Below are 99,769 nucleotides of genomic sequence, written 5' to 3'. Positions count from 1 at the left end.
CTAGGGGTTTATGTTTTAGGTTTGGTTGTTGTGATTCATGGCTTCAGTAAAAAGCAACTGCCTTAGTGCGCATTATGTATATTATGTTAAATCACATATAGCCGTACGCTAAATGTTGTCTGAGTATGCTCCTATTCCCCTGCAGATTTTAAATTTAAGGGCCTTACGGTGAGCATTAAACATAATGGTTATTTACCATAAAATAGCTAATATCGATCTATCAATCTACGATTGCTTGCTCTTCAATTAGCAACTTATAAAAAATGGCGTCTATTTCTTTAGACGCCATTTTTGTTTACTGGAAATATTAAATTAGCCACCGGCTAATTTGACTGTCATGCCTTTCTTTTCAAGATGTGCCTTGATCTTGTCTCTAGCATCACCTTGAATCTCGATATTGCCATCTTTTACAGAGCCACCACAGCCACAGACTTTTTTGAGTTCTGCCGCTAATAACTTTAAAGGTGCATCATCCAAGTCTAAACCTGTAACAATGCATACGCCTTTACCTTTACGGCCTTTCGTTTGGCGCTGAATCCGAACAACACCATCGCCTTTAGGGCGAGATACTTTTTCTTCTTCCGGTTTAATTCGACCGGTTTCTGTTGAATATACCAGAGTCATTCTATTGTTTCTTTTGTTGTTGAGCTTGCATCGCTTTTTGCTTTGCAACCAAATAAGCTTCGATATGGCGTTGAATAGCGGCTTTACTGCCCTTAATCAGTTTACCATTAAACATACAGTACCAAGAGTTAGGTTGGCCTGTATCATTTTGAATAGTATAGCCGTTAAAGACCTCTGATTTTGCAACACCTGTTTGCTGCACTCTCTGTCCGAGTGAAGCAAACTCTTTGGGATCAATAATCGATGCGGTGTCACACCACCAATCAATGCTTTTCTTTACCGCCGTCAAACTTCCCTGTAAGACGTGGTTCTTGATTTTAACCTTCCAAACACTGCCATCTGATCCGACTGACTGCAGGTTAAAACCTCTATAATTTGAAATCGCCATACCACTGAGTCATCTGTTTAATGCGTTGATATAATCATAATTGCTACTGAGCAATATTCAAATACGGCTTGAATAAACCTTGCTCTAGAAAACAACTTGTATCATAAAACGCGTCTCGATAACGTTAATCACTTTGCACTGTTTATACAATCTTCCAAGAACTCATGAAATTTGTGCCCGTTGTTTTGAAGCATTTTAGGGAACATTGAGATCGGAGTCATTCCTGGAAATGTGTTTACTTCGTTTAAGTAAATCTCATCATCTTCCGTTAGGAAAAAGTCGATACGAGATAAATGACGAAGATTCATTTGTTTAAATACCGCCTCAGACGCGTGTTGGATGGAATCTAATTGTATTTGAGTTAGATTCTTCGCCTCAACTTCTGTGAGCGAGTGACTTGAACTGCTGTACTTTTCATCGTACGAGTAAAAAGCACCATCAGGCGCGATGACCTCGCCTGGCTTAGTGATATGTAGTTGGCCATTCATCTCATATGCAGCAACTTCAAGTTCTCGAGGTTTTACTGCTTTCTCAACCAACACTTGGTCAGAAAACCCAAAAGCATCATTTACTGCATTAGAAAGCTTGTCTTTTTTTGTGACACTGTAACAGCCAACGGAAGAGCCTTGGCGAGCGGCTTTAACAAAAACTTTTCCCCACTTTTCAAAGGCTTTATGAGCTTGAACGTGAGCTTCTTCATCGTTTCGCGTTAAGAATAAGTATGGCGTATTGGGTATGCCGATAGCGTCGTACCAAAGCTTAGATGTGATTTTATTGAAACTATTGCTACTCGCTTCTGGCCCGCAGCCAAGATAAGGAATACCTGCGATTTCAAACAGAGATTGAATGTCGCCTGTTTCGCCAGGAAAACCATGTATACAAGGCACGATGAAATCAATGGTTTGATTAGATTCACTTGAGCACAACTGCTTGGTATTGAGATCCAAGTAAACCAACTCACCTTGGTTGGTCATCCAACCTTCGTTTTTTATTTCTACGCGTGTAACGTGAACGTCTTCAATAAGGTTTAGTTGTTGTTCGACAAAATTTGCAGACAATAATGAAATCTCGTGCTCAGAAGAGCCACCGCCGCATAGTAAAAGAATATTTTTAATCATGAATCCATCTTTCCGTGACCTACAAAAGATACTATTTATTATGATAAACCTTTGAAGTGTGACGTACAGTAATTTTAATGTGAGGAATGTTGTTCGAATAGGATTTGAGCAAATAAATAAGGGAGCTATTCGCTCCCTTATTTGATGTGTTAATTTAATTTGTTAAGCGTTGGGTAAGCTGAGTTTTTGATTGCATCAATGCTTTTAACAAATGGCCTTAACTGCTGAAATTGAGCTGGCAAAGTCGAAATCGCTTGCTTGGCTTCTGCGCTTGTTGCGTAGTCTCCGTACAAAACTGAGAACCACTTAGTACCGTTTACAACTTTGTAGTTTTCCCAAATTGGCTGACCGTTCTGTGGCAGCTTATTTGCAAACTGATCGACTTTCGCTTGGCTACCCACAGCTGCGACTTGAATGGTATAGCCGAATCGTTGAATGCCAGCTTGCTTTTTACTTGGTGGTACGATCTTAACTGGCTTCGCCTGCTCTTTTGGCGTTAGCTTGACTACTTTCTTCTCTTCAGGCTTTGCCGTCATTTTCACAACAGTTGGTTGTACGTCTTTTTCTACTACAGCGTTTTCAGACGCCATAATTGGTTTAGAGATACGATCTGATTTGTAGTCCTCTCGGTAACTTTCTGAGGTCACATCCGTGATGTAAGTTTCAGATGCACAAGCAGAAAGCAGAACTGACAAGCCGATGATTGCGATTTTTTTCATGAAGTAACAAATGCTCTGGATAAATATTACGATAAATCATGCCGATAGCAGGGCCGTTTATCAAGCATCAAATACAATAATCTGTGATTTTGATGTGATGAATAACACAAACTCCATAAGCATCGTACACATTTTCTGCAATGTCTGGTCTGAAGATGTTTTATCAGTAAATTATTCGTTTATGATTGATATGAAACCGAGAAGCCAACGTGACTTACAAACGGCCAGGAGTCAGCATGAATAAATTACATAAACTCTTTAAACCCAACTCTGTGGCCGTTATTGGGGCATCTCAAAAAGCATTGCGAGCAGGACATGTTGTGATACGCAACCTTCTACAAAGTGGATTTGGTGGCGCGATTATGCCAGTAACGCCGCGATATAAAGCCGTATCTGGCGTGATCGCTTACCCTGATGTAGCTTCCCTGCCCTATACGCCAGATATTGCAATTTTGTGTACGAACGTTTCACGTAACGAGCAATTGCTTAAAGATCTAGATGAGAGAGGCACACCGTTTGCGATTGTTATCTCTGATGACCCTAATCCTTTAGATATCTCATCATTGAACATTCGAGTCTTAGGCCCAAACAGCTTAGGTATCATCCTTCCTTGGCACAATTTTAACTGCACGTTTTCCCCTGTTGCAGCTAAACCCGGAAAAATTGCTTTCATCTCACAATCCGCGGCGGTTTGTACCACGGTTTTAGACTGGGCAAATGATAAGAACATTGGTTTTTCTTCGTTCATTTCGATTGGGCGCGGACAAGATATCGATTTTGCAGATTTGCTCGACTATTTGAGTATGGATGGAAACACTGAAGCTATTCTGCTTTATGTTGATAATATCCAAGACGCTCGCCGATTTATGTCTGCTGCGCGCGCCGCTTCACGTAACCGACGTATATTGGTGCTAAAAGCGGGCCGCTCTAAAGAGATGAATACTTTTGAGCAGCAAGACGGAGATACACTTGACGTAATTTACGATTCTGCTATTCGCAGAACTGGTATGTTACGAGTCAGCAATACGCATGAGCTTTTTGCCGCGGTAGAAACACTCACGCATTCTGTGCCACTTCGTGGAGAGCGTTTAGCGATCATCACCAATGGCGGCGGCCCTGCTGTTATGTCCGTTGATACTTTGATTGAACGTGGTGGCCAACTCGCAACGCTTGATGACGCTTCCATTGAGCAATTACAAGCAGTACTTCCATCCAACTGGCGTGCTCGAAATCCAATTGATCTGTCTGGTGACGCAACCCAAAAACGCTATATTGATACCATTAACGCGCTGATGAATAACGACTGTGCAGATGCGATATTGATTATGCATAGTCCTTCTGCTGTTTCTGATCCTCTTGAAACTGCTCAAGTCGTTATTAATGCCATCAAATCTCACCCTCGGCATAAGCATTTTAATATCTTGACCAACTGGTCAGGAGAACAAACGTCGAGAGAAGCGCGACTGGCCTTTACTCAAGCAGGCATTCCAACCTATAGAACACCTGAAAGTTCGGTTGTAGCATACATGCACTTGGTCGAATACAGACGAAACCAGAAACAACTAATGGAAACGCCAACGACGGCAGAGCCATTACATTCTGGAAGTGTGAGTTCAGCAAAAGAATGGGTAAACGAACGACTACTGGATAAAAACACAGTCACCTTGGATACGCATCAAACCAGCCCATTATTTAAGCTGTTCGGGTTTAACGTTTTGCCTACGTGGATTGCATCTGACGACATTGAAGCTGTTCATATGGCAGAAAATATTGGATACCCTGTTGCGGTTAAATTACGTTCTCCAGACATTCCTCATAAATCGGATGTTCACGGTGTCGCTCTAAATTTAAGAAACAGTCGAGAAGTTTCCAACGCAGCGCTATCCATTTTAGATACCGTAAAGCTCAGTTACCCTTCCGCCAATGTACATGGGCTGTTGGTACAAGGGATGGCAAAGCTCGGCAGCGCTGAAGAGCTACGGGTTAGTATTGCAGTAGATAAAGTCTTTGGACCAGTGATCTTGCTTGGTCAAGGCGGCTCTGAGTGGAATATCGCCCAAGATGCCGTCGCTGCACTTCCTCCTTTGAACATGACGCTTGCGCGCTACCTTGTCGTTGTTGCCCTAAAGTCTGGAAAGATTCGCCTGCAGAAACACAAAGATGCGCTCGATATTACTGAGTTGTCGAAGTTCTTGGTTCGTATCTCCCAAATGGCAGTTGAGTTACCAGAAATACAAAAACTGGATATCCATCCAGTGCTAGTGTCCGGAAGCGATTTAACTATCCTTGATGCAGATGTCACACTGTGTAAGTACGAAGGAGACGCCCAAAAACGGCTAGCGATTCGCCCTTTCCCGGCAGAGTTTGTCGAAACGGTGACGCTTCGAGATGGCCAACCTATCCTGCTTCGCCCTATCTTGCCTGAGGATGAGCCGCTGCATGCTCAATTCATTAATAGCGTATCGAAAGAAGATCTCTATAAGCGATTCTTTTCTGAAGTTGGAGAGTTCAACCATGAGGCTTTGGCAAACTTTACTCAAATAGACTACGACCGCGAAATGGCGTTTGTTGCGGTAGCGTTTAATACTGACGGACCGTCTATCATAGGGGTAGCCCGCGCATTGATTACACCAGACAATAGTGACGCTGAGTTTGCTATTTTGGTTCGTTCAGATTTGAAAGGAAAAGGTTTAGGCAAAGTGCTGATGCAGAAAATAATCAGCTATTGCAAAATTAAAGGCACAAAGCAAATGTCTGGAATGACCATGCCAACAAACAGAGGAATGTTGATGTTGGCTCAGAACTTGGGGTTTGAGATCGATGTCCAGTTTGCAGACGGTACGGCAGATATGGTGCTCCCTTTAAATTGAAAAGCGCAGCATTAGCGATGACTTTTACTTCTTACATTCGATAATCAATGGGAATCTAAGAAGTAAAAGTTACGTTGTTACTTTAGTTTCCAATTCTTTTTTAAGTACTGAATACACCAGGATTTTGCCTCACCCATAGTGTTCCGGCGCCATGCCAAAATAATATCCATCGGCTGTTCTTCAGTGCCTTCGATTCGTTTCAATACACCACTATCAATAAGAGGTTGTGCAATTTGGCTTGGTAATGTACCAATGCCTAAACCTGCAGTTAGCGCTTCTACTTTTGCCGTAAAGTTGGTGACGGTCAAGCGAGGCTGTTTTTGAATGATATTAATTGAGAGCGCTGGTTGCTCACGTGCGGTATCTGCAATAGCAATAATCCGATACTTTTCTCGCGCTGCTTCATCAAACTTACCACTACGCTTGTGAACATAGTGATCAGCGGAAGCTACCCAATACATACTCATTTTACCAATTTTTTCTGACTTAACTTCTTGAGGAAGCGTATCCAGTGATGGGCAAATCAGTAAATCAGCTCTCCCCGTATTCAACGACTCCCAGCTACCAGCCAGAATCTCCTCTTGCAGCCTGACTCGAGTTGAGCTGACCTCGGCCAGCGCATCAACCATCGGGAAAAAGTTGGATATAGGAATAATGCCATCGAAGGCAATGGTAATATCCAGTTCCCAGCCATTCGCCAATAACGTTGCATCGTTCACTAACTTTTCACTGGCTTGTAAAATGGCTCTTCCTCTTTCAAGAATAAGCTTACCTGCTTCAGTAAAATGGGCTTTGTGACCAGAGCGATCGAAGATAATAATGTCTAAGTCTTGCTCGAGTTTCTGGATTTGATAGCTCAGCGATGACGGGGCTCTGTCTAACTCATTCGCAGCAGCAGCAAAACTCCCTCTTCGATCAATAGCATCTAGAATATGGAGTGCTTCTAACGTAATTGGACTCTGCACATGGCCTCTCTTAATGTGATATTCATCACATTCGTTGTATTTGGATGAACTTATCAAGAACTAACGACAAATAATATAACATATTGATAACTAAAGACTAGGAATGCTCATAGCCTAAGAAGAAGATTCAATACAAATCAATAAATGACAATGGTAATGATAGTAATTACCATTTAGATCCATTAATATCCGCGTGTTGTTACCTATTATGGATCTAAGGTATTGAAGCCAATGTATAAAAAATCAATTTTGTCAGCCTCCATTTTAGTTGCCCTTTCCCATACTGCTTATGCGGAAGAAGCTTCTAAGTTTGAAGAAGTCGTTGTGTCGGCCACCCGTACCAACCAAACCATAAACACTGTTGCTGCTTCTGTTGCTGTTGTATCAGAGAAAGACATCGAAGAAAACATGGTAAAGGACTTGAATGATCTATTCGAGTATACGCCAGGTGTTACTGTTAATGGCACTCAACGCCAAGGCGTCCAAAGTATTAACATTCGCGGGATGGAAGGTAAACGAGTTAAAATCTTAGTAGACGGTGCATCTCAACCAGGTGTATTCAGCGGTGGACCATATTCGTTTATCAATTCTAGTGCCGTTACTGTCGACCCCGATATGCTAAAGAGTGTCGAAATTGTTAAAGGAGCAGCTTCTAGCCTACATGGTAGTGATGCAATTGGCGGTGTTGTCGCATTCGAAACAAAAGATCCGAAGGATTTCCTCAAAGATGGTAAAGACTTTGGTGGTCAAGCTAAACTCTCTTATTCATCGGAAGATAACTCTTTTAGTGAGCATGTAGCTTTAGCAAAGCGTTTCGGTAATACAGAAGCACTTATAGCCTTTACACGCCGTGATGGTGCAGAGCTACAAAATTTCTCTAAGGCGCCTTACGATAACTATTCTGTGGACAACCAAGATTATTACAAAAACGATCTATTGGTAAAACTTCAATCTCAATTGAATGACGCTCATCGCTTGGAGTTCTTGGGAGAAGTTATTTACAACGAGACTGACTCAGAGATCGCACATAAAAGTTACAAAAACTTCAACGCTGAAGACACAACCAAGCAAAATCGCATTGGGCTCAAGCACATTTGGTTTGCAGATGCAGCTATCTCGGATACGATCACGTCCAAGCTTACATGGATTGGTAAAGAAGAAAACGGCGTGTCTAATCGCTTTATCGAAGCCAGCCCAGGTTACCCACCTTACGTACCGCCTAGTGGTGACAACCAACAGAAAAAAGATTACGAATATACTGAAGACAAATTTGAATTCGAAACTCAGTTAGATAAAGAGATTCAAAATCACTATATTGTTTACGGAATATCGTACAAACATAGTGACATCAGTAATACCAATCGCGAGTTTAATTCCGATCCTGGCACGCCAGATACTGTTTACGTTTACACACCGGATGCAAAAGAAGAAAGCTTTGGTTTATTCTTGCAAGATGAAATTTCGCTTCTTAATGACAAGCTAATTCTGACTCCAGGTGTGCGTTACGATTACTTCTCTACTAATCCTTCAAATACTTCTGAAGAGTCATTCGAGAAGTTTAGCGACTCTGCATTAACTGGTCGTTTAGGAGCAACTTACTCTGTATCGCAACCTGGCACGATCTTCGCGCAAGTGAGCCAAGGGTTCCGAGCGCCATCGTTCGACGAGCTTTACTACACCTACGATAATCCGGCTCATGGCTATACCAACCGCCCTAACCCAAATTTGGGATCTGAAAAGAGTTTGTCTTATGAACTTGGTTACCGTCATAACACTGCAGCGTCTGCAACTGAAGTAGCGTTCTACTACAGTGATTACAGTGACTTTATTGAGCAAACGTCATCAAACAATGGTGGTTTAACTGAATTCACAAATATCAATATTAGTGAAGCAAACATTAAAGGGGTTGAGCTCTCTAACCGTCTTGATTGGCATGCCATTGCTGGTCTTCCATCAGGCGTGACAACTCGCTTTGTTGCAGCATACACAGAAGGTGAAGATGGTGATGGTAATCCTTTGAACAGTGTAAACCCATGGAATGCCGTAGCTGCTGTAAATTACGATTCACCAAATGCACTTTGGGGGACAAGCCTAAAAGTAAACTACACGGCTAAGAAATCGAACAGTGATATCAACTCTGATGGTGATAAAGGCGGAATCAAAGACCAAGTTGCTTTGCCGTCTGCGACAGTCGTTGACTTAACGGCGTACTACAAACCAATGAAAGATATAACCATTCGTGCTGGTGTTATGAATCTAACGAATGAAGAATACCATCTTTGGAACGATGTTCGTGGTAAGACTGAGTTAAGTCGAGACAAAACGCAAGCTGAGCGTAATTACAACATTAGTGTTAAATACGAGTTCTAAACCTTAAAAACACAAAAGCCAGCGTAATGCTGGCTTTTTTATGGCTTTCATTTCAAAAATGTAAAGAAAAGTATGAAAAATGAAAGTTTACTGTTTTGCCATCTCTTTTTTCACCATTACTGCTGCTGCAATGATGAAAGTGATGATCAGACCGAGTTCCATGAACTACCCCAATAGCTACGAGAAAATTTATAACCCAAATTAAGAGTCGGGCATAGTTTAACAGCTCTATATATACTTGCTACCTTTTAACCAGTAATTTACGATTTTTTCCGATTTGGATCAAAAAAGACGCAATTATGCGCCTTTTTGTTACTATTATGTAAATTAAAGATTAGGCATCTGGATAACCTTGAGGGTTAGTAGACTGCCAGCGCCATGTATCGCCAGTCATTTCTTCTAGAGTACGAGTTGCTTTCCAACCTAACTCATTCATCGCTTTTGATGGATCCGCCCAACACTCTGCAATATCACCTGGACGACGCTCAACAAGTTGGTATGGGACATCTTTACCACTTGCGGCTTCAAATGCTTTCACCATGTCCAGTACACTGTAGCCGTTACCAGTACCGAGGTTATAGATATGAAGGCCAGCTTTGCTACCTACTTTTTCTAATGCAGCAACGTGACCATCGGATAAGTCCATTACATGAATATAATCACGTACGCCTGTGCCATCTTTGGTCGGATAATCACTACCAAACACAGAAAGGAACTCTCTGCGCCCTACCGCAACTTGAGAAACAAACGGCATTAAGTTGTTGGGAATACCTTGAGGATCTTCACCTAGCTCGCCTGTTGGATGTGAACCTACCGGGTTAAAGTAACGAAGAAGTGTAATGCTCCAGTCAGGGTTCGCATTTTGGAAGTCGGTTAAACACTCTTCTACCATTAATTTGCTGCGCCCATATGGGTTAGTTGCGCTAGTTGGAAAGTCCTCAGTGATGGGTACAGATGCAGGATCACCGTATACAGTCGCTGATGAACTAAATACCAACGATTTAACTCCGGCTTCACGCATTGCATCAACCAATACTAACGTGCCATTAACGTTGTTGTCGTAATACTCTAGAGGTTTTGCTACAGACTCACCGACGGCCTTTAAACCTGCAAAATGGATAACAGCTTCAATATTGTGCGACTTTAGTGCTTCTACCATCGCTAATTTGTCTCTGATATCGGCTTGAATGAAGGTTGGCTTTACACCACATACCTTTTCAATTCGATCTAATACCGTAGATTTACTGTTGTACAGGTTGTCTAGAATTACTGGCGTCATGCCAGCTTCGATCATTTGAATACACGTATGACTACCGATATAACCCATACCACCCGTAACGAGTACTTTCATTTTATTATTCCTTCTGACGCGAATCGGGTTAGTTTAAAGCTTTGACGTTACGATTTAAACTGTCTCTTGTAATTCGCATCCCATTAATATTGCTTGGCCTTTCCCGGCTTTCTTTGCTTGATACATTGCCGTATCCGCACTTTTTAAAACTCGAGTAGCATCGCGCTCATTTACGCCGACTAATTTTACGCCGATACTAACGCCAACTTTGAGTAAGTGACCTTTGTACTCAATTGGAGCACATATGCTCTCGAGCAACTGTTCTGCTATTCGGGTGACCACTTTTTGATTGGCGGGATTAACCAACATGACAAATTCATCACCAGAAAGTCTTGCGATTAAATCACTATGTCTCGTCGCAGATGTTAGACGCTCGGAAACTTTTTTCAAAACTTCATCACCTGCATCATGACCGTAGGTATCGTTAACTTCTTTAAATCCATCCAGATCGAGGTACAAAACTGCAAATTCGTCACGCAAGTATCCAGAGCGTTGTACTAGTTGTTCCAACTCTAAATGGAACTTAGATCGATTTGCTAACCCCGTTAAAGCATCGTGATGAGCTAAATGCTCCAATCGTTCCATCTCTTTTGCGCCGGAAAGGTCGGTAAGAACAATAACCAGATCATAGAAACCATAGTCTTCACACTTAACGATACGATTGACTCGAGCAAACATCGGTACAAACTGACCAATATGGTTCTTCTCGATAACTTCACCTTGCCAAACGCCATAATTTTCTATCGACTCGATGATACTAGGCATCATTTCCTGTAACTTGCGCCACTTTAGCGTTTGGATGAATGACTTCCCAATAAGCTGATCCACCTCTAAGCCGACTAACTTAGTGACGGCAGGGTTTGCCATCGTAATGACACCGCGATGATTAAGAACAATGAGACCATCTTGGCTGCTTTCAAAAACGCGTCCCGCAACACGTTGCCGGTTTATGGCTTCTTCAATTTCGGTGATATCTTGAATCGAAAACAGTAAGTATTCATGTGTCGAGAGGCGACGACTGGTTAGGCTCAACTGCTGTTCGTTATCTGCATTTTTGAGGTGAATATCATCGCACTCTAGGCCTCGACTCAGGATCTGACTCAGCTCATTCGGTGTTTTGGTTTTAATTAGATCACGAATATTGGCGTATTTAAGCTCATCTAATTTTTTTTGAAATATTTGCTGGGTCGCCGTATTACAATGAATAACACGTCCGGAATTGTCGGTAATAACTAATGCATGCTGAACAGATTCGATAACCTCTTCTGAAAATGCGCGCTTTTGTTCTAGTGTGTCTAGTGAATGTTGCCGCTGCTTCTCACGTACTGTTAACCTGTTCATCATTTGATTGAAAGATCTCGCGAGCTCTCCAATTTCATCGTTGGCGTAATAGCGTGCTTGATTTTCCGTGCTTCGTCCGTGTGTCACATTCTCTATTACGCGGCTAAGCTCCATAACGGGCTTGAGAACAAGCCTCTCGATACTTATGTAAAAAACAGTGCCACCAGCGATCAGAAACAGAAGAAGTAAAGCGCCATCTTGAAGTAAAGATTGTATGGCTTCTACAATTGGGCGATGAGAAAGCGTAACTCTCATGCTACCAATGACATAGCCATCATGGATAATCGGCTCCAGAACATAAAGAAATTTGGTTGATAAGGCATAGCCTAGAGCGTGCAACCTACTTCTTTCGGTTTGACTTGGAACGGGTGCTAGTGCCCCACTTATCTCCATAACAGCGAATGGTTGGTCATCTTGGTCATAAAGTTTGACCCGCGTTACATTTGGCTGGTTTAAAAAGTTGGCGAGAATAGTTTGAGCTTTTTGCTTGTCCTTTGTTGTCAGCGCATCTTTAATTGAGAAAGAAACATTGTTAATCAGCTTTCTTGTCTGCTCGACCAGTTCATGCTTAGACGATTGGTATACAGTATACGAGGTGTAACCTTTTGAGATAACAAAGATAGCCGTTAAAAAGACCAGAAGAGGCCAAATAAGCTTCGCTCGTAATGACATATATATTCCTGTCGCAGACAACCACAAAAATGACAGAAGAACCATTATGCAATCTATCACCCATGAAGGGCGACAAGATTAACACGATGCTAATGCAAAATAACCTTAAATTCTCAAAAATTGGATGGAAAAGAAACGAAATACCTTAAAATTCGGATCAACTCAAATAACGGCAACATCTTTATGGACTAACGTGATCTTTTTCGTCAGCTATCTGCTCAAAAAGCTTCGTTTTCATGATAGAAGAATGAAGTGAGTCACTGAACCTAGATGCATTTTCCTCCATCGTAAACCCCTTGCTTGTGTAGAAATAAAACGTATGACATTGAATAAACAGCAACTTACATTGAACTGTGATATGGGCGAGAGCTTTGGCTCTTGGAGTATGGGCGCAGATGAAGACGTGATGCCCCATGTTGATATGGCGAACATCGCGTGTGGTTTTCATGCCTCCGACCCTAATGTCATGCACGACACTATCACCCTAGCGAATGACAACGATGTTGATATTGGCGCACATCCAGGTTACGCCGACCTACAAGGCTTTGGCAGACGAAGCATAAGCATGACGGGTGATGAAATTACGAACATGGTTATATATCAGGTTGGTGCTTTACAAGCATTATGCCGGGCGCAATACACAAACATCAGTTACATAAAACCTCATGGCGCTCTATACAACGACATGATGAAAAGTGATGCGATATTTAGAGCGGTAGTAAAGGCGGCAGCACTGTTCAAAGTACCGTTAATGATCCTAGCTTCACAGGAAAACGAAAAATACTTAGAAATCGCAGACGATTATGATGTTCCCTTGCTATTTGAAGCATTTGCAGATCGTTTATACCAAGATGACGGCTTACTGACTCCTAGAACACAGCACAATGCCGTGTTAAAAAGCGAGCACGCGATACTTGAGCAAGTCCGGACCTTAGCTGACTCTGGGCGTGTCAAAACCGCTTCAGGCGGTTACATATTATTGGAAGCCGACACAATTTGTGTTCATGGTGACAATGAAGAGTCGATCGCGCTGATCCAAAAGATCCGCCAAAGCCTATACGCTGGAGGAAATTAATGCATAAAGAGAAATTTAATATCTCTTTGATCTCCGAGTGCAGTATTTTCATTAAGTTTGATGAGAGTATTTCTGAAAATGCAGTCGGAGAGCTTGCTCGCAGCATAAGAGAAACTTTCGCTTCAATTGTTATGAACGTTGTCCCCTCCTATCAAACTATTCTCATTGATTACTTACCTTTTCGAATCAACGAAAAGAACTTAGTCAATGAGCTGCAACAAATCGTGAGCCAGTTTGATACTCAATCACTTAAGCTTTCCCAGCCGAATCACATTACTATCCCTGTATATTACTCTGAAGAAACCGCGTTAGATCTATCTCGTTTTCAAAAGCGAGGTCTGTCATTAGACGATCTTATTACCCTGCATACGAAAACCGAGTACGCGGTTTCTGCAATTGGCTTTGCTCCAGGCTTTGCATTTCTCTCTGACGTTGATACTCAATTGCACATGGCAAGGCTTGCCACACCAAGAACTCAAGTGCCGGCCGGAAGTGTAGGAATCGCAGACTCTAAAACGGCCGTCTATCCATCAGATAGTCCTGGCGGATGGAACATTATTGGTAAAAGCCCGCTTGCGCTCTTCTCCGACTCTCCTCCTTTTATACCGTTTGAAGTGGGTGACAAGGTCACCTTTAATGCTATTTCAAAACAAGAGTTTATCGATTTAGGAGGCGTACTATGAGTTACGGTGGATTACTGGTGGAAAAGCCAGGACCGCTCTCTTTAGTTCAAGACTTTGGTCGTTTTGGCTTAGCGCATGTCGGTGTGACTCAAGGTGGCCCGGTCGACGACTATGCTTACAGTTGGGCCAACCATTTGCTTGGTAACGTAGTCAATTGCGTTGCAATTGAAATTACTCTGGGTAACGCTTGTTTTATTGCATTGCATAACTGCCACCTTGCTATATGTGGCGGTGATTTAAATGCAAAAATAGATGGTGAACCTATTTCAAATTGGTCTGACTTTACGTTGAAAAAAGGACAGAAGCTTCAGTTCGGAGTCGCAAGGAATGGACTTCGCTCCTACCTAGCGGTTAAAGGTGGGTTCAATGTTGCTCAGCACTTAGGAAGCGCATCGACCGTCTTGCGAGAATCTCTAGGTGGTTATGATTCAAATGGTGGCGCTTTGAAAGCTGGCGATATTCTTCCCTTTGTCCCTCATAACTTACCGAAACGTAAACCAAGGCAAATGACGTTTCGCTTTAAGCCAGATTACAACTTACCCATTAAGTTGAGAGTGATTGAAGGCTATCAGAACGAGGACTTTGATGAAGACACTCGCCAAGCATTTTACAACAAAGCATTCATCATCTCCCCCAATTCGAATCGCATGGGCTACCGTCTTGAGGGCAATAACATTCATCCACCTTACGAAGGCGTCCTATCAGAGGGAATTGCATTAGGTTCAATTCAAGTACCTAGCGATGGTAACCCTATTGTGCTGCTCAACGATCACCAGACTATTGGCGGGTATCCTAAATTTGGCTGCGTAGCTCGTATTGACTTACCTAGACTGGCACAGGCGAAACCCGGACAAAAAGTCAATTTTGTGAAAGGAGATAGACTAGGCTTGCAAGAAGTATGGTGCCAATGGGCTCAGTTTTTTGGGTATTAATACAACCACTGAGCCCAAACACAGCCGATTATGCAGGCATACCATAACGCACTGCTAAAGCTTGTGGATAGCCTCGCTCTTGAGTGAGTTTAATCGCGTACTGCTCGACCTCTTGTTCAGACCACTTTACAGCGACCGGATGCTGTGTTTCCACATTTTGGTTAGGATCGATGTCAAACCAGAATTGAAGCATTTTTTGCGCTGCGAGTAGTGTCGATGACGCTTTTACCACCTCTATTCTCGCGTAGTGGTTATCTTCAAAAGTCACATCTGCCGCTCTGAGTACTGGATCTGTGCCGGGAATTTGCTGAGCGCCAAATAATGCTTTTCCTCCTTTTACAGCAGAGTGATAGTCGGGAATGAACTGTGCCATGTGTTTGATGGCGTTGTTCGTTCGCTCTTCTAACACTTCTTCCCTCCAGCCGTTACGGATCTTCGAGAGTAAAGGCATAGGCAGTTCAGGTTGAGCAGATGAGTTCGTGCTCTCCACTAAACCATCTTCAAACAGCGTGATTCCTTTTGTCATACCATGAAGTTGAAAGTAACCATCGCCATAAGGCGTCAATTGAGCCATTCCTTTATCGGTTCCACGCGGGCCATGAAAAATAACTTCTGGCCATTGTTGTTGACAGTCTGCCCACCTCGTAACGTAAGCGGCTTTAAACTCCACCAACCTGTCTCGCTTGGCACCAACTGTGTTGTCAATTGAGCCTGTTTCAAAGCCACACGCGTTAACCAAGTAGTCGCATGTCATAAGGTAATCGATACCTTCACGTTCATAGCCAAGTTGCCAGTGTTCCCCCATCCAATCGGCTTGCTTAAACGTTGCTTGTGTGAAGACCGAAGCATTAGGAAGCGTATCTAGTGTTAAGTTGGCAATTGCAGCGAGGCGAAAAACACTCCAACCATATTCTTGAACTGCGACAACAGGATACTTTAGCGCTTCAAGATCAGCATGTTGAGCAAAAGGAATACACCACTCATCGAAGTTTGTAGGATGACTTGGTTGAGTACGTTGCGCGAGAGCTTCTAGCTCCGCTTTTGAATACAGTTTGTAGTATTCGCTTGGTTCGCCGAGCACTTTATTACTCTCATCTTTATCAACGAGCGTTTGATAAGCACTTTTCACAACCTCTAATCGCGGAATTAGTGTGGATGGGTCTCCACCATCGGAATGAGGAACCGCGATGATTGTCGGACGAATATTCAGTGAAAGCGGATACAGGCGAACAGTATCAATAGATTGTGCTAACAAGTCTAAGCATTGTCGCTCGGAAATCTCTCGATATAAATTACCACCAGCATGCAAATGACAAATGGGTGGACCATTTACTAGTGATACGCCCTTCTCTATTACGGAAACTTTAAAACCCAGCTCCGCAAAATGAATTGCTGCTGTTGCACCTGCTACACCGCCACCAACAACAGCGATATGCTTATCTTTATAACTTGGAAACTCAGACTTCATTGCTTCACTAAAAATTTTATAAGGAAAATTCTTTACTAACGGTGAATTCTACTCGTGTTTGGACTTGATTAAAATCACAAAAAGTTCATGGGTTTGCGAAATATCCAACAGCGCCTGTAAAGTGCATTAAAGTAGAAAAAATTTGCGAAAAAGTACTTGACGACATGGTTAAGAAGACACTTTTTTGTGTCTATGTGAATAAGAATTTCACTGTAAGACCCATGGCGCAAAGCCTGCAGAAACACCCCACTTTTTACCCCATTTAGTTATCCCAAAAGTTATCCACTGTTTTTGTGGATAACTAAAATAAAAGTGTCATGGAGTGTTCCAAACTTGATAACACTCGCTGCGATTAAGTGTTTACTGGCGTTAACAATCTTTTCAACAAACTCATCACTACAAGTGCCAACGTAACAAATGTTGCAAGCGGTAAAGCTATCCACAATTCGGGGTGAATTTGTGCATTGAGATCGAATCCATATGTCATGACTGCGGCCACACAAACTTCCGCAGCGAATACCGCAACACCACTAGCAATCAACGCCATAATTCCGTACTCGGCCCACAGGGTTGTGTTGATCCGTTTCTTACTTGAACCTAATGTGCGATACAAACGAATCTCTTGTTGGCGTTGGGACAAGCTTAACCTCAGTAGCGTAAAGATGAGCAGCAGACCAGCAACAACGCCTAAAAGAGCAAGGATGGTGATTGCTGATACGATTTGCTGAATCAAAGCCTGAATTTTCTCGCCCATAGTTCGGATATCTAAAACAGAGACCGTTGGGTGAGCACGTGACATTGACGTCAACAACGCTTCATTTCCTTCTTCAATCCTATAACTGATGAGGTAAGAACCAGGTAAATTAGCCATCACGTCAGATGAGAAAATAAAATAAAAGTTAGGCTTCATGTCACGCCATTCGACATAACGGATGGTATCTACTACTGTATCGTAATTCTGGCTGTTTATTACAAAGCGCAGCGTATCACCGAGTTTTATGCCTAAGTCATTTGCTACATCCGCTTCTACAGATACACTCCCTTTGTTTGTCCATTCACCCGAAAGCACATCATTATATTCTGGTAGGGTATCTCCCCATGTCAGGTTTAGCTCTCGACGTATCGCGTCAGAACCTTCTCCTTCGTAATCAATCTCTTTGACGTTTTGACCGTTAATCTCTGTTAGTCGTCCACGAATTATTGGATAAGCTTGTGACCGCGTAACTCCATTTTTATCTAGGGTTTCTAGGTAGTTATCGAGCTCATAATCACCAATGTTCAAAGCGAACACATTTGGCGCGTCTGCAGGTAAGGTTCTCTCCCAATCCGCGAGAATATCGCTGCGCACAAGCCAAATGATAGACAGCAACATCAAAGATAATGCCAAAGCACCAAACTGTAGGCCGCTGGTTACTGGCGTCCGGTTGATACGACTCAACGCAAGCTTCATTGCAGGATGGGTTGACACACGTGCAAACAGCTTTGTGAGTGTGACGCTAACTGCTGCGAGTACCACAAACAGTACCGCTATACCAGTGAGCACGATCCAAACTAAGGTGTTATCTGCATACAGTAAAAGCAGTGGAACAACGGGAACTAGAACAAGTAAACTTCGCTTCCAAGAACGTTGCGCTTTACCCTGCTGTAGCACTTCTAACGCGGGAGTTTTAATCAAGCCTAACAATGGTATACCGAGAGCAGGCACCGTAATCAAGACTGCTGAGATAAATGCCACCAACAATGGTGTGACGCCGTAACTAGGGAGTGGCTCGGGTAATAAGTCTTTGAGTGGAATGCGTAATAAATATTCCAGCCCGCTCCCTAACAATAGACCGACGACACTGGCACTAATGAGAAGGATTGTGACTTGAATAAATAACCACTTTTCAATCCATCGGCGGCTCGCACCAAGACTTTTCAACATCGCGATAGTTTGTGTCCGGCTGTTCACGTAATTTTGACAAGTAAGAACCAAGGTTGTCGCCGCCATAATGATGACAATTGCTACTGTCAACGACAGATACTGCGTCGTGCGTTCAAAAACCTCATTACTACGACTGGCAGTATCTTGCGTGCGCCAGCGATCGCTCGGAGAAAGCTGCGTATCATCTTGTAAGCTCTTTAGTGTTTTATCATCGGCTTGTAAAAATAGACGGTATTGAACTCGACTCCCAACTTGAATTGCTCCTGTTTTATCTACGTCACTTTGATGAATGTATGCAGAAGGCATTTGCTGAAATGGATTAAAGCTCAAGCCTGGTTCCATCAATACTGCGCCTGATACAGTAAACTCGGCATCGCCTATCGTGACACTGTCACCTGACTTTACGCTTAGTTGAGTCATAATCCGCTCATCAAGCCAGAGTTGGTTCTCTTTAACGCGACCGGCTGGATTATTTTCAAGAACGAGCTCTCCCATTAAAGGGTAATTATCATCCACCGCCCTTACAGAAATAAGCTGCATACCATTATCGCTAAATGCCATAGTGGCAAAGCGTGTCATCGTCGAACGTTCAAGGCTTTCAGTCGAGGCTAACAACGTGTCCGGAATGGGATTAGCAGACACAAACACCGCATCTGCCGTTAATGCATCCTTCCCTTGCTTGACGATCACCTGCTCCATTCGTTCTGCTAATGCAGAAAGCGCAAAGATACTCGCAATCACGAGAATAAGAGCAACGCTAATAGGCCAAAGGTTCCCCTGCCTTATTTCGCCGAAACTCCAACGTATCAAACTTTTATTCGGCGAGTGCTGTGTTGTACTGTTTTGCTCTGTGGATGTTGCTTCACTTGATGATACTGCAGACATTACATCTCCTCCTTAAGCTCACCCGCCTCCATACGATAAATACGGTCACATCGGCTTGCTAGATGACCATCGTGTGTTACTAAAATCAGAGTTGTCCCGTGCTGTTCATTAAGATCGAATAGCAGCTCAATCACTTTGTCTGCGGTTTGATGGTCAAGATTGCCGGTAGGCTCGTCTGCGAACAACAGCTCAGGCTGTGTCATAAATGCACGCGCTAGCGCAACTCGCTGTTGTTCACCACCAGATAACTGGCTTGGTAGATGATCGACACGTTTTTCCAATCCAACAGCAGCTAACAATTCCGCTGCTCTTGCTTCATCTTCGGCTTCACCACGTAAAAGACAAGGAAGCGTGACATTACGTAATGCACTCAAACTCGGGATTAACAGGAAACTTTGGAAAACGAAACCTAAAGAGTCAGCCCGAATTTTCGCACGTGCTTCATCGTCCAGTTTTGATAATTCATGACCTAATAAAGTAATTTCGCCTGATGTCGGCGTATCAAGACCAGCTAGCAACGTCATCAATGTTGACTTACCTGCACCGGAAGTTCCGACGATGGCGATTTTTTCTCCTTTTCGGATGTCAACATTTACGTCTTTGAGGATTGTTAATTGTTCTTGATTAGTAGAGACTTGTTTAGAAACCAAATTGGCTTGAACAATAGGTGCATTAAGTACAGGTGTTTGCATGATTCGTATACTTTCCTTAGTTCTATTTTTTTGTTTTTCCGCTACTGCACATGCGAGCGAAAAGCTACTTGTCTTGGGTGATAGCTTGAGTGCAGGCTATCAGATGCCGATCGAAGAGAGTTGGCCTAGCTTACTCCCTGATGCGTTGTCAGAACATGGTCAAGATGTAACAGTTATTAATGCCAGCATTTCTGGCGATACCACTGGCAATGGCTTAGCACGGTTACCTCAGTTGCTAACTCAGCATAGCCCTGACATGGTACTTATTGAGTTAGGTGCCAACGATGGCCTAAGAGGTTTCCCTCCTAAACTTATTACGTCGAATCTTTCAAAAATGATTACCATGATAAAAGATTCTGGTGCGGACGTTGTCATGATGCAAATTCGGGTTCCGCCTAATTATGGTAAGCGCTATAGCGATATGTTTTACGATATCTACCCTAAGCTTGCACAGCATCAACAAGTTGCCTTGATGCCATTCTTCTTAGAGCATGTTGTCACCAAACCAGAATGGATGATGGATGATGGCCTTCACCCAAAACCAGATGCACAACCTTGGATCGCTGATTTCGTTGCTCAAGAATTAATTAAACATCTCTAATTTTAATGGTCTAGCTCAATAAGTTTTACGTAACTTTACGTTAATCTATTTTCAATTCCACTCATCGAGGATAGATAACAACATGCGAATAGAACCGTTAATTCAAGGTGTTGTTGCTCGCTCTGCGCACCCCAAAGGGTGTCATGCATCTATTAAAGAGCAAATTGAATACGTAAAGCACGCCCCACAGATCAAAAAAGGCCCAAAACGGGTTTTGATTATTGGTGCCTCCTCTGGTTTCGGCCTAGCGGCACGAATAGCCCTAACGTTCGGTGGCGCTAACGCCGATACCATTGGCGTCTCATTTGAGCGTGGCCCTTCAGAGAAAGGGGTTGGGAGTGCGGGTTGGTATAACAACGTCTTTTTTAAGCAAGAAGCAAATCAAGCCGGGCGTACCGCAATAAATATTGTTGGCGATGCATTCTCTGGTTCGGTGCGCAATCAAGTGATTGAAGCCATTGAAACGTACTTTGAGGGTGAAGTTGACTTAGTCATCTATAGCTTGGCAACCGGTGTTCGACCTAAACCTGAATCTGATGAGTTTTGGCGCAGTGTCATTAAACCTATTGGTGAACCTGTCACTGGCGCTTCTATCATGCTGGAGAACGATAAGTGGATAGAAACCACCTTAACGCCTGCAACAGAAGAGGAAGCCAATGCCACCATTAAAGTAATGGGCGGCGAAGACTGGGAAAGCTGGATTGACACACTCATCAATAACGACTCTATCGCAAACGGCTGCAAAACCATCGCCTTTTCTTACATGGGCCCTGACATTACGCACCCAATTTATCTCGATGGTACGTTAGGTCGAGCGAAAATCGATTTACACCAAACCAGTCATTCATTAAACCTCAAACTCGCCAACTTTGACGGCGGTGCTTACGCAACCGTGTGTAAGGCGTTGGTGACGAAAGCCAGTGTATTCATCCCTGCTCTAAGCCCTTACCTGTTAGCGCTTTATCGAGTGATGAAGGAAAAAGGTACTCACGAACGCTGTATTGAACAAATGCAGCGGCTGTTTACTACGAAGTTATACGATCAAGAGAAAGTGCCAGTTGATGGCGAACGCTTGATTCGAATAGATGACTTGGAACTTGAACCGCAAGTTCAACAAGAAGTCCACGCTCTTTTAGAACAAATGAATGCTGATAACTTTAAAGAGATTGGTGATTACCAAGGTTTCAAAGATGAATTTATGAAGCTCAATGGCTTTAACTTTAAAGATGTCGACTATTCGCAAGATATTTCTATTGAATCGTTAATGTCGCTTAAGCCTTGATGCTTGTTATCTGTTTCAAGGATGAGATATGTGACAACTATTCCTAGTCCTGAACACTTTTCAGGACTTTTTTTTGTTTCGAGCCCTAGCCACCCTATACTTAATTAAAAAGCGAGAACAAAATAGAGCAGTCTGCATTTTTAAATTCACAGGAAGTGAAACCACGTAAAGGATGACCTATATGGGGAGATTGCAAACATTAGACTACGAAATCCCTGAGTCTATGCGAAGAAGTTGGCAAGAAATCGTCAACTTACTGGCTCAAATAACACACGTACCCACCACATTAATTATGCGTATCCATCCGGATCGCATAGAAGTAAATACATCTAGCGAAACTCTAGGTAATCCTTATCGTACTGGCGATGCAGAGCAGCTTGGTAACGGTTTGTATTGCGAGCAAGTTATAGAACAGAAAGGCGAGCTTGTAATCCCCAATGCGCTTGAAGATGAAGAATGGCAAAATAACCCAGACATCAAACTAGGCATGATTTCTTATTGCGGCTTACCGCTATTCTGGCCAAATGGGGAGTCATTTGGAACAATCTGTATGCTTGACTCTGAGAGAAACGAGTACAACGATAGTTACCGTCAGTTGCTTGAAACTTTCAAAGATTCAATCGAAGCACAGCTTTCAGTTGTGTACCAACAACATAAACTTCAGCGACTTAACACCGAGCTAAAGAGTCGAATTGAAAATCGTACCACGGATTTAGCCCAGTTAAGTTACTCCTTAACACAAGAAATTGATCGCCGTAAAGCCGCGGAAAAACAAGTGAGCTACCAAAAAACACATGATCAGGGAACTGGATTTCTAAATCGTTCTGCACTTGAGAACATTGTCCAATACACCTTACAGTCCCTTGATAGTGATCAGCAATCGCTTGTGGTCATCAACATTGGTTTTAGTAACGCTCGCAGTATTCAGACCAGGCACGGGTTCGAGGTCTTTGACAACATTTTAAAAGAATTTCACTCCAGATTAACCAGACACGGTGCTAGCGGATTTATCACTGGTAGACCAAGTTCGAATGACATGGTTTTATTGATTTGGGGAGAGGATATTGAAGCTCGGTTAAATCAACTATTAGATGATATCACTAAAATTAGCGTAGATGGATTTGTCTTCAACAAAACAGAAATACATTTGCACACGTATATCGGTATAGTTCAAGCTTACAAAGATTGCAGCAATGCTAAGCGTATCCTTCAACATGCATGTTACGCGATGCTTCTATGTAAAGAATCCGGCGAACCTTTTAGTTATTTTAGAGAAAATCATTCGGCGGATCTCAATAGTCACAATGAACTGGAAAGTTACCTTTTACAAGCAGTGCGTAACGACGATTTAGTGTTGTACTTTCAACCTCAAGTAGACTCCAAAACACGTAAATGGATTGGCGCAGAAGCCTTGCTTCGTTGGAGACATCCAATACTTGGCGACGTTTCCAACGAAGCATTGATACATATGGCCGAACAAAACGGGCTTATCTTTGAAGTTGGCTCTTTTGTTCTGCGTACCGCGATAGACAAAGCGAAACAATGGTCTGAGTTAATCGATAACTTCAAAATTGCCGTCAACGTTTCTCCCATTCAATTACAAAACGTAAATTTTGCAGAACAAGTGCAACACCTACTCGACACTTTCCATTTGCCAGCACACTTTCTCGAACTCGAAGTAACCGAGAGCGCTCTAATTGCTGATGAAATAGTAGCACGCACAACGTTAAATAAGTTGCATAAACTAGGTGTGACATTGTCACTTGATGATTTTGGTACAGGATATGCTTCGTTCAGCTATTTAAAGAAATATCCGTTTGATGCCATCAAAATTGATAAAAGCTTCGTCCAGCAAATGGAAAAGTCAGATGATGATCGCGAGATCATTTGTTCAATCATACACATTGCAAAAAAACTGGAACTCCAAGTAGTGATCGAGGGCATTGAATCCCACCAACAAGAGCAGTTTCTTATTGGTGAGGGTTGTGATATCGGACAAGGTTTTCTTTATGGTAAACCTATGCCTTGTAATGAATTTGAGCAAAGTTTGTTTAATCAGCGCCTTTCTGGCGGGCAATACGCCTACTCTTCCTAAGCATTCTCTTTACTATGAGGGCGGTGGTTTCTATAATCGCCGCCCGCTTCTATTAAAAGGCCAATATCTTCATGGATCAGTTGACTGCCACGCTTAAGAAAATTGAAAAGCAGAACTACCGAGCTTATCAGCAAATCAAAGGTCAATACGACTTCACTGATTTCACTTTGTTTATCGATCATGTACAGGGTGACCCTTATGCATCGGCGTCACGTTTTCGTGCGACTCGCGCATGGTCTTTGACTGGTCTTGAGTGGCTAAGAGACGAGTCTCCTGCATTTCAAAGAGCGGCACGTGATTTTATTGCGCGTAGTTTTGAACAGTTTGCTAAACAAGAAAACTCAGTATCAATTTCACTGACAGGCCAAACTGTACTGGATAGCACCGCGGTGTTGTTTACTGAAGAAGGTATTGAACTGCGTTTTCGAGTTAACTTACCAGCCGAAGGTCGTTCAGTATTGGGGAAAAAAGCCAACAACATACTGACTTTCCACCTGCCTAAGTTTATCCGTCGAGCAACTTTAGAGCGTGAACTCGACAAAGCCGCTTTAATTAAGCACTGCCAAGTTGTTGAAGACCAAGATGCCCTACGAGAACAGTTAGAGGCCAATAACTTAGTCGCGTTTATCGCAAACGGCAGTATTCTTCCTCGAATTGCAGGTAATTGCGACCTTCCAATGAAAGAAGCCGTTGAGTTTAAAGCCCCTGAATCTCTACAAGTCACTTTACATGCGCCAAACAAGGGCCATGTCACAGGATTAGGAATTCCAAAAGGTATCACACTGATTGTAGGTGGTGGCTTCCACGGTAAATCTACCTTATTAAATGCAATAGAGCGTTCAATTTACGATCATATTCCAGGAGATGGTCGCGAATACATTGTTGCCGATAACAAGGCTATGAAGATTCGTGCCGAAGATGGCCGATGCGTACACCACTTGAACCTATCAAACTACATCAACCATTTACCGATGGGTAAAGATACGGCGGACTTTTCTACTCAAGACGCATCAGGCTCAACGTCGCAAGCCGCTTGGCTTCAAGAGTCTATTGAAGCGGGTGCAAGCACATTATTGATTGATGAAGATACTTCTGCTACCAACTTCATGATTAGAGATGAGCGTATGCAGGCATTGGTGGCAAAAGGTGATGAGCCAATTACTCCTCTCGTCGACCGCATTGGTCAATTACGAGATGATCTTGATATCTCTACCATTATCGTTATGGGTGGGTCGGGCGACTACTTAGACGTTGCCGATACCGTCATTCAAATGCACGACTACCAAGCCGTTGATGTGACTGAAAAAGCGAAAGAAGTTATCGCTCAGCACCCTACTCAACGCCATAACGAGTCAGAAGAACGTTTACAGACCTTCCCACCTCGAGCACTGAACCGCGTTGCGTTGATGAATATTCTGACTGACGGCAAGTTCCGTGTGAATGCGAAAGGCAAAGAGTCACTTCGATTTGGTAAAGAGTTTACTGATCTTAGCGCTTTGGAACAGATAGAGTCAGCCGATGAAGTCAACACAATTGGCTGGTTATGGTTCCAAATTGCTCAACTTCCAGGTTGGTGTAATCATCCGGCGAAGGAGATTGAAGAAATGCTGTCTGGTGAGTGGCATGCCGCTCTTCCTAAGCAAGGCGACTTAGCCAAACCACGCACACTAGACGTTATGGCTGCCCTCAACCGCATGCGAAAATCTCAGTTTAAGTCATCATGCTAGTTTTGATACGCTGACAGAGACAGTTCAATCAAAAGGCAGCTATAGTTAGCTGCCTTCCTTTATCTTTATTCTTAGCGAATCATTCGTTTCTCAGTACATTCCACGCTTCACAAAGAACTCTAAATCTTTCTGCATCGCCATTTTCTCGATCAGGATGCCAACGAAGCGCGAGTTTTCGCCATTGTTTTCTAATTTCCGCAGGCGTAGCGTCAGTGTTAAGTTCAAATAGTGACAGTGCCTTTGTCTTATCTACGCTGGCTACTGACGAACCACCGATGAACTTTTGATAAGTTGTCCAAAATTCATTCAACAGTCGACGCACTTCATCTTCGTCCGCTTCGTAATTGCGCCAATCTAAGTAATACTCACGCAAAGGATCATGAATATCGATCTTATGCCTCAAAGCTTCCATCGAAGACATGAGCTGAATATCCATGGCTTCGACTTGAAGCCAGCTATCCGGATACAGAGTGTCTTGCAGTTGATATAATGCATTCATGATCAGGAAATTTCTTTTGAATAAATCCTTATCGGGAGAGTCGTCCAGCTTTGAAATATAACCTTGTTCACCCAACGAGCTTGCCAAGGTGTGCACTTTCCAATTAGAGGGCTGTTTTCTCAGAATTTCTAACATTGGCCAAAGCAGCGGATTTTCTATTGCATGAGGCTCAATACTATTGACAGTACGTTGTCCTTCCATTCATCCTCTCTGACACGAGTTTAGGGCCCCATTCACGGCACAAAAAACATAGTTTCCACTTTGTAGCATAAATGCAAAAAGGCCGATAGTCATTCACCATCGGCCTTTGTAAGGAGATCACGTAAAGGTTAAATAACCCCTAGCTCACGTAAACGTTCCATAAGGTAGCTATGTGCAGTGTAGCGCTCAGATAACACCACTTCCGGCTTTGGATGCAGGAACAACGGTAATGAGATACGTGACTTTTCTTGACGGCCACCCGTAGGGTTGATTACACGGTGAGTCGTTGAAGGGAAATAACCACCTGACGCTTCTTGAAGCATATCACCAATGTTGATGATTAAGTTCCCGAAGTCACATGGTACATCGATCCAATCACCCTCTTTACTCTTTACTTGCAGTCCAGGTTCATTAGCAGCAGGCAAAACCGTTAACAGGTTAATGTCTTCATGCGCAGCAGCACGAATAGCGCCTGGCTCTTCTTCGCCTGTCATCGGTGGGTAGTGAAGCACGCGTAGTAATGTTTTGTCACTGTTATTGATCATTTCTGACAACGCGATAGAGAACTTCTCTTGAACGTCCTTAGGTGCGTACGCTTCAACCCAGCCTAATAGCTCTTGAGCAAATGCATTGGCACGCTCGTAGTACTCTAAGATTTCAGCTTTAAGCTGCTCTGGGATCTGACCCCAAGGGTAAACATGAAAGTACTCTTTGATGTCTTTCACTTTGTGCCCTTTCGCCACTTCAGACACAGAAGGTGGGAAGTAGCCATCTTGGGTGTCTACGTTAAAGTGAAAATCATTCTTTTGTTCTGAACAGAAAAACTCATGCCAGTTTTTGTAAATTGACTCTACAAGCTCTTGTGGAATCGGGTGGTTTTTCAACACACCGAACCCCGTTTCGCGTAGAGAGGTAACGAACTGTTGAGCAGCATCGTCAGCAAGATAATCGACAGTTTCCAGTTTCATGGCTTTACTTCTTTTTTATTAGACTGAATCATGGATTCTATGGATGGGCATGTTGTAAATCAAACTTTAATGAAAAGTGCACGCGCAAACGTTTTAATGTTGAGCAGTTTGCCAATAAATCAACATTTTCAGTGATCAAAAAAACTATTAAAATACCAATTGCACACCGTTCAATTAAGTGCAATCATTAACACAATCTATGGAGTCCCATTGTAAGATAAATTGAAGGATCAAGTAACTCTATGAAAAGCACCTCAACACTCTTAGGATTAACGATTTTTTATGCCATCGTGTTTTTATTTTCTGCGTTGGAACCTAACTCACGTGCAGTTTGGTTTGCGGAGATTATCCCGGCGATTGGTATTCTTGTTGCTATTTGGGCGATTTCGATTCGCTATCAGTTCAGTAATACGGCTTACTTTTTAATGTTCATCTGGCTCTGTTTGCACACTATCGGTGCGAAATATACGTTCTCCGAAGTGCCGTTTGACTGGTTTAACGACATGATTGGTTCAGAGCGAAATAATTTTGATCGCGTTGCGCACTTTTCAATTGGCCTTTACGCATATCCGATCGCTGAATACTTGATAAACAAAAAACGGTTCAACAAAGCGTTCTCTTGCTGGTTTGCTTTGTTTGCTATCATGTCACTTGCTGCTGGCTATGAGATTATCGAATGGTGGTATGCGGAGTTGGCTGGTGGCGATGAGGGAATTGCCTTTCTGGGCTCGCAAGGTGACATATGGGACGCCCAGAAAGATATGTTGTGCGATACCGTTGGTGCAGTGTTGTCTTTATTCTTAATGTCGGCTCAACGTCGATTCTCTCAACCATTCTAAATAAGGGTTAAACCCATCAACAAGTGGAACCTGTACGATTTGAGCGACCTCGTATTCGTGCAGGTTTTCTATTTTCTCTTCCACCAATTCATAGAGCTCTCGACGAGTTTTGATCACCAGCAACCATTCGTTGTCAGTACAAATCTCCCCTTTCCACACATAGTGACTTTCAATAGGCATTGTTTGAATACACGCGGCTAATTGTGCATCTAGCAAACCTTTAATGATCTGATCTCGATTTTTTTCGTTGCTGGTTGTGCTTAACACCATGCAGTAGTCATGTTTTATACTCATTTTCTAGCCCTTCATTATTTCATTGTCACTTTGCTGCCAATCATTTTGTAAGCAGGCGTTCCTCTCACTAGGGTATCTCTTGCAAATTCTTGCCCGCAACTGGGACAGATGCATGGGGTTTGTGTGAAATCGTCAACAATGCGTTCTTTGAAGCACTTGACCAGTGCGCCTTTTCCGCCTTTACGGTACTTGAATAGTTGAGTTTTACACTTTGAGCAATAGATATCGACGGTTTTCGTCGGCTGCTTCTTATTCGGTTTCGCCATGGTTACTTTCTATATCCGGTTTGACCCATACATTATTAAAATCAAACCAACCTAAGGCATTACACTTTGCATTTTGTAACGCACCGCTGTGGTCTTTATTCACGCCTAGCCAACAGTGAAACATAGGAATCACCTGACAGCTTTTTACTAACTGTCGTCCTAGCTCACGCGCAGGAAAGTCTGTGTGCATCCCAGCACGCCATTGATCGACAAGTTTAGCCCATTCACTAAAATCGTAACCTGAACTGAACTTCTCAATATCACTGTAATCCAGGAGCCAGCCCGCCAACGCGTCATTTCGGTTCGTTGCAATGCCCATAGCTTTCACCCAGATATCCACTTCCTCCGGTGCGGGCGGTTGAGAATCATAACGAATAAACTCAACCTCTATACCGTGCGGTTTTAAGAGTGTCTTGATGGCCTTGGCAACTACTGGAAACATCGGATGCTTTTTCTGATACGCTACGGAAATTACCTTATTAGCCTGTGGTACGCTGCCCGCTTCTGCTGGCCTAAGATCAATCCAACCGGGCTTAAGGCCAAAGGCTTGCAATACTCCCAGTTCCATCACTTTATCTTGTGGGACATGCGCGTAAATCTGGTGACTGTTGAGGGTTTGCGAGAGGAACTCTGCCCAACGTGGATCTTTTGCAATCCCAGTGTTTTTGTTTAGTAATAGGAATGTACAGCCAGGGTCCAGCTCGACTTCATCGGATGAACCTTGTTTATCCATCTTCGGCTTTGACAGGCTTGGATAAACCATTGAAGAATAGGCTTCATCGATTACCCACACCTCCACTTGGTCAAGTAAAGGGCGAAAACCAAAGTAGCCATCAAAAGCAGTCAAAATAAGACGCTTATCATCATTCATTTTAACTTGGAACGGCCCTGTCCCTATCGGTTGTCTATCAAAGCTTTCAGAACGCAAAGCACTCGGTAGCAAAATTTTTGCTTGCGACTCACTCAGAGCCAGAGGCAGGTAGCGATCAGGACGGACGAGCTCAATATCAACGGTCCACTCTTGTGGTGAAGACACCCGCTTTATGTGAGAAAACAAGTTCAAGCCATTTAACGCAAGCACACTTTCAAGAACACAACTGGTTGTTAACGGTTCACCATTATGAAAGCGTACTCCACGACGAAGATAAAAACGCCAATGAGTATCAGAAATTGCTTCCCACGTGTGGGCTAAATCTGGTTGAAGTTGTTCATTTTCATCAAGGCGAGTGAGTCCGCTAAAAATTTGTCTGGCGATGTGCTGTTCAGAACGCCGCATCGGTTTCTGCGGGTTTAACATCGACAATGGTCGATAATAAGGCAAACGCACGACCTGCTCGCCCTGTCGATGCTGAAGCCCTAAATAACCTTGGATAACCTGCGTCAATCGTGCCGCATCGTTATCAAGCGCATCTAGAGCCTGACCGATTTTCCCTTCATCGAGATAACGCCTGGCGAGGTTTTCGCTGACATCGCTTCGATTACGTTTAAAAACGAGTTTCGAAAGTTTTCCTCGACCCGCTGCCGGATGCCACTCAATCCAGCCCTCTTCTTCAAGTTTATTTAGAACAATACGAGCATTACGACGTGTACAAAACAACGCTTCGGTGATGTCTTCGAGCTGAACGTCCGTATCGTGACCGGAAAATTTTTCAAACAGTGTTTCGAACTGAACACGTAAACGAGGGCTACTCATAAAGAGGAAATTCTTATCTTGTTGTCGATAAGCTAAGTTTCCTCATTTTTACCAAAAAGTGCAAACATCACACTATAAATTATTGAATATCGATACCAATTTCTCGCGAAAGTTCAGCCAGTTGTTCCTCGTTGTCCAGCTTGATAGACCATTTGCACTCTGCTCCATGAGATAAAACAACGTTCGCTCCTCTACCCAGCAACTGAATTGCATCGGTTTGCGCTTGCAAGGTTACCATTGCACTACCGGAGAGCTTAATCACTATTTCACGCTGGGTTGCAATGATTTTTCCTAATGAAAACTCAATCACCATCTTAGTTTATACCGACTTTGTTTTGTGTTGTTTCACAGCGATGGTCAAGCGACTGGTACACACTAAACGGCCTCGCTCATCAGTGATATCGATTTGCCACACTTGCGTTGAAATACCCAGATGAAGCGGTTTTGCCGTACCAATCACATGACCACTTCGCATGGCTCGCACATGGTTCGCGTTAATATCTAAACCGACGCAGTAGCTGCCCTCATCGACAGAGAAGTTTGCAGCCAATGAGCCTAATGTTTCTGCGAGCACGACTGATGCACCACCGTGAAGCATTCCTAAAGGTTGATGAGTAAAGCTGCATACGGGCATGGTTGCTGTAAGGGAGTCGTCAGTGAAATCTGTATATTTAATTTGTAGGTGCTCGATCAGGGTATTTTTTGACGTGGCATTCAGAATCTCTATGCTTACGGGCTTTTTCCATATACTCATTGTTTTACTCTTAGTTTCACAAACTGGTTTGTTAGGTTGTAACGACGTGCTAGGAAGCTAGCATAGACGCTACTTGGGCATAACTTCAAGACGTAACATCTCACCCTCTTTATTAATCAGATGAATAACTTGATCCATGCATCATGTTACTATTTGGGTATATACTATTGCTTCAAAACAAAAAATTAAATGGAGCCTGTTATGAAGGTATGGATGAAAGCCTCTGCTCTTTTAACTATCGCGGGTTTAACAGCGTGTAGCGCATCACCGACGGGTCGCAACCAGATCCTGATGTTTTCAGATCAGGAAATGTCATCGCTTGGCGCTAAATCTTTCGAACAAATGAAGAAAGATATCCCAATCAGCAAAGATCGCAAAACGAATGCCTACGTTCAATGCGTTGCCAAACACATCACTGACACCATTCCCGCTCAATCTGGATTTAAAGACTGGGAAGTCGTTGTTTTTGATAGTGAACAAGTCAATGCGTTTGCTCTACCAGGTAGGAAGATCGGCGTGTATACCGGGCTTTTAGATGTCGCGAAAAACCAAGATCAGTTGGCAACAGTTATTGGTCACGAAGTCGCTCACGTCCTCGCTGACCACAGTAATGAACGTCTTTCACAAAGTCAGTTAGCAAATGCCGGGTTGTCTCTAGCAAACGTTGCCATTGGAGCTTCCGAGTACAAACAGTATCAACAAATGACGATGGCGGCACTTGGTGTCGGTGTCCAATACGGTGTTATTTTGCCATACGGTCGTACTCAGGAATCTGAGGCTGATATTGTCGGGCTGGAATTCATGGCAAAAGCAGGTTTCGACCCACGTCAAAGTGTCGATTTATGGAAAAATATGAGTGCTGCATCAGGTGGTTCTCAACCACCTGAATTCTTCTCAACCCACCCATCGCACAGTACGCGCATTAAAGATTTACAAGCAACCATAAATAAGCTGCCTGCGTATAACGCGAAAGCACCAAGATGTGGCTAATTCATTGCTACTATCGTCTACTACTTAAGCTTGCCAAATAAAAAAGCTCCCTAGGGAGCTTTTAATGATTCTAATCAAGTGCCCAATATCTGTAGCGGCAAACTTAACAAACTATCTCCGAGAGTGGCAAAATACCAGATGATAGAAACAAAACCTCCGACAGAGACCAAGTACCAAGCCAGTGAGAATAGCTGCCCATAACGGGTTAATGGCAATAAATGGCTTTGATGTCGAGCTCTCCATTCCATCACCACTTCCAACATTCCCATTAACAATAAAAACCCTAGCAACGTCAGACCGAAATAGTAACTGATAAAAATGCCTAATAAAGCGGTCGCAATACTGCCAACTAACCCGACCCAAGTATTCATTGAAAAGGTAATACTTTTGAGCACATGGCCACCATCTAATGGTAAAATAGGCAGCAGATTAAATAGGTTTAGCAAGGCGTTAAACACAGCAAGCCCAGCGAAGATCACCTCACCAGTCATCCAATAAAGCAAAGTAAAAACAATACTAAGTACTAAACCGAAAAATGGTCCCATGATTGAGATAACCACATCCTGCCAGCGCGTGTTTATCTTTTCGTCACTTAGCGCCAAACCACCTAGGAATGGAATCAAATAGATTCCTTTGGTCTTCATTCCAAAATACTTCATCGCTCTAATGTGACCATATTCATGAAAAACCAAACAAGCGATCAACGCTAGCGCGAACTCGATGGAAAATAGCCAAGAATATGCAGCGAGACTTGCAGACGCTAACGCCACTTTAATAACTTTCGCACTTTTAAGTGCTTTCACCCCAAGAGATACGAGGCCTATTACACTTAAACGCTTTTCGGATGGTGGCGTAACTTCTGGCACTTGGCGCTCGATGTCTTTTTCATTTCGACAACCTTCATTGACGAGCTCACCGTTAATTGTGACCTTGTAACTCATTTCAAACGGTTGCCATGTTAAAGAACACTCTAAATGACAGTTCAGGATTTCCTCACCCGCAGAGAGCCTAAACTGGTGTAGACAAGTCTCTGCGGTATTGTCACTGGCATCGATTTGAGACACCAACGTATTATCCCAATATAACTGCTGCCACCCAGCCATCGATCCTTCGAGCCTTAGCGAACGACCTAAAAATTCAACATTCAGTAATTCCAATGCGGTTCCTATTGCGTCTATTGAATAACTACATAGCGAGCGCGAATTATGCCTGTGAAGTGAAGAAACAGCAAAGCGAGCTATCTCTTGATTTGATCGTTATTTAACTATAAAGCTCGCAAAACAATTCTGGTCGTACCATTCTCTTCAAAAATATAAAGATAATACATGCCCTTACAAGCCATCGTTTGACCTATGCATCATATTTAAAACGCAAAATACGCTCAAACTTTGACAAGTTATTAAACATACAATTAACATTACATTTACATCATCGTTGTATTTCGCGTATTAACAATTGGTGTAAGTACCACACAACAATTACAAGGACTTCGGTCCAGCATTATGACACCCTAGGAGGGTCAAGGATGAACAAGAAGCACTGCTCTCTGCTTACAATTTCAATATTGTTTGCGTGTAATGCCCACTCAGCGGGCTTCCAGGTAGCTGAACATTCGGCATCTGGTCTTGGTCGAGCATTTTCAGGTGAAGGGGCTGTCGCAGATAATGCCAGCGTCCTTGCTCGTAACCCTGCAGCAATGACACTTTTCAAAGAAGCTCAATTTTCGGGCGCGTTATCTATCATCGACCCTGAAGTCGATGTGTACGACACTGTAAACAATGAACACGCGAAAGATGTCGCTCCTTTACAGATCGTGCCAGCAGGTTATTACATCAGCCCTATCAATGATAACTGGGCTTGGGGTATCGGTATGTTCACAACATACGGTGTTGCTACCGACTATCCAAATGATATTTCCGCAGGTGATATGGCGGGTGACACTTCCCTACTTTCAGTAAACATCAACCCTAATGTCGCTTACCGTATCAACGAGTCTTTCAGTGTCGGTGGTGGTATCAACCTCGTATACGCTGAAGCAGAGCTGACTCGTCACAAAGGCGCACTCGCCGGTATTTTAGGTGGTAATAAGTCCGATAACCTTGTCGGCATGGAAGGCGAAACTTTCGCTTGGGGTTGGAATGTCGGCGCTTTATTTGAGCTAAATGAAAACAACCGTTTTGGCTTTGGCTACCGCTCTAAGGTTGATCTAGATTTTGATGACGGTGAGTTTAGTAGTTACGACTCTGGTCGAGCTTCATCACCAAAAGTGGATGGCCGTTTAAAAATCTCTCTTCCTTCAATTATCGAATTATCGGCTTTCCATCAATTGAATGAACAATGGGCTGTACATTACGGCTGGCAACAAACCGACTGGAGCACATTTAAAGAACTAAAAGCGACCAGTAACGAATGTAATGACGGAGTATGTTTCTTTAAACCTGAGAAATATGAAGACAACAATCGCTACTCCATTGGTGCAACTTACATACTTAATACAGACTGGACATTCCGTGCAGGCTTTGCGTACGACGAACAAGCAGGTGAAGCGACATTGAGTATCCCTGACAGTGACCGTTTTTGGTACAGCGCGGGCCTAACTTACGCAATGAGTGAGAATTTAACTTTCGATGCAGGCTTTGCACTTGTTAAGAGTAAATCAGGCTCTTTCACTGAGACAAATGCTCTGGGTGAAGAGATTAAGTTTGACTCAGAAGGTACTGCTTACATCAGCGCGGTACAGATGAACTACACCTTCAAATAATGGGATTACGGAGTAAACCAATGAAACACACGTTTAAATTATCAATGCTTTGTTCTGCAATCCTTCTTGCTGGTTGTGGTGATGATACCTCCAGCTCTGGTACTTCCGACAAAGTTCAATTTGAAGATGAAGTCCAAGCATTGCTTGATCGCGAAACATCCATCAGTTTTACGCTTCAAGGAGCGAACGCAGATGTACCGGCACCGTCTTACTTATTAATGGACACAAGCGATGGTACGCTTGGTCTGCCAACTGATGGCGATGATGCTTTAACCAACCCTAGAGCCTCGATGAATACGATGGATGGATGGTCAACGTCTATGCCAATCGTTCTGAACTTTAAAGGCGATGGTTTTGCAACGGGCATGTTGCCGTCTGGTGTTAAAGTCATCAAGATTAACCAACGCTTAACCGAGTGGGACGGTAAATCTAACCCAATCGAAGAGGTACTCGTTCAGAATCAGGACTACGTAGTTCAAGCAAAAGGTAACTCTCTATACGTCCAGTTCTTGGCTGCACTTGATGAGTCAAGCGAGTACATTTTTGCGGTTACACAAGATGTTACTGACGTGAATGGTGAGCCAATTGGTACATCAGCAAGTTATGCGACTGGTAAATCGAAAGAAATCGTTTATGAAACTGGCGACCTTGCTTCTGTTCAAGCAGTCACTCAGGCGGTTGAAGGCATTTTTGGTATCGCCAAAGTAAACCCTAACGACATCGTTTACTCCTCATGGTTCAGTACCCAGTCTGTAGGTGATACGTTAGCGGCAGTCAAAGGAGTAACCGCTACTGGTTTTTCTACCGGCGCAAACACACTAAATACCGTTTACAAAAATGACTCAAACGAAGGTTCAGTTGACTTATCAACGGCCTACACAATAACGCTCGGTGAAACCCAAGACTTTAGCACTGCGCTAGACTCTGACGATGACTTTAGTAAATACATTAGCGATCAAGACGCAGCTAAAACGGCAATTAAAGGCCTTTACATGCAATCAGGTGCCGATGTAAGCGTGACACAAGGTGTGGTAAGACTGCCTCATTACCTGGAAAAAGGCGCAAGCTGGAACATGCAACCAATGGTATCTGCGATGCCAAGCCTAGCGAAGCTAAGCGCAGCATTAGCGGATCCGAACGAGCAAGCAAACATGGTTCAGCAGCTATCAACAGGCGTTTTTGCAAATGATCCTGTTGATGTGACAAAGCTTGCTACAGATCCTACAGAGCAGCTAAAACTTGTTGGAGCTAAGCTTACTCTTATCGATGGTACCCAGCTTGATAGTGAGCGTATCATAACTCGCTACTCGCCTGTTCCCGTAGTGAAATCGGTTGAAGATGTCGAAGTACTGGTCTTCACACCTAAATCTGGCGTCGCGACAGACGTTGTGATTTATCAACACGGCATCACCTCAGCGAAAGAGAATGCGTACGCGTTCGCGTTCAATATGGTAAAAGCAGGTGTGGCAGTTATCGCTATTGACTTACCTATTCATGGTACGCGCAGCTTAGATGAACAACGTTCCGCAAATGCGAATGTACTGGCTTATCTAAATCTTTCCAACTTAGCCGTTGCGCGTGACAACCTACGTCAAAGTGTTCTGGATGTGTTAGGTTTGCGCGCTAGCTTGGTAGTATCTGCTCAAGGCGGTCTTTTAGCTGGAGGTCCTCTGCAAGGCTTCAACCCAATGACGGGTTCAAAGGTCAAAATGCTAGGTCATTCACTTGGCGGTATTGTAGCTACATCTGCCGTCGCAGCAGCAAACAATACATTGGGCAGCCCTACTGCCGATGCGCTGTACACCTTTAGTTCTGCATCAGTACAGAACTCTGGTGGACAAATTGGTAATTTGTTACTGGGTTCAGACAATTACGGCCCTCAGATCAAACATAACCTCGCTTATGCAGCATCAAAAGACTATGCGACTTACGCTGATGCATCATGTGCGGATCTAGAAGATAAAACATGTTACGAAGCATTTGAGGCTGCGGCAACGGAAGCTCAAGTAGCAGCGCTAGAAGCAGGTTTCTCACAATTTATCTATGCAGCACAGACTACACTAGACACTGTCGATCCGTTCACAAACGCTTCAGATTTAGTGGCATCTGGTTCGCTAACGACACCATTCTTTATGACAGAAGTGGATGGCGATAGCACAGTACCAAACAGCGTTCCAAATGCACCATTCGCGGGTACTGAACCGCTTGCTAATAAGCTAGGGTTGAAGACTGTGAACAGTACGGACACTGATGTGAATGCAACTGCGAGCTTTGTACAGTTTAATGCTACTGCATCGCACAGTACTTTTGCTTCGCCAAATGGCACTCTGTCTGATATTGATCATCATGTAGAGATGCAGATGGAAAACACTGACTTCTTAATGGATGACACACTAACAGGTGTCACTAACACTTCTGTTTTGAAGTAATCGCAACACCCTTCCTACCAAAGCCCAGTTTCTACTGGGCTTTTTCATTTCAATTCTATTCAAACCCACTCATATTTCCTCTGCTATAGTTAAATCGATGTCTTTGCCTAACTCACTTGTTTAAAAGGAAAACTCTATGCGCGTATTGACTGTTATTGCCACTGTATTACTTCTTTCTGCATGCGGAAGTAGCCAATATCTGATGTCGACAAATGAAGGGAAAATTATTACCTCTTACGGTAAACCAGACCTGAACGAGGAAACGGGTATGTACGAGTATGAAGACATGGATGGTAAAGAAATGAGTATTTCAAAAGAGCAAATTGTCCAGATTGTCGAACGTTAACGACAGGCCCTCTGTAAATTAGAGGGCTATGTTCTAGCCACCCTCTCTCTACATTTACCTCTTTTAGGCTTGTAATCGTTGTAGAAATTGACACAACTAATTCATAAGCCAAAACAATTAATAGTGTCTTTTATACTTCCGTATTATTTATTTAGCGAATATTTTACATCTTCACCTTAATCAGGTTGGAGTATTGTAAAATCTAGTCTTTAATTCGCTAACACCCTTTTATTTCTCAGGATAAAGTGGATAATACCGCCACAAAATAACATTACTAAGGTGAGTCCTTATGTCTATTGAAGCTACTCTGCTTGCGCGCTGCGAGTCAAAATGTGAACTGTGTTCTTCTGAATCTCAACTAACTGCATACGCTGTCCCACCTCACGGTAATGTGACGGTTGATACTGCCATCATGGTTTGTGATAAGTGTCTGGGTGAGATCGATGAGCCAAAAGACATTAACCACTGGCGTTGTCTAAACGAAAGCATGTGGAGCCAGGTTCCTGCTGTACAAGTGACTGCATGGCGCCAACTCACTCGCCTAAACACAGAAAGCTGGGCTCAAGATGCTCTTGACATGATGTACATGGAAGAAGAGCAAATGAACTGGGCAATGAAAGGGATGTCTGCTGACGATAAAACGGTTGACTGTAACGGCACTGAACTTAAGAAAGGTGACGATGTAACAGTAATTAAAGACCTACCAGTAAAAGGCACTAACCAAGTAATCAAACAAGGTACAGTGATTCGTGGTATTAGCCTTGGCGATGATCCAAAGCTAGTTTCGGGTAAGGCAAATGGTGGTCAGTCGATGTACGTGATCGCAGAATACTGCCGCAAGAAGTAATATCGCACTTCAGTCATGTCAAAACGGGGCACCAATGGTGCCCCGTTTTTCTATACAACACTTAATCTACTCTCATGTCTACCTCCTCTAGAGTGTTTCTTTTCTAGGGCGTAGGTTGAGTAGGCATGTTTTACAAATAAAAAAATACCGGCTCATAGGCCGGTATTTCTTACACTATTTCAATATTAACGGTACATACCGATGTCTTTTTGAATATGTGCTGACAAGTCTTCTGCGTAGTAACTGCGTGGCGCAGTGTTATCTACAAATAGAATGTCCAGTAAGTGAGCAATCAGTCCTTTGAAGTTAACCGCGTAGGTTTTCTTATCCATAGAGGTTGGTAAAGCTACATTTGTCATTTGCATTGCTTGTGCCATGATTGCCTCTCTTTAAAAGCAGTAGTCTGTTTAGTTGGTTGTATATTAGTCAGTTTCTTATTGTTTAAGAAATGACAAATTTTACCCATTCAAATTAGAATTTCTAATAAAACAAACTCATTACAAAACTCAAAAATACAAATGAATAATAACGGCATAAATAATCACAATTGCTGTAATTACATTGAATAACTGAACATTACCTGCATAATCGCCCCTTGAGCAACAACATATATTTAACAATATTTTTCGTTATTTCTTTTGATTTTAGTGCTTACTTTATATTTTTTGATTAGTAATATTAACGCTAGTTTGACGCTTCGCTTTATTTTTTAGGAGTGATGCCACCACTGCCGATGTCATCACAACAACTAAAAATGTGAGAGACCATGCTGTCGGAATCTCATATTCTGTTCCAACCAATAGCATTTTCACCCCGATAAACATCATGATTACTGATAATGCTGGTTTTAAGTACACAAACTTATCTAACATTGCTTGAAGAACAAAGTACAGCGATCGCAAACCCAATAATGCAAATACGTTCGCGGCTAAGACTAAAAATGGCTCTCGCGTTACCGCGAATATAGCTGGTATAGAATCCAACGCAAACATAACGTCCATTACTGCAATGACACCAACAACGATCAGCATCGGTGTTGCCACCCACTTACCAGCTTGCTTTAAGATTAAGTGATTTCCTTGGTAGTCATCTGTAACTGGCAATACCTTTCGAATCAACTGCTCCGGATATGGATTAACCTCTTCTGCTTCGCCTTTGTCGCGAGCTAGCTTAACACCCGTCCAAATAAGGAAAGCAGCAAATAAGTACAATACCCAGTGATACTGTGAAAGTAACTGAGCACCAACCGCAATCATGACAGCGCGTAAAACTAGCGCACCTATCACCCCCCAAAGCAATGCTCTCGGACGCAAATGCTCCGGCACACTGTATTGTGCAAAGATGATGGCAAACACAAACAAGTTATCCACGCTTAGCGACTTCTCTAGTAAGTAACCAGTTAAGAATGAAATCGTTGCTTTGTCGTTCGTATAAGCGCTATGTGGCGCGTAAAAGTCCCAGAATAAATAAATAGAACCTGCAAAAACAAAGGCAAGCAAGAACCAAAAAACACTCCAAACGATGGCTTTTTTCATCGTGATAGCGCCACCACGTGTTTGATAGATATCAAGCGTAACAAGAACAAGGGTAAATAAACCAAAAGCACCATACATCGCTAATGATTCTTGAAGAGGCACCGATTGGCTCAATTGGGTGGTATTTTCGATAAGAGACATATTTCCTCCCATGGCGGAAGGACTTCGTTTGGTGACCTTCCGCAGACAATAACAACCAACAGCCACATAACGATTATGTGCTGCTAGTCAATGAATGCGTTGGTCTCGTTGAAGTGTTGACGTGAATGAACCACGTAACACCTTTACTTACCGGATAAGCTGATGCTTAACGAGATGACGATAAGTAAACTTGCGCTAACTACTCCCCAAACGCCGACATAATAACGCCGAGCGTCAGGCTTTCCAACAAAAAAACCTTGTCTTATCGAAATAAAATTCTTATCAAAAATCAGGAAGCACTATAAAAAGAAAGAAATGGATTCAACCACCTGAACTATAGTAAACAGACAAAAAGCAGCAAATGGCTCAAGACAAACTCTTCATTAGTTAGGGCCCTAACGGGGAAGATAGATACAAAAAAGGAGCATTACTGCTCCCTTTTGTAACATCCACATTCTTAGCAATTCAAAAGCCGCTTAGAGGCACAAAGTAGACCAGTGTCGACCAAATTGCGATCCAAGCAACTACGACTGCCGTATCTGCCCAATCTTTATTCCACATACTGCCATCCTCATCAACGCATGTAGTAAGTGGAGAGCAGCAAAATCAATACCAGTATCTATTATCGACGTCGCTTTGTGTAAAGTTTGTGACTTTGATTCAAACAGTTTGGCTCATCGGTCAGGAGTTCAATAAAACAATCAGCCATGGACAAACTGGTCACACGCCCTTCTCCTTTCATCTCCTGCAATGCGTCGTACCCCTCTTTCCCTTTCATCGTATAGGCAGAAGAAGTCCCTCGATACCAAACATCATCTTGAACACCAACCCATTGTTTGCCATCAAAAATCACTAATGATTGAACTCTTTCACCTTTTGGGGCATCTGCGTGATACTCGAAGTTTAAATTGTAAGTGTACGGATAACTGCCAGATCCAGTGCCTTCTACGCCATTGTTGAGTGCATTATTTATCGCGCCTTCAAGTGCACGGCGAATAGCGCTGCCTTTTACATCGTAAAAGCCGATAGGAACGGCAAAAGGCAACAGCCGTCCGGCAATGTCTGCCACTGTAATGTTGCCAGGGTTCAAAGAGATTCGCACGCCACCCGCATTATGAATTGCAAATTGAACGTCATATCCACGTTTGTTTAAACAGTGCAGAAATGATCGGGCAACGGAGGAAGCCAACTCACTCTCACCAAATTCATCGGGAATTCTCACATGACGCTTTTTGGTGTCAACACTAGCAATGACTTGTGACTGTAACTGCCTGACCTGAGGAATATATTTATCGCTCAGGATCGCTTGAGTTTCCGGGTGTTTCTTACAAACCACGACATTCGGTTGACCATGGATGAAGTCGCACGCGGTTTCGAATACACCTTGGTCGAGCTGTTGGTTTAGCGTCGAGTCCCAAAAAATACGTCGACCAAGCAACAGTTCATTTTGTCCACTCAACATCGTTGCTTTACCGTGTTCATCAAACTCAATGACGCAGTGCCCCATTGTCAAAGCATGGAAACCCGCTTGCACCACATAGGTATCATTAATTTTGATACCGTAGGGATCGTCTTGTCCTAACCCTATTGATGAAAAATCACCTTGCAACCGGTGGCTGTGTCCACCAACAATTATACCAATACCTGCGACTTGCTCAGCTAACTCTAAATCACCTTCATAACCTAAGTGGCTCAGAAGAATAATATTTTTTATACCTGATGAATGGATTTGTTTTACGGTCGCCTTGGCGGTTTCAATTGCTGAGTGAAAAGGCGTGTCTGCATCAGGGTTTGCGATGTCGCTCATTTTATCTATGGATAATCCGAAAATCGCGACCCGCTCACCATGGAATTCTTTAACAATGTATTGAGCGCTCTGTGTATCCGGTTGGTAACTATATACATCCTTGCAATCACTGATACGGTGAGGTTTTTTAAGTGATTCATTGGATAAATCCCAGTTGCCAGCAAGCAATGGGAACTGAGTACGTTGGCAAAACAATGCAACTGGCTCATTCCCCATATCTAATTCATGGTTACCTAACGCCATTGCATCAATCTTTAATGCGTTCAATAAGTCGGCATTGGCTTTGCCTTTAAATAGTGAGAAATACAGCGTGCCTTGGAAGCAATCTCCGGCATGGAGGAACAACATCCCATGACCTTGGCGCTGAGCATCATCTCTTAACTGCTCGACTCTGGTTGCGATACGAGAAAAGCCGCCAGCACTGACATAGGGTTCTAGCGTGAGTTCATTGTTTATCTTAAGCTTTAACTGTAATGACGTTGGTTCAAAGTAGGAATGTGTGTCATTGATGTGTGCCAGTTTGATTCTCACTGGCTTATGATTGTTATTCATCTTCATCTTCTCTTTTTTCATTCCTTATAATAATAAGAAGTGAATCATGACAGAATCATGAATTTTATGAAACTGCGATTTAGGATTTCATGTTTAAGTGATCACGATGCTGTCCCCCAGCTTTGAAAGCAAGCCTCGCTTGTAACGGTCTCTATTCAGTAAGAGGCTCTCGTAATTTTGTGAACTGAGCTTAACTCAAAAATTCCGAATTCATATATGCTTAGGAGTAGCAAAATAACTCTCGATAATTCAAATAATTGCAAGGAGGATTGAGATGAGACTAGAACGCATCGAAATCTCCGGGTTTAGAGGCATCAAACGCCTTTCACTCTCTTTTGACGAACTCACCACGCTTATCGGTGAAAACACGTGGGGCAAATCATCATTGCTCGATGCCCTTTCCATCGCACTACCTGCCAATGGCTCATTGTATCAATTCAAACTGAAAGATTTTCACGTTGACTACTCAATTTCTCATCCACAAACACAACACTTACAGATCATTGTTTGTTTTAAAGCACAGGATAAAAACGAAGTAAAAGCGGGACGCTACAGACGCATAAAGCCTACATGGTGCACCAACGAAGATGGTGAGCAAGTCATTTACTATCGTATTAGTGCGTCTCGCGATGAGCACGGCATTAATACAAAGTACGCGTTTTTGGATCATAACGGCAAACCCAAAAAACTTCACCACTCAGAGAAACTCGCTATTGAGTTAATGACACTTCATCCTGTAATCCGACTACGTGACTCCCGACGCTTCCCTGATTTAAACCATGTCAACGGCGATGGTAAAAATGCTCGGATTGAAAAACGAATCAACAACACCTGTCGACGCTTATTGGCTATGCCTGGCCATGTGAATAAAGGTGAGATTCGTAGTAGCCTCGACTCAATGCAAACGCTTGTTGAACACTATTTCGCGTTCAGAAGTGTCAGTAAAGGCAACCCACGCAAACCTCGTGATGGTCTTTTCTATACAAGCCCTTCCTCTGATAAAGGCTTGAGTCAGTTCTTGAAAGAAACCAATGACAAACAAAGCCGCTTGCTTTTAATGGGGTTACTCAATGCCTATCTTCAAGCTAAGGGTCCCACCGATTTAAGGCGCTGTGCGAGACCAATACTGATCATTGAAGATCCAGAAGGTCGACTGCATCCAACTCATCTAGCGAGAGCGTGGTCCTTATTGCAATTGTTGCCAATGCAAAAGATATTAACCACCAACAGTGGCACGTTACTCGGTTCTGTTCCACTGTATTCAATTCGACGTTTAATTCGGCTATCAGACAGAACCATCGCTAAGAGTTTAAACTCAACAAAGTTTGGTCGAGATGAGTTGCGCCGAATTGGTTTCCATATTCGTTTTCATCGTTCAGGAGCATTATTTGCGCGGTGCTGGTTACTTGTTGAGGGCGAAACCGAAGTTTGGCTTTTTCATGAACTGGCTCGTCAATGCGGGTATGACTTGGCTGCCGAAGGGGTTCAAATCGTTGAGTTTGCTCAATCAGGTCTAAAATCACTCATCAAAGTAGCAAAAGAGTTTGGTATTGATTGGCATGTCGTTACCGATGGCGACCCAGCAGGGAAAAAGTACGCTCATGCAGTGCGAGCACAGCTCGACCATGATCAGGAAAGGCATCGACTTACGGAGTTACCCGACCGAGACATCGAGCACTTTCTGTACAACAATGGTTTTGAACTTTTCTTTAAGGACATCATCAAAGTTCCTCATGACCACCCTATCCCTGCTAAAAAAGTCGTAAATCGTGTTTTGAAAAAACATGCAAAACCGGACTTAGCTTTGGCTATTGTTTCTCATTGTGAAGAGAAAGGCATGGAGTGTATTCCTGTACTTCTGCGCTGGACACTTAAACGCGTTGTTACCATGGCCAACGGCAATACATGAGTTAGGCGTATTTCACACTCAGCGTATTGTCTTGTAATACAAAAAAAGCACACCAATTTGGTGTGCTTGTATCAAACATCATTAATTTTGATTAAGGGTATTGAGAGGGATAAAACTCAATACACAGTGGATACCAACAAGATCGGGGGTTCACTACTGTGCTTGCTCAGCAAGCGAAGAAGAAGTAGCGGTTGATTTCGTATGCAACCATAGCCCTGTCGCTTTCATTAGATAGCCAAACACACCACCTAGCAACAACGATGGAATGACTAGTTGCCAGTTTCCGTCAGCCGCAAATGTTGCGCATGAACCAATAAAAGTACCAGGGATGTACGCGAGCCAAGCCTGTTTAGCTTGAATACACATAAAGAATGCCACAATAGCGGTAATCACATAGCCAATAATTTCCAACCCCACGTAAGTGGAACCGTGAATAATTACCATTGCCCAGAATACGCCTGTCATATTGGTGATTAAGCTGATGCCTAGTCCTTTCAATCCGCTCGTTGGCGCTGCAAAGTAGCTCGTGCAACCTAAAAAACCAGCCCAAGAAAGCAAACCTAAAGAGATGGCGATCCAACCCCATACGCCAGATAAAATTCCAGTAGTGATAGAAATAGCTAAAAGTGTCGTCATGGTAGTCATACCTACTCGGCTATTATCGTACCTATATGGTTCAATAACTGCCTTCATACATTGAAATCAAGGACACATGTTAGATACATCAGCTCAGCTTATCGGTGATATTGATCACAATAAGATATTATTGTTTTCACAATTTACATTAAAAGTTTGACGCAACCGATAAATCAACAGATTTAGGGAATAAACCCAACTCATCTCGTAGGCATGTTTAATCAACCTTTAAAGAACTGAAGGCTTCCCTTTCATCATTCGCAGCCCCTCTCTTTTAATGCAGTCGACTAATGGGTTTTCTGCCATATCTGAGCGCCATATAAATGAAAGCGTCCTTTCCATTTTTAACTCAGGTACATTTAATGCCACAAGATGACCTGCTTCTATATATCGCTCTACATCTAAATACGGTAAGCAAGTAAGGTACTGACCATTAGCAACTAAACTACGTAACACCGGAACGTGTTCGTACTCGCGCCACACATCCAAATCTTCAATAAGGTGGTGAATAGAACTATCAAATGTTTTTCGTGTGCCTGAGCCATGCTCTCTTAGTACCCACTTCGCTTGCTCTAACTGCGCAAGGCTAACAGACTGATTACGCGCAAAAGGATGATGAGAAGCTGCGACAACAGTAAGATGATCACGACACCATACTTCTTGGTGTAAACGGTTATCATCACAGCGCCCTTCAATAATCCCTAAGTCATACTTGTAATCTAATACCCCATCAATCACCCCTTTTGTACTTTGTACACCGAGGGAAATACGCATTTCTGGAAAGTCATTATCAATGATACTGATAAGGTCGGGAACTAAGTGCTCTGCTGGGGTTTGACTCGCTCCCATACGAATCTCACCACTCAATAAATGTTGCTCATAGAAGCCCATTTCAATCTGCAATGCATCTTGTAGCAAGCGTTTTGCTTTTGGTCGTAACCACATCCCCCAATGGGTTAACGCCATTTGCTTGCCTTGCCTCTCAAACAACGGCCTGCCAAGCATCTTCTCTAATTGCGCAAGCGACATGCTCGTCGCTGATTGTGTCAAAGCCAATTTTTCTGCGGCTTGGCTTACACTGCCGGTATCTGCAACTGCGTCGAAAACCGCTAATTGCTTAAGTGAGTAGCGCAAAGTGTCCTCCATTATTAGTGGGTATTTCCCAATTCCCACAATTGTTAAAGCATGCCCCAATAAGCAATAGAGTTCATTTTACCTAGCCCCGTAAAGTTATCAATTAATTTGATGAGGTTTCTAAATATTATCAATTTTACCTTACTAACCGTTCTCCCTATTCTGAGTACGCGGTTCGGGAACACCGCAAGCCTCAATGGTTTTGAAACCGAAGTCATTGAGGCTCTTAATAAAAACAACAATTTCATTTTTGAGTTAATAACCAAGGATTTTTTATGCGATTACAAATTAAGGAGTCAATATGGCGGTGACCAGTTCTCAAAATCACCAGTATTTTTCTCCAAAAGAGATGATGGTTGAAGCGGAAAAATTTGCGTTAAGTAAGGCAAACAAAACCAGCAGTATGACATTAAGCCTCGCGATTATGGCCGGCGCGTTCATCGGGTTAGCATTCTTGTTTTACATCACGGTGACCACCGGCAGTACGGGCGCTGGTTGGGGCTTGAGCCGCCTAGCTGGTGGACTCGCATTTAGCATGGGATTGATCCTCATAGTGATCTGCGGTGGTGAATTATTTACCAGCTCCGTCCTATCCAGTATTTCTTGGGCCAATAAGCAAATCTCGTTCGGTAAGATGCTTTCGATCTGGGGCAAAGTTTACGTTGGTAACTTTATTGGTGCGATGTTCCTACTTGCGCTGGTTACTGCTGCTGGTCTTTATCAGATGGATGGCGGTCAATGGGGATTAAATGCGCTTAACATCGCACAACACAAACTTCACCACACTCTCATTCAAGCGTTTGCACTCGGCATTCTCTGTAACCTATTGGTTTGCCTAGCGATTTGGCTAACATTTAGTTCTGCAAATGCAATGACAAAAGCAGCAATGACAATTTTGCCTGTGGCAATGTTTGTCAGCAGCGGTTTTGAGCACTGTGTTGCGAACATGTTTATGGTTCCACTTGGTATTGTTATCGCGAATTTTGCACCTGAATCTTTTTGGGCATCTGTCGGTATGCCTGCGTCACAATACGCAGACCTAAACATTAGCCACTTTATTACCGCTAACTTAATTCCTGTCACGCTTGGCAACATCGTCGGCGGAGCGGTATTAGTTGGCCTTTCAAACTGGTGTATTTTTCGCCGACCAGAACTAAAAGCAGCGAATATTTCTTCTATCACTACAACTACAACACTGTCGTCAGTTAAGGATTTCACCATGAAAAATGCCTCTTTTGTTAAAGACATTATGAACCCAAAACCAGTCACCATTCGTGCAGAAACGCCAATTGCAGCCGCGCTGGATGTGTTACTTGATAATCACGTAACGAGCGCACCTGTTGTAGACGTACAAAATCGATTAGTTGGCTTCTTCTCTGCTCACGATGTGATGGTAGAACTATGGTGTGAGGACTACATTCCGGTGAAAGACCAAAAAGTCGTCGACATCATGAGCCGAGATGTGGTCGCAATTGACGCTGGTGATCGCCTCGTTGATGTTGTGGAATTCCTATGTATCGATAAAGAGCAGTTGTACCCAGCGAGCAGTATGGGTATTGCCACTCGCTTGACGTCTTTGTCTCTCGAAGAACGCGCTAAAAGTATCAAAGTAAGTAAGCCACAAGTGCTTCCTGTGCTTGAAAATGGGCAGATGGTCGGGGTGGTTACTCGTACTGAAGTATTAAAAGCACTACGCCCGATTTTTGGTGAGCGTTTAAACCTAGTGGAAAAAAGCGAGTTAGAAACAGCGTAATTCGCTAAACATTTACAACGTCTATTGGCTTTCAATCGCTATCACTGACTGGTTTATCGATGTTAGTGATGTGATTAAGATAATAAAAAAGCGCTCTTCAAGTGAAGAGCGCTTTTAGTGTATCTAAAAGGAACTAATTACTTCTTAATACCTTCGATATGAAGTTCCATATCGACGTAGCTTGAAGCACCCATTACTGGGATGTCAAAGTCAGCAAGCTCTAGGCGAGTGTTGCCAACAAAGCCAGCGCGCTCGCCGCCCCATGGGTCACTGCCAGCACCAACGAATTCAGCCTCAATAGTAATAGGCTTAGTAACACCGTGTAGCGTTAAATCACCAGTTACATCTAGTTTGCCATTGCCTTTATCAACCACTTTTGTGCTCGTAAAGGTTGCTTCACTGTATTTACCAGCATCGATGAAGTCACCACTACGAATGTGTTTGTCACGTTCAGCATGGTTTGAATCTAGGCTGGTTGTATCAACAACAACATTTACTTTTGAGTCAGCAATGTTGTTTTCATCAAAAGAAAAGTCACCAGAAAATGTATTGAAACGACCTTTGATGAAACTGTAACCCAAGTGGCTAACTTTAAAGTTGATTGAAGCGTGAGCACCTTTGGTATCGATGACATAATCTGCAGCTTGCGCACCAAATGGCAGTGCCATAGCGATAGCTAATCCTGTAGCGAAAAGTGACTTTTTCATTTTGAAGCTCCTAACATTTTTCTTAATGTGTTGTCTTTATCGATAAAGTGGTGTTTTAGTGCAGCAATAGCATGTAAGCCTGCAATCAGGATGACTGCCCAAGCTGCATAGAAGTGAATCTCACCTGCAATATCTGATTGGCCTGGGAATAACTCTCCCGCTCCTAGCACGGTGAACCAATTAAACACTTCGATGCCGCGTCCATCAGACGTTGAAATGAGGTAACCTGAAACAAAGATGGTGACCAATAGTAGGTACATGACACCATGCGCCGCTTTAGCAGCAAGCACTTCGTAACGTTTGCCTTCTACCTTTGGTGACGCCGTCACATGTTTCCATACGATGCGTGCTAAAGTTAAAATAGCGAGTAAAATACCGACAGAGCGATGGTAATGCGGCGCAGTTCGATACCATTCGCTGTAATAGCTAAGGTCGACCATCCACAAACCCACTGCAAATAGACCAATAATGCACAGCGCTGATAACCAATGCATCACGCGTGCAGTAAGGTTGTAATTCTTTACCAGTGTATCCATCTCAAGTTCCTAGATATATTCCTAAGTTAATGCTGAGCAAGAAACACTACATTAACCTATTTACGTCATATGAAACAGATTATTTACCATCATTTACATCCAGCCAATGGTACCGTATCTATCAAGTTGTTCGAAATTTTTGAAGGAACTTTAAATCGTTTGTAAAACTGAAACTTACAGCTTAATTTCTTGTTCTATCTCATACAGCTCTTCGGAAACTTCTAACATTCTGCGTTCAACCAGTAACTTAGCATCTTCAACACCCTTGTTATAATAAATTGGCCCTAGTTTTTCTGTAATAAAATCAATTAGAAACTCACTATCGAACTGGCCAATTTCAACATCTAGCTCGTCTTGCATGTAATCTTGAATGGCGGTGGCCAACGCCTCTTTTTGTGCGCGTTCTAGCTTTATCATTTTTTCCCTTTCAAATTTTTGTTCAACTTCTGCTTCTTTCGTGTTGCTCTATTAAAGATTAGACACGGTCATTTGTGAGAAATTTGGTGTTTAGATCAAGAAGTTGCCGAAGTAAATTAGTCTATTCTCAAAAGACTATGCTAACCTTTTGCAGTTCGTTTTGTAATTATTAAGGGATATTCTTTGCTACTCGACCTAGTTATTCAAAGTGTTAATGATTTTCAAGACGACTGTCTTAAGCTGTGTGAAAAGCATTACCCTGCGGTGCATAACCAAGGCATGAGTGAGCATCATCTTGGTCTCGCGTTTTCAAGAAGGATGGAACATACTTTTCGTCACTTTGGATACAACTGCGTGATAAAGCCAATCGAAGTGTTGGATTCTCCAGACCTTCCCCATCACTATCGAATTTCATCCGACATTGGCACTGTCTGGGTTCTGAGTCACCATATGGTCAGTGCCGGAAAATCTTGCCGGGAAAACTTACTCTCATCAATTACGGAATGGCAGAGTGAATATGGCTATGCCTTACAGCCTAATGACCTACTCTTTTTGGTTTGCGATCATTGGATAAGTCGCAGCAAAACGAGCCGAGAATTGCTTCATTGGTGGATGGGTGAACTACCCGATCAGATCAACGAATACACAGAACAAGGAATCACACTGTACACCAGCGAGTCGCAACTCACGCAATCGTTGGACACTCGATTCGGTATTAGCCCTTGTTACATTAAGTTTGGGCATCCTTTACGGCGTTCGAACAAACAGCAGTTAGTCAGAAAATATTTGCAGTTGTATGCCGTACTGCAATGGTAGCATCAAATTGAAGTGCTGAGATTATCAATTATTTCATCAATTTGTTTGATATCACTCGACAAAACTACCCATCCATTACCATCGTTCTTGCTTGAGTTAATGAGCACACTTAGATTCATTGCCAATGAAATAGAAAAATTAGCGCGATAACGCTGATGTTGAGACATTGATTTAGGTTGTGGTAACAATGATGAGCATCTCGCAACTACTTAGTTGCATCCGGAAAGAAGCCGACGGGCAGTATATTGCGAAATACGCGAACTTCACTCTCCGCAGTGTCTTTCAACCCATATATAAGAACGATATTTCCATCGTTGGCCTTGAAGCACTGGTAAGAATTAGCAATGCCAATGGCACCATGGTTAGGCCAGATCAGTTTTTCCAATCCAAAGCGACTCCCACTCAAGATTTGCTCAATGTTGAACGCTTAAGTCGCCTAATCCATATCAAAAATTTCTCTCAGTCTCGCTTTCACACAAAACAATTGTTTCTCAATGTATTACCGGTAGCGGCAGAGATACTAGTCAAAGACGTCACTTATAACCGACTGCTAAAACAAACCATTTATGAATCGCATTTGATGAATGAACAAATCGTCATGGAGTTACTTGAATTGAAGGTGGAGGATGAAGTCTCTTTGTCTCAAGCTGCTCGGGAGTTAAGTCTTGAAGGATTTAAATTAGCGATTGACGATTATGGCGTCAATGCATCGACAACTGAGCGAGTGAGAAGCGTTTGCCCAGATATAATCAAGATGGATCGCTCTTTATTGCTAAGGTATGAAAACGGTGATTTTAAAGCGCTTAACGATGCATTATCACTCGCAAAAGCGTTATGCTCTAAAACCGTTATCGAAGGAATTGAAACCGAGCATCAACTTCGCTTAATGAAAAAGCTCGGTTTCGATATGTACCAAGGGTACCTACTTGCTATCCCCCAAACGTTAGACGTCTATGAAGAGGCAAAAACAGCCTGACTATGTAAGAACAAAAGTTTGCGCGGTTTAGCGAGAGCTAAGTGATTTACCACGATTCTTATGAATCGCCAATTTTGCTTTTAGCTTACGCTTCTCAGATGAACGACTACGACGACGCCCATTTTGTTCAGGCTCAACTTCTTCTACAAGACTTGGTTCGAAACCTGCCAGCCATTCTTGGGGTAAGCGTTGATCAAGCAGATTCTCGATAGCTTGCAACAAGTACTCCTCATCTCTACTCATCAGAGAAACCGCCAAACCTGACTTTCCAGCTCTTCCAGTGCGGCCAATTCGATGGACGTAATCTTCTGCTTTGAATGGCATATCAAAGTTCACGACTTGTTCTAGCTCTTGAATATCTAACCCTCGTGCTGCCACATCGGTTGCAATCAAAGCACGCATCTTACCTTGTTTAAATTCATCCAAAGCTCTTTGGCGGGCGCCTTGTGATTTATCGCCGTTGATAGAAACCGCTTTGATGCCATCTAACTTGAGCTCTTTCGCTAACTCATCACTGCCTTGCTTCGTTTTTGTAAATACAAGCACTTGCTGCCAATTCCGCGAGCCAATTAAGTACGCTAGCAATTCACGTTTCCGTTTTTTATCCACTGGATAAACCATTTGTGTTACCGTTTCAGCAGTCGTATTTGCTGGTGAAACTTCGACTTCAACTGGCGATTCCATGAGTTTATACGCAATAGTTTTGATTCGCTTCTCAAATGTCGCAGAGAACAATAGGATCTGTTTCTCTGCAGGTAAACGTCGGAAGATGCGCTGCAAGTCAGGCCAAAATCCCATATCTAACATACGGTCGGCTTCGTCTAACACGAGCATACCGGTTTTAGAGATGTTTACGTTACCATTAAACAGGTGATCCAAAAGGCGGCCTGGCGTGGCAATCAAAATATCAGCGCCCTCTTCTAACTTTCTCTTTTGTACGCCAATGCTTGTACCACCATAAACACACACAATGCGAAGTTCTGTTTCTGCCGAGTACTGATTCAAATTATCAAATACCTGCTGTGCAAGCTCGCGTGTTGGAACCAAAATCAATGCTTGAGGTGTGCCATTAAGTTTCTTTTGCTGAACGGTTTGTATGATAGGTAAACCAAACGCAGCCGTTTTTCCCGTACCAGTTTGTGCAGCAGCAAGTAAGTTTTTTCCTGCAAGGACGTGTGGAATTGACTTTTCTTGCACTGGTGTTGGCGTCACGATATTTAGATTGCCTAGCGTCTCGATTAGCTTTTGTTCGATGCCTAAATCAGCAAAATTAACAGACATGTGTAACCTCATTATTTTTGGAGCGCAGAGTTTACCAGAGCCCCTAAAGCCATACTACTTTTCTATCTCATTGAGTTGAGTCATTAAGCTGTTGCTGAAAATCATACGACTGACGCAAAACATCTCGATAAAGTGACGAGAACTTCTCTTCTAATTCGATGTAATCACTTTCAATCACTTTAAATGTTGTGGTTAAGTCTGCCATTCTAGGACTTCTTTGCGACATCCGATGTAGTGCAAATTCTATATTGTCTAGATCTTGATAGGATTGAAGCCATCGGCCATGCCACATTCTGCTGTGGAGCACCAAAAAACGTGGCGGCAAATGTTCATGAACCTCTCGGTTTACTCTCTCGTATGCCGTTTTTACAAAGTGTTCGAGAGGCACGGAATGAAAGTCGTTCCAGTGTTTTGCGAGGCAATGATCCCAAAACATATCCAAAGCGATAGGTGCAAAACGTCGCGCAACACCAGTGAAATGAGGCTTACATTCGTTGACGATTGGATGATGGTCGGTAATACGGTCAACAAATCTATGTAATCTGATGCCATTTGAGATATCGCGATCATACAGCTTGCTTGGATCTCCTTTTACGAAGTCTCCAAGCAAGTTTCCCAACAAATGGCTGTTACTGTGATCTGCGATATGCAGGTGGGCTAGAAAGTTCATTCGACGCCAGTTTTGGCCTCTAGGGCTTGGTGTGACATGAACCTAGTATAACGTCAATTACGACGAGATGAGAGTGTTCCGCTATTCGGCTTCGTTGTCTGAGCCAACGTATTCCGACAAGATAATGCCAATTTCAAGCGCATCTAGCAGCTCTAGGCTCTCATCGTTTTGGTATTGGTCGCTCATTGTGACCTCCTTTATTTTAAGCTCTCTTGCTTTTACTTGCTGACGGCCTGGCTCTTGCCATATCCACATCAGCAACTCCTTTTTATAGTCTTTATATGACACATTCATGACAGCGAGAAGTAAAGATTTAAAAACCTATGAGCATAATCAAAAGTAAACGATTGCAATTAGGTTTCATATCCACTTAACACTTTAGAGAAATGACTCTTTTATCAACATTCATGTCAATTTAAAGATATAACATACTGTTATAGGCGTCCTTAGATCTCATTTCTTAAACTAAATTTAGTATTCGTTACATATTTTGCTGATTAACTTCGCATATTTTGTTTCGATATAGCAATAGATTTGGTCAATATCTTTTATCTCTAATGGAGCTTTAAATGAGAGAAGTTGAGTTTAGAACGATAGACAGGCTGTTTATCAAGATGTCTATCAACGACAAAATGTGGGTTATATTCCTACTATTTTTAGTAGCCCTCACTTCAGTGGCTGGAAGCCGCTACTTCAATGAAATACAACAATTTGAGCAGCAAGCCATCTCGGCGAGCGAAGCGAAGCTTTCTGGTATCGTTGATGCTCAATCAAACCGCGCTACAGAAATTGACGGCGTATCGAAATCGAACCGCGTAAGCGAGAGTTCTTTTGTCGATGGGTCTGTCACCGCTTATGCCAAGTTGCATTCTGGAGAAGTGATTAAGCTGACTCAAAATATGTCCACACAATACGAATCGGTAAAATCATCAGCTCTATCGTCACTATTACTCAGCTTCTTATGGGTTATTCCTTTTGCCCTATTCTCTTACTGGGTGGCAACGTTTATCGGAGGAGCTCTGTGGGTTTTATATACAACAACCGAAAAAATTGGTGACGGTGACTTAACCTCTCGTCTTGGTTTTCACCCTGGTCGAGATGAATTCGGTACCATCGGCTGTGCGCTAGACAAGTCTATGGATACCTTAAGTGAACTGGTTAATAGTGTTAAAAATAATGCAACGATGTTGAGCGAGACATCTTCTGCATTCGAAAAAGATATGCAGTTGAGTGAAACCCAGATATCTCATCAATATCAAACGCTTGATTCAGTCGCGACGGCAATGGAAGAAATGACAGCCTCTGCAAAGGAGGTATCAAGTATTTCTCAACAAGCAACGGCGCAGTCAGACCAAGATGCCCAGAAGATCGAACTAAGCAGAAGCCGTGTACAAAACGTGATTGGCGAGATAGAGACGTTATCTAGCTATATTGAACAAGCCTCTACGTCAGTAACCAATTTAAACGAGAATACGACGCAGATTAATGACGTGATCACAACGATTAACGCCATTTCAGAACAAACTAATCTGTTGGCACTAAACGCAGCAATCGAAGCAGCCCGTGCTGGTGAACAAGGTCGTGGATTTGCAGTGGTTGCCGATGAAGTACGTACATTAGCAAGCAGAACTCAACAGGCAACAGTAGAGATCCAAGCCATGATTGAGAAGCTTCAAATAGAGAGTCAGAACATTGCTTCAATCACCAACCGAACCGTTCAGCAAGCTCAAACCAGCAGCCAGCTTATTGATGAAATCGGCCATGATGTTACCTCTATTGCCGAGTCAGCACGCTCATTAATGGACATGAGCATTCAGATTTCCACATCTGCTGAAGAACAAAGCGCAGTGGCTAACGATATTGCATCGGAACTTTCAGAAATTCGTAGTCAATCAAGCACAATCAGAGAAGTGGCGGAGCAATCTACCGCTGGCGTCGCTAATCTCACGCAAGCCTCCGTTTCTCTTGGTGAGATATTACAACGCTACCGCACCGCATAACATTGTGGAACTTATGATCAACAAGGGCTCCTTAAGGAGCCCTTTTCTTTAAACCGTGTTCAACTATTACCTTCGATATTTTCTACGACATCCAAGTGGATATTTGAAGTGAATCTCAAGTTCTCGCTGTACCGGATGAAATAATGTTCTTAAACAAAGCGTTCCGCTATGCTTGATCTTGCCAATTCCAATTTGCTGCTGGAAAACAATATGAATAATTACAAAGACACAAAAGACATAGAGAACCTGAATTGCCCACTCTGCCAAGGAGATGAATATCTCATTTCATCGGATGGCGAGAAATTCACATGCGCTGCTTGCGGATTTCATACAAAAAACTTCTCATCTATCCAATGTCTACATCAAACGCCTTACCTACAGTCTAAACTTAAGCACATCCACAGCTTGAGTCCGGTTTGCCATTAGTAGGTCAAACAGAGCAGCCACACAGCTGCTCTTTTAATTCATCTAAATGATGGATGCGAATTACACGCTCGTCATCAACACGATTGATAGCTTCACCATTAAATAACTGTATCGTTTTTATACCGGCGTTTAGTCCCGCCTCAACTCCTTTAGGCGTGTCATCAATATAAAGACAGTCACTTGGTAAAAAGCCCATGCTCATAGCACTGTACATGATTAAATCGGGTTCAGGCTTCCAACTATTCGCATCGAATGCCGAGAACACTTTCCCTCGGAAAGCATCGAGTAAACCGGTTAACTCCAAAGCGTATTCAATTTTATCTTTAGGTCCATTAGACGCCACACAATATTCGATATTATGCGAATCCAAAAACTGAATTAATCGTTTTGCGCCATCCATCGGCTGTAAGTGACGCACAAAAAGAGACTGGACTTCTTCTCGGTATTGCGGCTCTAAAACATCAATTGGGACTTTGATATCTTTCAATTCTTTAGTATCTAAAAGGATGTCAGCGAGCTTTCCTCCTTTAAAGTGAGAAACGCACTCTTCCATCGTTAACTCAGCCCCATGCTGGTTAAATACATTGACGAGCGCTTGGCAACACAGTCCTTCGCTGTCGACCAACGTACCATCACAGTCAAATATCACGCACTTAATATTGGTAATTGCCATAGCCATCTCCAGACGTCTTAAAGGCTCAAGCCCAAGCTGATTTTAAGAATGTTTGGATTAATCTTATTTGAGTTTGGGATTGTTGAAACGACGAGCTTGGCATTTCATGGAAATAGAAGGGAGCAATTACAGTTTTTCTAAGCAAGATCACCCAACGTCATCTTGCTTTACTTTTTATGCACATTGATGTGTAAGTTAGTTTTCGATAACCACTGAGTCTAACAGCTTTTGCTCGGTGCTTAGTCTTTTAGCCAGATCAGCCACAAACGAGCTTTTGTATTTTGATTCAGAAACAGCAACATCAGAGATGAGTGTATTTCCTTCGAGATGGCTAACAATAGCAGCACCAATTGGGACTCCAGATTTAAAACCAACATATAATTCAAAATCTGGCGTGAGGATAATCTGTGTCAGATATTCAATGATCATATCTTTATCATACTGCTGTTCCCAGCGCTGAGATTGCAAGATAGAGAACATAATGGTCAGTCGATGAAAATCGACCAGAAAAATATCGTCGGGGTTAAATTCAGAGTCACTTTCCAGTAGTGTGTCTTTGTCGACTACTTGATACGTTGCTTTTTCTAGCGTTTTGAAATAGACATCGCGCCCTTTCAAACTCTCTGGTGTCGGAAATTCAACTTCGACCAGATCATACAGCCATGTATTTTTACGCTCGATACTGGCTAACTGTTGTTCATTCATCTTGATACCTTCGTTTAGAGCAGTACATTAGCATGAAGCCCGCAACAAACCTAGCGCACATAGACCTTTCCGTGGCTAAATTTTGTTTTAGGTGCAAACCTCTGATAGATTTCATCAATATCTTTCCTAGTTAAGGACAAAAATAATGAAAAAGATGCTGTTAAGTGCATTGCTTGCTACTACTCTAGTTGGTTGTTCAGATAACGATGTTGCTGACGTGGGGCTCGGTTGGTTTACTTTGAAAGACATCAAAGTCGGTGAGTTGAAAGACGAAGTGGTAACAGGTGTCACATGTCACATCGCCTCTATCGAAGCGGATTTCAGCTTAGCGGATCCAAGTGATAGCTCAATATCATGTCGTCAGACTGGCGAAATCACACCGGAAATGATTGCAAAAATAGATAAGAGTAAGTCCGGTGAAATTGTATTTAAGAAGTCAAAAAGCATTTTCTTCAAAACAATGAAGGTTCGCCGTATTTATGATGCCGATAACCAAACCTTACTCTACTTGTCTTATACAACAAAAGAGACCGATGGTAGTTTTAAGCATAGCCTTTCGACAGTCCCACTTTGGGGTACCAAGGCTTACGTTGAGCCAACTGAAGTGAAAAAGTAACGCGGGTAAATTTAGTTAGCGCGGAGCAGGCTCTTTCCGGGCGCTGCTGAGCAACAAGTTTAAAAAACAACCCATTGCAATACGACAAGCGTCATAAATTGCAGCTGCTTTGGTTGCTATTTACTCAGCTCGCTGATTTTTTCAGCGAGCAGACTTCTTTGTAATAAATCGCCACGATTTTCATTTTTTTGTGATACAATCCCGCCTCTTTTTTTTCTCACTCAAGAACAAGCATGAAGTTTCCTGGTCAGCGTAAATCTAAACACTACTTCCCAACTCACGCTCGAGATCCATTAGTAAACCAAATCCGACAGGCACCTAAGCTATATCGCCCAACTATTGTTGGTGTCGGTCAAACCATTGTAGATATCGAAGCACGTGTAGATGACGCGTTTTTAGAGAAATACAACCTGAGTAAAGGACATTCGCTCGTTCTTGAAGAAAGCAAAGCAGATGCACTTTACGAAGAACTGGTTGAGCAAGGCCTGATCACACACCAATACCCAGGTGACACGATTGGCAATACTCTTCACAACTACTCAGTTTTAGCCGATAGCAAATCCGTTTTGCTCGGTGTGATGTCTAAGAACATTCAAGTCGGTTCTTTTGCTTATCGCTACCTTTGCCGTACGTCTTCACGCATGAACCTTAACCATTTACAAACGGTAGATGGCCCTATTGGTCGCTGCTACACCCTAATTTCTCAAGACGGTGAGCGTACATTTGCTATCAACGAAGGTCATATGAATCAACTACTTCCGGAAAGCATTCCTGAAGAGATCTTTGAGAAAGCATCAGCCCTGGTTGTTTCTTCTTACCTAATGCGTGGTAAAGAAGAAGATCCAATGCCTAAAGCGGTACAAAGAGCGATCGACTTTGCTAAGAAGCACGATGTCCCTGTTGTACTTACGTTAGGGACGAAGTACGTTATCGAAGGTAACGCACAGTGGTGGCAAGAATACATTCGCGAAAACATTTCTGTTGTCGCTATGAATGAAGAAGAAGGTGCGGCGCTAACAGGTGAAACAGAGCCACTAGCAGCTGCTGATAAAGCACTTGAGTGGGTTGATCTCGTACTTTGTACAGCAGGACCAAATGGTCTGTACATGGCTGGTTACACCGACGAGAAAGTAAAACGAGAAACCACACACGACATCCTTGAAAGCTCCCTCGAAGCCTTTAACCAGTACGAGTTTAGTCGTGCGATGCGTAAAGAAGACTGTCAAAACCCAATGAAGGTCTACTCTCACATCGGCCCTTACCTTGGTGGACCACTAGAGATTAAGAACACTAACGGTGCGGGTGATGCAGCCCTTTCAGCCTTACTGCATGACATGGCAGCAAACTCTTTCCACCAAAAAGAAGTGCCTAACTCAGAAAAGCACGAAGTACGATGCTTAACCTACTCCTCGCTTTCTCAGATCTGTAAATACGCAAACCGAGTAAGCTATGAAGTGTTGACGCAGCACTCTCCTCGCCTATCGCGAGCGCTTCCTGAACGAGAAGATAGCTTAGAAGAGACTTATTGGGATCGTTAAAACGACAGCTTTAAAGCTAAAATATATCAAGGTCACCATTTGGTGGCCTTTTTGTTTTTATCTAGCACTATAACGAGTAGATTTCGTTAGTATGTCGCACAATACGAAGCAGTAAACTCTTTACAAGCCTAACCGAAACAGTACCATCACCAAGCAGACCTTTGCCTCACAATAATACTCGTTATAACTCAGGTAGTTTTTCAACGCTACCTGAGTGCCACTTTGGGGATTCTCCATGCAGTCAGATATCGAAATTTGCCGAAAAACACCACTTTCTTCTATTGATGTTATCGCGGAAAAAGTAGGACTATCACCCGAAGAGTATGACACTCACGGGAAGCACAAAGCCAAAGTCCACCCAAAATGTTTGGAACGACTCAAAGCAAATGATGACGGTAAACTTGTACTCGTCACTGCGATCACGCCGACTCCTCTTGGCGAAGGAAAAACCGTTACGACGATAGGCTTGGCGCAAGGTCTAGCAAAGCTTAATCAATCTGTTATTGCATGTATAAGGCAACCTTCGATGGGACCCGTCTTCGGTATTAAAGGTGGCGCAGCGGGCGGCGGTTATTCTCAAGTAGCTCCAATGGAAGAGTTAAACTTACACCTTACTGGTGATATTCACGCAGTGACAGCGGCGCACAACCTTGCTTCAGCCGCTCTTGACGCTCGCTTGTTCCATGAGCAACGCGAGGGTTATGATGCCTTTGAATCACGCACCGGGTTAAGAGCACTTAAAATCGACACGGCAAGTATTACTTGGAAACGAGTGATGGACCATAATGATCGTGCACTACGTAAAGTCAAAATTGGCCTCAATGATGCAGGAAAAACCATCAATGGTTTCGAGCGTGACGAAGGGTTCGATATTTCAGCCGCTTCCGAGTTAATGGCTATCATTGCACTAGCCAAAGATTTAAAAGATTTACGTCAACGTATCGGGAAAATTGTCGTAGCGTACGATTTGAACGGAAACCCCGTCACTACGGAAGATCTACAAGTTGCAGGAGCAATGGCAGTAACACTAAAAGAGGCGATTGCACCAACACTGATGCAAACTCTAGAAGGTGTTCCTACGTTGATCCATGCAGGTCCATTTGCAAACATCGCCCATGGAAATTCATCCATTATCGCGGACGATATTGCGCTAAAACTGTCAGGTTACACGGTAACTGAAGCCGGTTTTGGTTCGGATATGGGATTTGAGAAAGCGTGTAACATTAAAGCTGCTGCCGCTAACAAAGCTCCAGACTGTGTAGTGATCGTAGCAACATTACGCGGCCTCAAAGCGAATTCCGGACACTACGATTTACGGCCAGGTATGGCTATTCCAGATTCCATCTTTAATCCGGACCAAGCAGCATTGGAGGCTGGGTTTGAAAATTTAAAATGGCACATAAATAACGTTCATAAATACGGTTTACCTGCTGTCGTTGCCATTAACCAGTTTCCACAAGATTGTGTGAAAGAGCTTAAAGCTCTTGAAGAGCTGATTCACCAATTTAATCCCGAAGTTAAAGTAGCCATCAGCACCGCTTTTTCGCAAGGCGGACAAGGCGCAACGGAACTAGCTCAACATGTTATTGATGCGTGTACCACGCCTGTAGAGTTTTGTCCGTTATACAACAAAGAGCAATCATTACTCGAAAAGCTCATGGCAGTATGTGAAGCGGGCTATGGAGCAACCAATATAGAAATGACTCCTATCGCGACTGAACAGCTCAAACATTTTGAAAATCTAGGTTTTAACAACTTAGCGGTTTGCATCGCGAAGACACCACTATCTATAACCACAGACTCCGCAGTCAAAGGCGCACCAACTGGTTTTACCGTCCCAATCCGCGAGCTGCGCTTGTGTGCGGGCGCAGGATTCGTTTATGCATTATCTGGTACCGTGATGACGATGCCAGGCTTACCTGATAAACCCGCATTTATGAACTTAGATCTTGATGATGAAGGAAATATCGTCGGTCTCTCTTAGTGCAGTGATGACGTATCGCTATCAGTGAAGTGAGCATATTCATTGAGTGAGTGGTCTACTTACCTATCCACTCACTCTCAACAACTGTGAAAAGAGTTGTCTAAGGCCTTCTACTCTTGAATCGTTGATACAAAGCTCTCCTGCCTTACATCAACGCGCCTGTTTTAGACCTTTAGAGTTAAGACGCTAACCCTAAGCCTTGTTTAGCCATAGTTATTAAGCTAGAAAACCCTATTTATCTTCTTGTTTTGTCGCCACTTTACATTGTAAATCCATACTTGTTGACTTCTCCTTTCTACCATTTTGCGCCAATTTGATGCACGGGCTATTTAGCGCTTCACTAATATGGTGCAGTTGTCTTACAGTGAAATTTTAACCTCCTTGATTTTTAAGGAGATATTCTATGGCTCGATTCTTGTAGTAGACTTTTCACTAATAAGCACATTAGCACATGCTTTTCAAAACCTCTGCGTTGCATACCACCTCCTTCAGGTTAGCACCGTTTTGATGCATGTCAGAAAAGGGAAAGGGAATACTATGGAAGACGCACTTGCCGTAATTTTAGCAGGAGGGATGGGGTCTAGACTCAGCCCACTCACCGATGACAGAACCAAGCCAGCCGTACCTTTTGGCGGAAAATATAGAATTATAGATTTCACACTAACCAATTGTTTACATTCGGGTTTACGCAAGATCCTTGTTTTAACCCAATATAAATCTCATTCACTTCAAAAACACTTGCGAGACGGCTGGTCGATATTCAATCCAGAGCTAGGCGAGTACATTACTGCTGTTCCACCACAAATGCGCAAAGGTGGTGCATGGTATGAAGGAACCGCCGATGCGATTTATCACAACATGTGGTTGCTATCGCGAAATGATGCAAAGTATGTGGTTGTGTTATCCGGCGATCATATCTATCGAATGGACTACGCCGCAATGCTTGAAGAGCATAAAGAGAAAGGTGCTAAGCTCACCGTTGCCTGTATGGATGTTCCCGTAGAGGATGCTTCAGCATTCGGTGTAATGGGCACCGCAGAAAACGGGCTCGTTACTTCGTTTATAGAGAAACCTGAAACCCCACCTACCCTTCCTGGAAGCGCGACCAGAAGCCTTGTTTCTATGGGAATATATATCTTTGATATGGATGTTTTGAAAGAAGTGCTTGAAGAAGACTCAAAACTCGATTCATCAAGCCATGACTTCGGAAAAGACATCATACCTAAGCTGATTGATACGGAATCCGTTTACGCTTATCAATTCTGTGGTAGTAAAGGGCGCGTCGATAAAGATTGCTATTGGCGCGACGTAGGTACCATTGATTCCTTCTATGAAGCGAATATGGATCTACTAGAACCTGTGCCGCCAATGAATCTTTATCAGTCCAATTGGACGATTCGTACTTACGAGCCGCAGTTTCCACCAGCTCGTACTGTATCGTCGGCTACGGGTAATGAAGGTATTTTTATTAACTCCATCATTGCTACCGGTGTCATCAATTCCGGAGGCTCAGTACAGCACTCCATAATCTCCTCTAACGTACGCATTCAAGATAGTGCAACGGTAGTCGATTCCATCATTTTTGATGACGTAGAAGTCGGTGAAGGAAGTCAGTTGGTAAACTGCATAGTTGATAAACATGTTCGTATTCCGCCACATACTCAAATTGGCATCAACAAACTTGAAGATGCGAAGCGATTTAAAATCTCAGACAAAGGTATTGTCGTCATACCCGAAAGTTACCAATTCGATTAAACGACAAACTATCACAACAAAAAAGCGCACGATAATCATCGTGCGCTTTTGTTTAAGTGCCTGTAAACATTAGGCTATAACAAATAATCCATAATAATTAGATGTTACATACCGTTGACCAGCTACCATCTGTACCCGGTTCAGCCGCTGTCCACCAGTTCGCTTGGTAAACCACACCGTTGTGGATGATCTTATCACCTTGGTTAGCGTGGCTTGGATTACCTGCCCAATCCGTTTGTGGCAGAGCTGGGTATGTCACTAAACCTGTCGTATCACACGTACCTGGTTCAGTGGTACCACCACCCGTGCCCGCATTGAGATCACCAATTGGTAGAGCTGGCTGTTCAAACTTAAACGCAAACTCTTTACCACCAGAAATCACTGAGTAGTTAGCCGGACCAGAGATTGGTAGGTAGTAAACCATATCAAGCTCGTAAGTGCCGCCCGCCGGCAAGTCTTTCCATGCTGGTAGAGAGAACGACACACGGTGCATTACGCCATCTAAGCCACCAATGTTGTTTGCTCGAGTATGTCCAGAAGCAATTACTTTCAAACCACCACCTGATTGGTCTTTCGCGTTGTCCGGCGCAGATACTGGGATATCGAATTGGAATTCAGTACCGCCAGGGATCGCTTGACCAGTGTTGTTCGTAAACGTGATTTTCGGGTTAATTGGGTAGTTTTGATCGCCAACTTTGAAGCCGCCAACACTAACAGTAATGTCTACTGCTTCAGTTGGTGTTGGACCAGTCGCTACTTTATTACCGTAAGGCGTCGCAGACTTAAACTTGTCGTAGATAGCTTTGGTCATAGTGTTACCCATGTGGTATTCACCATTATCCGCCGCACAAGCTTGTTCAGTTGCATCTACTGCCGTACGATTACCATTTGCATCCAGTACGTAACAGTTGTAGTCACCGGCTAGTTCCCAGAACATGATACCGCCGATCTCTTTATCGATAACGTAATCGGCTTTCACCTCGATAGAAGCTTTATCTTCCGTAGATAGGAATACGCTCTTCTCCGCGTTCCACAACCAAGGTGCTACAGCAACGCTATCGTAATGACGAGTATAAGTACCAACAAACTTATCTGAAGGATCATTAACTGGGTCAAGACCGTAAGCAGCTGCGTAAGAGCCCCATATACCGTTTTCTAGGTTCTTAGCATGCCACATTGGGTTAGAACCAGCGCCCATTTCGTTTCCTTTAGGGTCGGTATCATGCCACATGTTGTCGATACCAATAGCGCCGTGACCACAGTTGTTCTTCTCACCTTCACCTGTGCCCGGTTGGCACTCTGCTTGGTTTGGTAGTGCCGCTCGGCCCCAAAGGCCATTTTCACCACCAGTAACACCTTGCCAACCACGGGTGTAGTAAGGAACACCAATGTTAATACGACCTGCTGGCATAGAACCACGGAAGTAATGGTAAGCCCAGTCTGTGTTCAAGTAACCGATACCACCGTATGCAGCAGTGCCGTATACGTTCCACTGCGCTAGCTCCGAGTCTTTACCTGTATCGAATAAAGCCGCGTTGTGACCAACGTGATCATTCCAAGCCCCATGCAAGTCGTAAGACATGATGTTTACGTAGTCTAGGTACTTAGTTACATCGAAGGTTTCCATCCCACGTAGCAAGTAACCTGAAGATGGTGCTGCGATAGTCAGCATATAATGAATACCATCTTGCGCGGATGCCGCATCAAGTTTCTCACGCAATACTTTCATCAGCTCTTGGTAAGACGCCCATAAATACTGACGACGTGGTTCCATGAAGTCTTTGTCGTAAGGGTTACCAGCACCAGCCATTGACGTCGGGTATTCATAGTCAATATCCAGGCCATCGAACTTGTACTGACGCATCATTTCAACGGCTGAAGTTGCGAACTTCTCAATACCAGCATGATTAATAGAACCGTCCGCATTCGTCGTCATGGTGTAGAAGCCACCATCAGCTACACGATCGCCGTTCGTATCGAAGTGACCGCCCGTTTCAGCCCAACCACCAATCGAGATTAGCGTTTTAACATCATGTTTTTGCTTGTAAGTTGCTAGTGCACCAAAATGACCTTTAAAACCAAGAGCAGGATCTACCTCAACGCCTGGCCAAGTTTTACCTGTAGCAGGGTTGTTAGGATCATTTACGTCGCCAACGTTTACTTTGCCGTCAGAACCAATGCTCACAAAAGCGTAGTTAATGTGAGTAAGTTGTTCCCAAGGAATGTCTTTAACAAGGTAAGTCGATTGTGGGTCGTCACCTGATCGCCAACTGGTGAAGTAGCCGATTACACGACGTGGGTGATCAGCCCCCATTTTCTCACGGCCCTCTTCGTCATAAATAGAACAGTAAGGAACATCTACACCCGTTGTTTGATAAAGACCATCAGGACGACAATTAGATGTCACTGCGCCGCCGTTTACCGTTAACGTCGCAAGTGCAGAATCTGCTCTTGCTCCAGCATCATCGGTAGCTCTCGCATATACACTTAATGAGCCAGCTTGTGAAGGGGTTACATCCAGCGTGTATGGCGCTGCTGTAGCAGTGCCAGCAAGTACACCTGCAACATAAAAATCAACTTTAGCAACGGTACCATCCGCATCCGTAGCATTTGCAGTCAGTGTTACGGAACCACCCAGGTCAATAGAGGTCGCAGAAAGCACGACATCCACTGTCGGCGCTTCGTTACCAGGTTGCGCTGATGCCACAGTTAACGTCACAACACTTGCCGTACTAACGGCACCTGCATCGTCATAGGCCTTGGTAGAGAACTCGTGCTGTCCTTCAGTTGCTGTCCACGATGCAGCATACGGCGCAGACGTTGCCTGACCAACTAATATACCATCAACAAAGAACTCTACTTTGCTAACAGTCCCATCAGTATCTGCCGCATCTGCAGCTAGGTTAACAACATCACCCGCAGTCACAGAAGCCGACGCAGAAGCCGACGCAGAAGGCGATGTCAGAGTAACCGTCGGGACTTCATTCTGAGGTGGATCAACCGGTCCAGCGCCATCACAAGCGCCAAGTGTTTCCCACTCGCCCCACTCACCAGATTGCGCTGGATTGTTGTTTTGCGTCCAGTAACGCGCTTTATAAGCATTACCTTCATGCTGAACTTGGTCGCCACCGTTATAAACTTTTGATGATTGCCAAGTTTCTAGAGGGGCACAGTCAACTGCTGCGTAGCTATTGAAGGCCATAAGACAAGAAGCGGTGAGTGTGCTTAGTGTGAACACGTTTTTCACTGCGTTGCCGTTTTTAAGGTGCATAATCGCTCTTCCTTAAGTTATTGTTAAAACAATACTAAATGCGCTAAACGAAGCGCATCTATACTTTTATTTCGACGTAAAATAACTTAAGTACAAGTTGGTGATTTCACACTATCTATTTACGAGTTTTCCACACCGCCTCGCAACAATCCACTAAATGATTGCAACAACGTACCTATTATTTGGCACCAGTAACTAATTTTATAACTCAAATAAATATGTCACTCGCAAATTAATAAAAAAGGTAAAAAAAGTCGCCATTTTGAAATAAAGATCACTAAGCCTTTGTTGACCTTGGCGTTTCATTAAAATGCCGCTTGTACTCGCGACTAAACTGTGATGGGCTCGTGTACCCGACCATTCTCGCTGCATCATTAACACGTCGCCCCTCTAACTGGATCAATTCGCGCGCTTTGTTAAGTCGAACTTTCTTAATATATTGCAGCGGAGATTCAAGCGTGACATTGCGAAATGCTTGATGGAAAGCAGACACACTCATGTTGGCTTCTTCAGCCAATGCTTGTACGTTCAACTGTTCATGATACGCTTGATGTACACGATTTAGTGCTTTAGCGACCCTCGCGTAAGAACCTTCTTGATGTGCTAGGTCAAATAAAACATACCCCTCTTTGCTCACCAAAGTACGATACACAATTTCCTCAAGAAGCAGCTCGCCAAGCATGATGACATCAAGCTCGTTACACATTGCTTTCATTAACCGTTTGCACGCATCCAACATACCTTCATTCATACGTACCGACTTAAGGCCGCAACGGGTAGCATCCAGACACTTATTACTGAATTTTTCAGCCTCTAATTTTTTAACGAGTTTATGAAGAAGCGTTGGCGAAATATCTATCGAAATGCCAAGTAAAGGCTCATTGTTTGTCGCAAACGCTTCGCACTCTAGTGGCATGGGAACCCCGACAACAAGGTAATCATCGGGCCCATATTGCACTGGTGTATCACCAATATGAATGTTCTTATGCCCTTGACCCAATACGATGATGCCGGACTGATAGACAAACGGCTGGCGATGATTCCCTTTGCTACTGCGATAAAACCATACGCCATCTATCGCTGTTTTCTTCATACCTTCTAGGTCATGCAGCCCCTGCTTTTCAACATATTGCTGCATGATATTTGCGAGAGTGTGCATTAGAGCGCTCCATCAATGACCAACGAGTTTGGTCTCTATTATCGTTTCGAGCACTATACTTCCTCTCGACTTTAACTTTCTAGCTCAAGAGCATTAATTTTGTAGAAATAGGCAAATTATTTGCAGAAATCGACCTGTTAACCATCATTAATCAGGACTAATATGCATGTATTCAATCTCCTTCACTGGAAGCAAGAGGGCTAATAATGAACTTTTCTTATGTAAACCCAACCAAGATTTTCTTTGGTCAAAAACAAATCGCAGCAATCAAAGAAGCTATCCCATCCGACCAAAAAGTTTTAGTGGTATACGGTGGTGGCTCCATCAAAAAAAATGGCGTGTACGACCAAGTAGCAGAAGCTCTTGAGGGACATGAATGGCTAGAGTTTTCAGGTGTTGAACCAAACCCAACCAAAGAAACACTCGATAAAGCAGTCGCAATGGTAAAAGAGCATGGTGTTGATTTTATTCTAGCGGTAGGTGGTGGTTCAGTCATCGATGGTTCCAAATACGTGGCAGCGGCATCAATGTATGATGGTGATGGTTGGGATATCATGATTGGTAAGCACCAAGTCACTGAAGCGACGCCTCTAGCTGCAATTTTGACATTGCCAGCAACAGGCTCAGAGTCAAACATGGGCGCAGTTATCACTAAAAAAGAAACTCAAGACAAACTTCCGTTCATGTCTCCAGCAGTGCAGCCAAAATTTGCCGTGTTAGACCCAGATGTAATGAAAACACTGCCAGAACGCCAGCTTATCAACGGCATTGTTGACGCATGGGTGCACGTATGTGAGCAATACTTGACGCTTCCTACCGGTGCAATGGTTCAAGATGGTTACGCAGAAACACTGCTGAAAACTTTAAAAACACTCGGAGAACAGTTTGCGGAACGAGACGACGATATGTGGCGCGCAAACTTAATGTGGTCTGCTAACCAAGCATTGAATGGGTTAATTGGTAGTGGCGTTCCACAAGACTGGGCGACACATATGATCGGCCATGAATTAACCGCTCTATGGGGCGTTGATCATGCGCGTTCTCTTGCAATTGTCCAACCATCGTTACTTCGTAACCAAATGCAGTTTAAGCGCCCTAAGTTAGAACAAATGGGTCGCAACGTATTTGCTCTTGAAGCAGGTGAGGATTTAGCAGAGCGCACAATCGAAGCTATCGAAGCGTTTTATCATCAACTTGATGTCGCAACTAAGCTCGAAAACTATGGTGAGAGCCGTGAACAAGCTATCGATGCCATCATTGATCAACTAAACAAACACGGCATGACTGTTTTAGGTGAAAACCAGGCGATCACACTTGAACGTAGCCGAGAAATCTTAGAGTTAGCTGTCTCATAACTGCAACAATTCTTCACTGCCCTTCCTAGGGTTTAACGGTATTGTGACTTAACAGTCACAATACCGTTTTTTTATGCTATTTTGTAAGCCACATCACGTTCAAAACGAGGAGGCTTCTAAAAACAACGATTCCCTCCAGACAAAAAATCGGCCGTGTTGGTTAGTAAAGAGACAACTGTCCAGCTTTACACAAATAAAAATAATTGAGATCAAAGAACGAGTTAACTCGTTAATTAAGTTTTGATTTGTTGTAGTGATGTACTACATAATTTTGTCTGTTCGAGAAAACACTTTATGTGGCTAGTTGTTGTCGTATTAGCATTCATACATATCATCAGTATCCGTAAAGGCTCTAAATGGCTCTTTTACGTTTCTAAACCATTACCAGTGCTCTGTATGCTTGGTATTTTAATTCAGTCCCCGGCTTACCCAATGCCATATGCGCATTGGATTTTGATTGGCTTATCGCTCTCGTTGCTTGGTGACGTGTTATTAATGCTCCCTAGAGACAAGTTCATTACAGGATTAGTGCTCTTTTGCTCTGCCCATCTCTCCTATAGTTATGGTTTTGCCATCATGTCAGCGTGGCATTTTACACCTTGGCTCCCAATTGCCTTGTTCGGACTCGGTATATGCGTCTACTGGTTGTTCCGACCGGATCTCGGTAAAGAAAAACGGCCAGTTGCTAGTTATATATTGGTACTGATGACTATGTGCTGGGCTTCGATCGAGTATTATTTGAGTGGGAAAACACAATCCTCCTCTTTTGCAGTGCTCGGAAGCTTTATCTTTATTATCTCTGGCATCGTATTGGCTTTCGAACGCTTTGGAGGACGGTCAATATTTTCACGACAAGTTGTCATGGTGACCTACTATTCTGCACAGACACTAATGGTTATGTCTGTTGTTGCGATTGTTGTTAGTTATCCGTATCTCGTTGAACTGAGTTAGTCATACTCTAGACTCTAGACTGCACCAACATTAAAGAAACATGGATGTATCTTGTAAGCGATCTGAATAGAGTCTTAAAATCATCGCCTAAACATTAGCTTATTCTTAATGAAATTACGCGCACAACTTGCTATTGTAAAAGGATATTTTTCCGTTATAGCGTGCCCCTTTGAAAGAGAATACTCCCGTCGTTGAGTTTAGCGACGTAAATAAGTGGTATGGCGATTACCACGCTCTAAAAGACATCAACTTCTCCGTGCATTCTGGCGAGATCGTCGTGGTGTGTGGCCCTTCAGGTTCCGGAAAATCAACGCTCATTCGTTGCATCAACCATCTTGAATCGATTCAAGAAGGCCAGCTTCATGTGTTCGACCAGCCTTCTCACGCAAAATCTCTCAAGCCCGGTAAAATCGGCATGGTGTTCCAACACTTTCACCTTTTTCCTCACTTGACTGTACTGGAAAACCTCACCTTAGCGCCGATTCGCACACTCAAATTATCAAAACAAGAAGCTGAAAAACGCGCAAAACATTACCTAAAGCGAGTCAATATTGAAGAGCAAGCGAGTAAGTATCCTATCCAGCTTTCTGGCGGTCAGCAGCAACGCGTCGCGATTGCCCGCTCCTTGTGTATGGAACCGGATTTACTCCTGTTTGACGAGCCAACTTCAGCGCTTGATCCGGAAATGATCAACGAAGTGTTGGATGTCATGGTTGAGCTGGCTCAAAGCGGAATGACGATGATTTGCGTCACGCATGAAATGGGATTTGCCAAAAAAGTAGCGAACCGCGTGGTATTTATGGATGAAGGCCAAATCTTGGAAATGAACTCTCCAGTCGCCTTATTTGAGACACCACAGCATCCACGCACCCAAGCATTTTTGAACCAAATTTTAAGTTACTGATGATAGTTCGCGTAATCAAACCTGTCCTTCAAGCTTTACTGCAAATGACGCTCCTCTTCATAGCGATTGTGTGGGTGTTGGACTCTGGTGCCGACGCTATGGGCTATCAATGGCAATGGGAGCGCGTACCTGATTACATCGCTTTTTATGAAGATGGCGAATGGTGGCCGGCAGAACTTATTGATGGGCTATTGGTCACGCTTAACATCTCTGCTATTAGTCTATTTTTTACCTTAGTGTTGGGGTTGGTCACCGCGTTACTAAGGCTTAGCGATTCGAAAGTCGGCAATGTTATTGGTACCACTTATGTCGAAGTAATACGTAACACGCCGTTGTTGGTGCAAATCTATTTACTCTACTTCGTGTTTGGCCCCGTGATTGGTTTGGACCGATTCAGCACCGCCGTTTTGGCATTATCCCTTTTCCAAGGTGCCTACACCGCGGAAATATTCCGTGCAGGTTTAAACAGTATTCCTAAAGGGCAATTCGAAGCAGCACAAACTCTCGGACTATCACCGTTTTACACCTACAAAGACGTGATTTTGCCTCAGGTTTTACAGCGCACATTACCGCCATTAACCAATGAAGTGGTTTCTTTGATCAAAAACTCTTCCATTGTAAGCGTGATGGCGATTTTTGATCTAACGACACAGGCACGCAACATCGTCTCAGAGACGGCGATGCCGTTCGAAATTTGGTTTACCGTGGCAGCAATTTATCTTGCTCTCACTCTGTCACTTTCTGGCTTGTCTGCATGGCTAGAACACAAACTCGGAGCCAGTTGGCGCAAATTATAAGGAGATAACATGAAGTTATTCAAAGCGACCATTACTGCATTATTAGGGCTAGCCATAGCTATGCCTACAATCGCGAAAGAAGATGTCGCCACACCCAATGTAGATCAAATCAAAGAACGAGGTACTTTGCGCGTTGGTATGTCAACATTTGTACCTTGGGCAATGCGTAACAAGCAAGGCGAGTTAATCGGTTTTGAAATCGATGTTGCCAAACGCTTAGCAGAAGATTCAGGTTTGAAAGTGGAATTCGTACCGACTGCGTGGGATGGCATTATTCCCGCACTACTGGCGAAAAAGTTCGACGTGATCATTGGTGGCATGTCTGTTACGCCTGAACGTTCCAAAAGCGTCTTGTTTACTGCGCCCTACTCGCACTCAGGCGTTCAAGTAGCAGCAAACAAAGAACTCGCCTCTGGTTTTAGCGAATTTTCGGATTTTGACTCACGACGCGTAAAAATTGCGGCTCGTCGCGGCGCATTCACCGTTCAAGTAGCCAGAGAAACCTTCCCGAAAGCGAAGATCCTGCAATTTGATGACGACGCGCAAGCGTTCCAAGAGGTGCTGAATGGTAACGCCCACGCGGTCATTGCTTCTAGCCCAAAACCAGAACATGAGACAGTGAAACACAGCGACAAACTATTCCTTCCATTCTCTGAGCGACTATCACAAGGTAACGAAGCCTTTGCAGTTCGCTTGGGGGAAGAAGATAAAAAGGCCTTTTTCAATAAATGGATTGAAGCAAGAACCCAAGATGGATGGTTAAAACAACGTTATGAATACTGGTTCTCGACATTAGATTGGCAAGATCAAGTCGCGCAAGGCCAGTAATCTAAATGGCTCGTGGACGCCGCGAGCCTATACTCTCCAATCATCCATTTTACTTTTCCATAACTTATCGGAGTCAAATTTTTGGGCGAACACACTACCACTCGCACAGCACCCGCGAAATCCAGCACAGGCTACCTTTTACCGCAATTAAACACACTAGACTGGGTACTACTTGTTATGTGCGGTATCGGTGGTGTTTGGCTGTACCATCGGTCCGCTGTTGGTGTGCATTATTTGTGGCAGTGGAAAGAGGCGCTTGAATTACTTTTCACGCCTAGAGCAGATGGTGGTTTGCCCTACTTCTTCCAAGGTTTGATTTCGACGTTAAGGCTCAGTATTTGGGGCATCAGCTTCGCATTAGTGTTTGGCACTTTGTTAGGCTTAGCACGCTTCTCTCGTTCCGTTTGGTTGCGCACACCTGCCAATGCGTTTATCCAGTTAGTGAGAAACATCCCTCCGTTGGTGTTTGTTTTTATTTTCTACTTTTTCATTTCTAACCAATTGATCCCGTTGCTCGGTTTGGAAGATCTTCTACGAAACTACAACGGCGAACCAAATGCGCTACAGCGCTTTCTGTTTGGGCCTTCTAACCTTTGGGAAAACCTTGCCTCTGGCGTGTTATGCGTCGGCTTACTCTCTTCTGCCTACATTGCAGAAGTTGTGCGCGGTGGTTTACAAAGTATCGACCAAGGTCAGTGGGAAGCGGCTGACTCATTGGGCTTGTCTCGATGGGTGAAATACCGATTTGTTATCGCGCCACAGGTGCTTAAATCAATAACACCTGCACTTGCCGGTCAAACCATCTCTTTGGTGAAAGACACCTCTATTGTTTCACTGATTTCGATACAAGAAATGACGTTTGTTGGGACAGAGATGGCAAATTCATCAGGGTATATATTTGAAATTTGGTTGATTGTCGGCCTTGCTTACTTCTTAATTTGTTTTGGTCTGTCACTTATTTTTCGCCATATTGAAGCAAAATCGGAAGCCATTTCAAATTAACTCAACCGCATATGTAATTAGGCACATTTGATTCTTCAAATCAGAATTGCACCCTGTTACATTGGCAAGATGCTAAATTTTCGGCGTTTTTCATGGAGTTAAAGAATCAATCCGACTACGAGCGATACATAAAACAAGATAATCTTGGTGAATATTACGTAGTTCTCAATCAATTCACTTTTCACAGTGTTTATCAGCCAATTTTTGATAGACGCCAACGTATTATTGGTATGGAAGCCTTACTGCGTATTCGTGGCATTGATGGTTCCCTAATTCGTCCTGACGTGTTTCTGGCCAATAATGGTCTTGATCCCTACTTTCGCTTATGTGTAGAGTTTTTATCCAGAGCAATGCACATTCGAAATTTTGCACGCTATTTCGCGGGGACGCCGATCAAACTGTTTCTTAACGTCATGCCTCAAACGCTACTCACACTAACCAAAGACATGGGCTTTAAAGATAACGGCCTGCTTTACAAACGCCTTTCCGAACTTGGTATGAGCCCATCAGACGTCGTTTTTGAAGTAGTCGAAGAGTCATGCGGAAATACGGATTTATTAATCAAAGCCGTACAGTTAATGAAAGCAAATGGTTTTATCTTTGCTATCGATGATTTTGGCGCCCAACATTCTGATATCGCACGTGTTCAGCAGCTCTGCCCTGACATCATCAAAATCGATCGTTCCTATTTGCTAGACTACTGCGCCGGAGAAACCTTTTCCATACATAGCGCCGTTGATCTAGCGGATCATATGGGAGCAAAAGTCATTATAGAAGGGGTTGAAGAAGACGTGCAGCTACAAGCTATGTATCAACTTAATTTGGATTATTACCAAGGCTTTTACTTAGGAAAGCCTTGCGCCATTCATCACTGGACAGATAGCCTAAACATCGAGACGACTGTGCATTAACACTGCCCACTTACAGCACAGTGAAACCAAAAAAGCGCCGATATAATATGCTCGGCGCTTTTTAGTTTTACTCAGATGTCACTTATTTAGTTAAGCGTTCATTTCCCTAGAAAAAATCAATAGAATTACGACCGCTCTTCGGATCACGAGTGGCTTGCGGTTTGTCTTCTTTTTTGCCTTTCTTAGCGGACTGAGACAACGCTTCTTTCTGCGCTTTACGCTCTTTATGTGCCGCTTTACGGCCTGTTGATTTAGGCCCAGAGGCTTTAGGTGACTTACTTTGACGAGACTTATCTTTACGAGAAGACTGCGCTTCTTTTTTCGCTTTCTTTTCTGCTTTTTGCTCTGCCGTTTCAGGTTCGGTTACTGGCGCATCGCAAACCACAACATAATATTCCTGGTTAAACTCAAAAAAGTCACCATCATACATCTTGCGGCGCTTACGTGTTTCTAGTTCACCATTCACCGCGACGTAGCCTTCCTCGATGATATGTTTTGCTTCGCCGCCACCGCTGACCAAGTTTGCGATTTTAAAAAGCTTGTACAGTTCGATTGGATGCGCATCAACATCGATGCCAATCGCTTCGATCTCAATCTCTTCGCCTTCTAAATACTCTTCGTGGTCGTAATCTTGGGTCATGTTACTTACTCTTACTATTTGATGCCCTGAAGTTTAAACGCAATGCTTAAAAATAGAAACCTCTGCCGATGTTCAATCACCGATTCGCCTTGGCATTTGAGCACCTCTTAACCCATTTAACTTGTCGCTTGTTAGCTTGTTAGCTTGTTAGCTTGTATACCGATGCGTAGCTCAAACGAAGCTGCAATTACGCAACCTGAAGGTATATACTCTCTAAGTTATTGTTGAAAAGAGCGAATACTTTGTCTCAACCAAGTAGAATTACCTTTGTCACTGCGAACTTGTTTAATTTTGTCGCACCGCCTAACGCCTACTATGATTTCGAGAACATATACTCGTTAGAGCAATGGCGAGACAAACTTTCGTGGACGCAACGTCAAGTTGAAAAACTGGAAGGCGACGTGATTGGCTTACAAGAAGTGTTCAGTATCGAGAAGACCCAGGAATTTTTTTCAACCATCGGCTACCCCTACTTTGCGACCGTTGACACCCCACATGTTGAAGATGAGTACATTTACTCAAGCCCTGTTGTGGCAATCGCATCTCGGTTTCCAATAGAAAAAGTACAAGCGGTAGAGTTTGACTTAGCAACGCTTGAGCCTTTTGGAGTAAGTGTTGTTCCAGAGTTCAGTCGCAAACCTATCTATGCCCAAGTAATACATCCTGTACTTGGTCATATCGCCGTTTACGTAACGCACCTGAAATCTCAACGCCCGGCCGACTCAGAACAACCAGAAACGTCTAGCACGATTATTGGGCGCTGGTTATCCACCCAGCAAAGAGGCTGGGAAGCAGCGATGTTAAGAGACGCGATGCAAAAGAGGTATCGAAAAGAACCAATGCCGACAGTGTTAATGGGCGATATGAATCAACCTATCACTCCTATCAGCGTTAACAGCGCATTGGTATCCAATACTGGTGACAGCGTCACTGAGTTACAACTCAAAGATGGTTGGTTATTGCAAAGTGACACCCTGAAGGATGAACGCCCAGCCACGCACTATCATTTTTCCACTGGGAATGTACTCGACTATATCTTGCTCTCGCAAGAGTTTGATACCTTATCAGATATATCGGTTGCCGAGGTTGTTGACTATCAGGTGTCTAACCAACATCTGATCAACCCGATTTATGACAGAGATAAAAACGCCAGCGACCACGCATTTGTGGCGCTGACTGCTGAAGTAAAGCTTTGAGCAACCTATTTAGTTACTTAGTGACGTTTCACAATTTTACGCGGGATAAGTTCTACGCCAGGCTTGTAACGCTTGGCGGAAGCGTTGAGTGCTAACTCCATTGCGCTGTCCGCGATCAACTCAAACTGTTGAGGCAAAGAGTTGATTTTCACAGGCAAGAAGTCCAGCAGTCGATTATCACCAAATGTTGCTAAACGCACCTTTCCCATCAGTTCTGGTTTTTCTAGCATTACATCCAACACACCTTCTAACAGTGTATATGACGTTGTAACAATGGCATCTGGCAATGCGTTCTCTGTTAACCACCTCTCTAAGACTTTCTTGCCTTCTTCCCGGGAGAAGTGTTGTCCATAACCCACTGTTGCCGTTTTACAACCTTGTTGAGAAGCAGATAGAAAACCGAGCTCACGCTCTTTTGAGACTTGAAGATCTTGCAATGCACCGATTAAGCCAATGGACTTTATATCCTCGGACAGTACTGACTGAGTGAGTTCAAGTGCGGCATCAAAATCTTCGCTGATGACACAACAAAAGTGCTCATCATCCATTGGACGGTCTAGCGCGATAACTGGCGTACCAGAATTTTGCAACTTAAGATAATACTCGTTTGCAGTGGGCATACCACTTGCCACAAACAACGCATCAATACGACGACTGACTAATGCTTCCGCCACCTTTTGCTCTGTATCAGGATCATCATCAGAGCAGCCAATCAAAATTTGGTACCCCGCTTTCCGAGAGTTTTGCTCTATCAGCTTTGCAAGACGCGCATAACTGGTGTTCTCTAAGTCTGGGATGATAAGCCCAAATGAGCGTGAATTACCTGCCCGCAAGGAAGACGCCGCATGATCTGGCTTATAATTGTACTCTTCTACAACGGCCATCACCTTTTTCTGAGTCTTCTCGCTGATGCGGTATTTCTGCGCTTTTCCGTTAATCACATAGCTTGCAGTTGTCTTAGAAACACCCGCTAATTTGGCTATTTCATCCAGTGTCATATTCTAAACCTTATTCTGTGCGCGCGATCATATTAATACATCAACGATCTTTCGATAAGTTGAATTATAAGCTGAACCGATTCAGTATAAAAGCTGAAAGGATTCAGCAAAACTTAAAAATTGACGTAAATCACCCGAACACGCAACAAACCAATTTGTGAGCTAGGCTATAGGACAGCGGCAAAGGCTCGTTTGTTAACGTCAGTTTTTAAAACAGTTTTTCTGAGTCTTTTAAAAAATTTACCAACAAGCTGAATCGATTTAGCTTGAAATATAAAAGGTTTGAGGAGTGATAAGCGCTCAGAAGAAGCGGCGTTCAACTTCTCACACAGAATACATTTTTAAATTGATACCTTAAGGCTGGAGAAGCACCATGCTTAAGCTAAATAAGAACGACATTACCCTCTCGCAATCAGCGACAGATAAGTTTGAAGCAATAAAGAGTATTGCTCATAGCCTGACTGATAAAGGCCTAGTTGAGCAAGGTTACGTTGAAGGCATGCTAAACCGTGAAAACCAAAACTCTACGTTTTTGGGGAACGGTATTGCCATACCGCACGGTACAACCGACACTCGTGCAATGGTGAAAACAACGGGTGTTGCTGTGCACCACTTCCCACAAGGTGTCGACTGGGGTGATGGCAATACTGTGTTCGTCGCTATCGGTATCGCAGCTAAATCTGATGAGCACCTTGGCATTCTTAAACAGCTCACCAAAGTGCTAGGCGCAGATGGCGTAGAAGAACGTCTGCGTAATGCAAAAAATGAAGACGAAATCATCGCCCTACTGCACGGTGATGTTCAGCTTGAAGCAGACTTTGACGCTTCTTTAATTCAACTGATGTTCCCTGCGAGCGACATGCTACAGATGAGTGCTGTTGCTGGTGGTCTGTTGAAAAATACGGGATGTGCTGATAACGAATTCGTTGCAGATCTCGTTACCAAACAACCAACTCACTTAGGTAATGGCCTGTGGTTAATTGGCAGTGACAAACATGTCACTCGCACAGGTGTGTCATTTGTCTCGACGGCAAACGACTGCGAATATGAAGGTCAAAAAGTGCGTGCACTTGTCGCGTTCGCGGCATGTAACAATGCTCACCAACCTATCCTAAAAACGCTTTCTAATATTGTGTTTAACAATGAACACGGCAAGCTTTTAGATGCATCAGTAGAACAGATTCTTGCTTTGTTCAAAGGTGAAGAAGTCACAGCTGCATCTTCAGAAGAAGGCAATACCGCTGTATTTAAAATCAAAAACTCTCACGGCCTACATGCTCGTCCGGGGGCAATGTTAGTCGCAGAAGCGAAAAAGTTTGAATCCACTATACGTGTTTCCAACCTAGACGGAGATGGAAAAGCAGTAAACGCGAAGAGCCTAATGAAAGTCATCGCGCTGGGCGTTAAGCACGGTCACCAACTTCAATTTACAGCAGAAGGCCCTGATGCGCCGCAAGCCTTGGAGTCTATCGGAAATGCAATCGCTTCTGGCCTTGGTGAAGGTTAAGGATTCGATATGACAAACAAAACAAATAAGGTTGTCACTATTACGCTCAACCCAGCATTGGATTTAACAGGTTCAGTAAATGAACTAAACGTTGGTTCCGTGAGCTTAGTACAGCAAAGCAATCTCCACGCTGCTGGTAAAGGTGTCAACGTAGCAAAAGTATTGAGCGATTTAGGCGCAGACGTCACGGTTACCGGCTTTCTCGGTAAAGATAACCCTGAGCTATTTCATCAGCTTTTCAATGACATCAACGTTAAGAATGAATTTGTGGAAGTAAAGGGTGCCACTCGTATCAACGTTAAGCTGGTTGAGGCCAATGGCAACGTCAGTGATATCAACTTCCCTGGCGTTCAAGTAGCGGCCGACGAAATTACTCGCTTTGAGGAGACACTATTTCGTCTAGCGGAGACGCATGATTACTTTGTATTGGCAGGCAGCCTACCGGGCGGTGTTACTGCAGAGCAATGCGCTGCATGGATAGTAGCACTGCATCAACAAGGCAAAAAGGTGTTGTTCGACAGTAGCAAAGCCGCATTGAAGTCAGGTATTGATGCTCACCCATGGTTAATTAAACCTAACGATGAAGAACTTGGTGATTTTGTTGGCGAACATCTAGCAACACCTGAACAGTGCCAAGCTGCAGCGCAAACACTGAGCGACAAAGGCATAGAAAACATCGTGGTTTCTATGGGACCTGACGGTGTTATGTGGCTCAACCAAGGCGAATGGCTTAGTGCAAAACCGCCTCGAATGCATGTCGTGAGCACCGTTGGCGCAGGCGATACGCTGGTCGCTGGCTTGTGTTGGGGCCACATGCAACTGATGCCTAAAAACGATTTATTGCGCTTCGCTACGGCACTTTCTGCTTTGGCAGTTAGTCAAGTTGGCGTAGGGCTAACCAGTCAGGAAGAACTGGAAAATATCAAGCGACAAACTGAAGTTAGCGCGCTTTACCCTATTACAAACTTAGAACAAAACTAAGGAACAGAAGGTTATCGTATGAATATTGCCATTATTACTGCCTGTCCGAGCGGTGTAGCAAATAGCATCCTTGCGGCAGGATTACTAGAACAAGCCGCCGCAAAATTAAACTGGAATGCCAAAATAGAACGTCAATCAAGTGTGGTTGAACCAACACTATTGACGGAAGCTGACGTTGAACAAGCAGAAGTCATTGTCATTGCGGCAAATACTAGCGTCGACACTTCTCGTTTTGTAGGAAAAAAGGTTTACCAAGCGGAAATTAGCGAAGTAGCAAAAGACGCAACTGCGTTTCTCCAGCAAGCGGTTGAAAACGCCACTTTACTTGAAAAAGCAACCACACTTGCAGCCCCTATCACTACAGATACAACATCAGCATCAAAGAAGATTGTTGCAATCACGGCATGCCCTACTGGCGTTGCGCATACCTTTATGGCGGCAGAAGCTTTAGAAGAAGAAGGCAAGCGTCGTGGCCATCAAATCAAGGTGGAAACTCGTGGTTCAGTTGGCGCTAAAAACCAACTGACTGAGCAAGAAATTGCAGACGCCGATCTGGTGATCATTGCTGCGGATATTGAAGTGCCACTTGATCGCTTTAACGGCAAAAAGATGTACCGCACGAAAACAGGTCCAGCTCTGAAGAAAACAGCCGAAGAGATGGACAAAGCATTCGAGCAAGCCACGGTGTATCAACATTCTGGTTCAGCTAACTCTTCATCTTCCACCGAAGAGAAAAAAGGCGCTTACAAACACCTAATGACGGGTGTTTCGCACATGCTTCCTGTCGTCGTTGCAGGTGGTTTGATCATCGCTCTATCTTTCGTGTTCGGTATTGAAGCATTTAAAGAAGAAGGCACACTAGCAGCAGCCTTGATGAACATTGGTGGTGGCTCTGCATTCGCATTGATGATTCCTGTACTTGCTGGTTACATCGCGTTCTCAATTGCTGACCGTCCGGGTCTGGCTCCTGGTCTTGTTGGCGGTATGCTAGCAAGTTCAACGGGTGCTGGTTTCCTAGGTGGTATCGCAGCTGGCTTCATTGCCGGTTATGCAGCGAAGCTCCTTGCGGACAAAGTAAAACTCCCACAATCGATGGAAGCGCTTAAACCAATTCTGATCATTCCATTTGTAGCAACATTGTTCACTGGCCTTGTCATGATCTACATCGTAGGCGGCCCAGTTTCAGGCATCATGAACGGCCTGACTGACTTCCTAAACAACATGGGTTCTGACAGTGCAGTACTACTGGGTATTATCCTTGGCGCAATGATGTGTTTCGACCTAGGAGGCCCGGTAAACAAAGCCGCTTACGCATTTGGTGTTGGCCTTCTGGCTTCACAAACTTACGCACCAATGGCGGCAATCATGGCCGCAGGTATGGTTCCTGCGCTAGGTATGGGTTTAGCGACCTTCATTGCGAAGAACAAATTTGAACAAAATGAACGTGAGGCAGGTAAAGCATCATTTGTCTTGGGCCTGTGTTTCATCTCTGAAGGCGCAATTCCATTTGCTGCGAAAGATCCAATGCGCGTGATTCCATCTTGTATGGCAGGTGGCGCGCTTACTGGTGCCCTATCGATGCTATTCGGTGCGAAATTAATGGCACCACACGGCGGTCTATTCGTGCTGCTAATTCCTAACGCAATTTCACCAGTATTAATGTATTTAGTGGCTATTGCAGCGGGTACAGCGGTAACTGGCTTTACTTACGCATTCTTAAAAAGCAAAGCAGAAGCGAAACAAGAAGTCGCAGCTTAATTAGAGCGACTCCGGTTAACAATGCCACCCTCGAATTTGGCATTTAGCACCTCCCTTTAATTCCGGTTAAGGGAGGTGTTTTTTATTCCGCAGCCGGAACGGCTACAATGTCTACTTTCCCACTGCTCATATCCACCGTTGCTTGATAAGCGCTATGCGGGTCACCGTAGTGCTTGAAGGTAAAGTGGTAAACGTTAGCTGGCGTCCACAAGGTTTTTGATTCTGCGGGCAGAATGTCATAGCCGTCTTGCTGATAAAGCTCTGTCGCCATTACATTTGCGATTGCCGCCTGCTGGTTAGCGTCTCGATCCACCTTTGGCTCTAGTGACGGGTTACTTGGATAAGACTCACCGTTGTAACTCATGAGTCGATAGGAGCCATTACTCCAAACGATAAAGTCCTGCCAACCATTACTGTAACTGTCGGCTAGTACAATAGGCGTGCGAGTTACCGACATTCGATTAATAACGTTTCCCTCATTATCAAACATATATGCAGAGCAGCCACCACTACCACAGAAATAGCGATCTTGAAGCAACACTATGTGTTCTGCCTTGCCATCGCTGTTTAGGTCGGCGCTACCCGATAGATAACGTAGATTGTCTTGCTCGAGCGACAGCCCTTCAGGGGCTAAAACCTTACTATCAATCCAACTGGAAATGACTTCAGCACTAACACTGTTGACTTTAGGGGCAGGTTGTTTGGTTTCTGTCGGCATGCTATCCGTCGCGGTGCAGCCAACCAAGGTGAAAGAACCAATGAAGAAGAGTCCGTTTAATATGCGCTTATTCATGTAATCTCAATCTTTGATGTGTCGTTACATGAGTATACGCATGATTTGCATTGTAATCGTAAGAAAATCATTAAAATCAAGCAAATGAATGGTTTGGTATATATTAGTAAGATCAAAAAAGCCCCGAAGAAAACCTTCAGGGCTAGGCAGGAAGCTGGCAAATAGCCAGGAGTCCCTATGCAGTGGTCGGTTTTACCCTAAACAGAATTGCAAACATCACTGGCACCACTATCAGTGTCAGTACAGTAGCAAAACCAAGACCTGCCATAATCGTTATTGCCATCGAGCCAAAGAAGGCGTCGAAGACCAGTGGAATCATCCCCAAGATAGTTGTTAGCGCAGCCATACTTACCGGACGAACGCGGCTTATCGCACTATCAACAATCGCGAGGTAAGGATCTTTACCTGACTCCAACTCAAGGTTAATTTGGTCAAGCAACACAATACCGTTTTTCAAAATCATGCCACTTAGGCTTAACAAACCAAGGAATGCTGTAAAACTGAACGGCATGTTCGTGGTAAGCAAACCAAAAGCAACGCCAATGATCGCTAACGGAACGGTGAACCAAATTACCAACGGCTTTTTGATTGAGTTAAACAATAAAATAGTAATGATGAACATCAACAAGTAACCCATCGGCAATGAACCGAATAGGCCTTCTTGTGCATCTTTGGATGATTCGTACTCACCACCCCATGTGATTTCGTATCCTTCTGGAACATGCAATGCCATCACTTTAGGCTGTACACGAGCAAATAAGCTTGCTGCCGTGTCGTCACTCAACACATCATGGTCCGCGAGAACGGTTAACGTACGCTTACGGTCACGACGCTGAATTAGCGGCTCACTCCAATCCAGTTGAACGCCATCAATCACTTGATCAACCGGAATATACGTTTGCAACGAAGGACTCCAAATGGTCACGTTTTGTAGTGATTCAAAATCTACGCGTTCTTCTTCAGGAAGACGTGTCATAATTGGCAACGTATGTGTACCATCACGCAAGTAACCTAAGGTGCTACCACCAAACGTCATTTGCAGTGTGCTTGAAAGATCTTCTTTCGAAATACCTAAGCGACGAGCTTTAGACTCATTGAAAGCGGGTACAAGTTCCTTGGTGCGCTCTCGCCAATCGTGACGAATGTTTCGGGCACCAGGGTCGGTATGAAGGATGTCTTCAACTTGCACCGCCAAGTCACGTAAAACTTGTGGCTCAGGGCCAGTAATACGCGCTTCGATCTTAGACGCTGGTGATGGACCAAATTCCATCAATTTAAACTGGAACGTAGGCGCATCAAATGTTTTCGCCAGATTCGCATCTAACTTATGCAGCAAACCAAACATTTTCTCACGATCAGTCGCGCGAACTTGGAACTGAGCGTACGCTTCGTAACTTTTTTCTGGTTGATAGGTTAAAGCAAAACGCTGTAGACCCTGCCCAATCGAAGCAGAAACAAAGTCAATATCATCTTGCTGACGAATGTAGCTTTCGACCTCTTCAGCTTTTTTGATCGTTTCACGGATGTCAGTACCCTCTGGCATCCACATATCCACGTAGAACATCGGCGTATTCGATGGTGGGAAGAACTGCTGTTTTACATTACCAAATGCCACGACAGCACCCACTAATAGCGCCACCATGCCAGCAACGGTAAGCCAGCGGAATCGTAATGCAAATTTCAGCGATGCCCCAAATACGACAAACAACCAGCCTTTATAAGGATCATCTTCGCTAGTACCCTGCTCTTTGTTTTCCTCTTTCAACAAAAGATCGGCAAGGAAAGGCGTCAGTGTAATAGCGGTAATCCAGCTTAAAAATAGTGAGAAACACAGCACCCAGAATAAAGAGCCCATGAACTCACCTGTCGCATCTTGCGACAAGCCGATAGGTGCAAAAGCCGTAATTGCAATAACAGTTGCGCCCAGCAAAGGCCATTGTGTTTGCTTTACAATATCGACAGCCGCTTGAACTTTGGTACGCCCTTTCTTTAGGCCAACCAATATGCCTTCCACGACAACAATCGCGTTATCAACCAGCATACCCAAGGCAATAATTAACGCGCCAAGAGAAATACGATGCAGTTCGATGTTGTTGTAATTCATCAAAATGAAGGTACCAAATACCGTCAATAACAACACAACTCCAATGATGACACCACTGCGTAAACCCATAGTAAACAGCAACACAATGATTACGATCGCCACTGCCTCCGCTAGACTAATTACAAACGCTTTAACAGATTCATCCACCTCATTGGCTTGGTTGTAAAAGTAGTTCATATCGATGCCAGCAGGCTTGATAGACTCAAGGCTCGCGAGCTCCGCATCCAAACGTTCACCAACCTCAACCACGTTCACACCCGATGCAAACGAGATACCGATATTAATCGCTTTTTGACCGTTAAAGAGTACGACGTTGCCTGGCTTCTCTTGAATACCGCGAGAAATCGTTGCTACGTCTTTTAGACGAATTAGATTTCCTGTGTCACGGCCATGAATGATCAGATTTTCTAGTGCTTCTACAGTGTTTAAGGTGCCGCTTGGGCGAATAACAAGGCTTTCGCCATTGACCATCACTTCCCCTGCTGAAACCACATTGTTTTGCTGGTTCAACAAGCTCGAAACCACATTCATGTCTAAGTTCAGTGCAGCAAGGCGATCAAGTGAGATCTCAACGAATAGCATTTCTTGCTGATCGCCCGTGATGTCTACCTTACCAACACCATCAACAAGCTCGATTTCACGGGTCAGGTAATCCGCATAACGTTTCAGCTCTACATAGTCGTAATCGTCACCAGTGAGCATTAACATCACGCCATAAACGTCACCGAAATCATCAATGATCTGTAAAGACTGAACACCTTGAGGCAATGATGGTCGTAAATCATTAATTTTACGGCGCATTTCATCCCAAATTTGCGGCAGTTCATCAGGACCATAGTCCATTTCCATGCTCACCGTTATTTGAGACATACCATTAGAAGACGTAGAGGTAATTTTGTCGATATAAGGGAGTTTTCGAATCTCTTTTTCTAGAGGATACGTCAGCTCTTCTTCAACTTCTTTTGACGTCGCGCCAGGGTATGTTGAGATGATCATGGCATCTTTGATCGTAAATGCCGGGTCTTCTAATCGTCCAAGCTCCAAAAATGACGTTAAACCACCAACAGCAAGGATAATAATGAACAACCAGCTGATGACTTTGTTTTTTATTGAATACTCAGCAATGTTCATTATTGGTTATTCTCCACAACATCCACATGTTTACCTTCGCGTAATTTACGCAGATTTGAATTAATCAGAATATCGCCCTGGCTAACACCTGACGACACAATGGCTCCATTGCCATTCACTTGAGAAATCATGACAGGCACCCGTGTGACAATGTCACCTTCTTTTTTCCACACAAAGAACTCATTCCCTTCACTGCCTGCTTGAAGCGCCGTGACAGGCACACTGTAACCATCAATAGAGGTAATGCCCGCCTTCACCATATCGACCAAAACGCTTACGCTGGTTCCCGGTAATATCTCTGTTTTTGGCTGTGGCATCGTCAAGTACATTTCGTAGGTTTGAGTTTCAGCGTTGGGTTCACTTGTGTGCTCTAAATAGTCCAAAGCAAATCTGCCATCGATGCCGGAAAAGGTTGCTCTAGGCTTGTAGCTCATGCTGTCTGAGTTTGGGTCTACCATCGCTAAAACATTGTCGGAAAGCTCAATACGCACGTAAACCAAATCGTTTTGGTATAGGTTTAACACGGGTTCACCAATTGCCACACGCTCAAAACGTTCTTTGAAAACATCAGATACTTTACCGGCGAACGGGGCGAATAAACGGGTGTAATTCAATTGATTGGTCGCGTTATAGAAAGTAGCCTCAGCTAGCTCTTTATTGGCTGTTAGCTCATCAAGTTCCGCTTTTGAAATCATTTGACGTGCATGCAAGTCTTCACCGCGTTTAAGCTGACGAATTGCAAGTGTGTATTGTGCTTCTGCGTCATTCACGGCTTGCTTCTCTTTGCTATCATCTAGCTTTGCGATCATTTGCCCCTGCTTCACAACGTCACCCGCTTTAACCAATACGTGCTGAACTTCCCCAGCGCGGCGAAATGCCATTGGCGTTTGTTCTGCAGGCACTACTATGCCTTTGAACGCGCGATGTTGACTTTGTACTGGTGCATCCACCGAGATAGTCGACACAAAAAGTGGCTGCTCGACGATAGCTTGGTTTTCATTTTTGCACCCTGTTAAAACTGCAAGTGCAATCGCAGAGATCGTAAGTAGAGAACGTTTCATTAAATGCCTCCCTCACGAACCCAAGCTTTCACCACTTGTCCTTCAACCAGTCTCTCAACACCAGCAATAACAACGTAATCATTGTTATCAAGCCCGGCTTTCACACCACCTGCTGCGTCAAGTGAGACAGTGACTTTATTGACCTGCTGCGTGCTTCTGTCCATTACCCAAACTTCACCTTGCGTCCCATTTTTGTTGACCCAAGCAGACTGAGGTAACGTCATCGCGTCCGATACATGTTGTTTAGCCATGTGTACCTGCCCTGTCATACCTGTCAGCAAATTGCGATCTTCTGGCCGAGTGATGGTCACGATCGCCTCATAACTATTGGTATCGATGTTTGGCTGCGTCGAAATTTCTTTAAATTGCCCAGGAATACGTTTTCCTGGCTCGCTATCCATCGTCACCCACATATCGGAGTTTTGCAGTGACTCAAGTGATACAGATTCCGCATAACTTACAGGCAAGGTGAACGACACATCCAACGTCGTGTTATCAATGAGATTCAAGATCTCCTGCTTCTCTGCTACTACTTGAAACGGGTTGACATAGGTATATGACACAATACCATCAAACGGTGCATGAATTTTGGTATAGCTCAAATCGGTTTTAGCTTGTTCGTAGTTCGCCAATGCCGCTTTATATTGAGTTTCTTTCTGATCGTACTCATCAGTACTAATGAGTTTTTTTCCGTAAAGGTTTTTCGCGCGGTTCCATTGTGTTTTCGCTAACGCGTACTGCGCTTGAGCGGCATCTAACGCAAGCTGAAGATCTTTAGGGTCTAACGTTGCGAGCACTTCACCTTTTTGGACCTTTTGACCCATGCGTACACGTAATTCATCTACCTCTCCACCAACCTGAAAAGAAAGCTGCGCGCGATGTGTTGCATCAATACGCGCTAAAAAGGCGTGCGAGTCTTCAAGTTCTAGGTCTTTCACCGCCAGTAATTTGACAGGTTTGATTAAAGGTTCAGACGGCTCAGAAATGGCTTTATTACACCCAGTTAGCATCCCAGAAAGACTTAATGTCACCACTGCGCCAACTAAAGTGCGCCTTAAATATTGTTTTCGCACCCGCTTTCTCCGTAGGTTTTATATATTACACAGCCGTGCAGTATAAGCAGAATTTGAAATTGATCAACATATTTTCCAGGTGGATAGCAAATTAATTAGTCAAAGCGTTCGGTTTCTGGTAAAAGTAAGCGCGTGATTAATATTCGGGAAAATTCGAACTATGAATGAAAGAAAGCAGGGGCGTAGAAGTGCTGAAGCAGCAGAACAAACTAAGTGTCTGATCCTTAAAGTGGCAGCAGATATGTTTTGTGAACTTGGTTACGAGCGTGTCTCGCTGCGCAATATCAGTGAAAAGGCTGGTGTTTCACATAGTTTGATCCGTCACCACTTCGGCAGCAAAGAGAAAATCTGGCAAGCGGTTAGCGATGCAATGGACGAGTTCATGCAGTGCTATATGGCTGAACTCATCAATGAAATGCCGGAGAACACACCTTCGAATAGAAAAATTTATCTGTTTATGGTTCGCATGCTAGCATTTGCTCTCGTCAATCCTCATCCAGTACAGATGATCGCCGATGCCATTCGACAAGGCGATGACGGTGCTCTACTGCAGTATTTCTTAAAGTCAAAAGATGAGTTCGCTGCAATATTTACCGGAATTTTCGAGCAGTACAACAGCGAAAACCCTAATGCACAATTTGATCAGTGGGAATCAAAGTGGCAAATGTTGATCTTCGCACATGGTGCTGTCAGTCTCGCGCCAATGATGCAAGAAACATGGCCGGATATTGCAGATAATCGCGAAAAACTGCTGATCAAGCATTGGGAATTGTTTAATACCATTATGGCCTCTCAATTTGGGATCCCAAAAGAAGAGATGATTCATCCGGAAAAGCTTGAAGATATCGTTATTGATATGTGCTGTACTATTGATGAAGCAGTAAACTAAAAGTAAACAAGCGAAAAGAAGACATAAAAAATGCCGAGCTACAAAGCTCGGCATTTTTGTTTCAATTCGTTTTAACCACGGTAGTAGCGTTGTGGTACGAACGGCATTTTTTCAACTGTCATTGGTAGCATTTTGCCACGCACTTCAGCGAACACTTCAGTACCAATCGCCGCCAAATCCGCACGAACATACCCCATTGAGACTGGCTTACCTGCATTCGGGCCCGCCGTACCGCTGGTTACAACGCCAATTTTAACGCCGTCAGCATCAAACAGTTCAACACCTTCACGCACTGGCGCTTTGGTTTGACCTACTAGACCCACACGCTTACGCGCCACATCTTTAGTCTCAATCTGCTTAAGAATAATGTCTGCGCCAGGGAAACCACCTTCACGTTCACCACCAATACGACGAACTTTTTGGATACCCCATAGCAAGCTCGCTTCAACGGGTGTTGTTGTTGTGTCTAGGTCATGACCGTATAGACAAAGGCCACACTCAAGACGAAGTGAATCACGAGCACCAAGGCCAATCCATTCAACTTCATTTTCCGCAGTCAGTTTACGTGCTAGCTCTTCCGCTTTGTCAGCAGGAACCGAGATTTCGTAACCGTCTTCGCCTGTATAACCACTACGAGAAACAATGCACTCGGCGCCTAAAATATCGACTTTACGAATATCCATGAACAGCATTTCAGAAACTTCTGGTGCAAAACGCACCAATACAGCCGCCGCTTTAGGGCCTTGGATTGCAAGTAGAGCTCGGTCTTCGATAATTTCTAGCTCAACACCAGATGGTAAATGCGCTTGTAGGTGTGCGATATCTTGCGCTTTACATGCTGCGTTCACAACCACAAACAGATGATCGCCTAGGTTAGCCACCATCAAGTCGTCCATGATGCCGCCCTCTTCATTAGTGAAAAAAGCGTAACGCTGTTTACCAGACTCAAGATCCACAATATCCACTGGGACTAATGTTTCTAGGAACGCAGCTGCACCGTCACCAATTAGGCGAAGCTGTCCCATGTGAGAAACATCAAACAGACCTGCCGCATCACGAGTATGTAAGTGTTCCTTCTTTACGCCTAGAGGATACTGAACAGGCATATCGTAACCCGCGAACGGGACCATTTTGGCACCAACTTCAACGTGAAGTGCGTGTAGTGGTGTTTTCAGTAGTTCTTGAGTCATTTTCGTCTCCATTTAGATAGACCCGAGAATGCTATCGGCATTCGATGTGTTTCCAATAATAAACATGGCTCATTCTATTTTGCACGAACAAGACGTAGATCGACTTGCAAAAGTGTGACTCTTAACATTTTAATCACAACAAATCGTACAAAAAAAGCGCTTTAATGAGCAAGTTCTCATCAAAAAAGCGCTTTTTCATCATAACGACCACCAACAGCAATCGTTTGCTTTCACTATAGGAAATTTACAAGTATTTATCACTATTTGGCTGTCACCCACAAAATGAGCGCATCTTCCTCGCTAACACTGGTCAACATATGTCCCATATTTGCATCGTAATAAACGCTGTCTCCCTCGCTTAAAACAACAGGTTCGTAAAACTCAGAATAGAACATGACCTCACCAGATAAGATAAGTAAAAATTCTTCGCCGTCATGACGAACCCAGTCTTTATATTCATCAAAACTACGAGCTCGAATTTGGCTCTTAAACGGCATCATTTTCTTATTGGAAAGTTGAGTAGCGAGCAGTTCATGTTCATAAGTTTGTGTTGGGTGTGGTTTACCTTCATTCTTCTTGGTAACATCCCTGCGCCCTGTCGCTACCTTTTTTCTAGGTGGTTCAAAGAGTTGTGGCATGTCAATTTGTAAGCCTAGTGCCAATTTTTGCATCGCTTGAAACGTCGGGGAGATCTGCTCATTTTCTATTTTGCTCAGTGTAGATCGAGCAAGCCCGGTTCGCTGACTGGCCTCTTCTAATGTGATACCGAGTTTCGAGCGGATATCCTTAATACGCTGGCCCAGTTTTAACGGCTCGATATTTTGGTCATGTTGCTCTTTTGCCAACGTCATCGATGGGTATTCATCGTAAATACTTTCTGCCATAAATCCCTCTATAGATATCCATATTTTTTGTCTTACTCGCATTGTGCATGAAGCACATAGTGGATAGAAGTCCACCAAGTGAATTAAACCGTGCTCTTGTTAACAAATTTTGAAATCTTGTTTCCTATAGGAAATTTTTGGTTGATTGTTCCCGTCACAGGCGCTATGTTACCAACTTGTTAGATGTAGAGATGCATATTTCCGTAAGAGATTGGTAAAGGAAACACGCAATCCAACGGAGTTTTTGCCCAAATTTAGGGCCGGATGTTCACTCTGTTCTGCTACGCAGTTCAGCTGTTTTTGAGGACAAATGAACCACAACCGCAAATCATAACTCATCTATTGCGGGTTCATTTTCAGATTTGGAAGGTCAACTACCATGAATAAGAGTTACCCTAACCACAGCTTGGAAAACTTTTTCTCTACCAACCTCTCTGCGACAGATGATGCTGTCTTTGCTGGAATTCAAGCGGAATCCGCTCGCCAAAACGAACAAATCGAACTTATCGCTTCTGAGAACATTGTTTCTAAAGCGGTAATGCAAGCTCAAGGCACATGCCTAACAAACAAATACGCTGAAGGCTACCCAGGTCGTCGTTACTATGGTGGTTGTGAGCACGTAGATACAGTGGAAGCCATTGCTATCGAACGCGCAAAAAAACTTTTCAATTGTGAATACGCAAACGTTCAACCACACTCAGGCGCACAAGCAAACGGCGCAGTAAAACTAGCACTGCTTCAACCTGGTGACACCATTCTTGGTATGTCTTTAGACGCAGGTGGTCACCTGACGCACGGTGCACGCCCTGCACTTTCTGGTAAATGGTTTAATGCAGTTCAATACGGTGTTGATCGCGAAACACTGGAAATCAACTACGAAGATGTTCGTGAGCTAGCACTTGAGCACCAACCTAAAATGATCATCGCAGGTGGTAGCGCTATTCCACGTACTATCGACTTTGCAAAATTCCGTGAAATCGCAGACGAAGTAAATGCAATTCTTATGGTCGACATGGCACACATCGCCGGTCTTATCGCAACAGGCGCGCACCCTAGCCCACTGCCACACGCACACGTTGTTACGACTACAACACACAAAACATTGCGTGGCCCTCGCGGCGGTATGATTCTTACTAACCACGAAGACATCATTAAGAAAATCAACTCAGCCGTATTCCCTGGCCTACAAGGTGGCCCACTGATGCACGTTATCGCAGCCAAAGCGGTCGCATTTGGTGAAGCGCTTGGCCCTGAATTTAAAACTTATATTGATTCGGTGATCAATAACGCAAAAGTCCTAGCGGAAGTATTGCAAACTCGCGGTTGCGACATCGTAACTGGTGGCACAGACACGCACCTAATGCTGGTTGACCTTCGTCCGAAAGGGTTGAAAGGCAATAAAGCAGAAGAAGCTCTAGAGCGTGCTGGGATCACATGTAACAAAAATGGCATCCCATTCGATACAGAGAAGCCTATGATTACATCGGGCATCCGTTTAGGAACGCCTGCGGGTACAAGCCGCGGCTTTGGCGCTGAAGAATTCAAACTCATCGGTAATTGGATTGGTGACGTACTGGACGGTTTAGTGAACAACCCTGAAGGTGACGCAGAAGTTGAAAAACGCGTTCGCAAAGAAGTAAAAGAACTTTGCAGTCGCTTTCCTCTATACCAGTAAACGATTTTTTTAAAATCATAATAATTCCTGACAAGTTATTCGGAGATTAAGCAATGGACAAAACACTGAAGTTTGCAGATAGCCACGAGTGGGTACGTGACAACGGTGACGGCACAGTAACAATTGGTATTTCTGAGCATGCACAAGAAATGCTAGGTGACGTGGTATTCGTTGACCTACCAGACGTAGAAGACGAAGTTGAAGCAGGTGAAAGCTTCTCTCTCGTTGAATCTGTAAAAGCAGCGTCAGACATCTACGCACCAATCACTGGTGAAATCGTAGAAATCAATGAAGAACTAGAAGACAGCCCAGAGCTAATTAACGAAGAGCCGTACGAAGGTGGCTGGATCGTAAAAGTGAAGATGTCTGATGTATCTGAACTAGATAACCTGAAAGACGCAGACGAATACCTAAACTCTATCGAAGAAGAGTAATTAGGATGTGACGAAAGCTGTTCCCTAGCCTGTTTAGAGAACAGCTTTTTTTCTAGGTTCGGACGTATAATTTAATTTATCAGTAACGCAAATCCGTTACCCGAACCAAGGAGTAGGTAAAGGACAATGACTGAATTACTTCAAAGCCTCAGCACACAAAACGAGTTCGTTGCTCGCCACAATGGACCAAACAAATCTGACCAACAGAAAATGTTGGAAGCGATCAACGCAGTTAGCCTAGATTCGCTTATCGACGAAACCGTACCAGCACAAATTCGCCTAGAGCAACCAATGAGCTTGGCAGAAGCGAAAAGCGAAGCAGACATGCTGGCAGCAATGCGTAAGTTCGCCGATCAGAACCAAGTTAAACGTACATTCATTGGTCAGGGTTACTACAACACCTTCACGCCGAACGTGATTCTACGCAACGTGATGGAAAACCCGGGCTGGTACACTGCTTACACCCCTTACCAACCAGAGATCTCACAAGGTCGTTTAGAAGCACTTCTAAACTACCAACAAATGGTGATGGATCTTACTGGTATGGAAATCGCGAACGCGTCATTGCTCGATGAAGCAACGGCAGCAGCAGAAGCGATGACACTTTGTAAGCGTGCGGGTAAAAGCAAGAGCAACGTATTCTTCGTTGCTGACGACGTTCACCCACAAACCATCGAAGTGGTAAAAACTCGTGCGAAATTCATCGGCTTTGAAGTCTTGGTTGGTTCTTTAGAATCACTACCAGAGCAAGACGTGTTCGGCGCACTAGTTCAATACCCAAGTACAACAGGTGAAGTTCGTGACCTAACGGACATCATCGCTAAAGCGCAAGCAAACAAAACACTAGTGACTGTAGCAACGGACCTTCTTGCTTCTACCCTACTTAAACCTGCTGGTGAAATGGGCGCAGACGTAGCAATCGGTTCAGCACAACGTTTTGGCGTGCCGATGGGTTACGGCGGTCCACACGCTGCTTTCATGGCAACTCGTGATAAGCACAAGCGTACAATGCCTGGGCGTGTTATCGGTGTTTCTATCGATACCAACGGTAACCAAGCACTGCGTATGGCAATGCAAACGCGTGAACAGCACATCCGTCGTGAAAAAGCGACTTCAAACATCTGTACTGCTCAAGCACTGCTAGCGAACATGGCGTCTTTCTACGCGGTTTACCACGGCGCAGAAGGTCTACGCACGATTGCTCGTCGTACGCACCACATGACAGCCATCCTAGCCGCTGGCCTAACTAAAGGCGGCTTCGAGCTTGCTCACAACAGCTTCTTCGACACCATCACTATCAACACAGGTGCACAAACTGAAGACCTATACGCGAAAGCACTAACCGCAGACATCAACCTACGTAAGTTGGATACTCAGCTAGGTGTGAGCTTCGACGAAACCACAACCGTGGCAGATGTAGAAGCCCTATTCGCAGTATTCGGTGTGAAAGAAGAAGTCGCAGCACTATCAACTGAAATCGCAGGCAACGAGTTTGCAGCCATTCCAGAAGCATTGCGCCGCACAACAGAATATCTAACACACCCTGTGTTTAACACGCACCACAGCGAAACACAGATGATGCGTTACCTAAAACAGCTAGAGAACAAAGACTTCTCACTCACGCACGGCATGATCCCACTGGGCAGCTGTACGATGAAGCTGAACGCAGCAGCAGAGATGATCCCAGTTACTTGGCCTGAGTTTGGTTCGATCCACCCGTTCGCACCAGCAGAACAAGCAGCTGGTTACGCAGCACTCGCAAAAGACCTTAAAGAAAAGCTATGTGAAATCACTGGCTATGACGCATTCTCACTACAACCAAACTCTGGTGCATCGGGTGAGTACGCAGGCCTTATCGCGATTCAGCGCTACCACGAAAGCCGTGGCGAAGGTCACCGCAACGTATGTTTGATCCCAAGCTCTGCGCACGGTACTAACCCTGCGACAGCATCTATGGTGTCAATGAAAGTGGTTGTGGTTAAGTGTGATGAAGAAGGCAACATCGACATCGACGACCTAGCAGCGAAAATCGAGAAACACAAAGACAACCTATCAAGCATTATGATCACTTACCCTTCTACGCACGGCGTTTACGAAGAGAAAGTGAAAGAAGTGTGTGAAATGGTTCATGCCGCTGGTGGTCAGGTTTACCTAGACGGCGCTAACATGAACGCGCAGGTTGGTCTAACATCACCAGGCTTCATCGGTTCAGACGTTTCTCACCTAAACCTACACAAAACCTTCTGCATCCCGCACGGTGGTGGCGGTCCGGGTATGGGTCCTATCGGTGTGAAATCTCACCTAGCTCCTTTCTTACCAGGGCATATTGAAGACGGTGTAGAAGGCGCAGATTTCGCAGTATCAGCAGCAGATATGGGTAGCGCTTCTATCCTGCCTATCTCTTGGGCTTACATCGCAATGATGGGCGAAGCTGGCCTAACAGATGCTACAAAAGTAGCAATTCTGAACGCAAACTACGTGATGGAAACACTTCGCCAACACTACCCTGTTCTTTACCGTGGCAAAAATGGCCGCGTAGCGCACGAATGTATTATCGACATTCGTCCGCTGAAAGAAGAAACAGGTATCAGCGAAGAAGACATCGCGAAGCGTCTAATGGACTACGGTTTCCACGCACCAACTATGTCGTTCCCTGTAGCGGGCACGCTAATGGTTGAGCCAACGGAATCGGAAGATCTAGAAGAGCTAGACCGCTTCTGTGATGCGATGATCGCTATCCGCGAAGAAATGGAGAAAGTGAAAAACGGTGAATGGCCACTGGATAACAACCCACTTGTTAACGCGCCACACACACAAGTTGATCTTTCAGCTGAAGATTGGGACCGCCCTTACTCTCGCGAGATTGGCTGCTTCCCGTCTAAAGCGACCAAATCTTGGAAGTACTGGCCAACGGTAAATCGCGTAGATAACGTATACGGTGACCGTAACCTAATCTGTTCATGCCCAAGCATCGATAACTACGAAGATTAATTTTTGTAGAATCTAAATAAACAAAGGCGAACCGATTGGTTCGCCTTTGTTTTTGGTGTGCCGCCGTAACATTTGTTGATACATCGAGAAGGAATGATGGCTAGTTATTGTTTGCACAAAAGTGATTTAGAAATACAGTGACTTCTGAGAACCTTTGAATTAGCACTAATATCTCAGAGCCTTAAAAGCTTGTTGGAAACTCCTCATGAACACTATGTTATGCAGGTGCTGTGTAGTTTCTCAGTTCAGTTGCAGTAAGTCCCACTTATTACCATAGAGATCTTGGAACACCACCACTGTCCCGTATTCTTCCACACGAGGCTCTTCATTAAATACAACACCATTTTTCTTCATCAACTCGTAGTCACGCCAAAAATCATTAGTTTGCAGAAACAGGAAAACACGACCACCTGTTTGATTTCCTACTGCATGCGTTTGCTCCGGTGTACTCGCTTGAGCTAAAAGTAGGTTTGTACCATTGGAGTTTGGAGGAGAAACTTGAACCCAGCGTTTACCACCACCTAGGTTGGTATCTTCAACCAGAGTGAATTGAAGTTTTTGAGTATAGAATTCGATAGCATCGTCGTAATTTTCAACGACTAGAGCAATGTTTCCGATTTGCTGCTGAACAGTTTTGGCCATGATGATTTCCGCTGTGTCAAAACGCTAATTGTACTCTATTTTGAGACTTTTCTAGAAAGCACATAACGCCTTGCAAATGTGTAAGGCACACAATACGAATGCTTACGCACGGCGCCTTTGTCACTAGAACCGACAAACAATATAGCTGCCACCAGTGTCGAATCTTGATTGAGCAACTTATTAAAGCCTTAGCTATAACTCAAGAGCAAATCTCTAACCTAATAAAGAAGGCTGCTCGTATACCACGGTATTATAGTTCTTCTAGTTTTCCCTTAGCTAAATCTTCTTGTTGCTTAAGGAACATGAAGAAGTTTGCCTCACTGATAAACGGGTTACCGCTTGTGCCGAGCTTCTTCCTATTTTCAAAAAGGAAATTTTTATGTGGATGGTTCGAAAGGTTAACGTTCACAATAGGTGCCTGTAGTGAAATTTTTCTAATTTTCTCCATGCTAGTCAGGAACTGGCCAATAACTTCTGGATCATTGCTACTTACGCTATGCCCACCAACGATAAAAGCACGATATTGTTCGCCATTATCTTCAACAGTGAAGTCTAAGGAATAATCACCTTCCGTGTGGCCAGGTGTGAGATAGAACTTAAACTCATGTCCACCAATAGCCATAGAGCTATCGCTTTTTATCTCTATGTCTAAATTTGGAGGAAGGAACTTGTTCTCACCTTCGCTTTTGTTTGATTGCTGTATAGCTAGTTCATGAGCGCTTTTGGTCATCACGACTTTGGAACCATACTTCTCTTGAAGTAACTGGGCGCCTCCAACGTGGTCAGAATGCCCATGAGTTACCAATATGTGCGTTATTGGCTTATCTTTTAGCCCTAGCTTCTCTAGGTTGATAGGTATCCACTCAGAGTAAGGGAAGTCAAGCGTATCAATGATAACGAGTCCGTCGTCTGTAGCAATGGCATATGATGAGACCCACTTGTCTCCTACATAATAGACATTATCAAACATTTGAAATGGTTCTACATAACCGTTCTTATCATTCATTGCTGGAACATATTGACTTAAGGAAGCAAAAGACGAAGCACTGAAAAGTAAACCTACAATAATTTTTTTCACGAAATCACACACAAATATATCCTTAATAATTTCTTATAGAACCTCGCGGATGAGAAAGCTCTAAACGATTTTCAGAGGCAAATACAACTGCAAATACTTTCTACTTAGCTTGAGTTTTAGCTGACCGAATCACTTGTAAACTCGAATCCTATTAACTGCCTATGTATTCATGATTCTTTTAGAGGTTAAATAAATGAACTCAATTGAAGCAGAGTCATGAAGCTTCACTTGAGGTTAGCGGCACAGCACAATGTGATAAACCTCTTTCAAGCAAACATTTGAATGCGATTTTTCCAATTTAAGACATGTTCAATAAATGCATCAACTCTTGCAGGCCTTTTATCGCGGTCTCGATACATAATGAATACTTCTTTACCCGAGCATTGCCATTCTGGCAACAAAGGCAGCAGGTTATGTTGATCATGATTTAGCTCATGAAAGTAATAGGTTGGAATCCAAGCAATTCCTAAACCATGGATGACGGCGTCTCTAACTAGTAGTACATCATTTGAAGTGAATTGAAACTTTAGCGGACGATCAAATGTTTCATTGGTGATTTGATTAACTAATTTCCATTGGCTGTCGTTGTTTACCGTAATTAGGCGATGATGAACAAGTTGTTCTGGATGGGTAATCGGTTGGTGTTGTTCTAAATAGCTTCGTGATGCACAAAGCGCAAATGGAATCGACCATAATTTCTGAGCAATCCAGTCTTGTTCAATAAGATCACCAAGACGAAAACTAACATCGACACGGTTAGATACAAGATTGATTTTTTCATTCTGTACATCTAAATCGATACATATCTTCGGATGTTGCTCTGCAAATTCATAAACGCACCGCTTTAACCACATCTGTGTCATGTTAATTGGCGCTGATATTTTGATCGTTCCGCTTAAAGACTGACGCTCAGTCGCAATTCTCGATGTCACATTATTTAAGCTAAGAAGTAACGGCTCACAGAGTTGATAATATTTTTCGCCATCAGTTGTTAACGCAAAGTGGTGTGCACTGCGGTTAAATAGTCTGCAATTTAAGTTTGTTTCCAGCCTTTTTAACTTCCGGCTTAGCGTGGCTAACGGGACATTAAGACGCTCAGATCCTTGTGTTAGGCTTTGATAGCGAGCAACAGAAACGAATAACAAAAGGTCATCCAAAGAGTGACGTTCCATATTTGGGATTAACCCTCTTAAATTTGGCTATTAAAAATCAAATATGAAATATATAGCATTATCGCGTCAAGTTAATTTTTATCAGGAAGATCTATGTCTAAGCATTTATCAATTTGGTGCGGTGTTGTTGTCGCTATCTTTTTTTGGTCTAGTAACTTTAACGTAATAAAGGCTATTAATAGCGATGTCTCTCCTTTGGATTCAGCGACGTTACGATTTTCCGTTGCAGCTTTAATACTCTTACTGATAAGAGGTACTAAACGCTCTCCATATGGAGCCAAACTCACACGAAAAAGTATGTTGTCGTTGTTTGTTATAGCAACCGTGGGTGTAACTATCCAAAACTTCTCTATTTTCTCTGCAATGAGATTTACTACCCCAGTTAACGCAGCGGTTGTTCAGGCAAACCTACCACTTGTCACTATCTTGTTGTCGGGCGTTATTCTCAAGACTTCCATTTCGGTTAAAACTATTTTAGGTGCACTAATCAGTTTTTGTGGAGTGGTAATCGTCATTACAGGGGGAAATATTCATTCTATTAGCAGCAATAGTAATATTGGTGATCTATACATGTTATTTGCTTTAATTAGTGGGTGTTTATACACAATTCTAGCGAAGCGTTTAACATCTCATATCCCAGTAACTCAGCAGTTACGTTGGGTGTTAAGTATTGGTGCCATTCAAATGGTCGCTATAGCGATGTACCACGGCGACTTTAGCCGTAGCTTAAATGCCATAACATTTAAAGACCTAGCATTAATAGCTTACATGAGCCTGTTTGGAACTTTGATTGCTTATTACTTTTGGATGAAAGGCGCTATCGTTCTTGGTCCAGATAAGATGTCTCCATTATTTAATATTATGCCGGTATTCACTCTACTGATTTCGTTCATTTCTGGTGAGCAGGCTCAATGGGAAAATGTTTTAGGCGTCTTTATCGTTGCGGCTGGTGTGTATATAGGTAACTCAGCACCTTTTGCTCGTTTACGGAAGGTGGTGGAGTAAAAATAGACGCCAACCTTAAGTCGCATTATTTAGAGCAATACTTTGTTAATTGGCATAAGTTTTCTTGGTTTCCAATTGTAACCACCCCTTAAAATAATACAGCTCAAACGTAGAATTTTCTTTAAAATAACCTAAGAGGATTTTACACATGAG

General features: G+C 43.6%; 84 protein-coding genes. 40 read left to right on the top strand and 44 right to left on the bottom strand.

The annotated features are described in order from the left end of the window. Positions 1-312: 312 nt before the first annotated feature. The 4 genes from yciH to R7Z49_RS03890 form a co-directional block, all read right to left on the bottom strand. A complete protein-coding gene (yciH, locus tag R7Z49_RS03905; protein WP_005376292.1) occupies positions 313-624 on the bottom strand; it encodes a stress response translation initiation inhibitor YciH in 312 nt (103 codons plus the stop codon). A gap of 1 nt (position 625) precedes the next feature. Next, positions 626-1,012 (bottom strand): DUF3319 domain-containing protein, encoded by a 387-nt coding sequence (locus R7Z49_RS03900; RefSeq protein WP_005376294.1) that lies wholly within the window; start codon positions 1,010-1,012, stop codon positions 626-628. A 128-nt stretch (positions 1,013-1,140) separates the two neighbouring features. Continuing rightward, positions 1,141-2,130, bottom strand: coding sequence for a D-alanine--D-alanine ligase (locus tag R7Z49_RS03895; RefSeq protein ID WP_318111361.1), 990 nt, complete (start codon positions 2,128-2,130; stop codon positions 1,141-1,143). Between the two features lie 149 nt (positions 2,131-2,279). Further along, positions 2,280-2,849, bottom strand: coding sequence for an SPOR domain-containing protein (locus tag R7Z49_RS03890; protein WP_005390018.1), 570 nt, complete (start codon positions 2,847-2,849; stop codon positions 2,280-2,282). A 236-nt stretch (positions 2,850-3,085) separates the two neighbouring features. Between R7Z49_RS03890 and R7Z49_RS03885 the strand changes: the two genes are divergently transcribed. After that, a complete protein-coding gene (locus R7Z49_RS03885) occupies positions 3,086-5,719 on the top strand; it encodes a bifunctional acetate--CoA ligase family protein/GNAT family N-acetyltransferase (RefSeq protein WP_318111360.1) in 2,634 nt (877 codons plus the stop codon). Positions 5,720-5,796: 77 nt separating this feature from the next. Here R7Z49_RS03885 and R7Z49_RS03880 read toward each other — a convergent pair whose 3' ends face one another. Then, complete coding sequence (locus R7Z49_RS03880) at positions 5,797-6,684, bottom strand: LysR family transcriptional regulator (protein ID WP_017634152.1); 888 nt, start codon at positions 6,682-6,684, stop codon at positions 5,797-5,799. A gap of 231 nt (positions 6,685-6,915) precedes the next feature. Here R7Z49_RS03880 and R7Z49_RS03875 point away from each other — a divergent pair, with 231 nt between their 5' ends. Continuing rightward, the gene (locus tag R7Z49_RS03875) at positions 6,916-9,054 is read left to right on the top strand and encodes a TonB-dependent hemoglobin/transferrin/lactoferrin family receptor (RefSeq protein WP_053303617.1); all 2,139 of its coding nucleotides are present in this window, start codon (positions 6,916-6,918) and stop codon (positions 9,052-9,054) included. A gap of 334 nt (positions 9,055-9,388) precedes the next feature. Here R7Z49_RS03875 and galE read toward each other — a convergent pair whose 3' ends face one another. After that, complete coding sequence (gene galE / locus R7Z49_RS03870; RefSeq protein ID WP_005386320.1) at positions 9,389-10,405, bottom strand: UDP-glucose 4-epimerase GalE; 1,017 nt, start codon at positions 10,403-10,405, stop codon at positions 9,389-9,391. Positions 10,406-10,459: 54 nt separating this feature from the next. After that, complete coding sequence (locus R7Z49_RS03865; protein ID WP_186585309.1) at positions 10,460-12,418, bottom strand: diguanylate cyclase domain-containing protein; 1,959 nt, start codon at positions 12,416-12,418, stop codon at positions 10,460-10,462. Positions 12,419-12,737: 319 nt separating this feature from the next. Here R7Z49_RS03865 and R7Z49_RS03860 point away from each other — a divergent pair, with 319 nt between their 5' ends. From R7Z49_RS03860 to R7Z49_RS03850, 3 genes are read left to right on the top strand one after another with little or no spacing between them, the layout of a single operon-like run. Next, on the top strand, positions 12,738-13,493 hold the full coding sequence (locus R7Z49_RS03860) for a 5-oxoprolinase subunit PxpA (protein WP_186585310.1): 756 nt from the start codon (positions 12,738-12,740) through the stop codon (positions 13,491-13,493). Beyond that, complete coding sequence (locus tag R7Z49_RS03855; protein ID WP_005386313.1) at positions 13,493-14,176, top strand: 5-oxoprolinase subunit B family protein; 684 nt, start codon at positions 13,493-13,495, stop codon at positions 14,174-14,176. The genes R7Z49_RS03860 and R7Z49_RS03855 overlap by 1 nt, the downstream gene beginning before the upstream one ends. Then, complete coding sequence (locus tag R7Z49_RS03850; protein ID WP_186585311.1) at positions 14,173-15,108, top strand: biotin-dependent carboxyltransferase family protein; 936 nt, start codon at positions 14,173-14,175, stop codon at positions 15,106-15,108. The genes R7Z49_RS03855 and R7Z49_RS03850 overlap by 4 nt, the downstream gene beginning before the upstream one ends. 28 nt (positions 15,109-15,136) lie before the next feature. Here R7Z49_RS03850 and R7Z49_RS03845 read toward each other — a convergent pair whose 3' ends face one another. The 3 genes from R7Z49_RS03845 to R7Z49_RS03835 form a co-directional block, all read right to left on the bottom strand. Beyond that, positions 15,137-16,576, bottom strand: coding sequence for an FAD-dependent oxidoreductase (locus tag R7Z49_RS03845; RefSeq protein WP_186585312.1), 1,440 nt, complete (start codon positions 16,574-16,576; stop codon positions 15,137-15,139). A gap of 352 nt (positions 16,577-16,928) precedes the next feature. Continuing rightward, the gene (locus R7Z49_RS03840; protein ID WP_186585313.1) at positions 16,929-19,385 is read right to left on the bottom strand and encodes an ABC transporter permease; all 2,457 of its coding nucleotides are present in this window, start codon (positions 19,383-19,385) and stop codon (positions 16,929-16,931) included. After that, positions 19,385-20,077, bottom strand: a complete 693-nt coding sequence (locus tag R7Z49_RS03835; RefSeq protein WP_047101137.1) for an ABC transporter ATP-binding protein — start codon at positions 20,075-20,077, stop codon at positions 19,385-19,387. Before R7Z49_RS03835 ends, R7Z49_RS03840 begins: the two co-directional genes overlap by 1 nt. On the opposite strand from R7Z49_RS03835, the gene tesA reads away from it, so the two are divergent. The 4 genes from tesA to R7Z49_RS03815 all read left to right on the top strand — a co-directional run bounded on the left by tesA (position 20,076) and on the right by R7Z49_RS03815 (position 25,782). Beyond that, positions 20,076-20,678 (top strand): multifunctional acyl-CoA thioesterase I/protease I/lysophospholipase L1, encoded by a 603-nt coding sequence (tesA, locus tag R7Z49_RS03830; RefSeq protein ID WP_005376324.1) that lies wholly within the window; start codon positions 20,076-20,078, stop codon positions 20,676-20,678. The genes R7Z49_RS03835 and tesA overlap by 2 nt on opposite strands. Before the next feature lie 82 nt (positions 20,679-20,760). Next, positions 20,761-21,960 (top strand): enoyl-ACP reductase FabV, encoded by a 1,200-nt coding sequence (fabV, locus tag R7Z49_RS03825; protein ID WP_186585314.1) that lies wholly within the window; start codon positions 20,761-20,763, stop codon positions 21,958-21,960. A 181-nt stretch (positions 21,961-22,141) separates the two neighbouring features. Then, positions 22,142-24,055, top strand: coding sequence for a sensor domain-containing phosphodiesterase (locus R7Z49_RS03820; RefSeq protein ID WP_017821934.1), 1,914 nt, complete (start codon positions 22,142-22,144; stop codon positions 24,053-24,055). A gap of 71 nt (positions 24,056-24,126) precedes the next feature. Beyond that, positions 24,127-25,782 (top strand): ABC-ATPase domain-containing protein, encoded by a 1,656-nt coding sequence (locus tag R7Z49_RS03815; RefSeq protein ID WP_318111358.1) that lies wholly within the window; start codon positions 24,127-24,129, stop codon positions 25,780-25,782. 79 nt (positions 25,783-25,861) lie between these two features. Here R7Z49_RS03815 and R7Z49_RS03810 read toward each other — a convergent pair whose 3' ends face one another. Together R7Z49_RS03810 and R7Z49_RS03805 are read right to left on the bottom strand one after the other, a co-directional pair. After that, complete coding sequence (locus tag R7Z49_RS03810) at positions 25,862-26,482, bottom strand: DNA-J related domain-containing protein (RefSeq protein ID WP_005376328.1); 621 nt, start codon at positions 26,480-26,482, stop codon at positions 25,862-25,864. A gap of 128 nt (positions 26,483-26,610) precedes the next feature. Further along, positions 26,611-27,450: an isopenicillin N synthase family dioxygenase gene (locus R7Z49_RS03805; protein ID WP_005386285.1), complete on the bottom strand. Its 840-nt coding sequence runs from the start codon at positions 27,448-27,450 to the stop codon at positions 26,611-26,613. Between the two features lie 242 nt (positions 27,451-27,692). On the opposite strand from R7Z49_RS03805, the gene R7Z49_RS03800 reads away from it, so the two are divergent. Continuing rightward, complete coding sequence (locus R7Z49_RS03800) at positions 27,693-28,289, top strand: DUF2238 domain-containing protein (protein WP_005376330.1); 597 nt, start codon at positions 27,693-27,695, stop codon at positions 28,287-28,289. Here the strand turns inward: R7Z49_RS03800 and cutA are convergent. The 5 genes from cutA to R7Z49_RS03775 all read right to left on the bottom strand — a co-directional run bounded on the left by cutA (position 28,251) and on the right by R7Z49_RS03775 (position 31,296). After that, positions 28,251-28,583, bottom strand: coding sequence for a divalent-cation tolerance protein CutA (cutA, locus tag R7Z49_RS03795; RefSeq protein WP_186585316.1), 333 nt, complete (start codon positions 28,581-28,583; stop codon positions 28,251-28,253). The two genes, R7Z49_RS03800 and cutA, sit on opposite strands and share 39 nt — an antisense overlap. A 14-nt stretch (positions 28,584-28,597) precedes the next feature. Next, positions 28,598-28,849, bottom strand: coding sequence for a hypothetical protein (locus R7Z49_RS03790; RefSeq protein ID WP_186585318.1), 252 nt, complete (start codon positions 28,847-28,849; stop codon positions 28,598-28,600). Beyond that, positions 28,833-30,542, bottom strand: coding sequence for an SgrR family transcriptional regulator (locus R7Z49_RS03785; RefSeq protein WP_005386283.1), 1,710 nt, complete (start codon positions 30,540-30,542; stop codon positions 28,833-28,835). Before R7Z49_RS03785 ends, R7Z49_RS03790 begins: the two co-directional genes overlap by 17 nt. A 79-nt stretch (positions 30,543-30,621) precedes the next feature. Then, positions 30,622-30,855, bottom strand: coding sequence for a DUF3389 domain-containing protein (locus tag R7Z49_RS03780; protein WP_005376338.1), 234 nt, complete (start codon positions 30,853-30,855; stop codon positions 30,622-30,624). A gap of 6 nt (positions 30,856-30,861) precedes the next feature. After that, positions 30,862-31,296: a hotdog fold thioesterase gene (locus R7Z49_RS03775; RefSeq protein ID WP_005376340.1), complete on the bottom strand. Its 435-nt coding sequence runs from the start codon at positions 31,294-31,296 to the stop codon at positions 30,862-30,864. Between the two features lie 201 nt (positions 31,297-31,497). Here R7Z49_RS03775 and R7Z49_RS03770 point away from each other — a divergent pair, with 201 nt between their 5' ends. Next, complete coding sequence (locus R7Z49_RS03770) at positions 31,498-32,286, top strand: M48 family metallopeptidase (protein ID WP_318111356.1); 789 nt, start codon at positions 31,498-31,500, stop codon at positions 32,284-32,286. Between the two features lie 74 nt (positions 32,287-32,360). Here the strand turns inward: R7Z49_RS03770 and R7Z49_RS03765 are convergent, their stop codons facing one another. Further along, positions 32,361-33,389 carry a site-2 protease family protein gene (locus tag R7Z49_RS03765; RefSeq protein ID WP_225477855.1) on the bottom strand — a complete coding sequence of 343 codons (1,029 nt, stop codon included), beginning with the start codon at positions 33,387-33,389 and terminating at the stop codon, positions 32,361-32,363. Positions 33,390-33,811: 422 nt separating this feature from the next. Here R7Z49_RS03765 and R7Z49_RS03760 point away from each other — a divergent pair, with 422 nt between their 5' ends. The 4 genes from R7Z49_RS03760 to R7Z49_RS03745 all read left to right on the top strand — a co-directional run bounded on the left by R7Z49_RS03760 (position 33,812) and on the right by R7Z49_RS03745 (position 38,669). Then, positions 33,812-35,047: an outer membrane protein transport protein gene (locus R7Z49_RS03760; RefSeq protein WP_005376347.1), complete on the top strand. Its 1,236-nt coding sequence runs from the start codon at positions 33,812-33,814 to the stop codon at positions 35,045-35,047. A gap of 20 nt (positions 35,048-35,067) precedes the next feature. After that, complete coding sequence (locus tag R7Z49_RS03755; protein WP_186585324.1) at positions 35,068-37,476, top strand: VolA/Pla-1 family phospholipase; 2,409 nt, start codon at positions 35,068-35,070, stop codon at positions 37,474-37,476. Positions 37,477-37,612: 136 nt separating this feature from the next. Next, the gene (locus tag R7Z49_RS03750; protein WP_017634171.1) at positions 37,613-37,822 is read left to right on the top strand and encodes a YgdI/YgdR family lipoprotein; all 210 of its coding nucleotides are present in this window, start codon (positions 37,613-37,615) and stop codon (positions 37,820-37,822) included. Between the two features lie 289 nt (positions 37,823-38,111). Continuing rightward, complete coding sequence (locus R7Z49_RS03745; RefSeq protein WP_005376350.1) at positions 38,112-38,669, top strand: PhnA domain-containing protein; 558 nt, start codon at positions 38,112-38,114, stop codon at positions 38,667-38,669. A 185-nt stretch (positions 38,670-38,854) separates the two neighbouring features. Here R7Z49_RS03745 and R7Z49_RS03740 read toward each other — a convergent pair whose 3' ends face one another. The 3 genes from R7Z49_RS03740 to R7Z49_RS03730 all read right to left on the bottom strand — a co-directional run bounded on the left by R7Z49_RS03740 (position 38,855) and on the right by R7Z49_RS03730 (position 42,710). Beyond that, positions 38,855-39,046, bottom strand: coding sequence for a hypothetical protein (locus tag R7Z49_RS03740; RefSeq protein ID WP_005376351.1), 192 nt, complete (start codon positions 39,044-39,046; stop codon positions 38,855-38,857). Between the two features lie 279 nt (positions 39,047-39,325). Next, a complete protein-coding gene (locus tag R7Z49_RS03735; protein ID WP_186585326.1) occupies positions 39,326-40,345 on the bottom strand; it encodes a TerC/Alx family metal homeostasis membrane protein in 1,020 nt (339 codons plus the stop codon). A gap of 622 nt (positions 40,346-40,967) precedes the next feature. After that, positions 40,968-42,710: a bifunctional UDP-sugar hydrolase/5'-nucleotidase gene (locus R7Z49_RS03730; protein WP_318111353.1), complete on the bottom strand. Its 1,743-nt coding sequence runs from the start codon at positions 42,708-42,710 to the stop codon at positions 40,968-40,970. 268 nt (positions 42,711-42,978) lie between these two features. Here R7Z49_RS03730 and R7Z49_RS03725 point away from each other — a divergent pair, with 268 nt between their 5' ends. Beyond that, positions 42,979-44,613, top strand: a complete 1,635-nt coding sequence (locus tag R7Z49_RS03725) for an ATP-dependent endonuclease (protein ID WP_017634174.1) — start codon at positions 42,979-42,981, stop codon at positions 44,611-44,613. Positions 44,614-44,766: 153 nt separating this feature from the next. On the opposite strand, the gene R7Z49_RS03720 is transcribed toward R7Z49_RS03725, so the two are convergent. Both R7Z49_RS03720 and R7Z49_RS03715 read right to left on the bottom strand, forming a co-directional pair. Beyond that, complete coding sequence (locus R7Z49_RS03720) at positions 44,767-45,249, bottom strand: DUF1097 domain-containing protein (protein ID WP_017634175.1); 483 nt, start codon at positions 45,247-45,249, stop codon at positions 44,767-44,769. 228 nt (positions 45,250-45,477) lie between these two features. Beyond that, the gene (locus tag R7Z49_RS03715) at positions 45,478-46,383 is read right to left on the bottom strand and encodes a LysR substrate-binding domain-containing protein (protein ID WP_005376369.1); all 906 of its coding nucleotides are present in this window, start codon (positions 46,381-46,383) and stop codon (positions 45,478-45,480) included. 301 nt (positions 46,384-46,684) lie between these two features. Between R7Z49_RS03715 and focA the strand changes: the two genes are divergently transcribed. Further along, positions 46,685-48,136 carry a formate transporter FocA gene (gene focA / locus R7Z49_RS03710; protein ID WP_186585330.1) on the top strand — a complete coding sequence of 484 codons (1,452 nt, stop codon included), beginning with the start codon at positions 46,685-46,687 and terminating at the stop codon, positions 48,134-48,136. Positions 48,137-48,273: 137 nt separating this feature from the next. Here the strand turns inward: focA and R7Z49_RS03705 are convergent, their stop codons facing one another. From R7Z49_RS03705 to R7Z49_RS03695, 3 genes are all read right to left on the bottom strand, one after another. Next, entirely contained in the window at positions 48,274-48,843 is a 570-nt protein-coding gene (locus tag R7Z49_RS03705) for a YceI family protein (protein WP_017634178.1), read from the bottom strand. Further along, a complete protein-coding gene (locus tag R7Z49_RS03700) occupies positions 48,840-49,379 on the bottom strand; it encodes a cytochrome b (RefSeq protein ID WP_318111352.1) in 540 nt (179 codons plus the stop codon). The genes R7Z49_RS03705 and R7Z49_RS03700 overlap by 4 nt, the downstream gene beginning before the upstream one ends. A 174-nt stretch (positions 49,380-49,553) precedes the next feature. Continuing rightward, entirely contained in the window at positions 49,554-49,796 is a 243-nt protein-coding gene (locus R7Z49_RS03695) for a DUF2164 domain-containing protein (RefSeq protein ID WP_042520836.1), read from the bottom strand. A 183-nt stretch (positions 49,797-49,979) separates the two neighbouring features. On the opposite strand from R7Z49_RS03695, the gene R7Z49_RS03690 reads away from it, so the two are divergent. Further along, the gene (locus R7Z49_RS03690; RefSeq protein WP_005376385.1) at positions 49,980-50,612 is read left to right on the top strand and encodes a hypothetical protein; all 633 of its coding nucleotides are present in this window, start codon (positions 49,980-49,982) and stop codon (positions 50,610-50,612) included. 187 nt (positions 50,613-50,799) lie between these two features. Beyond that, on the top strand, positions 50,800-51,588 hold the full coding sequence (locus R7Z49_RS03685; protein ID WP_213866350.1) for an EAL domain-containing protein: 789 nt from the start codon (positions 50,800-50,802) through the stop codon (positions 51,586-51,588). Between the two features lie 27 nt (positions 51,589-51,615). Here the strand turns inward: R7Z49_RS03685 and R7Z49_RS03680 are convergent, their stop codons facing one another. The 3 genes from R7Z49_RS03680 to R7Z49_RS03670 all read right to left on the bottom strand — a co-directional run bounded on the left by R7Z49_RS03680 (position 51,616) and on the right by R7Z49_RS03670 (position 53,794). Continuing rightward, positions 51,616-52,869: a DEAD/DEAH box helicase gene (locus R7Z49_RS03680; protein WP_213866351.1), complete on the bottom strand. Its 1,254-nt coding sequence runs from the start codon at positions 52,867-52,869 to the stop codon at positions 51,616-51,618. A 67-nt stretch (positions 52,870-52,936) separates the two neighbouring features. Next, a complete protein-coding gene (locus R7Z49_RS03675) occupies positions 52,937-53,539 on the bottom strand; it encodes an ACP phosphodiesterase (protein ID WP_258489412.1) in 603 nt (200 codons plus the stop codon). Between the two features lie 81 nt (positions 53,540-53,620). Continuing rightward, positions 53,621-53,794 (bottom strand): hypothetical protein, encoded by a 174-nt coding sequence (locus tag R7Z49_RS03670; protein WP_017820948.1) that lies wholly within the window; start codon positions 53,792-53,794, stop codon positions 53,621-53,623. Between the two features lie 314 nt (positions 53,795-54,108). On the opposite strand from R7Z49_RS03670, the gene R7Z49_RS03665 reads away from it, so the two are divergent. Then, positions 54,109-55,539, top strand: a complete 1,431-nt coding sequence (locus R7Z49_RS03665; RefSeq protein WP_213866352.1) for a methyl-accepting chemotaxis protein — start codon at positions 54,109-54,111, stop codon at positions 55,537-55,539. A 430-nt stretch (positions 55,540-55,969) separates the two neighbouring features. Here the strand turns inward: R7Z49_RS03665 and R7Z49_RS03660 are convergent, their stop codons facing one another. Together R7Z49_RS03660 and R7Z49_RS03655 are read right to left on the bottom strand one after the other, a co-directional pair. Next, the gene (locus R7Z49_RS03660; RefSeq protein ID WP_213866353.1) at positions 55,970-56,638 is read right to left on the bottom strand and encodes an HAD-IA family hydrolase; all 669 of its coding nucleotides are present in this window, start codon (positions 56,636-56,638) and stop codon (positions 55,970-55,972) included. A gap of 195 nt (positions 56,639-56,833) precedes the next feature. After that, positions 56,834-57,343, bottom strand: coding sequence for a hypothetical protein (locus R7Z49_RS03655; RefSeq protein ID WP_005376378.1), 510 nt, complete (start codon positions 57,341-57,343; stop codon positions 56,834-56,836). A 145-nt stretch (positions 57,344-57,488) separates the two neighbouring features. Between R7Z49_RS03655 and R7Z49_RS03650 the strand changes: the two genes are divergently transcribed. The 4 genes from R7Z49_RS03650 (at position 57,489) to glgC (ending at position 63,236) form a co-directional block, all read left to right on the top strand. Continuing rightward, positions 57,489-57,959 carry a CreA family protein gene (locus R7Z49_RS03650; protein WP_005397614.1) on the top strand — a complete coding sequence of 157 codons (471 nt, stop codon included), beginning with the start codon at positions 57,489-57,491 and terminating at the stop codon, positions 57,957-57,959. A gap of 233 nt (positions 57,960-58,192) precedes the next feature. Further along, positions 58,193-59,497, top strand: a complete 1,305-nt coding sequence (locus R7Z49_RS03645) for an inosine/guanosine kinase (protein WP_005376376.1) — start codon at positions 58,193-58,195, stop codon at positions 59,495-59,497. Positions 59,498-59,732: 235 nt separating this feature from the next. Continuing rightward, on the top strand, positions 59,733-61,481 hold the full coding sequence (locus R7Z49_RS03640; RefSeq protein WP_213866354.1) for a formate--tetrahydrofolate ligase: 1,749 nt from the start codon (positions 59,733-59,735) through the stop codon (positions 61,479-61,481). Between the two features lie 537 nt (positions 61,482-62,018). Beyond that, positions 62,019-63,236, top strand: coding sequence for a glucose-1-phosphate adenylyltransferase (gene glgC, locus R7Z49_RS03635; protein ID WP_047103564.1), 1,218 nt, complete (start codon positions 62,019-62,021; stop codon positions 63,234-63,236). A gap of 97 nt (positions 63,237-63,333) precedes the next feature. Here the strand turns inward: glgC and R7Z49_RS03630 are convergent, their stop codons facing one another. Both R7Z49_RS03630 and R7Z49_RS03625 read right to left on the bottom strand, forming a co-directional pair. Next, positions 63,334-66,507: a chitinase C-terminal domain-containing protein gene (locus R7Z49_RS03630; RefSeq protein ID WP_318111350.1), complete on the bottom strand. Its 3,174-nt coding sequence runs from the start codon at positions 66,505-66,507 to the stop codon at positions 63,334-63,336. Positions 66,508-66,784: 277 nt separating this feature from the next. Next, positions 66,785-67,666, bottom strand: a complete 882-nt coding sequence (locus R7Z49_RS03625) for an AraC family transcriptional regulator (RefSeq protein WP_005376392.1) — start codon at positions 67,664-67,666, stop codon at positions 66,785-66,787. Between the two features lie 206 nt (positions 67,667-67,872). Here R7Z49_RS03625 and R7Z49_RS03620 point away from each other — a divergent pair, with 206 nt between their 5' ends. From R7Z49_RS03620 to R7Z49_RS03590, 7 genes are all read left to right on the top strand, one after another. After that, the gene (locus tag R7Z49_RS03620; RefSeq protein WP_005376393.1) at positions 67,873-69,021 is read left to right on the top strand and encodes an iron-containing alcohol dehydrogenase; all 1,149 of its coding nucleotides are present in this window, start codon (positions 67,873-67,875) and stop codon (positions 69,019-69,021) included. Positions 69,022-69,315: 294 nt separating this feature from the next. Then, the gene (locus R7Z49_RS03615; protein WP_318111349.1) at positions 69,316-69,972 is read left to right on the top strand and encodes a lysoplasmalogenase; all 657 of its coding nucleotides are present in this window, start codon (positions 69,316-69,318) and stop codon (positions 69,970-69,972) included. A gap of 169 nt (positions 69,973-70,141) precedes the next feature. Beyond that, on the top strand, positions 70,142-70,876 hold the full coding sequence (locus R7Z49_RS03610; protein ID WP_005376395.1) for an amino acid ABC transporter ATP-binding protein: 735 nt from the start codon (positions 70,142-70,144) through the stop codon (positions 70,874-70,876). After that, complete coding sequence (locus tag R7Z49_RS03605; RefSeq protein ID WP_005376396.1) at positions 70,876-71,673, top strand: amino acid ABC transporter permease; 798 nt, start codon at positions 70,876-70,878, stop codon at positions 71,671-71,673. The genes R7Z49_RS03610 and R7Z49_RS03605 overlap by 1 nt, the downstream gene beginning before the upstream one ends. A 9-nt stretch (positions 71,674-71,682) precedes the next feature. Continuing rightward, complete coding sequence (locus tag R7Z49_RS03600; protein ID WP_170893211.1) at positions 71,683-72,501, top strand: transporter substrate-binding domain-containing protein; 819 nt, start codon at positions 71,683-71,685, stop codon at positions 72,499-72,501. Positions 72,502-72,582: 81 nt separating this feature from the next. Beyond that, complete coding sequence (locus R7Z49_RS03595; protein WP_017820957.1) at positions 72,583-73,503, top strand: amino acid ABC transporter permease; 921 nt, start codon at positions 72,583-72,585, stop codon at positions 73,501-73,503. Between the two features lie 92 nt (positions 73,504-73,595). Next, a complete protein-coding gene (locus tag R7Z49_RS03590) occupies positions 73,596-74,414 on the top strand; it encodes an EAL domain-containing protein (RefSeq protein ID WP_005386068.1) in 819 nt (272 codons plus the stop codon). A 106-nt stretch (positions 74,415-74,520) separates the two neighbouring features. On the opposite strand, the gene R7Z49_RS03585 is transcribed toward R7Z49_RS03590, so the two are convergent. Then, a complete protein-coding gene (locus tag R7Z49_RS03585; protein ID WP_005376400.1) occupies positions 74,521-75,054 on the bottom strand; it encodes an RNA-binding S4 domain-containing protein in 534 nt (177 codons plus the stop codon). A 242-nt stretch (positions 75,055-75,296) separates the two neighbouring features. On the opposite strand from R7Z49_RS03585, the gene R7Z49_RS03580 reads away from it, so the two are divergent. Continuing rightward, a complete protein-coding gene (locus tag R7Z49_RS03580; RefSeq protein WP_186585338.1) occupies positions 75,297-76,250 on the top strand; it encodes an endonuclease/exonuclease/phosphatase family protein in 954 nt (317 codons plus the stop codon). Positions 76,251-76,267: 17 nt separating this feature from the next. Here R7Z49_RS03580 and cra read toward each other — a convergent pair whose 3' ends face one another. Next, the gene (gene cra / locus R7Z49_RS03575; RefSeq protein ID WP_065275272.1) at positions 76,268-77,248 is read right to left on the bottom strand and encodes a catabolite repressor/activator; all 981 of its coding nucleotides are present in this window, start codon (positions 77,246-77,248) and stop codon (positions 76,268-76,270) included. Positions 77,249-77,621: 373 nt separating this feature from the next. Here cra and fruB point away from each other — a divergent pair, with 373 nt between their 5' ends. Genes fruB through fruA form a run of 3 tightly spaced genes read left to right on the top strand, consistent with a single transcriptional unit; the run spans position 77,622 to position 81,494 of the window. Beyond that, positions 77,622-78,755 (top strand): fused PTS fructose transporter subunit IIA/HPr protein, encoded by a 1,134-nt coding sequence (gene fruB, locus R7Z49_RS03570; protein WP_005386065.1) that lies wholly within the window; start codon positions 77,622-77,624, stop codon positions 78,753-78,755. Between the two features lie 9 nt (positions 78,756-78,764). Beyond that, positions 78,765-79,736, top strand: a complete 972-nt coding sequence (pfkB, locus tag R7Z49_RS03565) for a 1-phosphofructokinase (protein ID WP_318111345.1) — start codon at positions 78,765-78,767, stop codon at positions 79,734-79,736. A gap of 18 nt (positions 79,737-79,754) precedes the next feature. Continuing rightward, positions 79,755-81,494 (top strand): PTS fructose transporter subunit IIBC, encoded by a 1,740-nt coding sequence (gene fruA, locus R7Z49_RS03560; RefSeq protein WP_318111344.1) that lies wholly within the window; start codon positions 79,755-79,757, stop codon positions 81,492-81,494. Positions 81,495-81,576: 82 nt separating this feature from the next. Here fruA and R7Z49_RS03555 read toward each other — a convergent pair whose 3' ends face one another. The 4 genes from R7Z49_RS03555 to R7Z49_RS03540 all read right to left on the bottom strand — a co-directional run bounded on the left by R7Z49_RS03555 (position 81,577) and on the right by R7Z49_RS03540 (position 87,656). Further along, the gene (locus tag R7Z49_RS03555; RefSeq protein ID WP_318111342.1) at positions 81,577-82,287 is read right to left on the bottom strand and encodes a hypothetical protein; all 711 of its coding nucleotides are present in this window, start codon (positions 82,285-82,287) and stop codon (positions 81,577-81,579) included. A 175-nt stretch (positions 82,288-82,462) separates the two neighbouring features. Beyond that, complete coding sequence (locus R7Z49_RS03550; RefSeq protein ID WP_318111341.1) at positions 82,463-85,522, bottom strand: efflux RND transporter permease subunit; 3,060 nt, start codon at positions 85,520-85,522, stop codon at positions 82,463-82,465. Continuing rightward, the gene (locus tag R7Z49_RS03545; protein WP_005376420.1) at positions 85,522-86,583 is read right to left on the bottom strand and encodes an efflux RND transporter periplasmic adaptor subunit; all 1,062 of its coding nucleotides are present in this window, start codon (positions 86,581-86,583) and stop codon (positions 85,522-85,524) included. Before R7Z49_RS03545 ends, R7Z49_RS03550 begins: the two co-directional genes overlap by 1 nt. Further along, a complete protein-coding gene (locus tag R7Z49_RS03540) occupies positions 86,583-87,656 on the bottom strand; it encodes an efflux RND transporter periplasmic adaptor subunit (protein WP_262637839.1) in 1,074 nt (357 codons plus the stop codon). Before R7Z49_RS03540 ends, R7Z49_RS03545 begins: the two co-directional genes overlap by 1 nt. Positions 87,657-87,816: 160 nt before the next feature. Between R7Z49_RS03540 and vdeR the strand changes: the two genes are divergently transcribed. Next, a complete protein-coding gene (gene vdeR, locus R7Z49_RS03535; RefSeq protein ID WP_005376423.1) occupies positions 87,817-88,545 on the top strand; it encodes an efflux transporter transcriptional repressor VdeR in 729 nt (242 codons plus the stop codon). 71 nt (positions 88,546-88,616) lie between these two features. Here the strand turns inward: vdeR and gcvT are convergent, their stop codons facing one another. Further along, positions 88,617-89,735, bottom strand: coding sequence for a glycine cleavage system aminomethyltransferase GcvT (gcvT, locus tag R7Z49_RS03530; protein WP_137282664.1), 1,119 nt, complete (start codon positions 89,733-89,735; stop codon positions 88,617-88,619). A 260-nt stretch (positions 89,736-89,995) separates the two neighbouring features. Then, positions 89,996-90,619 (bottom strand): helix-turn-helix domain-containing protein, encoded by a 624-nt coding sequence (locus R7Z49_RS03525; RefSeq protein WP_005376429.1) that lies wholly within the window; start codon positions 90,617-90,619, stop codon positions 89,996-89,998. A 379-nt stretch (positions 90,620-90,998) separates the two neighbouring features. Here R7Z49_RS03525 and R7Z49_RS03520 point away from each other — a divergent pair, with 379 nt between their 5' ends. The 3 genes from R7Z49_RS03520 to gcvP all read left to right on the top strand — a co-directional run bounded on the left by R7Z49_RS03520 (position 90,999) and on the right by gcvP (position 95,719). Then, positions 90,999-92,294, top strand: a complete 1,296-nt coding sequence (locus R7Z49_RS03520) for a serine hydroxymethyltransferase (protein ID WP_005376430.1) — start codon at positions 90,999-91,001, stop codon at positions 92,292-92,294. A gap of 53 nt (positions 92,295-92,347) precedes the next feature. Further along, complete coding sequence (gcvH, locus tag R7Z49_RS03515) at positions 92,348-92,728, top strand: glycine cleavage system protein GcvH (RefSeq protein ID WP_005376432.1); 381 nt, start codon at positions 92,348-92,350, stop codon at positions 92,726-92,728. 126 nt (positions 92,729-92,854) lie between these two features. Beyond that, on the top strand, positions 92,855-95,719 hold the full coding sequence (gene gcvP, locus R7Z49_RS03510; protein ID WP_053349136.1) for an aminomethyl-transferring glycine dehydrogenase: 2,865 nt from the start codon (positions 92,855-92,857) through the stop codon (positions 95,717-95,719). 240 nt (positions 95,720-95,959) lie between these two features. Here the strand turns inward: gcvP and R7Z49_RS03505 are convergent, their stop codons facing one another. The 3 genes from R7Z49_RS03505 to R7Z49_RS03495 all read right to left on the bottom strand — a co-directional run bounded on the left by R7Z49_RS03505 (position 95,960) and on the right by R7Z49_RS03495 (position 98,611). Then, positions 95,960-96,361: a VOC family protein gene (locus tag R7Z49_RS03505; protein ID WP_005388788.1), complete on the bottom strand. Its 402-nt coding sequence runs from the start codon at positions 96,359-96,361 to the stop codon at positions 95,960-95,962. A 250-nt stretch (positions 96,362-96,611) separates the two neighbouring features. Further along, positions 96,612-97,439, bottom strand: a complete 828-nt coding sequence (locus R7Z49_RS03500; RefSeq protein WP_025767808.1) for an MBL fold metallo-hydrolase — start codon at positions 97,437-97,439, stop codon at positions 96,612-96,614. 266 nt (positions 97,440-97,705) lie between these two features. Next, on the bottom strand, positions 97,706-98,611 hold the full coding sequence (locus R7Z49_RS03495; protein ID WP_025767809.1) for a LysR family transcriptional regulator: 906 nt from the start codon (positions 98,609-98,611) through the stop codon (positions 97,706-97,708). 93 nt (positions 98,612-98,704) lie between these two features. Between R7Z49_RS03495 and R7Z49_RS03490 the strand changes: the two genes are divergently transcribed. Continuing rightward, complete coding sequence (locus R7Z49_RS03490) at positions 98,705-99,616, top strand: DMT family transporter (RefSeq protein WP_025767810.1); 912 nt, start codon at positions 98,705-98,707, stop codon at positions 99,614-99,616. Positions 99,617-99,769 lie beyond the last annotated feature (153 nt).

Origin of the sequence: Vibrio sp. 1562, from assembly GCF_033340155.1 — a bacterium.
Lineage (GTDB): Bacteria > Pseudomonadota > Gammaproteobacteria > Enterobacterales > Vibrionaceae > Vibrio > Vibrio alginolyticus.
The sequence above is the reverse complement of the archived record's forward strand: the minus strand, read 5'-3'. Positions and strand labels throughout refer to the sequence as shown.

Excerpts from the sequence above, each read along its gene's own strand:
- R7Z49_RS03655 (WP_005376378.1), bottom strand. The coding sequence starts at position 57,343 with ATGAATGAACAACAGTTAGCCAGTATCGAGCGTAAAAATACATGGCTG.
- R7Z49_RS03555 (WP_318111342.1), bottom strand. The coding sequence starts at position 82,287 with ATGAATAAGCGCATATTAAACGGACTCTTCTTCATTGGTTCTTTCACC.
- R7Z49_RS03860 (WP_186585310.1), top strand. The coding sequence starts at position 12,738 with ATGACATTGAATAAACAGCAACTTACATTGAACTGTGATATGGGCGAG.
- R7Z49_RS03760 (WP_005376347.1), top strand. The coding sequence starts at position 33,812 with ATGAACAAGAAGCACTGCTCTCTGCTTACAATTTCAATATTGTTTGCG.
- R7Z49_RS03660 (WP_213866353.1), bottom strand. The coding sequence starts at position 56,638 with ATGGCAATTACCAATATTAAGTGCGTGATATTTGACTGTGATGGTACG.
- R7Z49_RS03685 (WP_213866350.1), top strand. The coding sequence starts at position 50,800 with ATGATGAGCATCTCGCAACTACTTAGTTGCATCCGGAAAGAAGCCGAC.
- R7Z49_RS03895 (WP_318111361.1), bottom strand. The coding sequence starts at position 2,130 with ATGATTAAAAATATTCTTTTACTATGCGGCGGTGGCTCTTCTGAGCAC.
- gcvH (WP_005376432.1), top strand. The coding sequence starts at position 92,348 with ATGGACAAAACACTGAAGTTTGCAGATAGCCACGAGTGGGTACGTGAC.
- R7Z49_RS03835 (WP_047101137.1), bottom strand. The coding sequence starts at position 20,077 with ATGCAAACACCTGTACTTAATGCACCTATTGTTCAAGCCAATTTGGTT.
- R7Z49_RS03600 (WP_170893211.1), top strand. The coding sequence starts at position 71,683 with ATGAAGTTATTCAAAGCGACCATTACTGCATTATTAGGGCTAGCCATA.
- fabV (WP_186585314.1), top strand. The coding sequence starts at position 20,761 with ATGCGAATAGAACCGTTAATTCAAGGTGTTGTTGCTCGCTCTGCGCAC.
- R7Z49_RS03855 (WP_005386313.1), top strand. The coding sequence starts at position 13,493 with ATGCATAAAGAGAAATTTAATATCTCTTTGATCTCCGAGTGCAGTATT.
- R7Z49_RS03750 (WP_017634171.1), top strand. The coding sequence starts at position 37,613 with ATGCGCGTATTGACTGTTATTGCCACTGTATTACTTCTTTCTGCATGC.
- R7Z49_RS03790 (WP_186585318.1), bottom strand. The coding sequence starts at position 28,849 with ATGGCGAAACCGAATAAGAAGCAGCCGACGAAAACCGTCGATATCTAT.
- R7Z49_RS03885 (WP_318111360.1), top strand. The coding sequence starts at position 3,086 with ATGAATAAATTACATAAACTCTTTAAACCCAACTCTGTGGCCGTTATT.
- R7Z49_RS03720 (WP_017634175.1), bottom strand. The coding sequence starts at position 45,249 with ATGACGACACTTTTAGCTATTTCTATCACTACTGGAATTTTATCTGGC.
- fruB (WP_005386065.1), top strand. The coding sequence starts at position 77,622 with ATGCTTAAGCTAAATAAGAACGACATTACCCTCTCGCAATCAGCGACA.
- R7Z49_RS03615 (WP_318111349.1), top strand. The coding sequence starts at position 69,316 with ATGTGGCTAGTTGTTGTCGTATTAGCATTCATACATATCATCAGTATC.
- R7Z49_RS03550 (WP_318111341.1), bottom strand. The coding sequence starts at position 85,522 with ATGAACATTGCTGAGTATTCAATAAAAAACAAAGTCATCAGCTGGTTG.
- R7Z49_RS03505 (WP_005388788.1), bottom strand. The coding sequence starts at position 96,361 with ATGGCCAAAACTGTTCAGCAGCAAATCGGAAACATTGCTCTAGTCGTT.
- R7Z49_RS03800 (WP_005376330.1), top strand. The coding sequence starts at position 27,693 with ATGAAAAGCACCTCAACACTCTTAGGATTAACGATTTTTTATGCCATC.
- R7Z49_RS03670 (WP_017820948.1), bottom strand. The coding sequence starts at position 53,794 with ATGTGGATATGGCAAGAGCCAGGCCGTCAGCAAGTAAAAGCAAGAGAG.
- R7Z49_RS03630 (WP_318111350.1), bottom strand. The coding sequence starts at position 66,507 with ATGCACCTTAAAAACGGCAACGCAGTGAAAAACGTGTTCACACTAAGC.
- R7Z49_RS03730 (WP_318111353.1), bottom strand. The coding sequence starts at position 42,710 with ATGAAGATGAATAACAATCATAAGCCAGTGAGAATCAAACTGGCACAC.
- yciH (WP_005376292.1), bottom strand. The coding sequence starts at position 624 with ATGACTCTGGTATATTCAACAGAAACCGGTCGAATTAAACCGGAAGAA.
- R7Z49_RS03820 (WP_017821934.1), top strand. The coding sequence starts at position 22,142 with ATGGGGAGATTGCAAACATTAGACTACGAAATCCCTGAGTCTATGCGA.
- gcvP (WP_053349136.1), top strand. The coding sequence starts at position 92,855 with ATGACTGAATTACTTCAAAGCCTCAGCACACAAAACGAGTTCGTTGCT.
- cra (WP_065275272.1), bottom strand. The coding sequence starts at position 77,248 with ATGACACTGGATGAAATAGCCAAATTAGCGGGTGTTTCTAAGACAACT.
- R7Z49_RS03775 (WP_005376340.1), bottom strand. The coding sequence starts at position 31,296 with ATGAGTATATGGAAAAAGCCCGTAAGCATAGAGATTCTGAATGCCACG.
- R7Z49_RS03680 (WP_213866351.1), bottom strand. The coding sequence starts at position 52,869 with ATGTCTGTTAATTTTGCTGATTTAGGCATCGAACAAAAGCTAATCGAG.
- R7Z49_RS03745 (WP_005376350.1), top strand. The coding sequence starts at position 38,112 with ATGTCTATTGAAGCTACTCTGCTTGCGCGCTGCGAGTCAAAATGTGAA.
- R7Z49_RS03900 (WP_005376294.1), bottom strand. The coding sequence starts at position 1,012 with ATGGCGATTTCAAATTATAGAGGTTTTAACCTGCAGTCAGTCGGATCA.
- R7Z49_RS03865 (WP_186585309.1), bottom strand. The coding sequence starts at position 12,418 with ATGTCATTACGAGCGAAGCTTATTTGGCCTCTTCTGGTCTTTTTAACG.
- R7Z49_RS03785 (WP_005386283.1), bottom strand. The coding sequence starts at position 30,542 with ATGAGTAGCCCTCGTTTACGTGTTCAGTTCGAAACACTGTTTGAAAAA.
- R7Z49_RS03665 (WP_213866352.1), top strand. The coding sequence starts at position 54,109 with ATGAGAGAAGTTGAGTTTAGAACGATAGACAGGCTGTTTATCAAGATG.
- R7Z49_RS03525 (WP_005376429.1), bottom strand. The coding sequence starts at position 90,619 with ATGGCAGAAAGTATTTACGATGAATACCCATCGATGACGTTGGCAAAA.
- R7Z49_RS03590 (WP_005386068.1), top strand. The coding sequence starts at position 73,596 with ATGGAGTTAAAGAATCAATCCGACTACGAGCGATACATAAAACAAGAT.
- R7Z49_RS03705 (WP_017634178.1), bottom strand. The coding sequence starts at position 48,843 with ATGAAAAAGTCACTTTTCGCTACAGGATTAGCTATCGCTATGGCACTG.
- R7Z49_RS03840 (WP_186585313.1), bottom strand. The coding sequence starts at position 19,385 with ATGTCTGCAGTATCATCAAGTGAAGCAACATCCACAGAGCAAAACAGT.
- R7Z49_RS03620 (WP_005376393.1), top strand. The coding sequence starts at position 67,873 with ATGAACTTTTCTTATGTAAACCCAACCAAGATTTTCTTTGGTCAAAAA.
- cutA (WP_186585316.1), bottom strand. The coding sequence starts at position 28,583 with ATGAGTATAAAACATGACTACTGCATGGTGTTAAGCACAACCAGCAAC.
- tesA (WP_005376324.1), top strand. The coding sequence starts at position 20,076 with ATGATTCGTATACTTTCCTTAGTTCTATTTTTTTGTTTTTCCGCTACT.
- galE (WP_005386320.1), bottom strand. The coding sequence starts at position 10,405 with ATGAAAGTACTCGTTACGGGTGGTATGGGTTATATCGGTAGTCATACG.
- vdeR (WP_005376423.1), top strand. The coding sequence starts at position 87,817 with ATGAATGAAAGAAAGCAGGGGCGTAGAAGTGCTGAAGCAGCAGAACAA.
- R7Z49_RS03495 (WP_025767809.1), bottom strand. The coding sequence starts at position 98,611 with ATGGAACGTCACTCTTTGGATGACCTTTTGTTATTCGTTTCTGTTGCT.
- R7Z49_RS03490 (WP_025767810.1), top strand. The coding sequence starts at position 98,705 with ATGTCTAAGCATTTATCAATTTGGTGCGGTGTTGTTGTCGCTATCTTT.
- R7Z49_RS03700 (WP_318111352.1), bottom strand. The coding sequence starts at position 49,379 with ATGGATACACTGGTAAAGAATTACAACCTTACTGCACGCGTGATGCAT.
- gcvT (WP_137282664.1), bottom strand. The coding sequence starts at position 89,735 with ATGACTCAAGAACTACTGAAAACACCACTACACGCACTTCACGTTGAA.
- R7Z49_RS03875 (WP_053303617.1), top strand. The coding sequence starts at position 6,916 with ATGTATAAAAAATCAATTTTGTCAGCCTCCATTTTAGTTGCCCTTTCC.
- R7Z49_RS03675 (WP_258489412.1), bottom strand. The coding sequence starts at position 53,539 with ATGAACTTTCTAGCCCACCTGCATATCGCAGATCACAGTAACAGCCAT.
- R7Z49_RS03770 (WP_318111356.1), top strand. The coding sequence starts at position 31,498 with ATGAAGGTATGGATGAAAGCCTCTGCTCTTTTAACTATCGCGGGTTTA.
- R7Z49_RS03765 (WP_225477855.1), bottom strand. The coding sequence starts at position 33,389 with ATGGCTGGGTGGCAGCAGTTATATTGGGATAATACGTTGGTGTCTCAA.
- fruA (WP_318111344.1), top strand. The coding sequence starts at position 79,755 with ATGAATATTGCCATTATTACTGCCTGTCCGAGCGGTGTAGCAAATAGC.
- R7Z49_RS03735 (WP_186585326.1), bottom strand. The coding sequence starts at position 40,345 with ATGTCTCTTATCGAAAATACCACCCAATTGAGCCAATCGGTGCCTCTT.
- R7Z49_RS03585 (WP_005376400.1), bottom strand. The coding sequence starts at position 75,054 with ATGACCCAAGATTACGACCACGAAGAGTATTTAGAAGGCGAAGAGATT.
- R7Z49_RS03605 (WP_005376396.1), top strand. The coding sequence starts at position 70,876 with ATGATAGTTCGCGTAATCAAACCTGTCCTTCAAGCTTTACTGCAAATG.
- R7Z49_RS03520 (WP_005376430.1), top strand. The coding sequence starts at position 90,999 with ATGAATAAGAGTTACCCTAACCACAGCTTGGAAAACTTTTTCTCTACC.
- R7Z49_RS03755 (WP_186585324.1), top strand. The coding sequence starts at position 35,068 with ATGAAACACACGTTTAAATTATCAATGCTTTGTTCTGCAATCCTTCTT.
- R7Z49_RS03625 (WP_005376392.1), bottom strand. The coding sequence starts at position 67,666 with ATGCACACTCTCGCAAATATCATGCAGCAATATGTTGAAAAGCAGGGG.
- R7Z49_RS03645 (WP_005376376.1), top strand. The coding sequence starts at position 58,193 with ATGAAGTTTCCTGGTCAGCGTAAATCTAAACACTACTTCCCAACTCAC.
- R7Z49_RS03725 (WP_017634174.1), top strand. The coding sequence starts at position 42,979 with ATGAGACTAGAACGCATCGAAATCTCCGGGTTTAGAGGCATCAAACGC.
- R7Z49_RS03545 (WP_005376420.1), bottom strand. The coding sequence starts at position 86,583 with ATGAAACGTTCTCTACTTACGATCTCTGCGATTGCACTTGCAGTTTTA.
- R7Z49_RS03850 (WP_186585311.1), top strand. The coding sequence starts at position 14,173 with ATGAGTTACGGTGGATTACTGGTGGAAAAGCCAGGACCGCTCTCTTTA.
- glgC (WP_047103564.1), top strand. The coding sequence starts at position 62,019 with ATGGAAGACGCACTTGCCGTAATTTTAGCAGGAGGGATGGGGTCTAGA.
- R7Z49_RS03845 (WP_186585312.1), bottom strand. The coding sequence starts at position 16,576 with ATGAAGTCTGAGTTTCCAAGTTATAAAGATAAGCATATCGCTGTTGTT.
- R7Z49_RS03695 (WP_042520836.1), bottom strand. The coding sequence starts at position 49,796 with ATGATAAAGCTAGAACGCGCACAAAAAGAGGCGTTGGCCACCGCCATT.
- R7Z49_RS03640 (WP_213866354.1), top strand. The coding sequence starts at position 59,733 with ATGCAGTCAGATATCGAAATTTGCCGAAAAACACCACTTTCTTCTATT.
- R7Z49_RS03810 (WP_005376328.1), bottom strand. The coding sequence starts at position 26,482 with ATGGAAGGACAACGTACTGTCAATAGTATTGAGCCTCATGCAATAGAA.
- R7Z49_RS03815 (WP_318111358.1), top strand. The coding sequence starts at position 24,127 with ATGGATCAGTTGACTGCCACGCTTAAGAAAATTGAAAAGCAGAACTAC.
- focA (WP_186585330.1), top strand. The coding sequence starts at position 46,685 with ATGGCGGTGACCAGTTCTCAAAATCACCAGTATTTTTCTCCAAAAGAG.
- R7Z49_RS03805 (WP_005386285.1), bottom strand. The coding sequence starts at position 27,450 with ATGAAACTGGAAACTGTCGATTATCTTGCTGACGATGCTGCTCAACAG.
- R7Z49_RS03890 (WP_005390018.1), bottom strand. The coding sequence starts at position 2,849 with ATGAAAAAAATCGCAATCATCGGCTTGTCAGTTCTGCTTTCTGCTTGT.
- R7Z49_RS03740 (WP_005376351.1), bottom strand. The coding sequence starts at position 39,046 with ATGGCACAAGCAATGCAAATGACAAATGTAGCTTTACCAACCTCTATG.
- R7Z49_RS03650 (WP_005397614.1), top strand. The coding sequence starts at position 57,489 with ATGAAAAAGATGCTGTTAAGTGCATTGCTTGCTACTACTCTAGTTGGT.
- R7Z49_RS03780 (WP_005376338.1), bottom strand. The coding sequence starts at position 30,855 with ATGGTGATTGAGTTTTCATTAGGAAAAATCATTGCAACCCAGCGTGAA.
- pfkB (WP_318111345.1), top strand. The coding sequence starts at position 78,765 with ATGACAAACAAAACAAATAAGGTTGTCACTATTACGCTCAACCCAGCA.